The following is a 115,343-nucleotide window of genomic DNA, read 5'->3' as shown; positions in this document are numbered from 1 at the left end:
CGAGTACCGGGAGTCCCGCACGGTCTGCGGCCTCGCCCTCCCCGAAGGCCTCGTCGACGGCAGCGAGCTCCCGGCGCCGATCTTCACCCCGGCCACCAAGGCCGCCGTCGGCGAGCACGACGAGAACGTCTCCTACGAGGAGGTCGCCCGCCAGGTCGGCGCCGACACCGCGGCCCAGCTCCGGCAGGCCACCCTCGCTGTGTACGGCCGGGCCCGCGACATCGCCCGCGACCGGGGCGTCATCCTCGCCGACACCAAGTTCGAGTTCGGCTTCGAGGGCGAGACCCTGGTCATCGCCGACGAGGTCCTCACCCCGGACTCGTCCCGCTTCTGGCCGGCCGACCAGTGGCAGCCGGGCCGCGCGCAGCCTTCGTACGACAAGCAGTTCGTGCGGGACTGGCTGACCTCCGCCGAGTCCGGCTGGGACCGCCACGCCGAGCAGCCCCCGCCGCCGCTGCCCCAGCACATCGTGGACGCCACCCGCGCGAAGTACGTCGAGGCCTACGAGCGTCTGACGGGCACCGCCTGGGCGTGAGCGGCCCACGCGAAAGGCCCCGGTCGATGACCGGGGCCTTTGCTGTGGAGCGGACGACGAGGCTCGAACTCGCGACCTCAACCTTGGCAAGGTTGCGCTCTACCAACTGAGCTACGTCCGCACTGCGCCGTGGTGAACGTGCCGTGGCGCGACGCCAACTATACCCAACCCCGCTCCCGCGCGATCCGCACCGCCGTGTGCCGGTTCTCCGCCCCGAGCTTGGAGACGGCCGACGACAGGTAGTTGCGGACGGTCCCCTGCGACAGCGCGGCCCGCTCCGCGATCTCCGCGACCGGCGCTCCGTCGGCGGCGAGTTCGAGCACCTCCGCCTCGCGCGAGGTCAGCGGCGAGTCACCGGCGGCGATCGCGTCGGCGGCCAACTCCGGGTCGACGTAACGGTTCCCGGCGTGCACCGTGCGGATGATCTCGGCGAGCCGCTGGGCGCTCACGGTCTTCGGCACAAAGCCGCGCACACCGGCCGCAAGCGCTCGTTTGAGATGGCCGGGCCGGCCGTGGCTGGTGACGATCAGCGCCCGGCAGCCGGGCAGTTCGGTCCGCAGGGATGTGGCGACCTTCACACCGTCGGCGCCCGGCATCTGCAGATCCAGGACGGCCACGTCGGGCTCGTGCGCCCGCGCCATGGCCAGCGCCTCCGGCCCGGTGGCCGCCTCGGCGACGATCACCAGGTCGTCCTCCAGGGACAGCAGCGCGGCCAGGGCGCCCCGGATGAGGTGCTCGTCGTCCGCGAGCAGTACCCGCACCGTCATGAAGTGACCTCTCTCACAGTCGACGCCTCCCCGGGCGGCCCCTCACCGAGCCGCCGTGTCCCGCCGGCCGGCACCTCCCCGGGCGACTGCCCGTCGAGCAGCGTCCCGTCGAGCGGCTTCCCGTCAAGCGGCTTCCCGTCAAGCGACTGCCCGTCGAGCGGAGTCCCGCTCCCCGGCGCCTCGTTCAGCGGCACCTCGGCGACCACCCGGAACGTGCCCGCGCCGACGAGCCCGGCCTCCAGTGTCCCGTCGACCTCCCGCAGCCGCTCCCGCAGTCCGGCAAGTCCCGACCCGCGGCCCGACGCGGCGGGCCCCGGCCTGCCGCCCGCGCCGGCGGGCCCCGCCCCGTCGTTCTCCACCGTCAGCACCACGCTTCCCGCCGTCCGCCGCAACGCCACCGAGCACCGGCCCGCGTCTCCGTGCCGCAGCACGTTGGTGGTGCTCTCGCGCACCACCCAGCCCAGCGCGGACTGCACCTCGGCGGGCAGCCCGCCGGGCTCCCCGCTCACCGCGCAGTCGATGCCCGCCGCCGTCAACACGCCCTGCGCGCCCGCGAGTTCCACGCCGAGGTCGGCCTCGCGGTAGCCGCGGACGACGTCACGCACCTCACGCTGCGACTCCCGCGCTATGCGCTGCACCTCGATCATCTGGTCCACGGCGTCCGGCCGTCCGCGCCGGGCCAGCCGCACGGCCAGCTCGCTCTTCAGGGCGATCACCGCCAGGTTGCGGCCCATCACGTCGTGCAGGTCCCGCCCGAACCGCAGCCGTTCCTCGGCGACGGCGAGCCGTGCGCGGGTGTCGCGGGCCTCGTCCAGCCGGAAGACCGCGTCGAGCAGCCACACCGAGAAGACCGAGGTGAAGGCGAGGAAGCCGCCGCCGACGAACACCGCCGCCATCGTCGCGAGGACGGCCACGCCCGGCAGCCCGACCGGGTACGCCACCACCCCGGCGCCCACGGCGAAGCCGGCCACGACCGCGAAGACCCGCCGCCGCGCGCGCACGCCGAGTGCGATGAACCCGGACCCGAAGGCCAGGACGACGCCGAACACACTGCCCGCGGCGGCGTCCACGCTCTCGTGGTCCGGGCCGCGCTGCGCGACGAAGGCCGCGGCGACGGCGACCGTCGCCGTGACGGCGGCGAGCGCCCACAGCAGCCGGACGGGCTGGGCCCGGCGTCCGCGCGTCCAGTCCAGCGCCCGCGACGCCGTCAGCCCGCCGAGCGTGCAGTGCACCAGCGTCAACACCGGCAGCCACAACCCGAGTCCGGCCGGCAGCGCCCCGGCGGAGGGCAGCCCCACCGCCCCGAATTCGGCCACGGCGAAGAAGTGGAACGACCACCGTGTGTACGTCTCGACCTTCGCGGGCGTGCTCTTGCGCCGCCACCAGCCCCCCGGCCTGCGCATCCGCACGCCCCCTCCTTGCCCATGAGCCGCGTCCCGCGCCCCGTGTCCTGTGGTGTCCGTGTCCCGTGGTGTCCCCGTGTCCTGTGGCGTCCCCGTGCACGTGGTCCGCCGTGCACGCGGTCCCCAGTGCCCACTCCCGCGTCGGCGTCGGCGTCGGTGTCCGTGCCGTGCCCTTCCGCGCGGGCCGGTGCTGCCGCGGGTCGTCGGCGCCGGGGTTCCCGACGGGACCCTGTCGCTCAGCGCCGGGGCTCCCACCGGAACCACCGCCGTACAGCAAACACCGCCAACGCCGTCCAGGCCAGTGCGGTTCCGACGGCGCCCAGGGCTTCGTGCGCCGACAGGGCGCCGGTCCAGCCGCCGCGGATCAGGGTGATCACCGGGGACAGCGGCAGCGAGGCGCACGCGGAGGCGAGGCCGTCGGGCAGCAGGTCCAGGGGGACGGCCACCCCGGAGCCGGCCATCGACACGAGCACCAGCGGCGCCGTGGTGACCTGCGCGCTCTCCACGGACCGGGTCGCGGTCGCCGTGACGGCCGCGAGCGCCGCGCACATCACCAGGCCGAACAGCAGGCCCAGGACGGCCAGAACGGGCGCCTCGGGCGCCGGCACGTCCAGCACGACGGTGGAGCCCGCCACCAGCACCGCCGACTGCACCAGTCCCGTCGCCAGGACCGGCAGCGCGGACCCGGCGAGGATCTCGGCGTCGCGCAGTTCGCCGGTGCGCAGCCGCTTCAGCACCAACTCCTCGCGCCGGGCGGTGTAGATGACGGTCAGCGCCGAATACACCCCGAACAGCAGTGAGAACCCGATCGCGGCGGGCAGCAGCACCAGGCCCGCGGTGAGCCCGGCGTCCTTGAGGTCCATGCCGTCGATCGCCGGGGCGAGGCTGACGGGCAGCACCAGCGGCACGAGCACGGCCGTGAGGAGCGTGCTCCGGCTGCGGCCGAGCAGCGTCAGTTCGGCCCGCCCGAGGGCGGCCATCCGGCGTGCGGGGGTCGTGACCGCCCGCCCGGCCGCCCGCCCGGCCTCCCGCCCGTCCTCCGGGCCGGCCGTCTCGCGCACCGTCGTCCCGCTCATGCCGCGACCCCCTTGGCCCCGTCGGTCTTCCCGTTCCTGCCGGGACGGTCATTCGTGCCGGTCGTGCCGGTCGTGCCGGTCGTGCTGGTCCTGGTGGTCCGGTCGGTCTCGTCGGCCGCCGGGTCGGACGACGCCTCCCGGGCGATTCCCAGGAACGCCTCCTCCAGCGAGGCCGAGCGCACGTCGAGCCGGCGCAGTTCGACGCCGGTCCGCCGCGCCCACATCAGCAGCCCGGTCGCGGCCCGCTGGAGTTCCCGGGTGTGCAGCCGGATGAGGCGGCCGTCGATCTCGTGCCCGCACACGCCCAGTTCGCCGAGCGGCGGCAGATCGCCCGGGAGGTACCCCTCGGGCAGTTCGAAGGCGATCCGGGACGGCTGGGCGGCGGTCACCTCGGCGGGTGTTCCGGCGGCGGCGATGCGGCCCTGGTGCAGGATGGCCAGCCGGTCGGCGAGGTGCTCGGCCTCTTCCAGGTAGTGGGTGGTCAGCAGGACCGTGGTGCCCGCGTCGCGCAGGGCGCGCACCAGCTCCCAGGTGTCGCGCCGGCCCTCGGCGTCCAGGCCGGTGGAAGGCTCGTCGAGGAACAGCACCTCGGGTTCGCCGAGGACCGCGAGTGCCAGGTCCAGGCGCCGCCGCTCACCGCCGGACAGCTGCTTGACCCGGACGCCGGCCCGCCGGGTGAGCCCGACGAGTGCCAGCGCCCCGTCGATCGGACGGGCGCCGCTCACGCAGCCGGCCCACATCCGCGCCGTCTCGGCGACGGTCAGCTCGGAGGGGAATCCCCCTTCCTGGAGCATCACGCCGGTCCGCGGCCGGACGGCGGCGCGCTCGGTGAAGGGGTCGTGGCCGAGCACCGAGACCCGCCCGCCGTCCGGTCGCGCGAGCCCTTCCAGCAGCTCGACGGTGGACGTCTTTCCGGCGCCGTTGGTGCCGAGCAGCGCGAAGATCTCGCCGCGGCCGACGTGGAAGGAGATCCCACGGACCGCTTCGAACCCGCCCCCGTACACACGCCGCAGGTCGGTGACCTCGATCACGTGTTCATTCGCGTTCATGCCCCAAGCCTCCCGGCGACCGGAGGCCCGGAGCAGTGCGAGGTGTCACCACTCCCCATGACATATGTCAGACGGCCCCGGCGCGCCCGACGGCGCGGCACCCGTACGCCCCGTGTTCCGGGCGCACGAAAAGACCCCGGTCCAGTGGACCGGGGTCTTGTTCCCGAGCGGACGACGAGGCTCGAACTCGCGACCTCAACCTTGGCAAGGTTGCGCTCTACCAACTGAGCTACGTCCGCATTGCCTCCGACCGGCTCTCACCGATCGGCGCGTGCACCAGCCTACCTGATCCGGAAGACCGGTCAGATCGGCGGTGCAGAGCGGGTGACAGGAATTGCACACTGCGCCTTCCCCCTGGAAGGGGGATGTTCTACTACTGAACTACACCCGCGTGTACTCCGTGAGCTGGGCTTTTCGGCCTCGCCCGGCGGCGTGCTCCAGACTCTAGCCGACCGGGAGGGGTGCAGCGCAAGTCGAGTCGTTCGAGGGGCGGGTGACCGGCCGTCGGTCCGGCCCCGCGGGGAGGGCGCGACGAGCGCCGCCCGCCGGACGCCCCGCACCGGACGCCGTTCGACGAGCCCCGCTCACCGCTCCTCGGCCACCCGGGCCTCCGTTCGCCGCTCCCCGGCCACTGGGGCCGGGCTCGCCGGCCCACTCGCCCGCCCTCGCTCACCGCCCCCGGTTCACTGGGCTTCGGTGAACGCCTCGTAGACCCTCTTGGGGATGCGGCCTCGGGCCGGCACCTCCATCTTGTTGGCCTGGGCCCAGGCGCGGACCGCCGCGGGGTCGGGGGCGACCTCCGTCTGCTTGTAGGCCTTGCCCGACCTGGACCGCTTGCGCCCGGCTTCGACGTAGGGCTCGAGCGCCTTACGCAGTTTCTCGGCATTGCCTTCATTCAGGTCGATCTCGTACGACTTGCCGTCGAGGCCGAAGGCGATCGTTTCCGCCGCTTCCGAGCCGTCGATGTCGTCAAAGAGAGTGACCACGACCTTCTGCGCCACGAATATCGGTCCCTTCGTCCGGCGCCACAAACCGTTCAGTCGTGGCGTCGTGCCGAGTCTCGGCAATTTCCAATTCATTTGTACAGTGCGAGGCAATGCATTGTGAAGCCCGACTAAATCTGTCCGCGTGTCCGGGCGCAATAGGTATCCGCGGACGGCCGGGGATCTTTCCCGTAACTTTTCGTGAACATCCCCGGCCGGTACCGGATCGCGAGTGCCTTCGTGATGGCCGTCACGTAGGTTCCTCCAACTCTACTCGCGTAGAAATTTTGTGCGGGTAGTCTGAAGCCACCTGTCGGAGACACCCGCAGGAACCTGCTCAGCACCACACCACCGGGAGTGCCAGTGGCACGCGTCGTAGTCGACGTCATGCTCAAGCCGGAGATCCTCGACCCCCAGGGCCAGGCGGTGCAGCGCGCACTGCCGCGACTGGGTTTCGAGGGCATCTCCGACGTACGTCAGGGAAAGCGATTCGAACTGGAAGTTGACGGCCCCGTCGACGAGGCCGCCCTCGCCCGCATCCACGATCTTGCGGAATCCTTCCTCGCCAACACCGTGATCGAGGACTTCACCGTCAAGGTCGAGTCGGAAGAAGCCGTCGCGGGAGCCGCGAAGTGACCGCTCGTATTGGCGTCGTCACTTTCCCGGGCAGCCTCGACGACCGGGACACCCAGCGCGCGATCCGCCTCGCGGGCGCGGAACCCGTCGCTCTCTGGCACAAGGACAAGTACCTCCACCAAGTCGACGCCGTCGTGCTGTGCGGTGGTTTCTCCTACGGTGACTATCTGCGGGCCGGCGCCATCGCGCGTTTCTCCCCGGTGATGGAGCCCCTCATCGAGCAGGCGAAGGCCGGTCTCCCGGTCCTCGGCATCTGCAACGGCTTCCAGATCCTCACCGAGGCCCACCTCCTCCCGGGCGCGATGCTCGGCAACGACCACCTCCACTTCATCTGTAGCGACCAGAAGCTGCGGGTGGAGAACGCGGACACCGCCTGGACGACCGACTACTCGGCCGGCCAGGAGATCCACATCCCGCTGAAGAACATGGACGGCCGGTACGTCGCCGACGAGCGCACGCTCGACGAGCTGGAGGCGGAGGGCCGGGTCGCCTTCCGCTACCTGGACGTCAACCCCAACGGCAGCCTTCGCGACATCGCCGGCATCACCAACGCGGCCGGCAACGTCGTGGGTCTCATGCCGCACCCGGAGCACGCCGTCGAGCCGCTCATCGGCTCCGGCCGCACCGACGGCCTCCCGTTCTTCACCTCGATCCTCAAGAAGCTGGTCAACGCATGAGCCGGACGCCTCTGGACACGGTCGAGCACGCGGCCGAGACCCCCGACGTCGAGCTGCCCTGGGCCGAACTCGGCCTGAAGAAGGACGAGTACGAGCGCGTGGTCGAGATCCTCGGCCGCCGCCCGACCGGCGCCGAGCTGGCCATGTACTCCGTCATGTGGTCGGAGCACTGCTCGTACAAGTCCTCCAAGGTGCACCTGCGCCAGTTCGGCGAGAAGGCCCCGCAGTCCGACGCGCTGCTCGTCGGCATCGGCGAGAACGCGGGCGTCGTCGACGTCGGCCAGGGCTACGCCGTCACCTTCAAGGTCGAGTCGCACAACCACCCGTCCTACGTGGAGCCCTACCAGGGCGCGGCCACCGGCGTCGGCGGCATCGTGCGCGACATCATCGCGATGGGCGCGCGCCCGGTCGCGGTCGTGGACCCGCTGCGCTTCGGCGCGGCGGACCACCCCGACACCAAGCGCGTCCTGCCGGGCGTCGTGGCGGGCATCGGCGGCTACGGCAACTGCCTGGGCCTGCCGAACATCGGCGGCGAGGTCGTCTTCGACGCCTGCTATCAGGGCAACCCGCTGGTCAACGCCGGCGCCATCGGTGTGATGCGGCACGAGGACATCCACCTCGCGAAGGCGTCCGGCACCGGCAACAAGGTCATCCTCTACGGGGCCCGGACCGGCGGCGACGGCATCGGCGGCGCCTCGATCCTCGCCTCCGAGACGTTCGACGACGCCAAGCCGTCGAAGCGTCCCGCCGTGCAGGTCGGCGACCCCTTCCAGGAGAAGCTCCTCATCGAGTGCACCCTGGAGGCCTTCCGGGAGAAGCTGGTCGTCGGCATCCAGGACCTCGGCGCGGCCGGTCTGTCCTGCGCCACCTCCGAGCTGGCCTCCAACGGCTCCGGCGGCATGCGCGTCACGCTGGACGACGTGCCGCTGCGCGACTCCACCCTCTCGCCCGAGGAAATCCTCATGAGCGAGTCGCAGGAACGCATGTGCGCGGTCGTCGAGCCGGGCAAGGTCGACCGGTTCCTCGAGATCTGCGACAAGTGGGACGTCATCGCCACCGTCATCGGCGAGGTGACCGACGGCGACCGGCTGGAGATCTTCTGGCACGGCGGCAAGATCGTCGACGTCGACCCCCGCACCGTCGCCCACGACGGCCCGGTCTACGAGCGCCCCTACGCCCGCCCCGACTGGCAGGACGCCCTCCAGGCCGACGACGCGGGCAAGCTGCCCCGGCCGCAGACGGGCGACGAGCTGAAGGACCAGGTCCTGAGGCTGGTGTCGTCCCCGAACCAGGCCTCCAAGAAGTGGATCACGTCCCAGTACGACCACTTCGTGCAGGGCAACACGGTGCTGGCCCAGCCCGAGGACTCCGGGATGATCCGCATCGACGAGGAGACCGGCCTCGGTGTCGCCATCGCGACCGACGGCAACGGCCGCTACGCCAAGCTCGACCCGTACGCGGGCGCACAGCTGGCCCTGTCCGAGGCGTACCGCAACGTGGCCACGACCGGCGCCAAGCCGCTCGCCGTCTCGGACTGCCTGAACTTCGGCTCCCCCGAGGACCCGGCGGTGATGTGGCAGTTCGCGGAGGCCATCCGCGGCCTCGCCGACGCCTGCCAGCAGCTCGGCACCCCGGTGACCGGCGGCAACGTCTCGCTCTACAACCAGACCGGCGAGGCGGCCATCCACCCGACCCCGGTGGTCGCGGTGCTGGGCGTCATCGACGACGTCGCCCGCCGCACGCCCGTCGCCTTCCAGGAGGAGGGCCAGCTGCTCTACCTCCTCGGCGACACCCGTGAGGAGTTCGGCGGCTCGGCCTGGTCCCAGGTCGTCCACGACCACCTGGGCGGACTGCCTCCGAAGGTCGACCTGGAGCGGGAGCGGCTGCTCGCCGAGATCCTGATCTCCGCCTCGCGAGACGGCATGATCGACTCCGCGCACGACCTGTCCGACGGCGGTCTGATCCAGGCGGTCGTCGAGTCGGCGCTGCTCGGCGGCAAGGGCGCGCGGCTGATCGTGCCCGACGGCCTCGACGCCTTCACCCTCCTCTTCTCCGAGTCGGCCGGCCGCGCGGTCGTCGCGGTGCCGCGTTCGGAGGAGCTGCGTTTCAACGACATGTGCGGGGCGCGCGGTCTGCCCGTGACCCGCATCGGTGTCGTCGACGGCGACACGGTCGAGCTCCAGGGCGAGTTCGAGCTGTCCCTGGAGGAGCTGCGCAGGGCGCACGAGGACACCATCCCGGCGCTGCTCGCGTAACGCATCCGCACGCACCCGCGGTGGCGAAGGCCCCGCCCGTTCCCACGGGCGGGGCCTTCCCCGTGCCCGCGGGCGTTGGGAGCCGGGCCTGCGGCCGGCTCGGAACCCCTGCCCGGTACTGAACCCATGCCCGGTGCTGAAGGCCTGCCCGGCGCCGAACCCCTGCCTGATGCTGAGTCCGCGTCCGGTGTCGCACGCCTGCCCGGTGTCGTGACCGCTCGGTGCCGGACCCACGGGGCAGCGGGGCCGGGCGGGCCGCTGGCGGAGGGCGCGGGCGGCTGTCATACCGTCACCGGTTGCGGCGCCGGCTCGGGGGTGCTCGCCGTCGGACGGGACGTGGGCAGCAGGAGCGCCAGGACCAGGCACACCGCCATCAGTCCCGCCCCGCACAGGAACACCGTGTCCATGGCGGAGACGTACGACTCCAGCGCCGCCGGCCGGGCCGCGCCCGTCAGGGAGGCGAGCTGACCGGGGCCGTCGTAGAGCCGGGTGATGAGGGTGCCGAAGAGAGCCGCGCCCAGGGCGGTCCCCAGGGTCTGGAAGAAGCGGACGCCGGTGGTGGCCACGCCGAGCTGATGGGACGGGGCCGCGTCCTGGACCAGCTGGATGAGCTGGCCCAGGAGGAGGCCGAAGCCCGTGCCGACGAGCAGCAGGTAACCGCGCAGCAGCCACAGCGAGGTGCCCGTGCCGAGCGTGGCCAGGAACAGGAAGGCGACCGCGGCCAGCGCCGATCCCGCTATGGCGAAGGTCCGCTCGGCCCAGCCGCGCGCGGCGAGCCTGGCGGAGACGATGCCCACGGCCGTCATCCCCGTGGCCATGGGCAGCAGGTACAGGCCGGCCGATGAGCTGGCGATCCCGCGGGCCACCTGCAGATAGACCATCACGTAGTACATCGAGCCGACCATGGCCGCGCCCATCAGCCCCTGGATGGCGAAGCCCCAGCGCAGTTCGGGAACGCGGAAGAGGGACAGCGGGAGGATCGGCTCGGCGGCCGTGGCCTGCCGTCGCAGGAACAGGCCGAGGGCGGCCGCCGTGGCGAGGGCCAGCGTGAGGATCTGCGGCGACGTCCACGCGTACTGCTTGCCGCCCCACTCGGTGACCAGCAGCAGAGCGGTGGAGAACGCGGCGGCCAGGCCCGCGCCGAGGAAGTCGATCCGGTGCCGCGGACCGTGCCGGGGAAGCTTGAGGGCGAGTGCGCCCACGATCAGCACGGCGGCCCCGAGGGGCAGGTTGACGTAGAAGATCCACCGCCAGCTCGCGTGGTCGGCGAGCAGCCCGCCGATCCAGGGGCCCACCGCCATCCCGCCGCCTGCGACGACCCCGCCCACGCCGGCGCCCTTGGCGTCCTTCTCACCGGCTCCTCTGAGCTGGGCTATCACCACCATCGTGACGCTCATCAGGCCGCCGGCACCGATGCCCTGCACCGCTCGGGCGGCGATCAGCTGGTCGAGCGACTGCGCCGCCCCGCACAGCGCCGAGCCCACGAGGAACGTGCCCACGGCGCCCAGGAACACCCTCTTGGCGCCGAGGACGTCGCACAGCTTGCCGTACAGCGGGAGGACCGCGGCCGACGCCAGGGAGAAGGCGCTGACCAGCCAGGGGATGCGGTCGATGCCGTGCGCGGGGTCGAGGTCGCGGACGATCGGGACGGTGGCCGCGGACACGATCTGGAGGTCGAGCACGGCGAGCACGATCGTGACGAGGCAGACGAGGAAGCCGATTCTGCGTTGGGTGTCGGTCATGCGACCACCATGCCCGATATTCATGGACCAGGTCAATCTTTTATCCGGTACTATTTTTCATCCCGGCTCAAGAATGAGCTTGGTACAGTGGGGTCATGGCTGCCGAAGCGACGATGGGCCTGCGCGAGCGCAAGAAGCGGCAGACCGCGATGCGGATCTACCGGACCGCGGTGGAGCTGTTCCTGGAGCGGAGCTTCGACGACGTCTCCGTCCAGGAGATCGCGGACGCCGCCGACGTCTCGAAAATGACGGTGTTCAACTACTTCGGCACCAAGGAGGACCTGGTCTTCCGGCCCATGGAGGAGCACTTCTCCGACGCGGCCCGTGCGGTGCGGGAGCGGCGTCGGGGCGAGTCCGCGGCCGAGGCCGTCCGACGGCAGTTCCTGGAGATGATCGAAGGGCGTGATCCCGCGATCGGCCTGCACAGCGAGCCCTTCGCCCGTGAGATCCGCTCGGTCATCCTCGGGACGCCGGTCCTGCGCGAGCGGGCCTACGTCCTGTCCGAGAAGGGCGCCCGCGAGCTGGCCGGGCTGCTGGCCGAGGAGACGGGGGACGAGACCCTCGCGGCGATCGCGGCCGCCACGCTCACCGCCGCCCGCAACGCCCTGATCGAGGAGCACCACCGCCGCATCGCCGCGGGCGAGAGCGCGGACGAGGTCGCGGCCGACGCCGCCGACCGGGCCCGCAAGGCCTTCGCCCTGGTGGAAGCGGGCCTGGGCGACTACGCCCGCAAGACCTGACCGCACCACGCGACCACTCCGTGCCCGCGCCTCGTCCCACTCGCGCACGCGCCTCTCCGCCCCACTCCGCGCCGCGTCTCCGCACCACTGGGCGGCGATCGCCGTACACGGCCGCCGTGCGCGACGGCCCTACACGCCCGCCATATATGCCCGTCGTACGCGACCGCCGCACCGCCACCACGCCACCGACACGTCGGCGCCACCATCGCCCGCCCGCGCCACCATCGCCCGCCCGCGCCCAGGCCGTCTAGGCTCACCGCCATGCCTCCGGCCAAGAAGCGCGCCCGCGCCTACGACCCCGTCAAGATCCGCGCCGCCGTCCTCGCGCAGTTCGGCAACGTACGGCGGGCCGTGGGCACGCTCACCCCCGGGCAGCTCGCCCTGCCGACCCGGCTGGCGGGCTGGACCGTGCGGGATCTGGCGGCGCACGTGACGATGGCGGTGGAGACCGTCAGCCGCAACCTCGAGCGCGACGAGCCGGCTAAGGCGGAGCTGGCCCTCCTGGAGTGGCCGTTCGCCACCGGGGCGCGAGCCGCCGACATCTCCGACGGGACCCTGGCCCTGGCCGCGGCCCACCCCGATCCGGCCGCCCTCTACGCCCGTGCCGGGGAGCGGCTGGCCGCCGCCCTCGCCGGCGCCTCCGGCGACCGCGTCCTCGCCGCCCGCACCGGCGCCATGACCCTCGCCGACTACCTGGTCACCCGTACCGTCGAACTCGTCGTCCACACCGACGACCTCAACGACGCCGTCCCCGGACTGGACGTCCCGTACGACCGTCAGGCGCTGGCCGCCGCCACCCGGCTGCTGGCCGACGCCCTGGCCGTGAAGGCCCCCGGCGGCGCGACCGAGGTGCGGATCCCGCCGTTCGCCGTCGTCCAGTGCGTCCAGGGCCCCCGGCACACCCGGGGCACCCCGCCCAACGTCGTCGAGACCGATCCGCTCACCTGGATCCGGCTGGCGACCGGCCGTCTGACCTGGCAGGAAGCCGTCGGGTCGGCGAAGGTCGACGCGAGCGGCGAACGGGCGGACCTCGCGGCCCTCCTGCCCCTCATGAGCTGATCCCGGACCCGCTCCGCCGCCCCGACGGCCGATCCGGACCCGCCCGGCCGCCCGACGGCCGATCCGGGCCCGCCCGGCCGCCCGACGGCCGATCCGGACCCGCCCGGCCGCCCGACGGCCGATCCGGACCCGCCCGGCCGCCCCGACGGTCGACCCGGACCCGCTCCGCCGCCCCGACGGCCGACCCGGGCCCTCAGATCTGCCCCCCCTGAACATCCTCATCCGGAGTCCGCGGGGAACCGATCACCCCACCCGTCCCGTCGAACCGGCATGCACCGGCACACGCACAGCCTCACGCGCGCCACATGCCCCATGAGAACCGCAGGCACCTCGCGCACCCCGCGCACCTGGCGCACCGGCAGGCGGCGCACCGGGTCGGTGCCGATCCTGGCGGCCGTCCTCGTGCTCGTCCCGCTCGCCGCGGCCTGCGGCGAGGAGCAGGCCGACGGCCGGCGGCCCGGCAGCGCCTCGGTGAGCGCCGAGCCGCCGCTGACCGGCGTCCGGTGGGCCGTCGACAGCGTCACCGTGGACGGCGCGACCCGGCGCTCGCCCGGCAGCGCCCGGCTGACGATCGCGGACGGCAAGGCGTCCGGAAGTTACGGATGCAACGACTTCACCGCCACGGCCGTCGTCGAGGGGGGCAGCGTCCGGTTCGGCGACGCCAGAACGACCCGGATGGCCTGCGCAGGGCCGGTCATGGCGTTCGAGCGACTGCTGGCCGGCGCCCTCGCCGACGGGCTGCTGACCACCGAGGTCAAGGGCGACACGCTGACGCTCGGCACGGCCGGCGGGGACCTGGTCCGGCTGACCAGGACGTGAGACGCCGCCCGTCGTCGGCCCGATCGGTGTGCGACACCTCACTCGCGCCCTTCCGAGGCCGGTCCGCGAGACGGCGGCAGCGGTGCGCGCGACCCGCCGTCGGAGCATCGGAATGCCGTCCTGAGCTGCGTGAACGCAACGGCCGGGGCGGCGGGCGCCGACCGGTGATCCAGTTACCCGCGGGTATCCCCAATTCGGACCAGTGGTCGATCTCGCCTACACTCGGAAGCGTGCCACGTGGTGACGGTCGACTCAGTCATGATCTGCTCCCCGGCGAGAAAGGCCCCCAGGACGCTTGCGGCGTCTTCGGGGTCTGGGCTCCCGGTGAAGAGGTCGCCAAGCTCACTTACTTCGGGCTCTACGCCCTCCAGCATCGGGGCCAGGAATCCGCGGGAATCGCGGTCAGCAACGGCTCCCAGATCCTCGTCTTCAAGGACATGGGCCTCGTGTCCCAGGTCTTCGACGAGACCTCGCTCGGTTCGCTCCAGGGTCATATCGCGGTCGGACACGCCCGCTACTCGACCACCGGCGCCTCCGTGTGGGAGAACGCGCAGCCGACGTTCCGCGCCACCGCGCACGGTTCGATCGCGCTCGGTCACAACGGCAACCTGGTCAACACGGCCCAGCTCGCCGAGATGGTCGCCGACCTGCCCAAGCAGGAGGGGCGCTCCCCGCGCGTCGCGGCGACCAACGACACCGACCTGCTCACCGCGCTGCTCGCGGCCCAGGTCGACGAGGACGGCAAGCCGCTGACCATCGAGGAGGCGGCCCACCGCGTCCTCCCGCAGGTCAAGGGCGCCTTCTCGCTCGTCTTCATGGACGAGCACACCCTGTACGCCGGCCGTGACCCGCAGGGCATCCGCCCGCTGGTCCTCGGCCGCCTGGAGCGCGGCTGGGTGGTGGCCTCCGAGTCCGCCGCCCTGGACATCTGCGGCGCCGCCTACGTCCGTGAGATCGAGCCCGGCGAGTTCATCGCCATCGACGAGAACGGACTGCGCACCTCCCGGTTCGCGGAAGCGAAGCCCAAGGGCTGTGTCTTCGAGTACGTGTACCTGGCCCGCCCCGACACCGACATCGCCGGGCGCAACGTGTACCTCTCCCGCGTGGAGATGGGCCGCAAGCTCGCCAAGGAAGCGCCGGTCGAGGCCGACCTGGTGATAGCGACCCCGGAGTCCGGCACCCCGGCCGCCATCGGCTACGCGGAGGCCTCGGGCATCCCCTTCGGCGCGGGTCTGGTCAAGAACGCCTACGTCGGCCGGACCTTCATCCAGCCCTCGCAGACCATCCGCCAGCTGGGCATCCGCCTGAAGCTGAACCCGCTGAAGGAAGTCATCAAGGGCAAGCGGCTGGTCGTCGTCGACGACTCGATCGTGCGCGGCAACACCCAGCGCGCCCTGGTCCGCATGCTCCGCGAGGCGGGCGCGGCCGAGGTCCACATCCGGATCTCCTCGCCGCCCGTGAAGTGGCCCTGCTTCTTCGGCATCGACTTCGCCACGCGCGCGGAGCTGATCGCCAACGGCATGACCATCGACGAGATCGGCACCTCCCTGGGCGCCGACTCCCTCTCGTACATCTCCATCGACGGCATGATCGAGGCGACCACCATCGCCAAGCCGAACCTCTGCCGCGCCTGCTTCGACGGCGAGTACCCGATGGAACTCCCCGACCCCGAGCTGCTCGGCAAGCAGCTCCTGGAGACGGAACTGGCAGCCGGGCCCGCCGCCACGGCCGCCGCCGACGCGATCCGTCGCCCGTAGACGGCCCGCCACACCTGCCGTACGACACGAAGGTTCTCACTAGCCATGTCTGAGACAACTGGTGCCAGCTACGCAGCCGCGGGCGTCGACATCGAAGCGGGCGACCGCGCCGTCGAGCTGATGAAGGAGTGGGTGAAGAAGACGCAGCGCCCCGAGGTCCTCGGCGGCCTCGGCGGGTTCGCCGGCCTCTTCGACGCCTCCGCCCTCAAGCGCTACGAGCGCCCGCTCCTCGCCTCCGCCACGGACGGCGTGGGCACGAAGGTCGACATCGCGCGCCGGCTCGGCGTGTACGACACGATCGGCCACGACCTGGTCGCCATGGTCATGGACGACATCGTGGTGTGCGGCGCCGAGCCGCTGTTCATGACCGACTACATCTGCGTCGGCAAGGTCCACCCCGAGCGGGTCGCCGCCATCGTCAAGGGCATCGCCGAAGGCTGTGTGCTGGCCGGGTGCGCCCTGATCGGCGGCGAGACGGCCGAACACCCCGGACTGCTGGGCGAGGACGACTTCGACGTCGCCGGCGCCGGTACGGGCGTCGTGGAGGCCGACCGGCTGCTCGGCCCGGACCGCATCCGCACGGGTGACGCGGTGATCGCCATGGCGGCCTCCGGACTCCACTCCAACGGGTACTCGCTGGTCCGGCACGTCCTGCTGAACCAGGCCGGTCTCTCCCTGGAGGCGCGCGTCGACGACCTCGGCCGCACGCTCGGCGAGGAACTCCTGGAGCCCACCAAGATCTACTCGCTGGACTGCCTCGCGCTCACCCGTACGGCGGACGTCCACGCCTTCTCGCACATCACCGGCGGCGGCCTGGCGGCCAACCTGGCCCGGGTGATCCCGGACGGATTGCACGCGCGTGTGGACCGCGCCACCTGGACGCCGGGGCCGATCTTCGACCTGGTCGGCCGGACCGGATCGGTCGAGCGCCTGGAACTGGAGAAGACGCTCAACATGGGCGTCGGCATGATGGCGATCGTGCCCGCGGAGTCGGCGGACGTCGCCCTGACGACCCTGGCGGACCGCGGCGTCGAGGCCTGGGTCGCCGGCGAGATCACCGAGCGCGGCGAGCACCCCGCGGGAGCCGAGCTGGTCGGCGACTACGCGAGCTGAGACGGCCGGTCGGACCGGTCCGGCGGACCGCCGGACCGGCCGGGCCGTGCAGGCAGCACAAGACCCGGTCGGTGACCGGAGTCACCGACCGGGTGAGTGCTCAGTACAAGGTCAAGCGCCGCGACGGTGTTGCGAGGAGTCCTCGCCGTCATCCTCGTCGTCGTCCCCGTACAGCTCGGCGTACCGTGCGTACGGGTCGTCGTCCTGCTCATCGTCATCATCCTCGAACGGTTGCCCGTTCGGCGGAATGTTCGATGGCGATGCGCCCAGCTCTTCGGCCAGGCGTGAGAGATCAGTCCCGCCGCTGTTGTACTTCAGCTGGCGGGCGACCTTCGCTTGCTTGGCCTTGGCCCGGCCGCGCCCCATGGCTCGACCCCCTCAACGACGGGGCTCGACGGCCCCAGGTTGACACGCGTTCATGATCCAGGACGGTCTCTCCGTGGAGAGCCCGTCGTAGGGCTCCCACGGTACCTGAGCCCACGCCCGTACGGTACGTCGCCCGTGCCACGCGCGTGTGCACAGTCCCTCGGGCACGCCCCGTCCTCGCTGGTCAGTGGCGATTTTAACCACTTATCGGCGGGCGACCCGCCCGGAGGAGTGAGAGTTCTCTCCAACTTTCCACCGGCCGGTACCGCCGAAACCCGAGGACGGGGTGCCACAGGGTCTTCACGGAGCTCTCACCGAGCCCCCGCCCGGACGTCAGCCCGCGTGCGCCCGGGCCGCCTCGTGCATCCGCTGCTCGGCGATCCGGTCGGCCGCCGCGGCCGGCGGAATCCCGTCCGCCTTCGCACGTGCGAAGATCGCGAGCGTGGTGTCGAAGATCTTCGCCGCCTTCGCCCTGCACCGGTCGAAGTCGAAGCCGTGCAGTTCGTCGGCGACCTGGATGACGCCGCCGGCGTTCACCACGTAGTCCGGCGCGTAGAGGATCCCGCGGTCGGCGAGGTCCTTCTCCACGCCCGGGTGGGCGAGCTGGTTGTTGGCCGCGCCGCAGACGACGGCGGCGGTCAGCACCGGCACGGAGTCGTCGTCCAGCGCCCCGCCGAGCGCGCAGGGGGCGTAGACGTCGAGCCCGTCCAGCGTGATCAGGCGCTCGGTGTCGGCGACGGCCTCCACCGCGGGGTGCCGTTCGGTGATCCGGCGCACCGCCTCCTGGCGGACGTCCGTGATCACCACGCGGGCGCCCTCCGCCAGCAGGTGCTCCACCAGGTGGTGGCCGACCTTGCCCACGCCCGCGACGCCGACCGTGCGGTCGCGCAGCGAGGGGTCGCCCCACAGGTGCTGCGCGGAGGCCCGCATGCCCTGGTAGACGCCGAAGGCGGTCAGCACGGAGGAGTCGCCCGCACCGCCGTTCTCCGGCGAGCGCCCGGTCGTCCAGCGGCACTCGCGCGCCACGACGTCCATGTCGGCCACATAGGTGCCGACGTCGCAGGCGGTCACGTACCGCCCGCCCAGCGAGGCCACGAACCGCCCGTACGCGAGCAGCAGCTCCTCGGTCTTGATCACCTCGGGATCCCCGATGATCACGGCCTTGCCGCCGCCGTGGTCGAGACCGGCCATGGCGTTCTTGTACGACATCCCGCGCGCGAGGTTCAGCGCGTCGGCGACGGCATCCGCCTCGGTCGCGTACGGGTAGAAGCGCGTACCGCCGAGGGCGGGGCCCAGAGCGGTGGAGTGCAGGGCGATGACGGCCTTGAGGCCGGTCGCGCGGTCCTGGCAGAGCACGACTTGCTCATGGCCGCCCTGGTCCGAGTGGAACAGGGTGTGCAGAACATCAGCAGGTGCGCCGGATACGTCGGTCACTGTGGTGACTCCAGGGTCTAGCGGCGGTCGGGGCGCAGGCGCCGTAAGGGTGGCGGAGCCTGTGGGACGAGCGTAGAGCCTGGACGGCCCGCTGATCCCGCAGTGTCGGGGATCACCCCCCGGTGGAGTACCGCCGTGGGACGATCGCAGGGTTTCCCGGCCGGTCGAAGGGGGAGGGAGCAGGGGTGCCCAAGGTGTCCTCGGTGATCGTCCCGTACGCGGTCTATCTGCGGGTGTACGAGCCGCTGGCCGCCTTCCCGGAGCCCGAGCGGTCCCACTGGGCGCGCTACGCCCGACGCCCCGACCTGCCCTCCTACCAGGACGAGCTGCGCCGCTCGCTGGCCGACCTGCTGCCCACCCCGCCGGTCGCGGTGCCGGTGCAGGAGAGCGGCGACGCGTTCGTGACCGAGGTGGACGGCGTGCTCTGCGTCTGCCCGTGGCGCACGCGGCTGCGCGGCTGGCTAGCCCTGGCCGACCTGGACGACGAACTGCCCGGACCGGTCCTGGAGGCGGCGCTCCCCGAGGTCGTGCGGATCCAGGCCGCCAAGGACCACGAGCGGTGGCTGGAGCGCAACCCCGACGCCCGTCCCTGGATCCGCACCGCGGTCTGGCAGGTGCCCCTGAACTGGTTCGTGCTGGTCGCCGACGAGGAGCGGGAGTACGAGAAGGGGACCGAGCGGGCGGCGCCCGTGCTGCGCTACCGCACGCCGATGGTGCAGGCGCGCCGCCGGGTGGCCCGGTCGCTGCGCGCGCTGAAGGACGCCGGCGAGGAGGGGCCGCTCGCCGACGGGCTGCTGGACGTCGGCCGCTGGCTGGAGGAGTTCCATCCGCGTTCGCTGGTGGAACTGGATTACGGCGGGCTGGCGCACGTGCTGCCGGCCGGTGATCTGGAGGCCGACCACTCGGCGAAGGACGTGGCCGACAGCGTCGAGGCGCTGCGGGCGGGCGACGGCGAGGCGGCGGCCGAGGCGTACGGGCGGCTCGTGGAGCGGTGGCGTTCGATCCGGGAACGGCGTTCGGCGAACTGAGGCGCGGGGCCCGCGGGGCCGTCCTGACGTTGGACCCACGGTGAACTGACGATGTGACAGATACGACAGCGCTTGCCGAAGTGATGTGCGTCACGGCCATGAACGGCTCGAACAGCGTACGGTCAGCGGCACTTCACGGAACTCACGGGACGTAGGTCCCGATCCGGGCTTATGTCTCAAGGGTGACGGACCGCACGTACACGGCCCTTGCGCCGCTTGCCCCTCCTCGTGCCAAAATAGGACAAGGAGTCCGGGGAGGGCTCCGTCCGCCTACTTATGTTCCATGGTGGGGGGAATCTCGGTATTGCACTGCTTTGGGGGTTCTCGTGACTCCCGAACGCTCCTGTGACTGATCGTCACAAGGGTGTGACTGTCCGCTATGGCATGGTCCATCGGCTTCCGTCGCCGATGAACACCTGGGGGGCAATTCCATCGGTTTGGCCGACGCGGCTGGACGGATGGTGTAGTTGTAGTGCCGAGGACAAGCCGTTCGTCCTATAACCGACTCGACCCGCGTCCGCCATTTCGGGCAACGCGGGTCAAGGTGCAGAATTTAGAGGAAAGAACCGAGAAGGTTCGGTTCTCCCGAGGAGGCCGCTCATGACCGCTCGCACCCCTGATGCTGAGCCGCTGCTGACCCCGGCTGAGGTTGCCACGATGTTCCGCGTCGACCCGAAGACGGTCACGCGGTGGGCGAAGGCCGGCAAGCTCACGTCGATCCGCACGCTCGGCGGACACCGCCGTTATCGCGAGGCTGAGGTCCGCGCACTGCTCGCGGGCATCCCGCAGCAGCGCAGCGAGGCCTGAACAAGTGAATAACCGGGCAACACGTCAGGTTCCCCCATCTGTGCGGACGCCCGAAACCTAGCTCCAAGCGACGTGGGTCCTGCCCCAACAGGTCCCTCGCCACCAGGGAACGTCGTCGATCGCGCTGGACTCCGCCGAGTCCGGCGCGATCTTTTTTGTGCGCTCGGGGCCGCCTCGGGGGCGGTATCAGGTGACTCTGTGAGCGCCCTTGTCGGAGTCTGGGGAGGCTCTGGGAGGGTTCCGGGAGGCATCCTCCCGAGTGGTGCAATTGCACATATTAAATTGACCAGTTGTAGGAGCGGGGTAAGAACCTGCTTTTCCAAAACTCATGCCGTGACACCCGTCACACGGCCCGGCTCTTGTTGCCGTCGCTTCGCGTGCACTAGAGGAAACCCCCGTTCCGCGCCGCCCGTCCCGTTCCCGCTGCCGGGAGCCCGCCGTCCCGCCGTCCCGCCGTGCCGCCGTCTCACCGTGCGCGCCGCGGGCGACCGCCCGGTGGCGCCGGCGGACGGCGTCTGTCAGGCCGTCAGGCCGTCGGCGTGGCTCTCGTCCTCCAAGGCCTCCACGGCCGTTCCAGGGGCCTGTACGGCCAGCGTGCCGCTGTCCATCGCCAGCCGCTGGAGACGGTGGCAGATCGGGCAGTGGCGGGTCAGGTGCCGATACGACGACGCGGCCGACAGGTGCGCGCGGAGCAGTGCCCGCGTCTCGTGCCTGACCGATGCCGTCATGCCCCGCCTCCGCCCGGGCGCCGCGCGCAACGGGCCCTGGGTTCTGGGGTACCGGCCCCGGAGGACGCCGTCAAGAGTGCCGCGGGGACCCCGGACGCCGCGCGAGGGGACGCCGGGGGACGGCAGACGGCGCCGGGCGAACGCCGCGGGGCCCGGATCCTGCGATCCGGGCCCTTCGCGTGTGTCCGCGATACGCCGAAGGCCCGCGTCCCTCGCGGGATGCGGGCCTTCGGTGTTCACTGCGGTCCTGACGGGATTTGAACCCGCGGCCTCCACCTTGACAGGGTGGCGAGCACTCCAAACTGCTCCACAGGACCAGGTTTTCGCGGCACTTGATGGTGCGTTGTGCTGCGAGAAGGACAATACAGGAGGGTGAGCCCGCTGGTCGAACTCACCCTGTGTACGGGCCTCGTCACGGAGCGAGCGCGTCGATCGCCTTCACGATCCGCTTGTCGGACACCGGGTACGCCGTGCCCAGCGCGTGGGCGAAATAGCTGACCCGGAGCTCCTCGATCATCCAGCGGACGTCCAGGACCTGCTGGGGCACCGGCCGGCCCGGCGGCAGCTGCTCCAGCAGCCACGCGTACTCGTCCTGCATCTCGTGGACCTTCTCCATGCGGCTGGTGTCGCGCTGCACGCCGGTCGGCATCTGCTGAAGCCGCCGGTCCGCGGCCACCAGGTAGCGCATCAGGTCGGGCAGCCGGCGCAGTCCCGCCCAGGTCACGAAGCCGGGCTTCACGAGGGCGTCCAGCTGCGCCCGCACGTCCGCCAGGTTCGCCAGCAGCACCGGGCTGCGCACGCCCTTCAGCCGGCGTTCACAGGCCTGCCAGGCGGCCAGCACCTGCTGCACCTGGGCGACCGTGCGCACCGTCGTGTCGACGATCTCCGCGCGCACCTTCTCGTACAGCTTGCGGTACGACTCCTCGTCCCACGCCGGGCCGCCGAAGTCGGCGATGAGCCGGTCCGCCGCCGCCATCGCGCAGTCGTCGAACAGCGCCTGGATCGAACCGTGCGGATTCGCGGACAGCGCGAGCTTCTGGGCGTTCGTCAGCTTCTCGGACGCGAACTTCGCCGGGTTGACCGGGATGGTGCGCAGGATCAGCCGGCGGGTGCCCTTCCACATGGCCTCCGCCTGTTCCGCCTCCGTGTCGAAGAGGCGCACCGAGACGGTGTCGCCGTCGTCGACCAGCGCCGGGTACGCCTTCACCGGTTGTCCCGCCCGGCGGGTCTCGAAGACGCGGGTGAGCGTGCCGATCGTCCAGTCCGTCAGGCCCGAACGCTCCAGGGCCTCGCCGCCCTGCCGTTCGGCGGTGGCCGCGGCCGCCTGGGAGATGGCCTGCCTGGCCTTCGGCCGCAGCCGGAGCTTCAGGGCCTCCAGGTCCTTGTCCTCGGCGAGCTTGCGCCGCCGCTCGTCGACGATCCGGAAGGTGATCTTCAGGTGGTCGGGGAGGCGCGACCAGTCGAAGTCGTCGGCCTCGAAGGGGACGCCCACCATCCGCTTCAGCTCACGGGCCATGGCCGTGGTGAGCGGCTCCCGCAGAGGCGTCGCCCGGTCGAGGAAGCGCTGGGCGAAGTTCGGGGCCGGCACGTAGTTGCGGCGGATCGGCTTCGGCAGGGAGCGGATCAGCTCGGTGACGACCTCCTGCCGCAGGCCCGGGATCTGCCAGTCGAAGCCCTCGTCGGTGACCTGGTTGAGCACCTGGAGGGGGATGTGGACGGTCACGCCGTCGGCGTCCGCGCCCGGCTCGAACTGGTACGTCACACGGAACTTCAGCGGGCCCTGCCGCCAGGTGTCCGGGTAGTCGGCCTTGGTGACCGCCTCCGCCGACTCCCGGATGAGCATCTCGCGCTCGAAGTCGAGGAAGTCGGGCTGCTCGTGCCGCTTGTGCTTCCACCAGGAGTCGAAGTGCGCACCCGACACGACGTGGTCGGGCACCCGCTGGTCGTAGAAGTCGAACAGCGTCTCGTCGTCGACGACGATGTCCCGGCGGCGGGCGCGGTGCTCCAGCTCCTCGACCTCGCTGAGGAGGCGGCGGTTGTCGGCGAAGAACTTGTGGTGCGTGCGCCAGTCGCCCTCGACCAGCGCGTTGCGGATGAACAGGTCGCGGCAGGTCTCCGGGTCGATCCGGCCGTAGTTCACCTTCCGCTGGGCGACGATCGGCACGCCGTACAGCGTCACCTTCTCGTCGGCCATCACGGCCGCCTGGTCCTTCTCCCAGCGCGGCTCGCTGTACGTCCGCTTCAGCAGGTGTCCGGCGAGCGGCTCGACCCACTCCGGCTCGATCTTCGCGTTGACGCGCGCCCACAGGCGGCTCGTCTCCACCAGCTCGGCGGACATCACGAACCGGGGCTGCTTCTTGAACAGGGCCGAGCCCGGGAAGATCGCGAACTTGGCGCTGCGCGCGCCCAGGTACTCGTTCTTGTTGCCGTCCTTCACGTCCTTCATGCCGACGTGGGAGAGGAGTCCGGCGAGCAGGGACACGTGGACGCTCTGCTCGGGCGCGTCGTCCTCGTTGAGATGGATGCCCATCTGCTTGGCGACCGTGCGCAGCTGCGTGTAGATGTCCTGCCACTCCCGGATGCGCAGGAAGTTCAGGTACTCCTGCTTGCACATCCGCCGGAAGGAGGAGGAGCCGCGCTCCTTCTGCTGTTCGCGGACGTAGCGCCACAGGTTGAGGTAGGCGAGGAAGTCGCTGGTCTCGTCCTTGAAGCGGGCGTGCTGCTGGTCGGCCTGCGTCTGCTTGTCGGCCGGGCGCTCGCGCGGGTCCTGGATGGACAGCGCGGCGGCTATGACCATGACCTCGCGGACGCAGCCGTTCTTGTCGGCCTCCAGGACCATGCGGGCGAGCCGCGGGTCGACCGGCAGCTGGGCCAGCTTGCGGCCGGTGTCCGTGAGCCGCTTGCGCGGGTCCTTCTCGGCCGGGTCCAGCGCGTTCAGCTCCTGGAGCAGCTGGACGCCGTCGCGGATGTTGCGGTGGTCCGGCGGGTCGATGAAGGGGAACTTCTCGATGTCGCCGAGGCCGGCCGCGGTCATCTGAAGGATGACGCTGGCCAGGTTGGTGCGCAGGATCTCCGCGTCGGTGAACTCCGGGCGGGCCAGGAAGTCGTCCTCGGCGTACAGCCGGATGCAGATGCCGTCGCTGGTGCGGCCGCAGCGGCCCTTGCGCTGGTTGGCGCTGGCCTGCGAGACCGGCTCGATGGGCAGCCGCTGCACCTTGGTGCGGTGGCTGTAGCGGCTGATGCGGGCGAAGCCGGGGTCGATGACGTACTTGATGCCGGGGACGGTGAGGGACGTCTCGGCCACGTTCGTCGCCAGAACGATCCTGCGGCCCGTGTGCTGCTGGAACACCCGGTGCTGCTCGGCGTGCGACAGCCGGGCGTACAGCGGCAGGACCTCGGTGAAACTGTACTTCTTCTTCTCCAGCGCGTCCGCCGTGTCGCGGATCTCCCGCTCGCCGGACAGGAAGACGAGGATGTCGCCCTTCCCTTCGGCCTGGAGCTCCTCGACCGCGTCGCAGATGGCGGTGATCTGGTCGCGGTCGGCGTCCTCGGAGTCGTCCTCGAGGAGCGGCCGGTACCGGACCTCCACCGGATACGTCCGCCCGCTGACCTCCACGATCGGGGCGTCGCCGAAGTGCCGGGAGAAGCGCTCCGGGTCGATGGTGGCGGAGGTGATGACGACCTTGAGGTCCGGGCGGCGCGGGAGGAGTTGGGCGAGGTAGCCCAGCAGGAAGTCGATGTTGAGGGACCGCTCGTGGGCCTCGTCGATGATGATCGTGTCGTAGGCGCGCAGGTCGCGGTCGGTCTGGATCTCCGCGAGGAGGATGCCGTCCGTCATCAGCTTCACGAAGGTGGCGTCCGGGTTCACCTGGTCGGTGAACCGCACCTTCCAGCCGACGGCCTCGCCCAGCGGCGAGCGCAGCTCCTCCGCGACGCGCTCGGCGACGGTGCGGGCGGCGATGCGGCGGGGCTGGGTGTGGCCGATCATGCCCCGGACGCCGCGGCCCAGCTCCAGGCAGATCTTGGGGATCTGGGTGGTCTTGCCGGAGCCGGTCTCACCGGCGACGATGACGACCTGGTGATCACGGATGGCGGCCGCGATCTCGTCCTTCTTCTGGCTGACCGGGAGCTGCTCGGGGTAGGAGACGGCGGGCACGCGGCCGCGCCGGACGGCCATCCGCTCCTCGGCCTTCGCGACCTCCGCCTCGATCTCGGCGAGGACGGCGGCGCGGGCCTCCGGCTTGCGGATCTTGCGCGCGCCTTCGAGCCGGCGCCCGAGCCGGTGCGCGTCGCGCAGGGACAGCTCGGCCAGACGGGGGGCGAGGGCGCCGGGGGCGGGGGCAGGGTGCGTAGACATACGGGAACCAGGATCGCACCTCGGCGAAATCCGTGGCGAACCGTTTTGCGCCGGGCATACGGCGCCGGGCGTGCCACGGCATACAACAAGACCCCGATCCGGGGATCGGGGCCTGTGCTGTGGCTGGGGCCGGGGTCGAACCGGCGACCTACCGCTTTTCAGGCGGTCGCTCGTACCAACTGAGCTACCCAGCCGAGGAGTCCTCGACGAACTCCAGCGGTCCTGACGGGATTTGAACCCGCGGCCTCCACCTTGACAGGGTGGCGAGCACTCCAAACTGCTCCACAGGACCAAGCTGTGTGTACGACAGTGTCGCACACGGTGTTGCGTGCCCCCAACGGGATTCGAACCCGTGCTACCGCCTTGAAAGGGCGGCGTCCTAGGCCGCTAGACGATGAGGGCTATCGGCCCGCCTGGGCGCTTCTCAGCGCGTCGGGGACGTCATGAGCATATGGGATGGCGGGGGGTATCGCCAAAACGGTTTACGGGGCCCTCCTGGAGGCGGTCCCGGAAGGGCCGGCGGTCGGACTCGCGGACGGGCCGCCGGGGGATCCACCAGGTGATCCGCTCGGGGATCCGGTGGGGGATCCGGGGGGAGGGCCGTCCGTCGGGGCGGCGGAGGGGCTGGGCGACGGGGCGGCGCCCGGCTGGTTCTCCTTGGGCAGGTGGCGGCTGACCTCGGCCGTCGTCAGGCCCAGCCCGCCGAGCTTGATCTCGTCCCAGGCCTGGAGCCGGCGGGTGTCGCGGTCGAGGTAGAGGATCGACGCCTGGATGGGGTCGGGGTACCTGCCCTCGACGGCGCGCAGGCCGCTGCCGCCCGTGGAGCCCTCGATCCGCAGCCGGGTGCCCTTCTTCATGACCTCCACCCCCTCGTGGTGGAGGTGACCCGCCAGGACGAGGGGCACCTCGCCGTCCGTGCCGCGGGCGGCGGAGGGCTCGTGGGCGACGGCCACGTCGACCGGGGCGCCGGCCGCCCTCTGCCCGCGCAGCGTCTCCGCCAGACGGGCGCCCGCCCCCTCCTCGCTCCGCTCCGCGCCGGGCGCCCCGGAGCGGTCGGGGGTGAACTGGGGGTCGCCGATGCCGGCGAAGCGGACCCCGGCGACGGTGACCGCGCGGCCGTCGTCGAGGACGTGCACGTTCTTCATCCCCTCCAGGTAGCGCTGGGTGATCCGGGAGTCGTGGTTGCCCCTGACCCACACGTACGGCGCGCCCAGCGTGGCGATGGGGTCCAGGAAGCCGTTCTCGGCGGCCGTGCCGTGGTCCATGGTGTCGCCGGAGTCCACGATCACGTCGACCTTGTACTGCTCCACCAGCGAGGCGATGATCTTCCAGCTCGCGGGGTTGAGGTGGATGTCGGACACGTGCAGGACGCGGACGGTCGTCGGGTCCGGCTGGTAGGCGGGCAGCGTGGAGGTGACGTCGTAGAGCTTGGTCACGTTGGTGACCAGGCGGGCGAGTTCGCGCTGGTAGACGTCGAACTCGGTGACGATGCTGCGGGCGTTGCCGACGAGCGAGGGCGCCGAGGACAGCAGGCCGGAGAACCTCGGTTCCAGCACCGAGTTGGGGTTCCAGGTGGCGAATGCGGTCGCGCCCGAGGCGGCCAGCAGGGTCAGGGCCAGACCGCCCGCCGCGAGGGCCCGGCGCGGGCGGCGGTAGACGGCGAGCCCGAGGGCGGTCGCGCCGGTGACGACGGCGACGCAGGAGCGCAGCGCGAGGTCGAGGGTGCCGTGCTCGACGTCGCGGGCGACCTCGTCCTGGAGGCCGGAGAGGCGTTCGGGGTGGTCGACGAGGGCCTGGGAGCGGACCGGGTCGAGCTGGTCGACGTTGACGTCGAGGCGGACCGGCGCGTGGTGGCTGTCCAGGGTGAGCGCGCCGAGCGGGGAGACGTTGATCTTCGTTCCGCCGGTGACGGACGGCCGCAGGGTCATCGTCGTGTCCATGGGGCCGACGGGGACGCGCACGTCGCCGACCACCAGCAGGCCGAGCCAGGCGCCGAGCAGGACGACGGCGGTCAGGCCGAGGGCGCGGATCCAGGGGTTGGGCCGGGCGGAGAGTTCGGGGACGTGGCGGGTGCGGTCCGCGCGCGGCTTGCGGCGGGCGGGCTTGCGACGGGCGGGCTTGAGGCGGTTCAGGGCTGCGGCGGGGACACGGGCACGGGCCATTGGTGCCCTATGCCCCGGTCCCGGCGCCGGTATGCGGTCGGTTCGCGCCCTCCCCCGGACGGCTTCTTGCCGGACAATGGGGCCTGTGCTGGAGATGACGCGCGAGGAGTTCGAGGAACTGGTGGCCGAGGCGCTGGACCGGATTCCGCCGGAGCTGACGCGGTTGATGGACAACGTCGCGGTGTTCGTCGAGGACGAACCGCCGGCGGACGATCCCGAGCTGCTCGGGCTGTACGAGGGGACGCCGCTGACCGACCGCGGCGAGTGGTACGCCGGGGTGCTGCCCGACCGGATCACGGTCTACCGGGGGCCGACGCTGCGGATGTGCGCCTCGCGCGAGGAGGTCGTCGCCGAGACCGAGGTCACGGTGGTGCACGAGATCGCCCACCACTTCGGCATCGACGACGCGCGGCTGCACGCCCTGGGCTACGGCTGAGCCGACCGGCGGGGGGCGCGCGAGCCGCGCGTGTCCTCTTGCGGGCGGCGGGAGTTGGGCACGTCGACTCTTGCGTCTGCCCCGGAGGTGGCCCGTGCGCCCCTTGTACGTACCCGTTCGTCTGGTCGCGGCGGTCCTGGCCGTCGCCGCGGCCTCCGGCTGTATGAGCGTGGGGGACGAGGACGGCGGCCGGGCCCGGCCCTCGCACTCGGCCGGCCGGCACCCCGGCGAGGCGCCCGAGGGGAGTTCGGCGGGCGCGGGCGGCGGGCTCGGGACGGGCCGGGCGGGCGGCGACGGCAAGCACGGGTCCGGCAAGGGCGCCCGGAGCGGGGCGAGCGCCTCGGCGGCCGCCTCCGCGTCGCCGTCGGCGGGCGGGACCGCGCCGGCTCCGAAGGGACCGGTGAAGCCGGGCCGGACGGCCGGGCCGGGGGCGTCGGCGCCGGCCGGGGGCCCGACCGCCGCGCCCACCCGTTCGCCGGATCCCGAGCCCCCCGCGCCCTCGCCGGACCCGCCGTCGCCCTCGGCGGAGCCGACGGTCGCCGAGCCGTCGGCGTCCGCGCACGACGACGGCGGGACCGTGCCGCAGCTCGCCGACCGGGAGCCGGCGCCGGAGGCGGGCCTGCCGGCCGGGTGAGGGCGCCCCGCGGCCGGGGCGGCAGGCTGCTGAGCTGCGACGATGAGCCGAGTTTGCCTTCCCCGGGCAGGGTGCGTATGGTAGTAGATCGTTTGATCCCATTTGCCCGGCGCCACCGCAGAGCGCGCCGTGTGGCGCGTACTCTCCCTTGCCGTGGCTGACCGCATCGAGGCGGTCGTAATGCAATGCGAACACGGAGTTGACGGGCGCGTGCCGAGGAGACTCCGGAAGGTTTCGCATTCGCATGTCCATTTTCAGTACTGATCACTCTGTCGTGTCCGAGAACAACGACGAGCCGATCACCCTCGAGGCCATCGAGGTCACGCAGACCGTCGAGACCGCTGAGATCGCCGAGGCCGTCGCGGCCGCGGTCGAGGCCGTCGACGAGTCCGCCGAGGCCTCCGAGCCCGAGACCCCCGAACTCACCTTCGCCGACCTCGGGCTGCCCGAGGGCGTCGTGCGCAAGCTCGCGCAGAACGGCGTGACCAGCCCCTTCCCGATCCAGGCCGCGACCATCCCGGACGCCCTGGCCGGCAAGGACATCCTGGGCCGCGGCCGCACCGGCTCCGGCAAGACCCTCTCCTTCGGTCTGCCCACCCTGGCCACGCTGGCCGGCGGGCACACCGAGAAGCGCAAGCCGCGCGCCGTCATCCTCACGCCGACGCGTGAGCTGGCGATGCAGGTCGCGGACGCGCTCCAGCCCTACGGCGACGTCCTCGGCCTGAAGATGAAGGTCGTCTGCGGCGGTACGTCGATGAGCAACCAGATCTACGCCCTGGAGCGCGGCGTCGACGTCCTCGTCGCCACCCCGGGCCGGCTGCGCGACATCATCAACCGCGGCGCCTGCTCCCTCGAGAACGTGCGGATCGCCGTCCTCGACGAGGCCGACCAGATGTCGGACCTGGGCTTCCTGCCCGAGGTCACCGAGCTGTTCGACCAGATCCCGGCCGGCGGCCAGCGGATGCTGTTCTCGGCCACGATGGAGAACGAGATCTCCACGCTGGTCAAGCGCTACCTGAGCAACCCGGTCACGCACGAGGTCGACAGCGCCCAGGGCAACGTCACGACCATGTCGCACCACATCCTGATCGTGAAGCCCAAGGACAAGGCGCCGGTCACCGCCGCGATCGCCTCCCGCAAGGGCCGCACCATCATCTTCGTCCGCACCCAGCTCGGCGCGGACCGGATCGCCGAGCAGCTGCGCGAGTCCGGCGTGAAGGCCGACGCGCTGCACGGCGGCATGACCCAGGGCGCGCGCACCCGCACGCTGGCCGACTTCAAGGACGGCTACGTCAACGCGCTCGTCGCCACCGACGTCGCCGCCCGCGGCATCCACGTGGACGGCATCGACCTGGTCCTGAACGTGGACCCGGCCGGCGACCACAAGGACTACCTGCACCGCGCGGGCCGCACGGCGCGCGCCGGCCGCACCGGCACGGTCGTCTCCCTGTCGCTTCCGCACCAGCGCCGTCAGATCTTCCGTCTGATGGAGGACGCGGGCGTCGACGCCGGACGGCACATCATCCAGGGCGGCGCCGCCTTCGACCCCGAGGTCGCCGAGATCACCGGCGCCCGCTCGATGACGGAGGTCCAGGCCGAGTCCGCGGGCAACGCGGCCCAGCAGGCCGAGCGCGAGGTCTCCGAGCTGACCAGGGAGCTGGAGCGCGCGCAGCGCCGGGCGACCGAGCTGCGCGAGGAGGCCGACCGTCTGGTGGCCCGTGCGGCGCGTGAGCGCGGCGAGGACCCGCAGGCGGCCGTCGCCGCGGCCGTCGAGACGGTCGTGGAGCAGGACGCCGTGGCCGAGGCGCCGGTCCAGGCCGTCGTGGCCGCCGAGCAGCCGGCCGAGCGTCCCGCGTACGAGCAGCCGCGTCAGCGCCGTGACGAGCGGGGCAACTACGAGCGCCGCGACGACCGTCGTGACGACCGTGGCGGCCGTTCCTTCGAGCGCCGTGACGACAGCCGCGGTGACCGGGGCGGTTCCAACCGTGACGACCGTGGCGGCTTCAACCGCGACCGCCGTGACGGCGACCGCGGCGGGTTCCGCCGTGACGACCGTCGTGACGACCGTGGCGGCCGTACCTTCGAGCGTCGCGACGACAGCCGCGGCGAGCGCGGGGGTTTCAACCGTGACGACCGCGGCGGCTTCAACCGCGACCGCGACAACAACCGCGGGTTCAACCGTGACCGCGACGACCGCGGTGGCCGTTCGTTCAACCGTGACGACCGCGGCGGCCGTTCCTTCGAGCGCCGTGACGACAGCCGCGGCGAGCGCGGGGGCTTCAACCGCGACCGCGACAACAGCCGCGGCGACCGCGGCGGTTTCAACCGTGACGACCGTGGCGGCCGTTCCTTCGAGCGCCGTGACGACAACCGCGGCGACCGCGGCGGCTTCCGCCGGGACGAGCGCGGTGGCCACCGGGGCAGCGACCGTCCGTTCAACCGTGACCGCCGTGACGACCGTCCGGGCTTCCGGTCCGGCGGCCACGAGCGCCCGTACGGCCGCCGTGACGACCACCGCGGCACCGGTACCGGCACCGGCACCGGTTCCGGCACGACCGGCCGTCGTGACGACAAGCCGCGCTGGAAGCGCAACGGCTGACGCCCGGTCGCCCGAGTGACGTGAACGCCGTGGCCCCCACCGAACACCGGTGGGGGCCACGGCGTTCTCGCGCACCCGTGCCGCCTCCCTCCGCCGGCCGTGGGCGGTTTCTGGCCAAGTTGTGACGTGTGTCACGCCTTCGGGAGGGGAATTGCTGGGGGCATGACAGATGACGGCACACCGGGTCAGCGGTCCACCGGGAGTCTCTCGGACGAACAACGGCTGGCCGAGCTGGGCTACACCCAGGTCCTCGCCCGCCGCATGTCGGCGTTCTCCAACTACGCGGTCTCCTTCACGATCATCTCGGTCCTGTCGGGCTGCCTGACGCTCTACCTGTTCGGGATGAACACCGGCGGCCCGGCGGTGATCACCTGGGGCTGGGTCGCCGTCGGCCTGATGACGCTCTTCGTGGGCCTCGCCATGGCCGAGATCTGCTCGGCCTACCCGACCTCGGCCGGCCTGTACTTCTGGGCCCACCGGCTCGCGCCCCCGCGATCGGCCGCGGCCTGGGCCTGGTTCACGGGCTGGTTCAACGTGCTGGGCCAGGTCGCGGTGACCGCCGGCATCGACTTCGGCGCGGCCTCCTTCCTCGGCGCGTACCTGAACCTGCAGTTCGACTTCGAGGTGACGCCGGGCCGCACGGTCCTGCTCTTCGCGGCCATCCTGGTGCTGCACGGCCTGCTGAACACCTTCGGGGTGCGGATCGTCGCCCTCCTCAACAGCGTGAGCGTGTGGTGGCACGTGCTCGGCGTCGGCGTCATCGTCGGCGCGCTCGCCTTCGTCCCCGACACGCACCAGTCGACGTCCTTCGTGTTCGGCGAGTTCGTCAACAACACGGGCTGGGGCAGCGGCGTCTACGTCGTCCTGCTCGGCCTGCTCATGGCCCAGTACACCTTCACCGGCTACGACGCCTCCGCCCACATGACGGAGGAGACGCACGACGCGTCCACGGCCGGCCCCAAGGGCATCGTGCGCTCCATCTGGACCTCGTGGATCGCCGGCTTCGTCCTCCTGCTCGGCTTCACGTACGCCATCCAGTCCTACGACGCCGCGCTCGGCTCCGCGACCGGCGCGCCCCCCGCGCAGATCCTGCTCGACGCCCTCGGCGCGACCGCCGGCAAGCTGCTGCTGCTCGTCGTCATCGGCGCCCAGCTGTTCTGCGGCATGGCGTCGGTCACCGCCAACAGCCGCATGATCTACGCGTTCTCGCGGGACGGCGCGCTGCCCTTCTCCCACATCTGGCACACGGTCAGCCCCCGCACCCGCACGCCCGTCGCGGCGGTCTGGCTGGCGGCCGGCGGCGCGCTGCTGCTGGGGCTGCCGTACCTGATCAACGTGACCGCGTACGCGGCCGTCACCTCCATCGCCGTCATCGGCCTCTACATCGCCTACGTCATCCCGACGCTGCTGCGCCTGCGCAAGGGCGAGGCGTTCGAGCACGGGCCCTGGCACCTGGGCCGCTGGTCCCGCGCCGTCGGCGTGGTGGCCGTCGGGTGGGTGGCCGTCATCACCGTCCTGTTCATGCTGCCGCAGGTCTCCCCGGTCACCTGGGAGACCTTCAACTACGCCCCGGTCGCCGTCCTCGTCGTCCTGGGCTTCGCGGGCGGGTGGTGGCAGGTGTCGGCGCGGAAGTGGTTCCTCGACCCCGCGCACGAGAAGACCCTCGCCAGGGAGGCGTCACGGGCCGCCGCGCGCGTGGAACTGCCCGATCTGTGACCCGTCCTGGTCGCTTCCCGTCCTTCGACGCGGCCGTGTCCCCGATACCCGATCGGAGACACGGCCGGGTCCGGCTATGCTCGGGGGGCGACATCGCGCACCATCGCCTGGGCCGTTAGCTCAATTGGCAGAGCAGTGGACTTTTAATCCATTGGTTGTGGGTTCGAGTCCCACACGGCCTACCGGTGCGGAAGAGGGGTTTCCCCTCCGACCCGCGAAACGGCGCCCGAGCCGGCCTCCACCGACTCGGGCGCCGTCGCGTTGCCCGCGCCGGGCACCCGACAGCCCGACGGCCCTACGCTCTCGGCCCATGACGGCTTCCGACTGCTACACCTGCCGCAAGGAAGAAGAGTCCGACGACCTTCCTCCCCGCGAGCGCATCGCGCACGACCGGCACTGGCGGGCGGCCCACGCCCTCGGCACGGCCGTGCCCGGCTGGCTGGTGCTGTTGCCCCGGCGCCACGTCGCCGCGGTCCACGACCTCACCGACGCCGAGGCGGTCGCGCTGGGGACCTGGCAGGTCAGGCTCTCCCGGGCGCTCCGCGAGACGACGGGGTGCGCCAAGACTTACGTCGTCCAGTTCGCCGAAGCCGAGGGCTTCGCACACGTCCACTTCCACATCGTCCCGCGCATGGCGGACCTGCCGCCGCGACACCGTGGGCCGGGCGTTTTCGAGTTGCTCCGGCGGCCGGAGGCGGAGTGGGTGACGGCCGCCGAGGCGGACCGGACGGCCCGTCTTCTGCGGGCCCGACTTCTATAACGGCCGGTTGCGCGCGCTGAGCGGCTCCGGCTCCGATCGCCGCTGGGGCCGTCAGGCGTCCGGTTCGGTTGCCTGGCCCTCTTCAGGGGCGTCGTCGGACGGCGTGCCGATGACGTACGTCCCCTTCGCGGGCAGCGTCGCGACCAGCCCGCGTTTGCGGAGTTCGACGATGGCGCGACGGACGGTGCCGATGCTCACGCGGTACAGGTCCGTCATGGCCCGCTCGCCCGGCAGGGCCGCCCCCTGCGGCAACTTGCCGACCGCGATGTCCGCCGCGATGGCGTCGGCGAGTTTCACGTACTCGTAGCGCGGAAGCTCACTCATCCTCCCACCGTGCCGCAGCCCAGCGCTCGATGCAGAGGCGGAACGCGTCCGGACGCTGTGGGACGCAGTATTAATCAGTGGGGTGCAGGGGGACGCAGTTACCGGTATGGTCGAAAGGAAAGGACCCCGGCGAGGTGGCTAGACCTCCCGGGGCGTGGCCAACGCCGCAAAGGAGCGTCGACATGTACGACCTTATCCGTCGCACCCTCGAAGGGATGCGTCTTCTTCTCGCGCCCGGCACCGGGAAACGGCGTCGCACGCATCGTCACCGGGCCCGGTTCTGCCCGCACTTCACCGCAGAACTGCACGACCCGGCCCCGATGGCTGCGCAGCTCCCTCCGCACCGTTCGCCGTACGGGCTCGTCGGCTCACTCGACGGCGCGGAATCCGCTCTCGTGCGCCCCTATCTCGCCGCGCGCGACCGGGAAACCGCGCTTCAGCAGCGTCGTCGCCTGATCGGCGCGCAGGAGGTGGCCGCGTGACGAATCCGGCGTCCTCCCCGCCCCCTCGGTTGTTGCCCTGGTCGTCCCCCGACGGCAAGCCCTGCTACCTGGTGACCGACGACCAGGGCAGCCGCCTGTCCCGGCTCGCCGACGAGTTGGAGGCCGAGCAGCTCGCCACGGCCGTCGAGGTGCTCGGGCTCGCCCGTCCGCTGCTGGACGACCCCGCGTCTCCGTACACCGAGGTGCGGTACGCCGGTCTGCGGCTCGCGGAGTGCCTGGCCGACGCCCTGCGCGTCGCGGAGTCCCGGGGTTCGCGCCTGCCCGCGCCGGACGCCGGAGGCGTCAGACCGCGCTGAGGCCGGTGAGGGAGGCCAGCGGCAGGGTGTGCTGGGTCTGGAGGACCTTCGCGCGCAGGTAGCGCACGTTGTGCGGGGTGGTGAAGACGCCGGTGGGCACGCGGTCGTGGACGTCGATGCCCAGGCCCCGCAACTGCTCGGCCTTGTCGGGGTTGTTGGACAGCAGGTCCAGGCTGGTGATGCCGAGGGCGCGCAGCATCTGGGCGGCGGCCGTGTAGTCGCGGTCGTCCTCGGGCAGGCCGAGGGCGGCATTCGCGGCGTAGGTGTCCAGGCCCTGGTCCTGGAGTGCGTACGCGTCGAGCTTGTTGTAGAGGCCGATGCCGCGCCCCTCCTGGCGGAGGTAGAGCAGGACGCCGCCCGTCGCCGCTATCCGCTCGACGGCCTCGCGCAGTTGGGGGCCGCAGTCGCAGCGGGCGGAGCCGAACGCGTCGCCGGTGAGGCATTCGGAGTGCAGCCGGACCAGCGGGGTGGCGCCGGGCGCGGGGTCGCCGAGCACGACGGCGACGTGCTCCAGGCTGTCGGTCAGCCCGTGGAAGGTGACGAGTTCGGCGTCGACCGAGTAGCCGTCGTGGAAGCGCAGCGGAACCCGGACGCGGGCGCGCGGGGTGGCGGCGGGGGTGTCGGGCATGCGGGTCTCCCGGGTCCGGGGGCGAATGACGTGGTGATGCGGTGATGCGGTGATGCCGTGATGCGGTGGTGCCGTGTCGGCTACTGCTTCAGATTTGAAGCACATCCGACGAGACGAGACCCTACCCCATGCTTGAAATTTGAAGCAACGGTCGTGTGACGCGGCTCACTGCGTCCCGGAGCAGGGCGTCGAACGCCGGCGCCAGGGGAGGTCCTCGGGCGCCGCCTCGTTCTCCCCGTCGCCCTGGAACCCCCGGGCGACCTGCGTGAAGATCTCCTCCAACTGCCCCACCTGCTCGGGGGTGAGCCGGTCGAACAGGGCGGCCCGGACGGTCGCGACATGGCCGGGGGCCGCGTCCCGCAGCACCGCCATGCCCTCGTCGGTCAGCGCCGCGACGGTGCCGCGCTTGTCCCAGCGGCACTCCTCGCGCCTCACCAGCCCGTCCTTCTCCAGCCGGGACACCGCGTAGGTCAGCCGGCTGCGGGTGATCTTCAGCCGCTCCGCGAGATCGGTCATCCGCAGCCGCCGCTCCGGGGTCTCGGAGAGGTTGGCGAGGATGGAGTAGTACGGGTGGGGCATGCCCGCGTCCTGCTGGAGCTGCCGGTCGATCGCGTCCTCCAGCAGGAGGTAGCCGGCAACGTACGCGCGCCAGGCGCGCTGCTCCTCGGGGGTGAGCCAGCGGGTCGTCATGCCCCCAGTGTAGGTTTGTTTCAAACTTGAACCAAGATCGCCGTCGGAAGACATAGCCCGGGAGCACGTCGATGCCGTACCCGTACGTCCTGCTGTCCGCCGCCGTCTCCCTCGACGGCTACCTGGACGACACCGGCCCCGAGCGGCTGCTGCTCTCGAGCCCCGCCGACTTCGACCGCGTCGACGCCGTACGGGCCTCCGTGGACGCCGTCCTCATCGGCGCCGGCACGATCCGCGCCGACAACCCCCGCCTCCTCGTGAACTCCCCCGAGCGCCGCGCCGCCCGCGTCGCCGCCGGACGGCCCCCGTACCCCCTCAAGGTCACCGTCAGCGGCTCCGGCGACCTGGACCCCGACGCGAACTTCTGGCACACGGGCGGCGCGAAGGCCCTGTACACGACGGACAAGGGCGCCGAACGGGCCCGCGCGCTCGGCATCGCCGCCGACCTCGTCCCGCTCGGCCCCGAACTGGACTGGCGCCGCCTCCTCACCCACCTCCACGACGAACTCGGCGTGCGACGCCTCATGGTCGAGGGCGGCGGAACCGTCCACACCCAGCTGCTCTTGCAGGGGCTCGCCGACGAACTCCAGCTCGTCCTCGCCCCGCTGTTCGTGGGCGACCCGGACGCGCCCCGCCTCTTCGGGCCCGGCGGCTACCAGGGCGGACGCCTGCGCCTGGTGGAGACCCGGCGCATCGAGGACGTCGTCCTGCACCGCTACGAGCCCACCGCCCCCGGCGCCGGACCGCTCGCCGCCGCGGCCGACCGGCACTGGCTCGCCCTGGCCTGCGAGCTGGCCGCCCAGTGCCCGCCCTCGGACACGGCGTTCAGCGTCGGCGCGGTGATCGTCGCCGCCGACGGGACGGAACTCGCCCGCGGGCACTCCCGCGAGGCCGGCGACCCGCTCGCGCACGCCGAGGAGGCCGCCCTCGCCAAGCTCGGCCCCGCCGACCCGCGCCTGCGCACGGCCACCGTCTACAGCAGCCTCGAACCCTGCGCCCGCCGCTCCTCCCGGCCCGCCCCCTGCGCCCGGCTCATCCTCGACGCGGGCGTGCGCCGGGTGGTCACGGCCTGGCGGGAGCCGGACACCTTCGTGACCGAGGCGGACGGCGCCGGTCTGCTGACGGCCGCGGGCGTCGACGTCCTCCTCCTGCCGGAGTACGAGGAGCGGGCGAAGGCCCCCAACCGGCACCTGGTGTGAGGCGCCCTGATGTGAGGCGTCCGGGAGCGTGGTCATCGGGGCCCCGGAAGTAGCGTAGACTGGAGTCACAACGACGCGGGGTGGAGCAGCTCGGTAGCTCGCTGGGCTCATAACCCAGAGGTCGCAGGTTCAAATCCTGTCCCCGCTACTGAAGGCCGAGGGCCGGAATCCGAAAGGGTTCCGGCCCTCGGTGCGTTTCCCCCGAACCTCCCCCTCACGGTGCGTGACCGTACGGCCGCCCTGTGCACGGGTGCTGAGTCGCCGTCAGAACGCCTGTGGCCACGGGGGCGTGCGAGGCCGGGGTCAACTCGCCCGTTTTCGGCCGCTGATGGCCTGAAAGTCCAGGTCGGAAATGTTGTTGATCAAGCAGAAGAGCTTGGAAACCCACCCCCGGGTCTATTAACGTTCGATAACGCAGCGCGGCCGTCCCAGCCGGCACCAGAGCCGGCTCCGTGCGCACGCGCCGAATCCCGCAAGGGAACCGGGGAACCACCACCTTGGGGTGAATCACGCGGAAGCCGTCGTGAACTCGCAGAGTCCACGACCGGTATACGCGCGTAGGAGACCTTCCCGCTCCGAACCCGTCAGCTAACCCGGTAGGCGACGGAAGGAAAGGAGCGCGCCCTCGTGGCGTCCAACCCGCCTGCCCCCGAGGCCCCGTACGCGCCGAGCCAGTGGTCCGCCGACTCCTTCGGCTACGGCGACCACCGCACCGACGAGGGTCCCTGGGAGGAGTGGAACCCCACCGCGGACTCCGTCCGCCCGGTCCGGGGCAAGCACCGGGTCGCCAAGCAGCGCGGCGGCGGGTTCGCCCGCAGCTCCACCGTCCTCGGCGTCGGCGTCATAGCCGCGGTCAGCGCGGGCGGGATGGCCAGCGCCAACACCGGCAAGGCCCCGGTCTCCATCTCGATACCGGACCTGCCGAACGTCGGCTCCCTCATCTCCGACGACGAACCCGCCCCGGAGACCGCGTCCGCCCTGAGCGCCTTCGGGTCCGAGACCGCCGTCGACACCACCGACGCCGACGACAGCGGCGCCGCCGACGCGGGCGAGGCCCTGCGCAGCCGGATCATGGCGCAGGTCGAGTCGCAGCACACCCAGTACGAGGTCAAGGCGGCGGCCGACGCGAAGAAGGCCGAGGCCGACGCCGTCGCCAAGGCCGAGAAGGAAGCGCGCGCCAAGGCCGCCGCCGCGAAGAAGAAGGCCGCCGAGGAAGCCGCCGAGAAGGCCGAGGCCGCGCGTCTCGCCGAGCTGGCCAAGCAGTACACGCTGCCGACCTCCTCGTACACGATCACCTCGACCTTCGGGCAGGCCGGCTCCCTCTGGTCCTCCGGCTACCACACCGGTCTCGACTTCGCCGCGCCCACCGGCACCCTCATCAAGGCTGTCCACAGCGCCACCGTCACCGAGGCGGGCTGGGCCGGTTCCTACGGCTACCGCACCATCCTCACTCTGGACGACGGCACCGAGCTGTGGTTCTGCCACCAGTCGTCGATCAACGTCAGCGTCGGCCAGAAAGTGGCCACCGGTGACGTGATCGGCCGCGTGGGCGCGACCGGCAACGTCACCGGCGCCCACCTCCACCTCGAGGTGCACCCGGACGGCAACCCCACCGGCATCGACCCGGCGGCCTGGCTGCGCGGCAAGGGCCTCAACCCCTGAGACACCCCTGGGGCGCCCGTCCGGAACGTCCCTGAGGATGTGCCCGACGGGCGCCCTGGGACGGGCGCCCTGGAGCATGTGGCGCGGCACGCCGCCGAGTACACGCCGCCGAGTACACCCCTGAAGCCGCGCCGGGCAGACCCGGTCGTGCCGGGTGCGGCGCGGCTGTTCACATGTTCTTCGCGGTACGGGCGGAATGGGCGCGGGCGTGGTGACCGTTGAGTTGAACCATGACTGTTCTGCGCACTCTCGGCTCCTCCGACCTCGAGGTCTTCCCGCTCGCCCTCGGCGGCAACGTCTTCGGCTGGACGGCGGACGAGGCGGCCTCCTTCGCCGTGCTCGACGCCTACGCGGCCGCCGGCGGCAACTTCGTCGACACCGCCGACTCCTACTCCGCCTGGGTCGACGGCAACTCGGGCGGTGAGTCCGAGATCGTCATCGGCAGGTGGGTGAAGGCGCGGGGCAACCGCGACGACGTGGTCATCGCCACCAAGGTGAGCCAGCACCCCGAGTTCCCCGGCCTGTCCGCCGACAACATCAAGGCCGCCGCCGACGCCTCCCTCCGCCGGCTGGGCACCGACCGCATCGACCTCTACTACACCCACTTCGACAAGACCGAGGTGCCGGTCGAGGAGATCGTCGGCGCGCTCGACGAGCTGGTGCGGGCGGGCAAGGTGCGGCACATCGCCGCCTCCAACATCTCTCCCGAGCGCCTCCAGGAGTCCCTGGAGTTCTCCGACCGCGAGGGCCTGGCCCGGTACGTCGCCCTCCAGCCCCACTACAACCTGGTCTCGCGCGACACCTACGAGGGCGGCCTCCAGGACGTCGCCGCCCGCTTCGGCCTCGCCGCCGTCCCGTACTTCGCGCTGGCCTCCGGCTTCCTCACCGGCAAGTACCGGCCCGGCACGACCGTGCGGAGCGCCCGTTCCGGCAGCGCCGCCAAGCACCTCGACACGGAGCGGGGACGCCGGGTCCTGAGCGCCCTGGACGAGGTCGCCCGGGCCCACGACGCCGAGGTCGCCACGGTCGCCCTGGCCTGGCTCGCCGCGCAGCCGACGGTGGCCGCGCCGATCGCCTCCGCCCGCACGGTCGAGCAACTGCCCGCGCTGCTGGCACTGGCGGACCTGGAACTGACGAGCACGGAACTCGACACCCTGACGCGGGCTTCGGCCTGATCGGGGAGCCTGCGGCCTGATCCGGGGTCCTGCGGGGTGCGGGACGCGGGATGCGGGTTCCGGGCTCCGGCTGATCCGGTCCCTGGGCTGGTCCGGTCCGGTCCTCGGGCTGGCCCGGTCCTTGGGCTGATCGTGTCCTCGGGCTGAAGCGGATTCGCCCTTCTCATGCGGCTTCGGTCTTGTGCGGGCTCCCGCTGCCGCTCGCGGTCCAGCTCGCGCCCGTGGGCTAGCGGTACGGGTAGGGGAAGGGACTCGGGCCCGCGGGGTGACCGGGGCCGCCGCCGCCGTAGCCGGGGGGCGGCCCGGACGGGTCGGCCGGGCCCGCGTAGCCCGCGCCCGGCGGATACCCGTAGCCGTACCCGTAGCCCGGTCCGGGGCCGGTGGCCTGGCCGTACGGCTGGAGCGGACCGTGGCCCGGACCGTACCCGTAAGCCCCGTACACCGGCCAGGGCGGCGGAACCACCGGCACCGGAGGAGCCGTCATGCGGGCCGCGTGGTCCAGCGCGGGCCGGGCGACGTCCTTGCGGCGCCACAGCTCGTTCAGCAGCTCCCGCTCCCGGACCACGAAGTCCGCGTCGGCGCGCCCGCGCCGGCCCCGGTGCCGCAGGAACGCGAGCGACGTCGCGTACGCCTCGTACCGGGCGACCTCCCGCGCCGCCGCCTTGCCCAGGTGGCGGCCCGCGTGTTCCCTGGCCAGCCGCCGGGCCCGCATCGAGCCGAGGGCGAACGGCTCCGCCGGTGCGAGCCAGCCGGCGGCCGCGTAGGCGGGCAGCTCCTCGCGGACGGTGCGCAGCTCTCGCTGCCGGGTCCACACCACCAGCCAGGTCAGCAGCCCGAGCGCGGGCAGCATGAACGCCGCGTACACCGCGAAGAACCCGAACTCGCCGAACGTGGACGAGCCGTTCCACAGGGCGTGCATGCCCATCGCGAGCAGCAGTCCGCCCAGCGGCAGCAGCACGCGCCGTACGTGCCGGCGGCCCCCGGACTGCGCGGCGACGCCGAAGCCGAGCCCGGTCAGCACGGTGAACAGGGGGTGCGCGAACGGCGACATGATGACGCGGACGAAGAAGGTCGCGGCGGTGACGGAGGCGATGCCGGTGTCGCCCGTGAGCTGGTCGGCGCCGAAGGCGGTGCCCAGGTAGAGGATGTTCTCGGTGAACGCGAAGCCGGTGGCGGTGGTCCCGGCTATGACGACTCCGTCGACGACGCCGGTGAAGTCCCGTCTGCGGAAGAGGAACACGAGCAGCACGGCCGCCGCCTTGGCGGACTCCTCGACGATCGGCGCTATGACGGTCGCCCCGAGCGTGTCCGCGCCGGACGGATCGGCCGTGGCGGTCGCTATCCACCGGGTCGCGAAGCTGTTGGCGACGATGGCTATCAGCGCCGCCGCGCACGCGCCCCAGGCGAAGGCGAAGACCAGGTTCCGCCAGGGGCCCGGCTCGACCCGGTCGAGCCAGCGGAACGCGGCGACGAGCAGCGGCACGGGCAGCACCGCGAGGCCCAGTCCCACGAGGAAGCCCTCGGTCCCGGTCTGTTCGCGCACCAGGGCGAGGATCACCAGCCCGGACAGGGCGAGCAGGGTGATCAGCGCGCCGTACCGCACCCACCTGCGCTGCCACCAGTGCGCGTGCCTGAGCACATTGTCCTCGGGGGCTCCGCCGGGCGGATGCGGCGGGTAGGGCGGAAACGGACTGATGGCCACGGCATCGACCCTAACGAGGGAGGGGACTGTGGTGCGGGGGCGGTCGGTCGGCGGCCTTGACCGGTCAGCGGTCCCCGGCCCGGACGCGATGCTGTACGCGACGGAAGAGCAGATCGTTCACCACGTGACCCTTGTCCAGCCCCTGGCCCTCGAAACGGGTCAGCGGACGGAACTCGGGCCGGGGCGCGAATCCGCCCTCGGGCCGGGTGTTCTCGAAGGCGGGGTGTGCGGTGAGCACGTCGAGCATCTGTTCCGCGTAGGGCTCCCAGTCCGTGGCGCAGTGCACGATCGCGCCCGGCCCGAGCCGCGTCGCGGCCAGGTCGAGGAACTCCGGCTGGATGAGACGCCGCTTGTGGTGGCGCTTCTTGGGCCAGGGGTCGGGGAAGTAGACGCGCAGCCCGTCGAGCGAGTCCTGCGGCAGCATCTCGCGCAGCAGGATGATCGCGTCGCCGTTGGCGACCCGGACGTTGGTGAGTCCGTGGTGTTCCGCGAGGTTGAGCAGATTGCCCTGGCCGGGCGTGTGCACGTCCACGGCGAGGATGTCGGTCCCCGGGTCGGCGGCCGCCATCTGCGCGGTCGCCTCGCCCATGCCGAAGCCGATCTCCAGCACGACCGGGCGGTCGCCCGCGCCGAACAGGGCGGCGAGGTCGACGGGGTGCCCGTCGATGTCCAGCCCCCACTTGGCCCACAGCCGTTGCAGCGCGTCCGCCTGCCCGGCCGTCACCCGGCTGCGGCGCGGCTGGAAGCTGCGGATCCGCCGCTCGAAGTGCGACCCGGCGGGATCGGCCTTCGGCCCGTCGGGGAAGCGGGGCTCCCCCTTGGCACGGGTGTGCCGGACGGACTCACCCGGGTGGTGGTGCTCGCCGCCGGGGGAGGGCTGAGGGGCTGCGGGGGTGCTCACGGAATCAGACACAGTGGGGACGATTTTACGGGGGCGGGGCGAGTGGCTGCGGCGCGGAGCCGCCGGGGTCCATGGGCGCCCCACGCGCGCGTGCGTCCCGCGGTACCCGGCACTGGCTCGAACGCGTGGAGGTCGGGCGCCCCACGCGCGCGTGCGTCCCGCGGGCCGAGCGCGTCATGCGCGTCACACGGGGCGAGCGGGCCCAGCGGGCCGCCGGGGCATGCCGGCCGCGCGGTCGGGCGGACCGGGCCGGGCGAGCAGGGCGGTGCGCACGAGCGGGCGGCACGCACGGACGAGCAGGGCGGGCCGCGAGCAGGGCGGGCTGGGGCGAGCAGGGCGGCACGCATGACCGGAGGGCAGGCACGACCGGGCGGTACGGACGAGCAGGCGGTGCGGCACTAGCGGGCGGTGCGCATGCACGGGCGGCACGCACGACCGCAGGGCACGCATGCACGGGCGGCACGCACGATCAGAGGGCACGCACGACCGGAGGGCACGCATGAGCAGGCGGTGGGCGTGAGCGGGCGGTGCGCGCGACCGCAGGGCACGCACGCACGACCGGGCGATGCGCATGAGCGGGCGGTGCGCACGACCAGAGGGCACGCACGTCCGGACGGCACGCCCGCCCGGGCGGTGTGCACGACCGGGCGGTGCTCGGCCTGGCAGCGTGGCGACGGGGCCTGTCGTGGTTCACGTGCCGTTCAGTGCGAGCAATGCTCTGCGGGCCACCTCCCGGCCGATGGGCAGCGAGGCCGTCGCCGCCGGGGAGGGGGCGTTCAGCACGTGGACGGCCCGGCGGCCCTCCCGGATGAGGAAGTCGTCGACCAGACCGCCGTTGCGGAGCACGGCCTGCGCGCGCACTCCGGCCGCCGTCCGCACGAGGTCGTCCTCCTCCACCGCCGGCAGCAGCCGGCGCACCGCGTCGACGAACGCCGCCTTGGACACCGACCGCCGCAGCTCGCCCAGCCCGTACCGCCAGTGCCGGCGGCCCATCCGCCACACCCCGGGCCACGCCGCCGTCCCCAGGGCCTCCCGGGGCCGTACGACGCCCCACCCGTACCCCTCGCGGGCCAGCGCCGGCACGGCGTTGGGGCCGACGTGCACACCTCCGTCGATGCCCCTGGTCAGATGCACCCCGAGGAACGGGAAGGCGGGATCGGGCACCGGGTAGACCAGTCCGCGCACCAGGCCGGGCCGGGCCAGCTCGTAGTACTCGCCCCGGAACGGCACGATCCGCACCTCGGGCTCGTCCCCCGTCAGCCGGGCGATCTCGTCGCAGTACAGACCGGCGCAGTTCACCAGGACCCGGCCCCGTACGACGTCCCCGCGCGAGGTGAGCACGGCCACCCCGCGCTCGGGCCGCCGGTCGATGCGCACGACCTGCGCGCCGTAGCGGATCTCCGCCCCGGACGCCGCGCCCAGTTGCTGCGCCACGGCCGAGTAGTCGCAGATGCCGGTGGTGCCCACGTGCAGCGCGGCGAGCCCGCGCACCTCGGGTTCGTACTCCGCGATCTGGGCGGCGCCCAGTTCCCGCACCGGGATCCCGTTCTCGCGGCCGCGCTGTGCCAGCGCGTGCAGCCGGGGCAGTTCCTCGCGCTCCGTGGCGACGATGAGCTTGCCGGTCACGGCGTGCGGGATGCCGTACTCCGCGCAGAACTTCGTCATCTCGGCGGCGCCCCGCACCGCGTACCGCGCCTTGAGCGAACCCGGCCGGTAGTAGATGCCGCTGTGGATGACGCCGCTGTTGCGCCCCGTCTGGTGCCGGGCGGCTCCCGGCTCCTTCTCCAGCACCGTCACCCGCGTGCCGGGCGCGGCCCGCGTGATCGCGTACGCCGTCGACAGCCCGACGATGCCCCCGCCGACCACGAGCACGTCACAGTCGTGAGCGGTCTTCGCCACGTGCACACCACCTCCCGGCATCGATAGTGCACTGCGCCACTGACAATGCCTTCAAACCCCGTGGCGGGCCTCCGCGCGGCCCGCCGGGGCGGGGCCTTCCGCGATCCGCGGGCGCGGGCCGTTCCGCCGCCCTCCGGCGCCCGCCTCCGTGCGGCTCACCGCGGCTCACGCCGGGGTCATGAGGAGCGGACGGGCCCGCTCCCGCAGCTCCACCACGCGCGGCTCGTCGCCGTACGGCTCCAGCCGGTGCAGCAGGTCCTTGACGTACTCCGTGGTGCGCGCGGACGAGATGCGCCCGGCGACCTCCACCGCCCGCACCCCCTGCTCGCAGGCCGCGTCGAGGTTGCCCGACTCCAGCTCGGCGACCGCCGAGACCACGAGCCGTAACCCGTGCGACCGCACGAACTCCTCCGTCGGCCGCGACAGCGCCTGCTCGGTGAACCTGCGGACCTGACGCGGCGCCTTCAGGTCGCGGTAGCACTCGGCGGCGTCGGCGGCGAAGCGGTCGTAGGAGTAGAAGCCGAGCCAGGACGGGTCGTGGTCGCCCTCGCGGGAGCGCTCCAGCCACCCTTCGGAGGCCTTGAGCGCCGCGCCGGCGGCGTGCGCGTCCCCGGCGCGCGCGTGGGCGCGTGCCTCGACCAGCCGGAAGAAGCTCATGGTGCGCGCGGTGGCCAGCCCCCTGTTGCGTTCCAGGGCGGCCTGCGCGAGGTCGACGCCCTCGTCGCCGAAGCCGCGGTAGGTGGCCTGCAACGACATGGACGCCAGCACATAGCCCCCGAGAGGGACGTCCGCCGCCGCGCGGGCCAGCCGCAGCGCCTGGATGTAGTACCGCTGGGCGGCCTCCTGCTGACCGGTGTCGAAGGCCATCCACCCCGCCAGCCTGGTCAGTTCGGCGCTCGCCCCGAACAGTGCGCGGCCCACCTCGTCGGAGTAGGAGCCGAGCAGCAACGGGGCCGCCTCCACGCGCAGGCACTCCGGGACCATGGACGAACGCCAGTCGCCGCCCCCGTACTTGGAGTCCCAGCGCCTGGCGTCCTCGGCGGCCTCCCGCAGCTTCTGCACGTCGCTGTGGCCGACTTTGAGCGGTGCGCCGGACTCCTCCACGAGGTGGACGTCGCGGGCCACCGAACTGTCGGCCGGGGTTATCAGCCACCGTGACGCGGGCGTGGCGTACGCGCTTACTGCGAACGATCCGGCCAGTGACTGCCAGATGCCTCCGGAGCCGGCCCGGCGGCCCGCGAGATCGAGGCGGTAGAGGTCCGTCGCGGAGCGCACGGCCTGGCCGACGTCCCGGGGGAAGGCGAGGCCCACTTCGGGCGCGGGATCCGCGTCCGCCAGGCCGATCTCGTGGAGCGGCACCGGACGGCCGAGCTTCTGGCCGATGGCGGCCGCGATGAGGTGGGGCGCGGCGCCTTGCGGCACCATGCCCTTCGACACCCAGCGCGCCACGGACGTCTTGTCGTAGCGAAGCGTCAACCCGCGCTGGGCACCGAGGTCGTTGACGCGTCGCGCGAGTCCTGCGTTGCTGATTCCCGCGAGGGCGAGAACGGCGCCGAGTTTCTCGTTCGGCCCGCGTTGCTCCCTGGACATTGCGCCACCCCTCGACACAGACGGCTGCCGCGCTGGCATAACCATGCGGCATTCGTAAACCCAGCGTAGTTCGCCGCATCCCAAGCGTTAAGGGGCATTCTTCCGGTTGGCGGGATTGTGGTCCGTACGGAAGTACGGGTGCAGGTACGGACCGTCGCGGTGTGCTCCCGCCCGTGTGGCCGTGCGCCCGGCCGTGCGCTCTTCTCCGGCCATCGGCGGGGCGGTTCCATGGGCCGTGCGTGGGTCGGCCCGCTGTACTGGATCCAGTGGGCTGGGGGACACCGCCGCCTTCATCCCCGCGGGCGGCGGAGCGGTCCGGGGGGCGGACTCCGCCTCCCGGACCGGCGCGGGCCTTCGGGGCACGCGCGTGTGTACGGAGCGTGTGCGAAGCCTGCTCGTCGTGCTCCCAACGCCGGACGTACGCCTGGGATTTGGCCGAAAAGCGACCCTGCGTTCCGTGGGTGACCACGCCTCTCACCACGGAAATCGAGGGCGCGCAGGGCGTTCTGGGGGAGCGTACCGGGGGCGCATTCAGGTCGTGGACACCGGGGTGTGCGCGGTCGCACCGTTCCGCGCCGCCGTGTTCGCACGTGCGCGCTTCCCGGATCACAAGCGGTGCCGCCTCCCTCTGTGGCGCGCTCTTCGTGGCAGCATGGTGAACCGTTCGTACGGTGCACTCGGTTGTCCACAGCCTGTGGAGGCGTCGATGCGGTGGTTGGTGGGGTGGAGCAGCGCCGCCGCGGGTTCGCTCGGCGGGCCCGTCGGCCACGACGGCCGCCGGGGCGACGGCGTGTCCTACGGGGGCCGGGTCGGCCACGAGGGCGAGACCTTGCAGCCCGTGGGCTCCCAACTCCTGTGGGGCGACCCCGATCCGCTGTGGGCGGTGGGCGACTGGCGGCCCGACGAGGTGCGGGTGGTCGGCGTCGACCCGCAGACCCGCATCGCCGTCTTCGGCACCTGCGGCGCGACCGACGAACAACTGCGCATCGGGCTGTTCGCCGCGCGCGGAGGCGCACTTCGGCATCTGACGGCCTGGGCGGGCAGCTACACCGCGATCGTCCAGGTCGGCCGGCGCCTCACCGTCTGCGGCGATCTCGCGGGCGCGCGCCCGGTGTTCCACACCCCCTGGGCGGGCGGCACGGCCTACGCGACGGCCGCGCTGCCGCTCGCCGACCTCGTCGAGGCCAACCTCGACTTCGGCCACCTCGCGGCGCTGCTCGCCGCTCCCGACGTACCGGCGGCCCTGCACGACTCCACCCCGTACGACGGCGTGCGCCGCATTCCTCCCGGGCACGCCCTGATCCTGCGCGCCGGGGCGCGCGAGATCGCCGGGTACGAGCCGGTCGCCTCCCTCGCCGTGGCCGCACCCTCGGCCGACCCCGACCGCGCCGTGGACGCCGTACGCGACGCGCTCGTCGAGGCGGTGCGCGCCCGCCTGTCCGCGCCCCGGCACGTCCCCGACATCGACCCCGGCCCCGTCCCCGGCATGGGACCCGCCGAGCGGCGCGCCGCGCGCGGGATGCCCGTCCCCGGCATCGGCGCGGACCTCTCCGGCGGCCCCGCCTCCGGCACCCTCGCCCTCCTCGCGGCCGGCCTGCCCGGCAGACCCGGCACGCTCCTCGGCCACGGCACCGGCGCGGGGGAGCGCCTGCTGGCCGTCACCTTCAACGACCTGGCCGTGGGCGGACGCGAGGCCGAACTGGAACGCGCCGGCGTCCTCGCGGCCAACCCGCGCCTGCACCACGTCGTCGTGGCCGGCAGCGAGGAGACCCTGCCCTACGCCGACCTGGACGGACCGCTCACCGACGAGCCCGGCCAGAGTCTGGTCACGGCCGCCCGGCACCGCGCCCGCCTCGCCTCGGGCAGCGCCGACCACTTCACGGGACACGGCGCCCGCCAGGTCCTGGACGCCCACCCGGCCCGCCTGGCGGACCTGTTGATGGACCGCAAGCGCCGCCACCTCGTGCGCCCGGTCGCCGCCCTCACCAAGGCGGACGGCTCCGTGCTCGTCCCCGCGCGCGTGTACGGCGCGGCCCGCCGGCTGGCCCGCACCCCGTACCGCGCCGGTTTGGAGGAACTCGCCGACCGGCTGCTGCACCGCAGCTTCAGTTTCGACGACCCCTCCGGCGCCGTCGGAGCCTCGCTGGCCGCGCTGACCTGGGGCGGCGCGGGCCCGGCCGCACGCTGGCTGACCGGGGAGGCGCTCGCTGAAGTATCGGTTCGCCTACAAGGCGCGGCCCTCCGCACCGGAGGGGGCCCCGGCCGGCGTCCGGGCGACTACCGCGCGCGTGCGGCCCTCACCCGGCACGCCATGGACCTGCGCGTCCTGGAGCAGGCCGCCGAGATCCGCTCCCAGCGCCTGCACGCGCCCTTCCTCGACAACCAGGTCGTACGGGCCTGCCGCGCCCTCCCGGAGACCCTGCGCGTGCAACCCGGGGCGCGCGCCGCGATCCTGCGCACCGTCCTCAAGGGCGCCGGCGTCACCGACCTCCCGCACGGCTGGGGCGCGCCCTCCCAGGCCTCCGCCACCGCGGCGGCCCGCGCCGGACTGCGCATGGCCATGGACCCCCTCCTCGGCCTGTTCGAGGCCCCGCTCCTCGCCGAGGCCGGCCTCGTCGAAGCAAGAGTGGTCCGCAAGGCCCTGCGGGCCGCCGCCTCGGGCGAACCCCTCCCCCTGGACGGACTCGCCGACCTGGTCTCCCTCGAACTCTGGCTGCGCCGCCTCCTGTCCCGCAGAGGCACCTGCTGGACCGGCACCCCGGCACGCGCCCGCGCGGTACCGGCAGGCATCGCCCCGCAACGCAGGGCGGTCTCCTCCGGGGGGTGAAGCGCCGGGGTGAAGCGCCGACTTCAGGCGGAGTGAGGGGCGGGGCAGGGGCGGGCCCTGACGACGGACCGGCTCGCTGCACGGGCGCGCGAGCGGGCACGTGACGCAGGCCGTGCGCGTCCACCCGGACCCGCCGCCGTCCCGGGCGGCTAGAAGCAGGTGAACCCGGACTCCGCCCAGTCGGCGAGCGCCACCGAGCCGAAGGGCCCGTGGGGTTCGACCACCAGCCGCACTCGGGTGAGGCCCGCCAGGTCCACATGGACGGGCACGGCCGGGTCGCCGCCGGCGAGCACCTCGGACGACCAGAGCCGGTTCGCTCCGGCGTAGACGGCGAAGGAGACCTTGCCGAGCTTCAGCGTCAGATCGTCCACGCCGACGACCGCGTCGTAGGAGGTGCACCGGCGGTTGAGGTCGACGGTGACGGAGGAGTGGCCGTGCACGGTCACCCCGCGCTCATGGCGTCGTCCGGCGATGGACACGGCGGAGCGCTGCCACACCCAGCTGCTGCCGCGGAGCCTGATCTCGGGCCCGGTTCCGTCGCCGGTGACGTCGAAGGGCAGCTCGTCCAGCCGGTAGACGACCGGTGCGGGCGGCGGCGGGGGTGTGGGCGTCGGGGTGGGCGTGGGCGTCGGGCTCGGAGCAGCCGTGGGCGGGGGGTCAGTGGCCGCAGGGGATGAGGCGGGCGGCGTGGGCGGGGGAGTCGGGCGGGGCGCGGGAGCCGGGGGCGTGGGCGCCGCCACGGGCACGATCCCCGGGGGCCGTGGTCCGGGTTCCGCGGCGGGCGCGGGTGTGGGCGTGGGCGTCGGCTCCTCCGGCCGCACGACCGGCGCCGGTGCGGAGGCCGAGGGTCTCGCCTCGGGCGGTGCGGCGTCGTGGCCGACCAGCGCAAGGGCGACCGCGGCCGCCGCCACCGCGACCACCCCGGCCGCGATGCCGGCCTTCAGCGGCGCGCCCAGCCCTTCCGAGGCCGCCGCACCGCTCCCGGCGCCGGCACCGCCGGAGGAACCGCTCGCCGCGGCGGCCGCGCCCGCGACGCCCGCCGCGCCCGCTCCCGTGCCGCCCGCGAGGAGTGCGAGCGCCTTGGCGTACCCGGCGGCGCCGAACCAGCCGATGACCGCGACCGGCACGACGGCCGGGATGCTGCCGGCCACCTCCTCGATCTGCAGGGCGGCCAGCCGGCACTTGGCGCACTCCTCCAGATGCTTGCGCAGCCCCCGTTCGGCACGGGTGCGCAGCCGGCGGCGGGCGTAGGTGCCGAGCTGGTCGGCGTAGCGGGCGCAGTCCTCGTCGCTGGTGAGGGCAGCGCTGACGTGAGCCTGGAGGTAGGCCTGCTTGAGGCCCTCCCGAGCCCGGCTGGCCAGCACGCGCGTGCCGTTGGCGTCGAGGCCGAAGAGCATGGCGACCTCGCTCGGCGACTCGTCCTCGACCTCGGTGTGCCACAGGACCGCCTGCCAGCGCTCGGGCAGCGAGCGGAAGGCCTGCATGGCCATCGACTGCTCGGCCTCGTGCATCGCGCGTACGTCGGCGCCCAGCTCCAGCCCCGCCCCGAAGGACCCGGAGGACGCGGTGTCGTCCGCGGTGTCCGAGGAGCGGGCGGAGTGCGCGGACTGCGCGGCGAACACCGCGAAGTCGTCGACGAGCTGTTCCCGCTTCGCCGACCGGGTCCAGCCTGCGGCCACACGCCGCACGCAGGTGAGGAGGTAGGCGCGGACGGCGTACTCGGGGCCGGAGCCACCGCGCACCGCTTGCAGCATGCGGGCGAACACCTCGGCGGTGAGATCGTCGGCGGTGTGCGCGTCCCGGCAGCAGGTGCGGGCGTAGCGGCGCACGGCGTCGGCGTGGCGCCGGTACAGCTCCTCGTACGCCGTGTCGTCGCCCGAGCGCATCCGGCCGATCAGCTCGGTGTCTGCGGGCGGCACCTCGCGCGGCGGCGGCAGGATGCCGTCGCCCAGGCCTTCACCCGGGCATTCGCCCCAGCCGTCTGTCCGGCTCCCGCGCCGCCGGCCTTCGCGCTGTGCCGGAACGGTCTCGTGCGGCGGCCCGCCCGGCGAAGGGGCGCCCGGTGAAGGGGCGCCCGGCGAAGGGGCGACCGGTTCGCCGGCCGGACCTCGGACGCGGCCGCCCTGGCTCGGCACCTGTTCGTCCCGACCGTCAACGCTCATCGCGGAAAGCCCCCGCCTGCCCCACCAGTCCCGACCACCGGGTCAGAGTGCCATATCGGCTTTTGTTCAGGACCCCGCGCGACGGGCTGCCCACTCGTCCGTGGGGAACATTCGCAAGTCAGTACCCATGCTCACCTCACCGGGTGAGCTTCAACTAACGCCCTGACGAACGAAGTTGAGGACGGAAGTCACCACGCCCCGTACGCCCGACACGGCAGAGCGGGGACGAGAGCCCCACGGCCCCACGCCCCCCCACTCACCCTCACGAGACCACCCGCGCGGCCCGCACCTCACGGGACGCGCCTCAAGAGGCCCACGCCTGAGGCCCGCACCCTCACGGAACGCGCCTCACAAGACACGCCCGTACGGGACGCACCACACGCATCGCGCCCGTGCCGGACGCATCCACGGCCGCCCGTCACGGGCCGCCTGCCCCTGACGGGCCGCCTGCCCCTGACGGGCCGCCCGCCCCTGACGGGTCGCCCGCACCCTCACGGACCGTCCCCCAACCGTGCCAACAGACCGCGCGCCCACGGAACGCGCCCCTCAGGACGCGTCCCCGGGCGGCTCGGCTCAGGAGAACCGCTCGGCTCAGAGGACCGCTCGGGTCAGGTGGACCGTGAGCGCAGGCCCTCCAGCAGGATGTCCAGCAGCCGTGCCGAGGCCGCCGCCTGCTGCGCCGGATCGGGCAGTGAGGGCGCCGCCGTCGCGATGACCAGCAGCACGTCGGACACCGACACGTCGGCGCGCAGCTCGCCCGCCTCCCGCGCCCGCTCCACAAGCCGGCCCACGACGTCGAGCAGCGCAGCGGCCCCCGCGTCGTCGACGGCGGCCGTGGCGCCGTCCTCCGGGACGAGCCGCAGTTCGCCGCCGCCCGGCTGGGTCCGCTGCTGCGGCACCCTCGCCTCGTCCGCCCGCGCCGCCTCGACGTCGTCCTCGGCGACCCCGACGCGCAGCACCTGCGGCGGCAGCAGCCGCCCGGCGCCGGACGCCACGGACGTGCGCAGGAAGCGCGACAGCGCCGACCACGGCTCGTCCTCCTGGCCCAGCGCCGCCCGCGCCTGGTCGGTCAGCCGGGAGGTCTCCTCCTCGGCTATCCGGCGCACCAGGACGTCCTTGCTCGGGAAGCGCCGGTACACGGTGCCGACGCCGACCCGCGCGCGCCGCGCCACGTCCTCCATCGGCGCGCCGTAACCCAGCTCGCCGAATACCTCACGCGCCGCTCGCAGCACGTGCTCCAGATTGCGCTGTGCGTCCACGCGCAGCGGTGCCGTCCGCGCGCTGTCTCCTCGTGCGCCGCCCACCGCGGCGCCGATCGCGCCACTCGGTGCGAGGGCCGACGCTGTCGACCAATGCGAGTTCTGAACCGTCATGATTGATCCCCCGGTAATGACGTCTCCCCCCGGAGACTCTCCCCGCAAATCGAAAGCCGGGGCGTACAGCACAGGGGACGGTCTCCGTGGACCCGCCCGTCGCAGACCCGCGGAGCGCTTCCCCCTGACACCCCGTCGACACACGAACATAGTTGAGTGGGAGTCAATTCAGAAGGGGCACGTTCCGCACGGAGCGCCCCCCGATCGGAGTACGGGTCGCATACGTCCCGATTGCGCCCCTTCCCGCACCCCGGCGTACGCCCTGTGAGCTGGGTAAACGCCCCTCGTTCCGGAGTTTCGGCCAACCCCCGTCCCACGCGACTCGCGGTCACACAAATTGTCGAGGCTGTGGACAAACTCCGTCGCCCGGTGCGTCATGGGATGGTGAAGGAACGTGCGCGCATTCTCGTTGTCGGCGGCGGCTACGTCGGGATGTACACGGCGCTGCGGCTCCAGCGGCAGCTCAGACAGGAACTCGGCAGGGGCGAGGCCGAGATCACTGTCGTCTCTCCCGACCCGTACATGACCTACCAGCCCTTCCTGCCCGAGGCGGCCGCGGGGAACATCTCCCCCCGGCACGTCGTCGTGCCCCTGCGCCGCGTCCTGCCCCACTGCCGGATCGTGGTCGGCGAGGTCACCGCCGTCGACCACGCCAAACGCACCGCCACCCTCACCACCCTCGCCACCGAGGAGGAGGGCACCGGCCCCCGGCAGCTGACGTACGACGAACTCGTCCTCGCGCCCGGCTCGATCTCCCGCACCCTGCCCGTCCCGGGCCTCGCCGACTTCGCCATCGGCTTCAAGACCGTCGAAGAGGCCATCGGGCTGCGCAACCACGTCATCGAGCAGATGGACATCGCCTCCTCCACCCGCGACCCCGCCATCCGCGACGCCGCCCTCACCTTCGTCTTCGTCGGCGGCGGCTACGCGGGCGTGGAGGCCCTCGGCGAGCTGGAGGACATGGCCCGCTACACCACCCGCTACTACCACAACATCCAGGCCGACGACCTGAAGTGGATCCTCGTCGAGGCCTCCGACCGGATCCTGCCCGAGGTCGGCCCCGACCTGGGCCGCTACACCGTCAGCGAGCTGCGCCGCCGCAACATCGACGTCCGCCTGAACACCCGCCTGGAGTCCTGCGCCGACCGCGTCGCCGTCCTCAGCGACGGCGCCCGCTTCCCGACCCGCACGGTCGTGTGGACCGCCGGCGTCAAACCCCACCCGCTGCTCGCCGCCACCGGCCTCCCGCTCACCGAACGAGGCCGGCTGAAGTGCACTCCCGAGCTGACCGTCGACGGCGTCACGCACGCGTGGGCGGCCGGAGACGCGGCGGCCGTCCCCGACGTCACGGCCGCCGAACCCGGCAGCCAGACCGCCCCCAACGCCCAGCACGCCGTCCGCCAGGCCAAGCTGCTCGCCGACAACATCGTCCGTTCCCTGCGCGGCGAACCCCTGCAGACGTACTCGCACAAATACGTCGGCTCGGTCGCCTCGCTCGGCCTGCACAAGGGCGTCGCCCACGTCTACGGACGCAAGCTCAAGGGCTACCCCGCCTGGTTCATGCACCGCGCCTACCACCTCAGCCGCGTGCCCACCTTCAACCGCAAGGCGCGCGTGCTCGCCGAATGGACCCTCTCCGGCCTCTTCAAACGGGAGATCGTCTCCCTGGGATCACTCGAACATCCTCGCGCGGAGTTCGAACTCGCTGCCGGTGGAAAGCCTTCTGACGAGTCTTCCGACGACCCGAAGGGGTCGTCCTGACCCGATCCAGGAACTCCACCGGCCGCCCCCACGTCTGACGAATGTCGGCCCGGACGGCGGCCACCCTGCCAGACTGCTCCCTGCTCACAGCCCCTCCCGAGCCCCCTCCCGAGCCGGGGCGGACCACCACCCGCCCCCGCCAGACCCACCGAGCCGTCCCCACGTGCCCCACACCCCGGGGGCTGCAACAATGTGCGGCCACCGCCGCGCGGCCCCCGGAGCCCAGGCCGGGCCCGGAGCCGGCCGACGACGACTAACACGAGGCAAGGATTCGTGAACTTCACGCGCTGGAGCGCCCGGCTCCCCGGAACGCAGCGCCGCGCCGCCGCGCGAGCCGAGCCCCCGGTCACCACCACGGACCGGCGGAGCGAGGGCTCCGTGCCGGCGGCCCGCGCCGAACGACTCGGCGACGAGCCTCCCCCGGTGCCCGCCGTCGACGAACTCCCCGTCCGTGAGGTCCTCGACCGCGTCCCGGCCCTCGTCGCGCTCGTCCACGGCCCCGACCACCGCCTCGCCTACGTCAACGACGCCTACACCGCGGCCTTCGGCGCCCGCCCCTGCGGCGAGCCCGCCGCCGACGCCCTCCCCGAACTCCGCGACCTCGGCCTGCTGCCCCTCCTCGACCAGGCCCTGCGCAGCGGCAAGCCCCGCACCCTGAAGTCCCGCAAGGCCCCCGACGGCCGCCACTACACGTTCACGTGCACCCCGGCCGCCGAGGACAACGGCAAGGGCGCCGTCCTGATCTTCGCCACCGACGTCACCGACCACGCCGAGGCCGCCGAACGCCTCAGAACCAGCGAACGACGCCAACGCGAGACCGCCGTCACCCTCCAGCGCTCCCTGCTGCCCCAGGAGCTCGAAGAGCCCGACGACCTGCGCATCGCCGCCACCTACCAGCCCGGCGGCACCGAGGCCGCCGTCGGCGGCGACTGGTACGACGTCATCACCCTGGGCGGCGGCCGCACCGCCCTCGTCATCGGCGACGTCATGGGACGAGGCGTCCGCGCGGCCGCCGTCATGGGCCAGCTCCGCACGGCCGTGCGGGCCTACGCCCGCCTCGACCTGCCCCCGCACGAGGTCCTCCAGCTCCTCGACGGCCTCGCCACGGAGATCGACGCCAACCAGATCGCCACCTGCGTGTACGCCATCCACGACCCCAACGAGGGCCGCCTGGTGTACGCGTCCGCGGGCCATCTGCCCATCCTCGTCCGCGACGACAACGGCACCGTCCTGCGCGCCGACGAGCCCACCGGCCCCCCGCTCGGCACCGGCGGCTGGATGCACGCCTCCGGCTCGATCCCCCTCGGCCCCGGCTCGACGGCCGTCCTCTACACCGACGGCCTCGTCGAGCGCCGGAACGAGGACCTCGACGAGGGCATCGCCGCCCTCGAACGCGCCCTGGCCGGCGCGACCGGCACCCCCCAGGTCGTCTGCGACCGCCTGGTCCGCTCGGCCGGCGTCACCGCCGACCACGACGACGACGTCGCCGTCCTCGTCCTGCAACACCCGGCCCGCACCGGTCCCGACGGCGAGCTGTTCCGCAACGCGGCCCTGGAGCTCCTCGGCGGGGTGGAAGCCGCCCCCCGCGCGCGTGCCTTCGCGTCCGGCGTCCTGACCAGCTGGCGCTTCCCGGCCGACCTGCACGACCTCGGCGTCCTCGCCGCCAGCGAACTCGTCGCCAACTCGCTCCAGCACGGCATCCCGCCGATGCGGCTGCGCCTGCGCCGCACCGACCGCCGCCTGATCATCGAGGTCACCGACGGCGACGACCACCTCCCGCGCCGCCGCCGTGCGGAACCGGGCGACGAGTCCGGCCGGGGCATCGCCATCGTCGCCACCATCGCCTCGAACTGGGGCAGCAGAAGCACCCCGGGCGGCGGAAAGGCCGTGTGGTGCGAATTCGTCCTGCCGAAACCGGCCGACTGAGAACACCCGCCGACGGGGAACGCCCGTCCGGCTGGGAACGCCCGCCGACCGAGAGTGCCCGCCGACCGAGAGTGCCCGCCGACGGGGAACGCCCGCCGACGGGGAACGCCCGCCGACCGAGAACACCCGGCGATCGGGAGAGCCGGCCGCCAGGCCGAGAACGGCCGACCGGGCCGGACGGCGACAGACCCCAAAGGGAGCGACCGGTCCAAGGGGAGCGACCGGTCCAAGGGAAGCGACCGATTCAAGGGAAGCGACCGATTCAAGGGGAGCGAAAAAGGGCCGGGAACAGTCCCGAACGTCCATTCCCCCGCGCGCGGCACCTAGGCGAACCCGCCCCCCGGTGCTAGTAGCTCCCCATGGCAGACGCAACGGGCTTCGACCTCAAGGGAAGCGCCCCCGAGCGCTACGAACACTACGTCGCGCCCCTCATGGCGCCCTTCGTCACCGCACTCGTGGACTCCGTGGACCTCTGTCCCGGCGCCACCGTCCTCGACCTCGCCTGCGGAACGGGCTTCGCGGCACGCGCCGCCGCCGCACAGGCCGGCCCCGCCGGCCGGGTCGCCGGCACGGACCTCAACGAGGGCATGCTCAAGATCGCCGAGGCATGCCACCCACGCCTCTACCCGGACATCGAGTTCACCCCCGCCCCCGCCGACGACCTGCCCTACCCCGACGCCGCCTTCGACGCCGTCCTCTGCCAGCAGGGCGTCCAGTTCTTCCCCGACCTCGACGCGGCCCTGGCGGAGACCGCCCGCGTCACCCGCCCCGGAGGCCGCTTCGCCGCCACCCTCTGGGCCCGCCTCGACGACTCCCCGTACTTCCTCGCCCAGCTCCGCGCCCTCGAACAGTTCGACGGCCCCGACGCGGCCGCGACCTTCCGGGCCGCCTTCGACGCCGCCGACCGTCTGACCGCCGCCCTCGACCGCGCCGGCTTCCACTCCACGACCCGCCGCGACCTCACCTTCGCCATCGACCTGCCGCCCCTGGAGGACTACGTCGCCGGCCATCTCTCCGCCATCCCCTGGGGACGCTCGCTCATCGACTCCGGCGGCGACGAGGCCCTCGACCGGGCAGCCGCGACGATCCGCGCCCACCTCCCCGCATCGACGACGACGTTCCCCTTCACCTCGACCCTCGTGACCGCGACCCGCTGACCCACAGAACAGAGAGGCGGCCGTCGTTCCCGAGAACGACGGCCGCCTCCCCACAGTGCCACCTCGAATGAGCCCCAGACCCCGGAGGCCGGACCTCAGACCTCGGCCGCCACCGGCTCCACGGCGGTCCCACCCCGGGCCACGACCCGGTTCCGCACCAGCCACGGCTGATCCTGGACGGCGGTGAGCCGCCGCCCCAGCCGCAACGCCAGGTAGGTGATCCCGAGCGAGAACAGCAGGAACGTCACGATGTACGGGGCGGCCAGGGAAGCCGCCAACGGCCCGCCCACCGCCGGACCGACCGCCAGCGCGAGCTGCTTCACCAGGGCGAACGCCGAGTTGTACTGACCCGCCAGACCGTCCGGCGCGAGATCCGCCACCAGGGGCGCGACCGTCGGCGACAGCATCGCCTCGCCCAGCCCGAACAGCGCGTACGTGGACACGAACGCGGCCGTCGCCATCGTCTGACTGCCGTGTCCGAGCCCGGCGTAACCGGCCACGACCCAGGCCACCGCCCAGATCAGCCCGACCGCCGCGATCACCCGCGACCGCTTCTGCCGCTCGACGAACTTCAGCACCGCGAACTGCGCGACCACGATCATCGCCGTGTTGGCGGCCAACGCGGTCCCGAGGGCGGGCGTCGAGATCCCGGCGGCCTCGACCCCGTACGCGCTCAGCCCCGACTCGAACTGCCCGTAGCAGGCGAAGAACAACACGAACCCGAGCACGCACAGCTGCACCATGGCCCGGTTGCGCAGCATCTGCTTCCAGCTGCCCCGGGCGGACCGCGGGACGTCCCCCACACGCGGGGCGTGCGGCAGCCGCACCGTGGACATCACCACGGCCAGCAGCAGGAACATCGCCGCCTCGATGGCGAACAGCAGCGTGAAGGAGGACACGCGCGTGGCGTCGACGAGGTGCCCGCCGATCAGCCCGCCCACGCCGAGCCCGAGGTTCTGCAGGAAGAACTGCGTGGCGAACGCCCGCGAGCGGGTCTCCGACGTCGAGCTGTCCACGATCATCGTCGCCAGCGCCGGCTGCATCACGGCCTGCCCGGCGCCGAGAGCGGCCGCGGCCGTCAGGACGGCGGTCGCGTTCCCGGCGAGCCCCAGGCCCAGCGAGCCGACGGCGGCGGTGACCAGGGCGGCGAGCAGGACCGGCAGGGGACCGCGCCGCACGATCGCCCGGCCGGCGAACGGCAGCACGATCAGCGCGGCCACGGCGAAGACGGCGAGGACGAGCCCCGCCGTCATGGACCCCAGACCCCGCACCTGCGCCACATAGACGTACAGGTAGGGGACCGTGAAGCCCAGCCCGAACGCGCTGAGCGCGTTGCCCACATGGATCCGGCGCATCGCTGCGCCCATCGCCCTGGTCACGTTCACCTCTCTCAGACAGCGCCGACGCACGCCCGGTGCGCGGCCCTCGATGTGATGCTTCTACGCCCTCAGGACTTAGTACCGAAGACTTCAAAGCTAAAGTTCGAGGTTGAACAGTACACCTCGAAGCACTTCAACGCGAATGGACCGCGTGCGATACTTGCGCCCATGGGCGACACCCCCGGCACGACCGGCACCGGCCTCGGCGGCGAGCCGACCCTGGAAGAGCAGATCGCCGCCTACCAGCGCGAGTTCCAGGACCTCGACCCGCAGGTCGAGAAGATCGTCTCGGCGCTCTCCCGCCTCAACCGCCGCATGAACGTCGCGTACGGCCGGCAGACCGCCGACCTCGGCATCAGCAACGCCGAGTGGGAGGTCCTCAAGGCCCTCGTCCTCTCCGGCGTCCCCTATCGCCTGGGCCCCAGTGACCTGGCCAAGCGCCTCGGCCTCACGCCGGCCGCGATGACCCACCGGATCGACCGCATGGTCGGCGAGGGACTGGTGACCCGGGAGCGGGACGAGACGAACCGGGTCCGCGTGATCGTGGAGCTGACGACCGAGGGCCGCGAGAAGTGGCTGCGAGCGATGCGGATGGCGACGGTCTTCGAGGAGGATCTCCTCCAGGACCTCACCGCCGACGAGCGCACGGCCCTCGGCGAGGTCCTGACCAGGCTGCTGCGCCGGGTGGAACACGCCCAGCCGGACGCCGGCGGCAGACTCAGCGACCTCGACTGACCAGCAGGAAAAGATCTTGACAGAGGGTGCTTGACACTGCCTGGCGGGGTCAGTAGAGTTCTTCGGGTTGCCACGGAGCCGTAACGGTTCTTCGGCAGCACCTCCGCCGCGACAGCGGCACACAAACCACAGCACGATCTCCCGACGGGGTTGTATTTCGGCGTGCCCGAATTCAATTCGAATAGGGGCCGGCAGCCCGATTAGGAACTGCCCAACGGATCCGCTAAGGTTTGAGACGTCGGAACGGCCCAACAGCCGGGACGACAAGCCCCTCTGACTGGGAATCGGGCCCGAAAGGATCTGATAGAGTCGGAACCGCCGGAAAGGGAAACCGCGAAACAAAAGCGGGAACCTGGAAAGCGCCGAGGAAATCGGATCGGAAAACGGTCTGGTAGAGTCGGAAACGCAAGATCGAAGGGAAGCGCCCGGAGGAAAGCCCGACAGGTTCGGGTGAGTACAAAGGAAGCGTCCGTTCCTTGAGAACTCAACAGTGTGCCAAAAATCAACGCCAGATATGTTGATACCCCGTCCCCGGCCGTGAAAGCCGAGGATGAGGTTCCTTTGAAGAAAACACAGCGAGGACGCTGTGAACGGTCGGGCCTATTCCGCCTGACCGCTCCGCTCTCGTGATGTGTGGTCCCGATTACGGGAAAACATTCACGGAGAGTTTGATCCTGGCTCAGGACGAACGCTGGCGGCGTGCTTAACACATGCAAGTCGAACGATGAACCACTTCGGTGGGGATTAGTGGCGAACGGGTGAGTAACACGTGGGCAATCTGCCCTTCACTCTGGGACAAGCCCTGGAAACGGGGTCTAATACCGGATACCACTTCCACTCGCATGGGTGGGGGTTGAAAGCTCCGGCGGTGAAGGATGAGCCCGCGGCCTATCAGCTTGTTGGTGAGGTAATGGCTCACCAAGGCGACGACGGGTAGCCGGCCTGAGAGGGCGACCGGCCACACTGGGACTGAGACACGGCCCAGACTCCTACGGGAGGCAGCAGTGGGGAATATTGCACAATGGGCGAAAGCCTGATGCAGCGACGCCGCGTGAGGGATGACGGCCTTCGGGTTGTAAACCTCTTTCAGCAGGGAAGAAGCGAAAGTGACGGTACCTGCAGAAGAAGCGCCGGCTAACTACGTGCCAGCAGCCGCGGTAATACGTAGGGCGCAAGCGTTGTCCGGAATTATTGGGCGTAAAGAGCTCGTAGGCGGTCTGTCGCGTCGGATGTGAAAGCCCGGGGCTTAACCCCGGGTCTGCATTCGATACGGGCAGACTAGAGTGTGGTAGGGGAGATCGGAATTCCTGGTGTAGCGGTGAAATGCGCAGATATCAGGAGGAACACCGGTGGCGAAGGCGGATCTCTGGGCCATTACTGACGCTGAGGAGCGAAAGCGTGGGGAGCGAACAGGATTAGATACCCTGGTAGTCCACGCCGTAAACGGTGGGAACTAGGTGTTGGCGACATTCCACGTCGTCGGTGCCGCAGCTAACGCATTAAGTTCCCCGCCTGGGGAGTACGGCCGCAAGGCTAAAACTCAAAGGAATTGACGGGGGCCCGCACAAGCAGCGGAGCATGTGGCTTAATTCGACGCAACGCGAAGAACCTTACCAAGGCTTGACATACACCGGAAACGGCCAGAGATGGTCGCCCCCTTGTGGTCGGTGTACAGGTGGTGCATGGCTGTCGTCAGCTCGTGTCGTGAGATGTTGGGTTAAGTCCCGCAACGAGCGCAACCCTTGTTCTGTGTTGCCAGCATGCCCTTCGGGGTGATGGGGACTCACAGGAGACTGCCGGGGTCAACTCGGAGGAAGGTGGGGACGACGTCAAGTCATCATGCCCCTTATGTCTTGGGCTGCACACGTGCTACAATGGCCGGTACAAAGAGCTGCGAAACCGTGAGGTGGAGCGAATCTCAAAAAGCCGGTCTCAGTTCGGATTGGGGTCTGCAACTCGACCCCATGAAGTCGGAGTTGCTAGTAATCGCAGATCAGCATTGCTGCGGTGAATACGTTCCCGGGCCTTGTACACACCGCCCGTCACGTCACGAAAGTCGGTAACACCCGAAGCCGGTGGCCCAACCCCTTGTGGGAGGGAGCTGTCGAAGGTGGGACTGGCGATTGGGACGAAGTCGTAACAAGGTAGCCGTACCGGAAGGTGCGGCTGGATCACCTCCTTTCTAAGGAGCACTTCTAGGCAGCCGCAAGGCTGTCCAGGGGCCAGTTCATCGGCGAACGTCCGATGCTGGTTGCTCAAGGGTGGAACGTTGATTATTCGGCACTCTCAGTCATCTCGGGCTGCAAGTACTGCTCTTCGGAGCGTGGAAAGCTGATCACGAGTGGCGGGGGTGCCGGGCACGCTGTTGGGTGTCTGAGGGCACGGCCGCAAGGTCTGTCTTCATGATGCCGGCCCCAGTGAACTCCAGCTCAGGTTGGGGGTGATGGGTGGCTGGTCGTTGTTTGAGAACTGCACAGTGGACGCGAGCATCTGTGGCCAAGTTTTTAAGGGCGCACGGTGGATGCCTTGGCACCAGGAACCGATGAAGGACGTGGGAGGCCACGATAGTCCCCGGGGAGTCGTCAACCAGGCTTTGATCCGGGGGTTTCCGAATGGGGAAACCCGGCAGTCGTCATGGGCTGTCACCCGCTGCTGAACACATAGGCAGTGTGGAGGGAACGCGGGGAAGTGAAACATCTCAGTACCCGCAGGAAGAGAAAACAACCGTGATTCCGGGAGTAGTGGCGAGCGAAACCGGATGAGGCCAAACCGTATGCGTGTGAGACCCGGCAGGGGTTGCGCATACGGGGTTGTGGGATCTCTCTTTTACGGTCTGCCGGCCGTGAGACGAGTCAGAAACCGTTGATGTAGGCGAAGGACATGCGAAAGGTCCGGCGTAGAGGGTAAGACCCCCGTAGTCGAAACATCAGCGGCTCGTTTGAGAGACACCCAAGTAGCACGGGGCCCGAGAAATCCCGTGTGAATCTGGCGGGACCACCCGCTAAGCCTAAATATTCCCTGGTGACCGATAGCGGATAGTACCGTGAGGGAATGGTGAAAAGTACCGCGGGAGCGGAGTGAAATAGTACCTGAAACCGTGTGCCTACAAGCCGTGGGAGCGTCGGAATGGAGCTTGCTCCATTCTCGTGACTGCGTGCCTTTTGAAGAATGAGCCTGCGAGTTTGCGGTGTGTTGCGAGGTTAACCCGAGTGGGGAAGCCGTAGCGAAAGCGAGTCCGAACAGGGCGATTTTAGTAGCACGCTCAAGACCCGAAGCGGAGTGATCTAGCCATGGGCAGGTTGAAGCGGAGGTAAGACTTCGTGGAGGACCGAACCCACCAGGGTTGAAAACCTGGGGGATGACCTGTGGTTAGGGGTGAAAGGCCAATCAAACTCCGTGATAGCTGGTTCTCCCCGAAATGCATTTAGGTGCAGCGTCGTGTGTTTCTTGCCGGAGGTAGAGCACTGGATAGGCGATGGGCCCTACCGGGTTACTGACCTTAGCCAAACTCCGAATGCCGGTAAGTGAGAGCGCGGCAGTGAGACTGTGGGGGATAAGCTCCATGGTCGAGAGGGAAACAGCCCAGAGCATCGACTAAGGCCCCTAAGCGTACGCTAAGTGGGAAAGGATGTGGAGTCGCACAGACAACCAGGAGGTTGGCTTAGAAGCAGCCACCCTTGAAAGAGTGCGTAATAGCTCACTGGTCTAGTGATTCCGCGCCGACAATGTAGCGGGGCTCAAGCGTACCGCCGAAGTCGTGTCATTCACACAATAGGGCCAACGCCTGTGTGGATGGGTAGGGGAGCGTCGTGTGCCGGGTGAAGCAGCACCGGAAGGTAGTTGTGGACGGTTCACGAGTGAGAATGCAGGCATGAGTAGCGATTCACACGTGAGAAACGTGTGCGCCGATTGACTAAGGGTTCCTGGGTCAAGCTGATCTGCCCAGGGTAAGTCGGGACCTAAGGCGAGGCCGACAGGCGTAGTCGATGGATAACCGGTTGATATTCCGGTACCCGCTGTGAAGCGTCAAACATCGAACCAGGCGATGCTAAGTCCGTGAAGCCGTTCCGGACCCTTCGGGGAATGGAAAGTGGTGGAGCCGGCGAACCAGACTTGTAGTAGGTGAGTGATGGGGTGACGCAGGAAGGTAGTCCATCCCGGGCGGTGGTTGTCCCGGGGTAAGGGTGTAGGACGAACGGTAGGCAAATCCGCCGTTCACGTAGTCTGAGACCTGATGCCGAGCCGATTGTGGCGAAGTGGATGATCCTATGCTGTCGAGAAAAGCCTCTAGCGAGTTTCATGGCGGCCCGTACCCTAAACCGACTCAGGTGGTCAGGTAGAGAATACCGAGGCGTTCGGGTGAACTATGGTTAAGGAACTCGGCAAAATGCCCCCGTAACTTCGGGAGAAGGGGGGCCACGTTTGGTGAGAGGACTTGCTCCTCGAGCTGGGTGTGGCCGCAGAGACCAGCGAGAAGCGACTGTTTACTAAAAACACAGGTCCGTGCGAAGCCGTAAGGCGATGTATACGGACTGACGCCTGCCCGGTGCTGGAACGTTAAGGGGACCGGTTAGTCACATTTCGGTGTGGCGAAGCTGAGAACTTAAGCGCCAGTAAACGGCGGTGGTAACTATAACCATCCTAAGGTAGCGAAATTCCTTGTCGGGTAAGTTCCGACCTGCACGAATGGCGTAACGACTTCTCGACTGTCTCAACCATAGGCCCGGTGAAATTGCACTACGAGTAAAGATGCTCGTTTCGCGCAGCAGGACGGAAAGACCCCGGGACCTTTACTACAGTTTGATATTGGTGTTCGGTTCGGCTTGTGTAGGATAGGTGGGAGACTTTGAAGCGGCCACGCCAGTGGTTGTGGAGTCGTCGTTGAAATACCACTCTGGTCGTGCTGGATGTCTAACCTGGGTCCGTGATCCGGATCAGGGACAGTGTCTGATGGGTAGTTTAACTGGGGCGGTTGCCTCCTAAAGAGTAACGGAGGCGCCCAAAGGTTCCCTCAGCCTGGTTGGCAATCAGGTGTTGAGTGTAAGTGCACAAGGGAGCTTGACTGTGAGACCGACGGGTCGAGCAGGGACGAAAGTCGGGACTAGTGATCCGGCGGTGGCTTGTGGAAGCGCCGTCGCTCAACGGATAAAAGGTACCCCGGGGATAACAGGCTGATCTTCCCCAAGAGTCCATATCGACGGGATGGTTTGGCACCTCGATGTCGGCTCGTCGCATCCTGGGGCTGGAGTCGGTCCCAAGGGTTGGGCTGTTCGCCCATTAAAGCGGTACGCGAGCTGGGTTTAGAACGTCGTGAGACAGTTCGGTCCCTATCCGCTGCGCGCGCAGGAATATTGAGAAGGGCTGTCCCTAGTACGAGAGGACCGGGACGGACGAACCTCTGGTGTGCCAGTTGTTCTGCCAAGGGCATGGCTGGTTGGCTACGTTCGGGAGGGATAACCGCTGAAAGCATCTAAGCGGGAAGCCTGCTTCGAGATGAGTATTCCCACCCACTTGATGGGGTAAGGCTCCCAGTAGACGACTGGGTTGATAGGCCGGATGTGGAAGCCCAGTAATGGGTGAAGCTGACTGGTACTAATAGGCCGAGGGCTTGTCCTCAGTTGCTCGCGTCCACTGTGTTGGTTCTGAAACCACGAACAGCCCCATGCCCATGGTCACGGGTGTGGTGCGGCTGACAGTTTCATAGTGTTTCGGTGGTCATAGCGTGAGGGAAACGCCCGGTTACATTCCGAACCCGGAAGCTAAGCCTTACAGCGCCGATGGTACTGCAGGGGGGACCCTGTGGGAGAGTAGGACACCGCCGAACAAATTGTATGGGAAACCCCCGCACCGTTGGTGCGGGGGTTTTCTGCGTTGTGCCTCGAACGAAGGAAAAAAGGGGTGGGGCGGGGCCGGTGGCGGACGCTACGGTGATTTGCATGTACACGTATGCGGTTCGAGCTGTTCGGGCGGACGAGTGGCCCTCGATGAAGGCCCTCCGGTTGCTGGCGCTGCGCGACCCGGTGGCGGATCTCGCCTTCTACGAGACGTACGACGAGGCGGTCGAGCGGCCGGACGACTTCTGGCGGGAGCGGACCGCCGGCGGTGCCGAAGGAGCGGGCGGGGCCCGTCAGTTCGTCGCGGAGACTCCCGATGGGGAGCTGGCGGGCACCGTCACCGTGCTGGTCGAGGCGGCCGGCAGCGTCGACTGGGCCGGGTCGGCCGTGGAGCGGCTGCAAGGGGGCGTCGTCGGGGTGTTCGTGCGAGCCGGGCATCGCGGATCCGGCGCGATCGAGGCGCTGTTCGGTGCGGCGATGGAGTGGGCGTGGTCGTGGGGCGCGGAGCGGGTGCGGCTCGTCGTGCACGAGGACAACGGGCGGGCGCTCGCCTGCTACCGGCGGCTCGGCTTCGCGCCCACCGGCGTCGCCTTCGAGGAGCGGCGGGAGATCGAGATGGCGGTGGAGCGGGTGGAGCAGGCCTGAGGGACGGGCCGGCAGGGGACGGCGCGGGTCTGTGCGGCGAGGGCCGGTGGTCGGGCCGCGTGCGCTGTCGGCTGTCTCGTCGTCCTGGGGGATGCCTTGTGCCGTGGGTGGCCTTGTCGCGGGGGGATTGCTCCGTCAGGCCGGGAGTTCGTGGTGGGGCCAGCGGGCCTTGGCCTGTTCGCGGGAGCGGAGCAGGGCCAGTGTGGGCAGTCCGCGGTCGCGTCCGGTGGACAGCAGGTCCGGGAGCTGGGGGATGGGGGCCACGGCCGCGACGTCGTCGAGGACCACGGTGAGTGGTGGGTCGAGGCGACCGGAGGATGACCGTTCGGCCATGCGCCGGCCGCGCTCGACCACGCTCGAGACGAGGGCCGTCAGGAGGGGCATCGCGCCGGGGTGCGTCCTGGGGTCCTCGAGGGATTCGCCGACCACGTAGAGCGTTCCCCCTTCGTCCACGAAGGAATCCAAGGCGAGGGCATCACTTCGGTTGGGAGTGCATGCCTCACGGATGTTGATCGTGGAGAGTGCGGAGAGCGCACGGGAGGTCAGTTCCTGTGCGATGTCCCGGCGTTCGGGATGCGCGGTGAGAGCGGCTTCGAGTTCACCGGCCGCGCCGGGGGCCGCCTTGGGGCTGGTGCGGAGCGTGCGGACCGCTTCCTGGATCCCGGCCCCCTGGGACCAGCGGTGGACGTGCCGGACGGTGCGGCCGTCGACGGCGGCGGCGTGGAGGTAGCTGCGCAGGAGGGTTTCGGCGGTGTCGGCGACCGCCTGGTCCAGCCGGGCGGTGGGGCGGACCGGGGCCAGGAGCGCGGCCGCCCGGGCCCTCGCGGTGGCCTTGTCCTCGCAGCCCGCGGTGGGGGACCAGTGGAGCCGGGCGGGGGTGTCGCAGCGGTGGGCGGGATCGTAGAGGTGGACGGGACCCAGTTTGGCGCGGGCGTCCTTGGTGTCCTGCCAGAGCGCGGGGTTCGAGGTGAGAACGAGGGCGGGGCCCTCGGCGTCGCGCACGGCGCGGGCGGCGGTGGCGTGCCGGACGTCGGCCGGGGCGTAGTGGACCGCGGTGCGGCCGGTCGCCCAGCCGGTCAGGGGTTCGGTGGCCGGCACGGGTGCGGTGGGCCGTTCCGCCGGCGCGGAGACGGTCAGGGGGAGCGGCGCGGTCGCCGGCGTCGCCGGAGCCGGAGCCGGTGTCGCGGACGCGGGTTCGGCGGGCTGGGGAGCGGGGCCGGTCGGGAGGGGGGCCGTCGTGGGGACCGGGGCGGGGGTCGGGAGTGTGAGGGGGCCGGGGTCTACGCGCTGGGTGGGGACCTCGTGGTGGGGCGGCGGGGTCTGTTCCCTGGCCGGCGGCGAGGTCCTGGCGTGCTTCGTGGCGCGGACCGACTTCCAGCGGGCGAAGGTCCCTATCCCGAACACCGTCAGCACGAAGAGGATCATCAGCTCGCCGATGAACAGGCCCCAGAACAGGCCGTAGCCCGACAGGTCCGCGGCCGTGGCCTCCGGCCAGGCGCCGGGGACGTCGTGGGGCTGGGCGACGAGGTGGCGCATGGCCTGCGGGGTGCGGGTGAAGGCGACGCCCGCGGGCCAGGAGCCGTGCGCGAACAGGGCGGCCAGACCGGTCGCCGCCCAGACCAGCAGCGTCATGCCGAGCAGGAAGGCGAGTATGCCGACCAGGAGGCCGTCGGGGACGCCTCCCTGGCCGGCGGGGCGGTGCTCGTCACCCGGTCTCATGGCCACTCCCGCCCGCCTACGCCACCGTCGACTCGGACGAGCCGTCCAAGTCGGCCAGGTGCTGTTCCATGAAGGCCGCCGCCCGGCGTTCCTGTTCCAGTTCGGCGGCGAGGAGGGCGTCGTCGTCGGACATGGTGCGCTCGGCGGAGGATTCCGTCATCGCCCGGTCGGTGAAGACGAGCGGCCGTTCCGTCTCCGTGACCAGGTGCTTCACCACCTGCACATTGCCGTTGACGTCCCACACCGCGATGCCCGGGGTGAGGCTCGGGATGATCTCCACCGCCCACCTCGGCAGGCCGAGCACCCGGCCCGTGGCCCTCGCCTCGTCCGCTTTCTGGGCGTAGATCGTGCGGGTCGAGGCCATCTTCAGGATGGCGGCCGCCTCCTTCGCGGCCGCGCCGTCCACCACGTCGGACAGGTGGTGCACGACCGCGACGAAGGACAGGCCGAGCCGGCGGCCGAACTTCAGCAGCCGCTGGAAGAGCTGGGCGACGAACGGGCTGTTGATGATGTGCCAGGCCTCTTCGACGAGGAAGATGCGCTTGACCCGGTCGGGGCGGATCCAGGTGTGCTCCAGCCACACCCCGACGATCGCCATCAGGATCGGCATGGCGATGGAGTTGCGGTCGATGTGGGACAGGTCGAAGACGATCAGCGGGGCGTCGAGGTCGATGCCGACGGTCGTCGGGCCGTCGAACATGCCGCGCAGGTCGCCGTCGACGAGGCGGTCCAGGACCAGTGCCACGTCCAGGCCCCAGGCCCGTACGTCGTCTATGGCGACGTTCATCGCCTCCGCCGACTCCGGCTCGGGGTGGCGCAGTTGCTCGACGATGTCGGTGAGCACCGGCTGGCGCTCCACGATCGTCTCGTTGACGTAGGCGTGGGCGACCTTGAGCGCGAAGCCGGAGCGTTCGTCGAGGCCGTGGCCCATGGCCACCTCGATGATCGTGCGCAGCAGGGCGAGCTGGCCCGTCGTGGTGATCGACGGGTCCAGGGGGTTGAGGCGGATGCCGTGGTCGAGGGCGGCCGCCGGGTCCAGGCGGATGGGAGTTATGCCGAGCGCCTGCGCGATGAGGTTCCACTCGCCGACGCCGTCCTCGCCCTGGGCGTCCAGGACGACGACCTGGCGGTCGCGGAAGCGGAGCTGGCGCAGGACGTAGGTCTTCTCCAGGGCCGACTTGCCGTTGCCGGACTCGCCGAGGACGAGCCAGTGCGGGGCGGGCAGCTGCTGGCCGTACAGCTGGAAGGGGTCGTAGATGTAGCCCTTCCCGGAGTAGACCTCGCGGCCGATGATGACGCCGGAGTCGCCGAGGCCGGGGGCGGCCGTGGGGAGGTAGACCGCCTGGGCCTGGCCGGTGGAGGTGCGGACCGGAAGGCGGGTCGTCTCCACCTTGCCGAACAGGAAGGACGTGAAGGCGTCGGTGAGGACGGACATCGGGTCCCGCATGTGAAGCCCCTACCTTCGGATTCCGGTGGCGAACGGGAGGGTGTTCACGAACGCGCGGTGGTGCTCGCGGTCGCACCACTCCAGCTTCAGGTACGACTTTCCGGCGGACGCCCTTATCGTCCGCTTGTCGCGGGCCAGTGCCTCGGGGCTGCGGGAGGAGACGGTGATGTAGCCGACCAGGTTCACCCCGGCCGCGCCGGACGCCAGGTCCTCGCCGCGCTGGTCGAGGCGGGAGTGGGCGGCGACGTCGCGGGGGTCGACGGTGCGGTTCATCTTGGCGGCGCGGCTCGCCTCCGCCTCGTCGTTCGTCTTCTCCGTCAGCATGCGTTCGATGGCGACCTCGGTGGGTTCGAGGTCCATCGTGACGGCGACGGTGCGGATGACGTCCGGGGTGTGGACCAGCAGGGGGGCCAGGAAGTTGACGCCCACGGGGGTCATCGGCCACTCCTTCACCCAGGCCGTGGCGTGGCACCAGGGCGCACGGGTGGTCGACTCACGGGTCTTGGCCTGGAGGAACGTGGGCTCCATGGCGTCCAGCTCGGCCGGCCAGGCGTTGCGCTTGGTCATCGCCTGGATGTGGTCGATCGGGTGGTCCGGGTCGTACATCGAGTGGACGAGGGAGGACAGCCGGCCCTGGCCCAGGGGCTGGCGGACACGGATGTCCGCCTCCTGGAGCCGGGAGCAGATGTCGGTGAGCTCGCGGGCCATGACGACGGCGAGGCCGGCGTCGCGGTCGAGTCTGCGGCCGGCCTGCGGGCGGGCGGCGCGGGCCATGGCGTGCGCCTCGGCGGCCAGTTCGCGGGTGAAGTGCATGCAGGCGACGAGGTAGGCGCGGTGCTGCTCGCTGCTCGTGGACACCATGGACTGGAGCTGGTCGTAGGAGCGGGCCAGCCAGTCGGGGGACCGCTCGTCGCCCCGGACGGCGACGTCCTTGGCGTGGGCGTCGGGGTCGGCGGGGAGGGTGCGGGCGAGGATCTGCAGGCGGGTGACGAAGCCGTCGCCGTTGGCGACGTGCTTGAGGAGGGTGCCGAAGCGGTCGACGAGGGCTTCCTGGTCCTCGCTGTCGCGCAGGCCGACGCCCGGGCCCTCGATCTCGATCGCGGCCGTCACCGTGCGGCGGTCGGCGTGCAGGAGGACGGCGATCTCGTCGGGGCCGAAGGGCGCGGCCAGCCAGCTGATGCGGCCGATGCCCGGGGGCGGTCCGACCTCGATCTCCTCGCCGTCCAGCCGGGTGCCGGCCTCTACGGCGGACGAGCGGTACGTGGTGCCCCGGCGCAGGGTGCGCTTGTAGCTGCGGTTGATCTCGAACCACTTGTAGAACGTGCGGTGCTTGTACGGCACGTAGACGGCGGCCACGGCGAGCACGGGGAAGCCGCTCAGCAGGACGATGCGCAGGGCGAGGACGGGGACGAGGAGACCGCACATCATGCCGAGGAACGCGCCGAGGACGATGAGCGCGATCTCGCCGGACTCGCGGTTGCGGCCGACGATCGCGTTGGGCCTGGCGCGGCCGATCAGATATGTACGGCGGGGCGTGACCGCGTGGGACACGTGGGAATCGGTCGTCAACGCCCTTCACCTCCCGTGCGGTTGGTACTGCTGTTGCGGGTGTTGCCGGCGTGCGGGGAGTTGACCGGGTTGCTCGCGCGGGGCGCGGGCGCGGCGGAGGGGACGGATCCGCCGCCCGCGTTCGCGGCGCGCGAGCTGTGCGCGGCCACCCCGCCGCTTGCCGGGTTGGAGGGGCGGGCCCCGGAGGAGCCGGACTGGCCGCCGCCGTTGTTGTCCGCACGGGTGCTGTGGGTCTTGATGCCCTGGGCGACGAGGGTCGCCGGGGAGCTGATGACGGCCGCGGCCTTGCTCTCGGCGCCCTGCATGATGCGGTTGTTGCGGCCGTTGGCGATCTCGTCGCCGAAGCCGGGGACGAAGCGGTAGATCATCGCGCTGGCGAAGATGGCGAGCAGGATGATGGCGAGGCCGGAGACGACGGCGGAGAAGGCGTTCGGGCCGTCCCCGGCGGACAGCGCGCCGGCCAGCCCGAGGACGATCACGATCACCGGTTTGACCAGGATGACGGCGATCATGATGCCGGCCCAGCGGCGGACGTGGCTCCACAGGTTCTTGTCGACCAGGCCCGCGTAGACGACGGTGCCGAGCAGCGCGCCGACGTACAGCAGGGCGGCCCGGATGACCAGCTCCAGCCAGAGCACTCCGGCGGCGAGGATCGACACCAGGGACACCACGATCAGCATGATCGGGCCGCCGCCGATGTTCTCGCCCTTGGCCAGGGCGGCGGAGAACGTGCCGAAGAACGTGTCGGTCTGGTTGCCGGTGGTCTTGGCGAGGACGTCGGTGATGCCGTCCGTGGCGGAGACGACCGTGTAGAGGATCAGGGGCGTGAAGGCGGAGGCCAGGACGGTCAGCCAGAGGAAGCCGACGGCTTCGCCGATGGCGGTGGTGAGGGGGACCCCGCGCACCGCCCGCTTGGCGACGGCCAGCAGCCACAGCAGGAGCGTCAGCACGGTGGAGGCCGCGAAGACGACGGCGTACTGCTGGAGGAACTTCTCGTTGGTGAAGTCCACGTTCGCCGTGTCCTTGACGGCGGCGCTGAGCTTGTCGACGGTCCAGGAGGCGGCGTCGGCACAGCCCTTGGCGAGCGAGGAGAGCGGGTCGAGGGTGTCGGAGAGGCCGGGGTCGGGGGTGGTGCCCGAGCCCGCGTTGCCCCTCTCGCAGTACTTCTTGGCTTGCCCGGGGATGAGACTGCAGTTCAGGCTGCCGGAGGGGGAGGGCGTCGGCGAGGGGGAGGGCGACGGGGCCGCCGCGGCGCGGGCGGCCAGCAGGACGGCCGAGGCCTGAAGGGCCGTCACGGCTCCGGTGAGCCGGAGCAGACGGCGCGGCTTACCGGGCATAGGTGAGCCCTCCGTATTCCTGGATGGCCTTGCTGATCACGTCGGAGGTGGCCGCCGGGTCGTCGCCGGGGACGGGGGCCGGGCCGTCCTGCTGGGTGTCGCGGACGATCTTCCAGTCTCCGTCGGTCCACTGGAGGTCGAAGGTCCAGGTCTTCCACGACGAGGTGACCGGGTCGGTCGAGGTGGTCCCGGACATGCCGATGAGGCCCAGGTACCAGACGTCGACCTTGGCGGTGCTGTCGGAGTACGACCGGGCCGTCGTGCCGACGGGGACCACGCGCGAGACGAAGGTGTCGCCCGTGGGGGCGTTGCCGTCGGCGTCGAGGCCCATCTTCGCGAGGAAGCCGGCCGAGTACGCCTGGTCCATCGCGGGCTGCAGCTTGGCCGCCGTGGCGGCGGTGTAGACGGTGTCGACGAGGTCGTGCCTGCTGTCCTTGCGGAACATGCCGGTCGAGCCCAGGGCCGCCGCGAAGTTGGCGGCGGCCGACTCGGCTCCCTGCTGGGTGTGCGCGAAGCCCGACGGGACGCCGCCCGTCTTCGACTGCACGGGCTTCGTTCCCGTGGCCGCCGTGCTGGTCGCGGCCGGCTTGTCGGGTTCGCCTCCGCCGGTCGACGTGGAAGGGGAATCGCCTCCTCCACGGTTCGCGAAGGCGATCGCCGCGATCAGCAGGACGACGACGCCGACCACGGTGACCAGGCCGCGCGACGACGAGCGGCCGCCTTTGCGGGCGCCGCCGTAGGGGTCGTTCTCGGGCAGGCGCAGACGGGTGCCGCCGTAGCCGCGGCCCTCTTCGGTGCGCGCGGGTTCGCCGTAGTCGTGTTCGTCGCCGGGAGTCATGCCGGGAACGCCCCCTCGTTGCCGTACCGGAACGCGTGGTAGTACGACGGTAGCCGTGCTGGTTCCCGCGCGGGCGCGGTGTGGTGACTCGACATCAGGGACATCAGGGAAACGCAACCTCAGCCGGTGGGCACGACAGGTGGGTGGGGATGGCGGGCCGGGCGCGCCCGGACGGACGGGGGTGTGCGGAGGGACGCGGTTACACGGCCATGCCGTACACGATCGTGAACAGCGTGCCGAGGGAGCCGATGATGAAGACGCCCGTGAGGCCGGCGATGATCAGGCCCTTGCCCTGTTCCGCACTGAAGGTGTCCCGCAGGGCAGTCGCGCCGATGCGCTGCTTGGCCGCGCCCCAGATGGCGATGCCGAGGCAGAGGAGGATGGCGACCGCCATCACGACCTCGATCATCACCTTGGCCTCGTTGCCCAGGCTGCCGAAGGGCCCCCAGTCCGGAGCGATCCCGCCGATGATGGTGTTGATGTCGCCTTTGTCGGCCGCAAACAGCATGTAAGTCACCGCCCCTGGTGGGTAGTTCCGCCGCTCCTCTGCCGGTGTGCAGAGGTCACGTCTCATTCTCGCCGACAAAGTCGCCGTCGTATGTCGACTTGACGTCATTGACGGATCGGATTCGTACGATTGGCTCGTATGGTCACTCTGTGTATCACGGCGGGTAACGCCGGGCAATGAGGTCGGTGCGGAACCTGTGGTGTGGTTCCGTCGTTAGCCCACTTCACGGCCCTGTGCCGTTTCTGACGGCCGGTCGGGTGAGCCTGCGTTTTCGATGGTCTCACGGCGAACATCTCACGGCCCGCACAGGAAGTGATGAGCAGTCAGCGGCCGAGGGCGCTCCAGGGCGCGGGTCGCCGGGGTCGCCGGGCCCGGCGGTGCGGCCGTGCGGCGGTGCGGACGGACCGCGCGGGGCCGGGCGCCGGGCCGGGCGGGGCGGAGGCGGCCGCCGTGGGGATCGGGTGAAGGCGGAGTAAAGTCTGCTCGCCGCGTCCCGTGCCGGACCGGGCCGCGCGGCTGTCCCGTCCCCTCCGAGCGCCGGCCGGTGAACCCATGACCAGTACGCAGAACCGGACCGGGCCGACCTCCCCCGGCGCCGACGGCGAAGACGCCGCCGACGGCGAAGGCGGCGCCGGGGCTGCGGTGACGGAGTTCTCGGAGCGCGCCTCGCGCATACGCCGCCGCCTGGAGCGGCTGATCGGCATCGCGGCGACCGAGGGCAACGCGCTCACCGCGCTGCGCAACGGGGACGAGATCTTTCCGGCGATGCTCTCGGCCATCCGGTCCGCCGAGCACACCGTGGACATGATGACGTTCGTGTACTGGCGGGGAGACGTCGCCCGCGACTTCGCGAGGGCGCTGGCCGACCGGGCCGCGGCGGGCGTGCGGGTGCGGCTGCTGCTGGACGGGTTCGGCAGCCGGCTGATCGAGAAGGACCTGCTGGAGGAGATGGAGCGGGCGGGCGTGCAGGTGGCCTGGTTCCGCAGACCCCTGACCCTCTCGCCGTTCAAGCAGAACCACCGCTGCCACCGCAAGGTCCTCGTCGTGGACGAGCGGACGGCCTTCACCGGCGGGGTCGGCATCGCCGAGGAGTGGTGCGGCAACGCGCGCAACGAGAACGAGTGGCGCGACACCCACGTCGAGGTCCGCGGGCCGGCCGTGGACGGCGTCGCCGCCGCCTTCGCGCAGAACTGGGCCGAGTGCCACGACGAACTCTTCGACGACCGGGACCGGTTCGTGTCGCACCCGCCGCAGGGCGACGCGGTGGTGCAGGTGGTGCGCGGTTCGGCCAGCTTCGGCTGGCAGGACATGCAGACCCTGATCCGGGTGATGCTGGAGTCGGCCGAGGAACGTTTCCGGCTGGCCACCGCCTACTTCTCGCCGGACGCCTTCTTCATCGAACTCCTGTGCGCCACCGCCCGGCGGGGCGTGGAGGTGGAGATCCTGCTGCCCGGCCCGTACACCGACAAGCGGGTCTGCCAGCTGGCCGGCCAGCACTACTACGAGGACCTCACCGCCTGCGGTGTGAAGATCTACCAGTATCAGCCGACGATGATGCACGCCAAGGTCATCACCGTCGACGGCGTGGCCGCGCTGGTGGGCTCGACCAACTTCAACCGCCGGTCCCTCGACCACGACGAGGAGATCATGCTGGCCGTGCTGGACCACGAGTTCACGGCCACCCTGGACGGCCACTTCGACGACGACGTGAAGTCGGCCGAGCTGATCCGGGAGGGGCGGTGGAAGCGGCGCTCCGTGCTCCAGCGGGCGCGTGAGACCGCCGTCCTGCCGATCCGCCGGTTCCTCTGAAGGCCGGAGCTTTTTCGGGCCGGGTCGTATTACCCGGATCCCCGCGGACATGCATACGGATTTCATGGGCGTGAAGGGGATTTCGCGGGGCACCTGACTTTGCGGAGGTCGATAAACATGGTTCCCCTGCTTCTTGTTCTGCTTCTCGCACTGGTTCTGTTCGGCGCCGGCTTCGCCCTGAAGGCGCTGTGGTGGATCGCCGTCATCGTTCTGGCGGTCTGGCTGGTGGGCTTCGTGGTCCGCCCGGCCGGACACGGTGGCCGCAAGGGCCGCTGGTACCGCTGGTAGACGGAAATCCGGTGAGAAGGGCCCTTTCGGCGACCGCCGGGAGGGCCCTTCGGCTGCCGACTGCCGGCCGTTCATCCCGCCGGGCCGTTCCCGGAATGTGTGCCGCTGCGTTTCCAGCGTTTCCAGCGTTTTCTGTGCTTTCTGTGCTTCCAGCGCTTTCAGTGCGCTCCTCGAAATGGTTGCATTCGGCCGCCCGCGCGGTCAGGGCGAATGCGTCCCGTTCACGGCGGTTCGCCGTGGCTGCGGCTTCCGGAGCGCTCGTCGTCCGCAGACGGACGGGAGTCACTCCAATGGCCCAACGGCCGACCCCCCTGCCCGCGGCGCCCGCGCCCCCCGCGGCCGTACCGGTCTCCCCCGCCCATGCCCGGCGATCCTCGTACACGCGTCCGGGACCGGGAAGATTGTGCGGGCCGAGTGCGGGTAGCGTCGAAAGTGGTAACCGACGTTTCTCTCACCTTCGTGGGACACAGTGAACCCGATGAAGCGAAACGCCCTGCTCGGTGCGGTCATCATGCTGGCCGTCACCTCCGCCTCCGAGGCGGCCGCCGACGGCGGGCCCGGCCCCCTGGGGGTGACGGCCGTCGCTGTGGCGACGCCGCAGGCCGCCCGGGTCGGCGCGCTGTTCGCCGCCGAGGACGCCGAGGCGGGCAGCCTCGTCGGCGAGCACTTCTGCACCGCGTCCGTCGTGCGCAGCCCGCACCACAACCTCATCGCGACGGCGGCACACTGCCTCGAGGGGGACGGGGAGTTCGTCTTCGTCCCCGGATACCGCGACGGACAGGCCCCCTACGGCGTCTGGAAGGTCGACCGGGTCTTCCTGCCCGCAGGGTGGGCGAAGAACCGGGACGAGGACAGCGACGTGGCGTTCGCCGCCCTGGACGAGCTGAAGGCCGAGGGCGTCGAGGACGTCGTCGGCGCCAACCGGTTCGCCACCGGCACCGCCACCGGGGCCACGGCGGTGACCGTCACCGGATACCCGCACGACGCCGAGGACCCGGTCCGCTGCACCAACCGGCCCACCCCGCACGACCGGTCCCAGCAGCGCATCGCCTGCCCCGGCCTCACCGGCGGAACGAGCGGCAGCCCGTGGGTGAACGGCGACGGCCGGGTCGTGGGCGTCCTGGGCGGTCACGAACAGGGCGGATCCACGGCCGACGTGTCCTACAGCGTCGTCCTGGGCGCGGAGGCCGCCGAGCTGTACCGCGCCGCGACCGCCGACCCCTGAGGCGGCGGCCCGCCGGGCGTCCCGCGGCGGCTCTCCGTCGTGATGCGTTCACCCCAACGTGACGGGGCCGCCCCTACACTGTCCGAGGCGGACTCCCGGACGGCGAGGGGCGGTTGACGGTGCGTAGGACGTGGATCGTGGTGACCGCCGTCGCCGGCGCCGGAACCGCCTTCATGATGGCGCTCGTCATCGGCGTCTACGTCATCGGCGGCAACCTCGCCAACCAGGTGAGCGGAGCGACCAGGCAACTGGCCAAGGGCGCCGTGCCCGCGGTCTACCAGCCGCTCGTGGCCAAATGGGGCAATCTCTGCCCGGCCCTCAACCCCGCGCTGCTCGCGGCCCAGCTCTACCAGGAGAGCGGGTTCAACCCGAGGGCGCGGAGCGCCGCGGCCGCACAGGGGATAGCGCAGTTCATCCCCGGCACCTGGGCCACGCACGGCGTCGACGGCGACGGCGACGGCGACCGCGACGTCTGGGACCCGAATGACGCGATTCCGTCGGCCGCGTCGTACGACTGCCAGCTCGCGTCGTACGTGAAGACCGTCCCCGGCAACGCCACGCACAACATGCTCGCCGCGTACAACGCGGGACCTGACGCCGTCATCAGGTACGGCGGCGTCCCGCCGTACTCGGAGACCCGCAACTACGTGAAGACGATCACGACGCTGGAGGAGTCCTTCACCGCGCCGGTGACCCGCGTGGACCCCTCGAAGCAGGCCGCCGGGGCCATCTACTTCGCCCAGAAGAAGCTCGGGACGCCCTATCTGTGGGGCGGCAACGGCACCGCCGACCAGGGAGGACGCTTCGACTGCTCCGGGTTGACCAAGGCCGCCTACGAAAGCGTCGGCATCACCCTGCCCCGGGTGGCCAACGACCAGTACAACGCCGGACCGCACCCCAGGCGCAGCGAGTTGCTGCCCGGGGACCTGGTGTTCTTCTCCACCGATCCCGGCAACTCGCGGGCCATCCACCACGTGGGCATCTACGTCGGCGGCGGATACATGATCGACGCGCCGTACACGGGCGCCGTGATCCGGTTCGACCCGGTCGACACGTCCGAGTACTTCGGGGCCACCCGGGTCACCGAAGATGGCGCGAAAGCGCTCCCGACGACCGTGTGAGGCGGGCCGCCCACCCGGCGCTGAGCTGCGGGGACCTGTCTCTCTTCGATAACGTCTGAGTGATCATTCAGTGGAGAGCGGAACGTATCAACCGGGGCCGTGCGTTCCTGTTGGAGCGGGCGCACGTGAGGCGTGCCGAGCAGAACACGACGAAGGGGCCGCAGCACCATGGCTGGACTCGCCGAATCCGGGTCGAACCCCGACGTCGACCTCCTCTACGACATCAACGGACTGGCCAAGGACGCGCCGCACTGGCTCGACCGGGTGGTCGAGTTCGTGGGCGAGTACGGGCTGTTGCTCGCCATGGCGCTGCTGATCGTGTGGTGCTGGTGGGGCGTGCGGCGCCGGCCCGGCGGGGCCGAGGAAGCCGCGTCCTCCGTGGCCGCCCTGGTGTGGGCGCCGCTCGCCGCCGCGGTGGCCGTGCTGGTGAACGTGCCGATAAGGGGATTCGTGGAGCGGCCGCGGCCCTTCCGGGACCACCAGGGGCTCGAGGTACTGGTCTCCGGCAAGACCGACTACTCCTTCGTCAGCGACCACGCCACCCTCACCATGGCCATGGCCGTCGGGCTGTTCGTCGCCAACCGCAGGTTCGGGCTCGTCGGGATAGGGGTCGCCCTGCTGGAGGGGTTCTGCCGGGTGTACATGGGCGTGCACTACCCGACCGACGTCGTGGGCGGGTTCGCGCTCGGGACCGCGGTGACGCTGCTCCTGTCGCCCGTCGCCTCCATGCTGCTCACCCCCGTGCTGAAGGCCGTCGACCGGTCGCCGCGCGCCGGGTGGCTCGTGCGCGGCCGCGCCGCCCGGACCGGGGAGCGGGACGGTCTGCCGACCGGCGCCAGCCCCCGACTCGCCGCCGAGGAACGCGACCTCGCCGCCTAGGACCCCGTCCGGGTCCTACGGGTCCTATGCCTACGGGTTCTCCGGACTCTCCGGGTCCTACGGGTCCTACGGGTTCTCCGGGTCCTACGGGTTCCCCCGGGCCTCCGGGTCCTAGGGGTCTCCGGGTCCTCCGGGTCCTCCGTGGGCCTGTGCTCAGAGGGCCTGTGCTCAGAGGGCCTGGGGGTAGGTGAAGAAGCCGTTGGGGTCGTACTGCTTCTTCAGCTGCGTCAGGCGCGGGAGCGCCGCGCCGTAGTAGGCCTTGCGCCAGTTCGTCAGCGTCGGGTCCGCGTAGTTCTGGTAGGCGGCGCCCGACGCGTACGGGGCCATCGCCTTGTGCGCCGTGTTCAGCCAGGACTGCGCCGCCGCCCCGGTCGTGCCCGCCCGCCAGGACGCGATGTACTGCGCCAGCATGCGCGAGCGGCGGTGGACGAACGCCGTGGCCGTGGGGGAGACCCGGTTGACCGCGCCGCCCAGCGCGGTCAGGGCGATGCTGCCGGAGCCGCCCTGTACCGACCTGATCTGCTTCAGCAGGGCCTGGATGCCCGCGGCCGACAGCGACACGTCGAAGAAGTCGGAGCGGGCCGCGTACGTCTCGCGCACCAGCTTCCCCTGCGCGGAGCGGCCCGGCGTGGAGCCCGGCAGATGGCACTGGGCGTCGGAGGAGAACGACGAGCAGCCGGCGTAGGCCTCCATCGCCTGCTCGTACGTGCGGCGGCGCAGGGAGACGCTCGACGCGGGCGCGCCCACCCGGTCCGCGAGCCGGTCGACGGCGTTCTGGAGCTGGCCGTAGGTGCCGATGCAGAAGGCGGCGACGGAGACGGTCGGCGTGCCGCCCGGCGCGTTCGCCACGTGCAGGGAGGACCAGATCTCGTCGGGCTGGGACGGCCCCCACTCCTGCCAGGCCTTCACCACCGCGGCCGCCCTCGACCAGGGCCAGGTGAGGTAGCCCGTCACGGCCTGGGGCGCCGCGTGCGTACGGAACTGCAGTTCCGTGACGACGCCGAAGTTGCCGTTGCCGGCTCCGCGCAGGGCCCAGAAGAGGTCCTTGTTCGTCGTCGCGTCGGCGGTGAGCTGCTTGCCGTCGGCGGTGACGATCGTCGCCCGGGTGAGACTGTCGCAGGTCAGGCCGTAGGCGCGGGAGACGACTCCGTGGCCGCCGCCCAGCACCAGGCCGGAGACGCCGACCGTCGGGCAGGAGCCCGCCGGGATCGTGACGCCCTTGGCGGCGAGCGCCCGGTAGACGTCGATCAGCTTGGCGCCCGCGCCGACCACGGCCGTGCCGCCGCTCGCCCGGACCCGGTTCAGCCGGGAGACGTCGATGATCAGCCGGCCGTCGCCCGAGGACCAACCGCCGTAGGAGTGGCCGCCGTTGCGGATCGCGACCTTGGTGCGGTGGGCGCGGGCGTACGCCATGACGGTGCGGATGTCGTCGGCGTGCGCGACATACGCGACGGCCGCCGGTTTGAGGCCGTCGAAGCGGGTGTTGTAGAGCTGACGGGCGGCGGCCCAGGAGGCCTCGCCGGGACGGACCAGGGTGCCGTCCAGATCGCGGGCCAGCGCCGTCCAGGTGGCGGGGGCGGCGACGCTCGTCGTCGTCAGCGCCGCTCCCGCGCCCCCCGCGGAGCCGGTGCGCCCCGTGGCCGGGGTGGAGGCGCTCGCGCTGCCGCCGGTCGCCTTGCACGCGGTCGCCGCCGCCGCGACGGCGGCCGTGCCGCCCACGATGAACCTTCGCCGTTCCATGTCCTTGAGCCTTCCCCTCGCCCGTCGGCTTCACCGAGCGAGACGGGGACGGGGAACGACGGGTTCCGGACGGCGCGAGCGGTGACGCAACGGTGACGTCAGTCCCGCAGGTGGGACTCCGCGTCCGATCGCGCCAGGCTCCTCGCCCTGCGGGCCGGGCCGCGCCAGCCGCAGGTGCAGCGGGCCAGGCAGAACCGGCCCTGCTCGACGGTCGTGGTGCCGTGTTCCCCGGCGGGGCGGGAGGGGGCCGGGCCGTCCTGCTGCGTCACGGGACCCACCGTACCCACCCTGGCGAAGGACCCGTACGGCGGTCGAAGGCCCCCGGGCCTGCGTGACGGGGGGCACACGACCGTCGTTAGCCGGTACGGCAGCAGGCCCGTGACGGACTTACCGGCTGGGGGTAGACAGGCCATGACGGAGCGCCAGCGCAGGCAGAGGGGCGCCGCGGCCCTTGCGGGGATCGTGGCCGGGGTTTGTGTGTGCGCCGCCGGGTGTTCCGGGACCGGGCGCGCCGCCGGCGGCGACCGGGCCGGCGACCCCGTGGGGATCCTGCACCGGGCCGCGGACGCGCTCGTCGAGGCGGGCACGTCGAAGGCCCGTACGTCGATGGAGATGGCCACCGGCGGGACGCGGGTCACCATCCGCGGGCAGGGTGTGTACGACTACCGCCGGCAGCTCGGCGAGCTGAAGGTGATGCTGCCGCAGGACCCCGCCGGGACCAGCGAACACCGGCCGATCACCGAACTCCTCGCGCCCGGAGCCCTGTTCATGAAGAACCGGGGCGCGGGCGTGCCCGCCGACAAATGGGTGCGGGTGGAGACGGCCACGCTGTCCGACGGGAACCTGGTGACCGGTGGGGCCACCGATCCGTTCGCCGCCGCCGAGGTGCTGCGGGGGACGCGGACGGCGACGTACGTGGGGCGGACCGAGGTGGCCGGGACGGCGGTACGGCACTACCGGGGGACCGCCGACCTGGCGGTCGCCGCGCGGGACGCGTCGGCGGGCGGACGGGACTCGCTGCGGGCGGCGGCCAAGGGGTTCGCCACCGCCCGGGTGCCGTTCGACGCGTATCTGGACGACGAGGGGCGCATCCGCAAGGTGCGGCACCGGTTCAGCTTCGTCAACGGCCGGGGGACGGAAGAAGGGCGGGAAACGGAAGAGGGGCGGGGCGGGCAGGCCGGGCGGGACGCGCGGGGCGGGCACGGCGGGCCGGGCGGGCGGCGGGGCGAGGCCGTCGCGGTCGCCTCCACGACGCTGCTGTACGACTTCGGCGCACCCGTCGACGTGCGGCTGCCGGCGCCGGGCGACATCTACGCCGGCCGGATCGCCGAGGACTGAACGCGCTCGGCGGGCGTCGGCGGCGGCGTCGTCTCACCCGCTCTTCGGCGTTTTTGCCGGTATTCGTGCGGGTTCACAGGGTTCTGAGGTGTTCCGGGGCTCTTCGAGAAGAAGATTTCGGCCACCGGGGCACAAGGACTAGCCCGTCCGTGCCATGCGCACGGTGTATAGCGCTCCCTACTCTAGGAAGCCGGTGACGGCAGGGACGAGGTGATGCGCGTGGCTCCGGGCGGCGGTACGGCAGTTCAGGACCACGTGGCCCTCGCCGAGATCGAGCTGTGCGGGGAGCTGATCATCGCGGCCTCGGCGGCGGGCGGGGAACGGCTCAGCATGGAGAGCATCGACCTCGTGCTGCGGGTGGGCGAGGAGCCCGAGGCCGGCGGCGGTCGGGGCGGGTCCGGCGGGTCAGGTGCGCAGTAGGCGGGCGATCGCCTTCGTCGCCTCCTCCACCTTCGCGTCGATCTCGTCACCGCCCCTGAGCGCCGCGTCGGCGACGCAGTGGCGCAGGTGCTCCTCCAGGAGTTGCAGCGCGAACGACTGAAGGGCCTTGGTGGACGCCGACACCTGGGTGAGTATGTCGATGCAGTAGGTGTCCTCGTCCACCATGCGTTGCAGGCCGCGGATCTGGCCCTCGATGCGGCGCAGGCGCTTGAGGTGCTCGGCCTTCTGGTCGTGGTAGCCGTGGACCGCCGCGACGGCGGGCCGGCCGGTTTCGGCCACCGCGCCGGATTCGGGGGTGGAGCCCGGCTCGGGGGCGGAGGGGGCTTTCGCGCCGGCCTCGGTGGTCGTCATCGTGTCCTCCAGCGCTCCAGCTCCCGACATATACCCCTACTGGGTATATCCTACCGAACTTTCGGGGGCGGACGGCCGGCGGCCGCACTCCGTCGGTCGCCCCCCTGCCGGTCTCCCCGCGCGATGGGCGACACTGTTGGACGGCCCATTAGCCGTGGCCGGATGATGCGCCTAGCATCAGCCTGACCGAAACCGATGCATCTTGAGGACCCCACGTGCGCTTTCGTCTGACCCCCAGGGAGACGAGCTTCTACGACATGTTCGCCGCGTCCGCGAACAACATCGTCACGGGCTCGAAACTCCTGATGGAACTCCTCGGGGCGGACACCTCCGCCCGGGCCGAGATCGCCGAGCGTATGCGGGCCGCGGAACACGCAGGTGACGACGCCACGCACGCGATCTTCCACCAGCTGAACTCCTCGTTCATCACGCCCTTCGACCGCGAGGACATCTACAACCTCGCGTCCTCCCTCGACGACATCATGGACTTCATGGAGGAGGCCGTCGACCTGGTCGTCCTCTACAACGTGGAGGAGCTGCCCAAGGGCGTCGAGCAGCAGATCGAGGTGCTGGCGCGGGCGGCGGAGCTCACGGCCGAGGCCATGCCGAACCTGCGCACCATGCAGAACCTCACCGAGTACTGGATCGAGGTCAACCGGCTCGAGAACCAGGCCGACCAGATCCACCGCAAGCTGCTCGCGCATCTCTTCAACGGCAAGTACGAGGCCATCGAGGTGCTCAAGCTGAAGCAGATCGTGGATGTGCTGGAGGAGGCCGCCGACGCCTTCGAGCACGTGGCCAACACGGTGGAGACCATCGCGGTCAAGGAGTCCTGAACCCTTCATGGACACCTTTGCTCTGGTCGTGACCATCGGCGTCGCGCTCGGATTCACCTACACCAACGGCTTCCACGACTCGGCGAACGCCATCGCCACGTCCGTGTCCACCCGGGCGCTGACGCCGCGGGCGGCGCTGGCCATGGCCGCCGTGATGAACCTCGCGGGCGCGTTCCTCGGGAGCGGCGTCGCGCACACCGTCAGCAAGGGCCTGATCGAGACGCCCGACGGGTCCAAGGGGATGGGGATCCTGTTCTCGGCGCTCATCGGGGCGATCGTCTGGAACCTCGTCACCTGGTACTTCGGGCTGCCCTCGTCGTCGTCGCACGCGCTGTTCGGCGGGATGGTGGGGGCCGCGCTCGCGGGCGGCACGGACGTGATCTGGTCCGGGGTGATGGACAAGGTCGTCATCCCGATGTTCCTCTCGCCGATGGTCGGACTCGTCGTCGGTTACCTCGTGATGACGGCCATCCTGTGGCTGTTCCGGCGGTCCAACCCGCACAAGGCGAAGCGGGGCTTCCGCATAGCGCAGACCGTCTCCGCGGCGGGCATGGCGCTGGGCCACGGTCTCCAGGACGCGCAGAAGACGATGGGCATCGTGGTGATGGCGCTGGTCATCGGCGATGTGCAGGGGGCGGACGATCCGATCCCGGTCTGGGTGAAGATCGCCTGCGCGGTGATGCTGTCGCTGGGGACGTACGCGGGCGGCTGGCGCATCATGCGCACGCTCGGGCGGAAGATCATCGAGCTTGACCCGCCGCAGGGGTTCGCCGCGGAGACGACGGGGGCGTCGATCATGTTCACGACGGCGTTCCTGTTCAAGGCGCCCATCTCGACGACGCATGTGATCACCTCGGCGATCATGGGTGTCGGGGCGACCAAGCGGATCAACGCCGTGCGGTGGGGAGTCGCCAAGAACATCGTGCTCGGCTGGTTCATCACCATGCCGGCGGCCGCGCTGGTGGCGGCGTGCGCGTTCTGGATCGTGGACCTGGCGTTCCTGTAGGCCGGGCCGGTCCACTCACCCGCCTCACCCGCCCTTGCGCCCCGCCTTCGCCCCCCGTCCCGGCGGTGACGGCATGAGCCCGCCCCCTGTGTGACAGGGGGCGGGCTCTCGGGCCTCGCGGCGGCACCGCCATGCAGCACCGCGAGGGGCTCGGGTCAGCCGAAGCGGCCGGAGATGTAGTCCTCCGTCGCCTGGACGGACGGGTTGGAGAAGATGCGTTCCGTGTCGTCCAGCTCGATCAGGCGGCCGGGCCGGCCGACCGCCGCCAGGTTGAAGAACGCCGTGCGGTCCGAGACGCGGGCCGCCTGCTGCATGTTGTGCGTCACGATGACGATCGTGAAGCGCTCCTTCAGCTCGCCGATCAGGTCCTCGATGGCGAGGGTGGAGATCGGGTCGAGGGCCGAGCAGGGCTCGTCCATCAGCAGGACCTTCGGCTCCACGGCGATCGCGCGCGCGATGCACAGACGCTGCTGCTGCCCGCCGGACAGGCCCGCGCCGGGCTTGTTCAGGCGGTCCTTGACCTCGTTCCAGAGGTTCGCGCCCCTGAGGGACTTCTCGACGACGTCCGCGAGGGCGGACTTCTTGTGCTCGCCGTTCAGCCGGAGACCCGCCGCCACGTTGTCGAAGATCGACATCGTGGGGAACGGGTTCGGCCGCTGGAAGACCATGCCGACCTCGCGGCGCACCGACACCGGGTCCACGCCCGCGCCGTACAGGTCCTCGTCGTCCAGGAGCACCTTGCCCTCGACGCGGCCGCCGGAGGTCACCTCGTGCATCCGGTTCAGCGTGCGCAGGAACGTCGACTTGCCGCAGCCGGAGGGGCCGATGAACGCCGTCACCGAACGCGGCTCGACCGTCATCGAGATGTCCTCGATCGCCTTGTGGGATCCGTAGTGGGCGGTGAGCCCGCTCACGTCGATTCGCTTGGCCATGTCTCTCGTCTCACTTCCCGGTCGTATCGATCAGTCGCTGTGGCCGCTTCAGCGACCAGGCCGCGCGGCGGAAGCCGCACGGTGTCGTCAACGGGGGGCCTTCCAGCGGGCGATGCCGCGAGCCGCCAGGTTCAGGATCATCACGAACGCGATCAGCGTGAGCGACGCCGCCCAGGCGCGGTCGTAGGCCGCCGTGGAGCCCGCGCTCTGCGCGTACTGCTGGTAGATGTACAGCGGCAGCGACGCCTGCGCGCCCTCGAAGGGGTTCGCGTTGATGAACGGGTTGCCGAAGACCAGGAGCAGGACCGGGGCCGTCTCGCCGGCGATGCGGGCGATCGCCAGCATCACGCCGGTGATGATGCCGCCGACCGACGTCGGGACGACCACCTTGAGGATGGTGCGCCACTTGGGGACGCCCAGGGCGAGCGACGCCTCGCGCAGCTCGTTCGGGACGAGCTTCAGCATCTCCTCCGTCGAGCGCACGACCACCGGCATCATCAGGATCGCCAGCGCCAGCGAGCCCGCGAAGCCGAAGGGCCGCATGTCCAGCATCAGCATCAGGCTGAGGATGAACAGGCCCGCCACGATGGAGGGGATGCCGGTCATGACGTCGACGAAGAACGTGACCGCCTTCGCCAGACCGCCCCGGCCGTACTCCACCAGGTAGATCGCCGTCAGGATGCCGACCGGGGCGCCGATCGCGGTGGCGAGGCCGACCTGCTCCAGGCTGCCGAGGACGGCGTGGTAGATGCCGCCGCCCGGCTCGCTGTCCGCGACCACCCCCATGGAGTGGGTGAGGAAGTAGACGTCCAGGACCTTCACGCCGCGCTGGACCGTCGTCCACAGGAGGGACACCAGCGGGACGACCGCCAGCAGGAACGCCGCCCAGATCAGGTTCGTCGCGATCCTGTCCCTGGCCTGGCGGCGGCCCTCCACCTTCGCGGTGATGCCGTAGGTGCCGGCGATGAACAGGACGCCGGCGATCAGGCCCCACTGGATCCTGCTGTCGAGGCCGCCGGCGAGGCCGACGACGGCCGCGAGGGCGAGCGAGCCGGCCGCGACGGCCCACGGGGACCAGGACGGCAGGACGGCGCCTTGGAGCGTGCCGGGGCTCTTGCCGGCTCCTGTGCTTGCGTGGCTCATGCGTCGGCCCCCGAGTACTCCTTGCGGCGCGCGATGATCAGGCGTGCCGCGCCGTTGACCAGCAGCGTGATGACGAACAGGACCAGGCCGGAGGCGATGAGCGCGTCCCGGCCGAACTCCGTCGCCTCGTTGAACTTGCTGGCGATGTTCTGGGCGAAGGTGCCGCCGCCGGGGTTCAGCAGGCTGGCGTGGATGTCGAAGTCGGGGGAGAGGACGGTGGCCACGGCCATCGTCTCGCCGAGGGCGCGGCCGAGGCCGAGCATCGAGGCGGAGATCACGCCGGAGCGGCCGAAGGGCAGCACCGACATGCGGATGACCTCCCAGCGGGTGGCGCCCAGCGCCAGCGCCGCCTCCTCGTGCGTCTGCGGGACCTGGCGGAAGACCTCGCGGCTGACGTTGGTGATGACCGGCAGGATCATCACGGCCAGCAGGACGCCCACCGTGAGCATCGAGCGCGGGGCGCCCCGGTCCCAGGAGAAGACGCCGGTCCAGCCCAGGTAGTCGTCCAGCCAGCCGAACAGGCCCGCCATGTGGGGCACGAGGACGAGGGCGCCCCAGAGGCCGTACACGATGGAGGGGACGGCGGCGAGCAGGTCGATCACGTACGCGACGGGGCCGCTCATGCGGCGCGGCGCGTAGTGGGTGATGAAGAGGGCGATCGCGACGGCGACGGGGACCGCGATGGCCATCGCGATGACCGACGAGACCACGGTGCCGAAGGCCAGCACCGCGATGCCGAACCTCGGCGGGACGAGGCTGGTGTTCCACTCGAAGGCGGTGAGGAAGTTCGCCTCGTCCTCGCTGATGGCCAGGCAGGCCCGGTAGGTGAGGAAGACCGCGATCGCGGCCATGATCGCCAGCAGGAGGATGCCCGAGCCGCGGGAGAGACCGAGGAAGACGCGGTCACCGGGGCGGGTGGCGCCGCGTGCCGCGCGCTTCTGCTCCGGCGACAGGGGCGGCGGGGGCGGCGGGGGAGCCGGGGGTGAGGGAGCCGGGGTCGTGGTGGTCGGGGTCGTGGTGGTCGGGGTTCGGGGAGGCGGGGTGTCGGACGTGTCCGTCTGCCGCGTCGTCATGTCCATGGGGATCTCCGGTCTGCGGAGCCGCCGGCGGGTGTGGGCGGCTCGGGTGGGGCCGGATCGCGCGTGGCCCCTGGCGGCGGTGCACCGGACGGGTGCGGTCCGCGCCGGGTCCCCCGGCCGGACCGCACCCTTCGGATCAGCTCAGGCCCTCGATGGTGGTGCGGACCTTGGAGATGACGGTGTCGGGGATCGGCGCGTAGTCGATGCCCGAGAGGATGCCCTGACCCTCGGCGCCGGCGATGTAGCGCAGGAACGCCTTGGTCGCGGGCAGGGTGTCGGCCTTGTTGCCCTTGTCGCAGACGATCTCGTACGTGACCAGGGTGAGCGGGTAGGCACCGTCGGCCTTGGTGGTGTAGTCCAGCTTCAGCGACAGGTCGCTGCCCGTGCCGACGATCTTCGCGGCGGCGACGGCCTTGGTGGCGCCGTCGGAGGAGGGCTTGACCGGCGCGGCGGCGCCCGTGGCGACGGCGACCGTGCCCAGACCGTCCTTGGCGTAGGACAGCTCCATGTAGCCGATCGCGCCGTTGGTCTGCTTCACGCCCTGGGCGACGCCGGAGGAGCCGGCCGCGGCCTGGCCGCCCTTGGCCTGCCAGGCCTTGCCGCCGGAGTACTTCCAGTCGTTCGGGGCGGCGGCGATCAGGTACTTGGTGAAGTTGTCCGTCGTGCCCGACTCGTCGGAGCGGTGGTACGGCTGGATCTTCAGGTCGGGAAGCTTCGCGCCCGGGTTGAGCTTGGCGATCGCGGCGTCGTTCCAGTCGGTGATTTTGCCGTCGAAGATCTTGGCGATCGTCGCGGCGTCGAGGACGAGGCCGTCCACGCCGGAGACGTTGTAGGCGACGGCGATCGGGCCGGCCACCATCGGCAGGTCGATGCCCTGGCCGCCCTTGCACACCGACTTGGAGGCGGCGACGGCGTCGGGCTTGAGCGCGGAGTCCGAGCCGGCGAAGGCGACCTGGCCCTGCGTGAACGCGGTGACGCCCGCGCCGGAGCCGGAGCCCTTGTAGTTGACCTGGACGCCGGGGCAGGCCTGGGTGAAGTTCTTCACCCAGGCGTCGATCGCGTTCTTCTGCGCGGAGGAGCCGTCCGCGAGGAGCTGGCCCTTGGCGTCGTCGCACTTGACGGACCCGGCGGCCGCGGTCGCGGAGGAGTCGCCGCCGCTGTTCGACCGGGAGCCGGTGTCGTCGGAGCCGCACGCCGTGAGGGCCAGGGCGCCGGAGACGGCGAGAGCACCGAGGGAGAGAGCCCGCCGGTTCATGCGCTGAAGCTTCACTTGGGGAAGGTCCTTCCAGGAGCCGCCGTCCTGAATCCGGCGGCGTGCGGAGTGTGCGAAGTTCGGGTGGTGCGAGTGCTGCCATTGCTGCTGTTGCGTGCCGCTTGGTCGCGAGCCGCACCGCGTAAGGCCGAAATTAGGCAGATCAGGTGAAGGCGCTCACGGGCACGAATGAACGGCGGGTGAATCCCTGGGGACGGTGCGGTTAGGGCCCGTCGGTCCGGTTGAGCAGGGCGAGCGGCGGGCGGGACGGCAGGCCCGGCAGGCCCGGCAGGCCCTGGGGCACGGAAACGCGCGCACGCCGAGGACATGGGGAGCCTGCGTCGTCGGCGGACCGGGGGGAGGGGAGGGGGGAGCCCGCGGCCTCGGTGGACCTGGGGTGCGGCGGACCTGGGGTGCGTGGGGGAGCGGCGGCCCGGGCGGCCTCGGCGGCCGTCAGGCCGGGTGCAGGACGTGCAGCAGGGCGTCCAGGAGGTATCGGTCCCTCGGCTGGGTGAGGCGGTCGCGGGCGGCGGGCGGGGACAACCAGAGGAGGCGGTCCACCTCGTCGTTCGGGGTGAACGTCCCCGCGACGGCTTCGGCGGCCCAGTAGCGGACCTCCTTGGGCCGGCCGTTCGCCTCGTACTCGACGGTCGGCAGGGGCGCGCCGGGGACGGCTCGGTGGCCCGTCTCCTCCTCGACCTCGCGCAAGGCGCCCGCGAGGGCGTCCTCACCACGTTTCAGCTTGCCCTTGGGGTGCGACCAGTCGTCGTACTTGGGACGGTGCACGAGACACACCTCGAGCGTGGCGTCCACCGGGGACCGTCGCCACAGCACACACCCGGCCGCGTGGACGACGGCGTCCTCGTCGGGGTTTCCCGCAGTGCTCATCTCGTTCTCACCGCCCGTCCGGTCAGGGTGTGCCGGCGGCGCCGGCGATCTGCTTCCGCCACGTCCGCTGGAAGGCGTACCGCGCCGCCTCCACCTCGTGGCGCTGGTCGGCGTGGAGCACGCCGAGCGCGTACGCCGTCGCGGGGGCGATCCGCGGGGTGCGGGCCGCCCGGGCCGCGGCCGACGCCGCCTCCGACGCGTCGCGGTGCCGGTCGAGGGCCTGGCCCGCGGTGAGCAGCCGGACGTCCAGGGGGGCGCCGGCTCCGTGGACGGCCTCGCAGGCGTACCGGTGCAGCCGCAGGAGCAGGCGGACCTGGTGCCAGGGCGCGTCCTGCGGGTGCGGGGACGGGTCCGCGGAGAGGCCCTGGACCAGGGCCTCCGCGTTGTACGGGCTGCCCGCGGTGATGAGCGGCAGCGCGGCGACCGCGTCGGCGAGACGTTCCTCCGCCGCCAGCGCCAGGAGCCGCAGGTCGGTGGTGTGGGCGGCCGGTGCGAGGGGGACCTCGCTGGCGAGGACGGCGACCTTGTCGGCGACGGCGTGGAAGCGGGCGGAGCCGAGGGCCTGGAGCGCGGCGGAGTGGGCCCGGGCGCGGGCGAGGGTGAGCTGACGGTCCAGGAGGGCGCCCGCCTTCGCCGGGCCCGCGGCGAGGTTGCCGCTGCCGCGGGCCTGGGCGGCCGAACGGGCCCCGGCACGGCCGCCGGCGCCCGCCGTCCGGCCGGGCGCACCGCTCGCCGGTTCCTGGGCGGGTACGAAGGCTGGTGCTGGTGCTGGTGCTGGTGCTGGTGCGGATGCCGGCGCCGGTACGGGTACCGGCAGGTGGGCGGGCGTGCCGCGGGTCGTCATGGCCGGGGGCGGCGTCTGCGCGGAAGGCGGCGCGCTCGCGGGCGCGGAGGGAGGCGCATGGGGAGGCCCGACCGGAGGTGAGGAAGGAGGCGCGAACGGCGGCGGGGAGGGTGGCGCGGTCGGAGCCGTGGGGGAAGGCGCGGGGGAAGGCTCGGGGGCCGTGCCCGACAGCCGGTTCAGTGCCAGCAGCAGCCGCTCCAAGCGGGCCCCGTACGCCTGCTCCAGTGCCAGCGTGTCCGACAGCCAGACCAGTTCGGTCCGGATCTCCTCCGCCCACTCGGGGTCGAGGAGAGGGCGGAAGGTGTGCAGGGCGCCGGTGATGCGGCGGGCCGAACGGCGCAGGGCGCGCACGGCGTCCACCCGGTCCGGGGGCGGTCCGCCGGCCGGGCCGGCGTCCCGCGCGCGCGGGTGCGCCCGGCCGGCGCCGGGGTCCCACGCGCGCGCGTGCGACGGGCCGTGCGACGCGGCGCTTCCCGCCTCCCGGTGCAGGCGCAGCGCGCGGAGGAACTCCGTGGCCTGGGCCCGGAGGTAGCCCGCGAGGACGTCCCCCGTCGTCGCGGGCCCGGCCGCGGGGCCGGTCAGGTCAGGGTGTCGCTGGGCCACGCCGGCGCCTCCGGGCGTCTATGAGCATCTCCTGGACGTTGCGCAGGGGGCTGCCGTCCGCGTCGGTCGAGTGCCGGGTCCATTCGCCGTCCGGGCCGAGGTGCCAGGAGGCGGTGCCGTCGGACATGCCGGTCTCCAGCAGCCGGTTCAGCGACGCCCGGTGGCCCGGGTCGGTGACCCTGACCAGGGCCTCGATACGGCGGTCGAGGTTGCGGTGCATCATGTCGGCGCTGCCGATCCACACCTCGGGCTCCCCGCCGTTGCCGAAACCGAAGACCCGGGAGTGCTCCAGGAAGCGGCCGAGGATGGAGCGGACCCGGATGTTGTCCGACAGGCCGGGAACGCCTGGGCGCACCGCGCAGATCCCGCGCACCCAGACGTCGACCGGCACGCCCGCCTGCGACGCCCGGTACAGGGAGTCGATGAGGGCCTCGTCGACGATCGAGTTGACCTTGATGCGCACATGCGCCGGCCGTCCCGCGCGGTGGTGCTGGATCTCCTTGTCGACGCGCGAGATCAGGCCGTCGCGCAGCGACTTGGGTGCGACGAGGAGGCGGCGGTAGGTCTCGCGGCGGGAGTAGCCGGAGAGCCGGTTGAAGAGGTCGGAGAGGTCCGCGCCGACCTGCGGGTCGGCGGTGAGCAGACCGAGGTCCTCGTAGAGCCGGGCCGTCTTCGGGTGGTAGTTGCCGGTGCCGACGTGGCAGTAGCGCCGCAGCGTGTCACCCTCCTGGCGGACCACCAGCGACAGCTTGCAGTGCGTCTTCAGACCGACGAGGCCGTAGACGACGTGGCAGCCGGCCTCCTCCAGTTTGCGCGCCCACTTGATGTTGGCGTGCTCGTCGAACCGGGCCTTGATCTCGACCAGGACGAGGACCTGCTTGCCGGTCTCGGCGGCCTCGATGAGCGCGTCCACTATCGGCGAGTCGCCCGAGGTTCGGTACAGCGTCTGCTTGATGGCCAGGACGTCCGGGTCGCCGGCCGCCTGCTCCAGGAACGCCTGGACGGACGTCGAGAACGAGTCGTAGGGGTGGTGCAGCAGGACGTCCCGGCTGCGCAGGGCCGCGAAGATGTCCGGCGGGGACGCCGACTCGACCTCGGCGAGGTCGCGGTGGGTGCCGGCGATGAACTTCTTGTACTTCAGCTCGGGCCGGTCGAGGCCGTGGATGCGGAAGAGGCCGGTGAGGTCGAGCGGGCCCGGCAGCGGGTAGACCTCCGCCTCGGAGACCTTCAGCTCGCGCACCAGCAGGTCGAGGACCTCGCGGTCGATGGACTCCTCGACCTCCAGGCGCACCGGCGGCCCGAAGCGGCGCCGCATCAGCTCCTTCTCCAGGGCCTGGAGCAGGTTCTCGGCGTCGTCCTCCTCGACCTCCAGGTCCTCGTTGCGGGTGAGCCGGAAGGCGTGGTGCTCCAGCACCTCCATGCCCGGGAACAGCTCCTCCAGGTGGGCGCCGATGACGTCCTCGATGGGGACGTAGCGGCCCGGGGAGCTCTCCAGGAAGCGGGACAGCAGCGGCGGCACCTTGACCCGCGCGAAGTGCCGGTGACCGCTGACCGGGTTGCGCACGACGACCGCGAGGTTCAGCGAGAGACCCGAGATGTACGGGAAGGGGTGCGCGGGGTCGACGGCGAGGGGGGTCAGGACCGGGAAGATCTGGTGCCGGAAGAGGGTGAACAGGCGCGCCTGCTCCTTCTCCGTCAGCTCGCTCCAGCGGACCAGGTGGATGCCCTCCTCCGCGAGTGCGGGGGCGATGTCCTCGTGGTAGGTCGCGGCGTGCCGGGCCATGAGCTCGCGCGAGCGCGCCCAGATCATCTCCAGCACCTCGCGGGGCTGGAGGCCGGACGCGGAGCGGGTGGCGACGCCGGTGGCTATGCGGCGCTTCAGTCCCGCCACCCGGACCATGAAGAACTCGTCCAGGTTGCTGGCGAAGATCGCCAGGAAGTTCGCCCGCTCCAGGAGAGGCGTGTCCGGGTCCTCGGCGAGTTCCAGGACGCGCTCGTTGAACGCGAGCCAGCTGCGTTCCCGGTCGAGGAAACGGCCCTGCGGGAGCTGGGGTCCGTCGTAGGGAGCCTCCTCGTAGGTGTCGAGGTCGGCATCGATGTCGGGCTCCAGATCGGAGACGACGGCAGCCACGGTGTGCGGGCGGTGCGCGGCGATCGAGCCCACGGAGGGCTGCGCGTGCTGGACCTCGGCCTGGGTGTCTGACTGGCTCATGTACCCATTCTTCCGCGCTGAGAGCGAGACAGGCGCGTCGGAACGTGCGGGCGGGATCGCGGGGGAACCTGCGGAGGGCTCGATTCCCCCGGGAGGCGGCGAAGGCTCGGGCACGGCGGGCTTCATCCGGCGAGCCTCGCAAGGCCGTCTTAACCGACGGTTACGCAGACATGGCGTGCGGGATATCGGGGGGCGGCTCCCCGGGGGCGGACGGGGGCGGACGGACGGGGCCTGGGGGGTCGGACGGCGGGTGAGGCGAGGACTGGCCTGGGGGCGGGGTGGGGAGGTCGAGGCCCGGCCGGATGCGGTGGCGCGTGCGGAAAGCAGGGTGCGGGCGTGCGGAAAACCGGGCGCGGAGGGTGCGGAAAACCGGGCGCGGAGGGTGCGGAAAACCGGGAGCGCGGGGTGCGGAGAGGGGGGCGGGGCGGCCGGTCGGAAAAGATCGTGGGCGGAAGTGTGAACCGAGCGGCGGGGCTCGTCCGATGAGGAGATGTGAGCGAAACGAGAAGCGACGGGGAGCTGCTGCGGGCCATCGCGGCGGACCGGGACCGTCATGCCTTCGAGGAGCTGTACCGGCGGTACGCCCCATGGCTGACCGCGCGCATGCGCGGCCGGTGCGCCGACGCGGCGATAGTCGACGACGTCGTCCAGGAGACGTTCCTCGCCGTGTGGCGCGGCACGGCCCGCCACCGTGAGCAGGGCTCCTCCGACGCGGCCGGCTGGCTGTGGCGCATCGCCTCGCGTCGTCTGGTGGACGCCGTGCGCGGGGACGGGGCGCGTGGCCGGCTGCGGCAGACGCTGGCCCGGCTGCGCCATCGCGACGAGGCCTCGGCGGAGGAACGCGTGCTCGCGGGAGTCGAGCACGGTGATCTCGCCGGGGCCCTCACCCGCCTCTCGCCGGAGCTGCGTGCCGTTCTCCAGGCCACCGTCATCGACGGGCTCACCACCCGGGAGGCGGCCGTGCTGCTCGGCATCCCGCCCGGCACCGTCAAGACGCGGGCCCTGCGTGCCCGCAAGCAACTGCGGGAGGCGCTGGCATGAGGCGGTACGTGTGCGGAGCGGGTCTGCGCGTCCGCGTGGGCGACGAGCGGTCGAGGGAGGTCATGGCATGACGTGGCACGTGGCGGAGGACGACCTGCGCGCCTACGCGCAGGGTGAGCTGGCACCACCCCTGCTGTGGTCCGCCGACGCCCATCTCACCGGGTGCGCCCTGTGCCGGGCCCGGCTCGCCGAAGCCGTCGACCCGGTCGCCCTGGACGCCGCCTGGGAGCGGCTGGACGCCGAGCTGGACGCGCCGCGGCCGGGCCCGGTCGAGCGGCTGCTGACGCGGCTCGGCGTGGCCGACCACACCGCGCGGCTGCTCGCCGCGACACCGGTGCTGCGTCGCTCCTGGCTGCTCTCGGTGCTGTTCCTGCTGGTCACGACGGTGCTGGCGGTGCGCGTGGCGGATCGGCCGACGCTGTTCCTCGCGCTCGCCCCGCTGCTCCCGCTCGCGGGGGTCGCCCTGTCCTACGGGCCGTCGCTCGACCCGACGTACGAGATGGCGGTGGTCGCCCCGCTGCACGGCTTCCGGCTGCTGATGATCCGCACCGTGGCGGTGCTCACCGCGGGGCTGGTCTGCAACGGCCTGGCGACGCTGGCCCTTCCGGCGTACGGGCTGCTGGCCCTGGCCTGGCTGCTGCCGGCGCTCGCCCTGACGGCCACGGGGCTCGCGCTGAGCGCCCGGCTGGGTTCGGTCCTCGCGCCGACCCTGGTCGGCGGGGGATGGCTGACGCTGCTGGTCTTCACCGGGAACCAGACGCGGGCACACGACACGCTCGCCCCGTTCACGGCCGGGGGCCAGGCGGCCGCGGCGGCGGTGACGGCCCTCGCCGCCCTCCTGCTCTACCAGGGCCGGGACCGCTTCGACGCGCGTCCCCTGGGCGGCTTCCACAACGGCGGCGCCGCATGACCCGCCCCCCGGGCCCCGGCCCCGATCCCGGTTCAGGCGCCGATCCCGGTTCCGGTGCTGAACCCGGCCTCGATCCCGGTTCAGGCGCCGAACGGGGTTCCGTCCCCGGCTCCGGTGCCGGTCCAGATCCCGGCCTCGGCCCCGGCACCAAACCCGTTCCCACCCCCGGCCCCGCCCCCGCTTCCGGTGCTGAACCCGGGTCCGGCCCCGTTTCCCCACCCGCCTCCGCCCCCGTCCCCGCCTCCGTTCCTCAACCGGATTCCCAGGAGCCTCACATGACCACCGCATCCGTCTCGGGACCCGTTCCGGAGCCCGGTCCGGAGCCCGTTTCCGGGGCGACCGGGCCCGCCGCCGGGTCCGCCGCCGGACCTGTCACCGGGCACGGCGGCCGTGGCGCCTCGGGTCCCGCCACCCTCACGGCCACCGACCTGTCGCTGCGCTTCGGCGCGACCCGGGCCCTCGACGGGGTCTCACTCCGGCTGCGCAGGGGCGTCACGGGTCTGCTGGGTCCCAACGGCGCGGGAAAGACGAGCCTGTTGCGGGTGCTGGCCACGGCCGTCCCGCCCGGCGGCGGCCGGTTCACGGCCCTCGGCCATGATCCCGGCACCGCCTCCGGACGACTCGCCCTGCGCCGCACGCTCGGCTATCTGCCGCAGAACCCCGGCTTCCACACGGACTTCACGGCCTTCGACTTCGTGGACTACGTGGCGATCCTGAAGGAGCTGACCGACCGCTCCGCCCGGTTGCGCGAGGTGCGGCGCGTGCTGGACGCCGTCGACCTCTCCGACGTGCGCGGGACCCGCATCAAGCGGCTGTCCGGCGGCATGCGTCAGCGCGTCGCCCTGGCCGCGGCCCTCGTCGGGGACCCCGGCTTCCTGGTGCTGGACGAACCGACCGTGGGTCTCGACCCCGAACAGCGGATGCGTTTCCGGGAGTTGATCGCCGAGGCGGGCGAGGGCCGCACGGTGCTGCTGTCCACGCACCTGACGGAGGACGTGGCGATGCTCTGCCACCGTGTGGTGGTGCTGGCCCGCGGCCGGGTCCGCTTCGAGGGCGCTCCGGCCGAGCTGACCGCCCGCGCGGCGGGCCGGGTATGGAGCAGCGCCGAACGCGACCCCGGCGCTCTGGCAGGCTGGCGCACCGGCACCGGCGCCTTCCGGAACGTGGGGGACCCCCCGAAGGGCGCCGACCTGCTGGAACCCACCCTGGAGGACGGGTACCTGCTCGCTCTCGACGCCGACGGCGACAGTGCGGCGGTGACGGCATGAGCGCGGCGACCATGACGACCACCGAGCCGGCGACGGCGTTCGCCGAGCCCGCGCGCGAGGGGCACCGCGTCCGGGCCGTCCTCGCCCTCGCCCGGTTCGAGGTCCGGGAACTGCTGCTTCAGGTTCCGCTGCTGCTGACCTTCGCCCTCTACGTCGGCTTCGTGGCCCTGCGGCTCATGCACCGGGACGGCATGGACGACTATCCCGTCCTCAACACCGTCGACCGGCAGACCCAGGCGGAGCCTCTGCTGTTCGCCGTCGCCGTGTTCATCTGCTGCAACGCGGCCGCGCTGCGCTCCCGCAAGAGCCAGACGGTGCAGCAGTTCGACGTCCTGGCGATGGAGCCCTGGCGGCGCACCCTCGCCCATGTGCTGTCCGTGGTGCCGTTCGCGGCGCTCACCGCGCTCGTCGTCGCGGTCGAGTTCGCGCGGGAGGCGCTGAAGCCCGGCGCGATCAGCCACGGCTCGGTGGGGGAGCTGGCCGTCGCGCCCCTGACCGTGCTGCTGGCCGGTGTCCTGGGAGTGCTGCTGGCCCGTCTGCTGCCGTCCTCCTTCGTTCCCATACTGCTCTCGATCCCCCTCTACCTGCTCTTCGTCCTCGCCTCCGCAGCGGAGGACTCGGGCCGGTGGGCGGGCTGGCTCTCACCGTTCCTCTTCGTCGTCCAAGGCGGCGGCGACCCGGTGCCCAGCGATCTGCTCGGCCGCCCGGCCGGCTGGCACGCCCTGTACGTGACGGGTCTGTGCGCGGTGCTGACCTGCGTGGCGCTGCTGCGGTCCGGCGGCCGGACCCGGGCCGTCTGGGCGGCTGCCGTCCTCGCGCTGGCAGTGACCGTGACCGGTGCGGTCGGCCAGTACCCGCGCGACGCGAAGGCGTTGGACACGGCCCGCGAAACGGCGGCCGCCACCCCGCAGAAGGTCCAGTCGTGCGAGCGGCGCGGCCGCTCGACCTACTGCTCCTTCGACGAGTGGAGCGGTGTGCGTTCCGAATGGGCCGAGGTCGTCGACCGCGTGCAGTCCGCGGCCGGCGGCACGGCTGCCGGGGCACGCCTGACGATCCGCCAGCGTGTCTACATCGACGACCAGGTGGAGGTCGACGGAGCCCTCACGCCCTCCACCACGCCGGGCGAGGTGACCGTCGGCACCCGCTGGGGCGGCAACCGCGTCCCCGAGTTCGCGGTCGGCGCCGCCGTCGTCCTGGTAGGGGGCAGGGAGGACATGACGACGCAGGACCTCTGCGACGACGCGCGTGCGGTGACCGTCATGTGGCTGGTCCTGAGCACCGACCCCACCCCGACGGCGACCTTCCAGAACGTGCGGCTCGACGACAGCCTCAGCGGCCCGGCCGTCGTCCTGGCCCCGACGAACGGAATGAGCCTGACGGGCCCGCAGACGACGGTCCTCCAGGAACTGCTGAAGCGTCCGCGTGCGGCGATGACGGCACGCGTCAAGGCCCACTGGGCGCAGCTGACGTCTCCGCGCACGACGACCGCGCAGGCGGCGAGGCTCCTGGGCGTCGAGGTGCCCAAGGAGGCGGAGAAGTGCGAGGAGTAGGCGAGGCACGCGGAGCCGACGAAGCGCGAGGAGTAGGCGAGGCACGCGGAGCGGACGAAGCGCGAGGAGTAGGCGAGGCACGCGGAGCCGACGAAGCGCGGGAAGTGGACGAAGCGCGGGAAGTGGACGAAGCGCGGGAAGTGGACGAAGCGCGCGGAGCGGACGAAGCGCGGGACGAAGCGCGCGGAGCGAACGAAGCGTGCGGAGCGAACGAAGCGGGAGTGGACCAAGCGCGGGAAGTGAGCGCGGTGCGCGGAGGGGGCGAGGTGGACGGAGAACGCACCGGGCGGCTGTGGCCGCAGCTCGTGCCGTACGTGCTGCGCTCCGCCCGTACGACGCCGCTGCTGGTGGCGGGGGCGGTCGGGTGGCTGCTCGTGAGCATCCCCGCTGCCGTCTCGTCCGGTCTGCGGCTCTCCGACGCGGTGCTGCTGATCCGTGCGGGAGCGGTACTCCTCGCCGTGGGCGCGGCGTTCGTGCTGGACGACGCCGCGGCCGCCACGACCGAGGTGACGCCGGTGCCGCGCTGGCTGCCGCGCACCCTGCGCGCCGGCGTGGCCGTGGTGTCGGTGGGGCTGGGCTGGGCCGGTGTGCTGGCCGGGGGCGCCCGGGCGGTCGGGCCGGACGAGCGCGGGCTGCTGCCGTGGGGCGGGCTGACGCTGGAAGCGGCGGGGCTGCTCGCCCTCGTGCTGGCGCTCGCCGCGCTGGGACTGCGCCGCACCGCCGGGAGCGGCGGCGGTGCCCTCGCGACGCCCGGAGTTCTGCTCGCCGTCGTCCTCGCCGTGCTGGCTCCGCTGCCCGAGTGGTCGCAGCCGTTCGCGCTGCCCTTGTCGAGGGGCTGGGACCCCTCGCGCGGGGTGTGGGCGGCACTGCTGGCGGCGGCCGCCCTGACGGTGGTCGTCCTGTTCAGGGAACCCGTCGGCCGCCGCGGCCTGCGTCTGCACCTGCGCCCGCACCCGCGCCTGCACCCGCGTCGGCCGGACGGACGGTGGAGAGGACCGAGATGACCGGAACCGGGAGGAGCGACGACTGCGACGACTGAGAGACCGAGATGGTCCTACGGCCCTCTACGCCACCCGCCAACCGCCCCGACACCCACACCCGCCCGACACCCACACCCGCCTGACGCCCACCCGCCCCCGACGCCCACACCCGCCCGACGCCGACACCCGCCCCGCCGCCTCCGCCCCCCGGCTCACGTTTCCGAGCGGTACATCAGGTCCGTTTCGTGGGTGACGAAGCCCAGGCGTTCGTACACCGACACCGCCGCCTTGTTGTCGGCGTCGACGTACAGCATCGCCGTGGGGAGTTCCTGCGCGGCGAGGTGGCGCAGGCCGATCGTGGTGAGGGCCTTGCCCAGGCCGCTCCCCTGGGCGTCGGGGGCGACGCCGAGGACGTACACCTCGCCGAGCTGTTCCTCGGCGTGGACCTTCGTCCAGTGGAAGCCGACGAGCTGCTCGCCGCGGTGGGCGAGGAAGAAGCCGGCGGGGTCGAACCAGGGCTGGGCCATGCGGTCGTCGAGGTCGCGCTGGGTGAGGGAGCCCTGTTCGGGATGGTGGGCGAAGGAGGCGGCGTTGAGGGCGAGCCAGGCGGAGTCGTCCCGGCCGGGGACGAAGGCGCGCACGCCGACGCCCGCGGGCAGCACCGGCTCGGGCAGTGCGAGGTCGGTCAACGACCGCCGCATCTGGCGCAGTTCGCGAAACAGCGTCAGTCCGAGGACCTGGGCGAGGTGGCGGGCGGCGGAGTGGCCGCCGTGCGCCCAGACCCGCAGCCGTTTGCCGGAGGCGGCGAGCAGGGCCGAGCCGAGGGCCCGGCCGTGCCCGTGGCCGCGGTGGGAGGGGTGGACGACCAGTTCGGCGGCGGGCGCCTCGACCGGGTCGGTGTCCTCCAGCTGGGCGTATCCGACGAGTTCGCCGTCGAGGGTGAGGACCAGATGACTGACGCCGTCGCGGGGGCCTCCGCGCAGTTGCAGCCGGCCCTGTTCGGACACCGCCTGCTGGCCGTCCGTCCGGGCGGCGGCCGCGAGCAGGTCGAGGACGGCCTCGGCCTGGGCGGGGGTGAGCTCGGAGTGGGTCTCGATGGAACGGGAGCCGGGGATCCGTGCGATGTCGTCGCTGGTCATGCGTACGAGGGTAAGGGGCGGACGCCGCAAAGTGGGAGCAAAGGAGGGGGCAAAGGGAAACCAGGATGTAACCATGAACCCCCTGTCGCGCTACGCGCGTTGACCTTAGGCTGCGCCGGACGGGAGCCACCTATTCCCAGCCGACCACAGGGGGGCGCATGCCAGCCACTTCCCAGCCGCACCGGGCCGACAGACCCGGCCGGCGCCGTACGTACCGTCTTGTCGCGGCCTCCGCGGTTCTCGCCACCGCCGGCGCGCTTGCCGCCGCGCTCCCGGCGGACGCCCACGAGGGCGGGCACGGCAAGCCGTCGCCGAGCCGCTACCAGGACGTGCAACTGCTGTCCTTCAACGACCTGCACGGCAACCTGGAACCGCCGTCCGGTTCCTCGGGCCGGGTCACGGAGTCGCAGGCGGACGGTACGACGAAGACGATCGACGCGGGCGGTGTGGAGTACCTCGCCACCCATCTGCGTGAGGCCCGCAAGGGCAACCCGTACTCCGTCACCGCCGCCGCCGGCGACATGGTCGGCGCCTCCCCGCTGGTCTCGGGCCTGTTCCACGACGAGCCCACCATCGAGGCGCTGAACAGGCTCGACCTGGACGTCACCTCCGTCGGCAACCACGAGTTCGACGAGGGCTCGAAGGAACTGGGCCGGCTGCAGAAGGGCGGCTGTCACCCGACCGACGGCTGCTACGGCGGCAAGAGGTTCCGGGGCGCCGACTTCCCGTACCTCGCGGCGAACGTGCTGAACGAGAAGTCCGGCAAGCCGATCCTGAAGCCGTACTGGGTGTGGAAGAAGAAGGACGTCAAGATCGGCTTCATCGGCGTGACGCTGGAGGGCACTCCGGGCGTCGTGTCGGCCGAGGGCGTGAAGGGCCTCGCGTTCAAGGACGAGGTCGAGACGATCAACAAGTACGCCAAGGTGCTCCAGAAGCAGGGCGTCAAGTCGATCGTGGCGCTGATCCACGAGGGCGGTCTGCCGGCCTCGGGTTCCTACAACTACGACTGCGACTCGCCGGGCGCGGGCGCCGGGATCTCCGGCCCGATCGTGGACATCGCGAAGAACGTCACGCCGGCGGTGGACGCGCTGGTGACGGGTCACACGCACACGGCCTACGCCTGCACGATCCCGGACCCGTCGGGCCGGCCGCGCACGGTCACGTCGGCCGCGTCCTTCGGCCGCCTCTACACGGACACCACGCTGACGTACGACCGCTACACCGGCGACATCGCGCGCACGGCGGTCCGGTCGGCGAACCACGTGGTCACCCGGACCGTCGCCAAGGCGCCGGACATGACCGAGCTGGTCTCCCGGTGGAACACGCTGGCGGCGCCGATCGGCAACCGCGCGATCGGCTACGTCACCGCGGACGTCCCGAGCACGGGCACCGAGTCGCCGATGGGCGACCTGATCGCGGACGCCCAGCTCTGGTACGGCAGGAAGCTCGACGCGGGGACGGACGTCGCCCTGATGAACCCGGGCGGTGTCCGGTCCGGTCTCACCTACGCGGCCAAGGGCGCTGAGGGCGACGGCGTGGTGACCTACGCCGAGGGCTTCACCGTGCAGCCGTTCTCCAACACCGTGAACCTCCAGGACTTCACCGGCGCCCAGCTGATCCAGGTCCTCAAGGAGCAGGTGAGCGGGGTGAACGCGAGCGCGCCGAAGATCCTTCAGCCGTCCGCCAACCTGACGTACACGCTGGACATGACGAAGGCCGGCGCGGACCGTGTCGTCACGGACTCCATCCGGCTCGACGGCGTGGCGATCGACCCGGCCGCCACCTACCGCGTCTCCACCAACAGCTTCCTCGCGGGCGGCGGCGACGGCTTCACCACGCTGGGTCTGGGCACGAACGACCTGGTGGGCGCAGACGACCTGACCGCTCTGGAGCAGTACCTGACGGCCAACTCCTCGGCGTCGGCCCCGCTGGCCCCGCCGGCGGCGAACCGGATCACCGTCGTGCAGTAGCACCACCGCACCACCGCGGTGCAGCAGTACCGCAGTTCAGCAGTACCCCCGCCGCGCACCGGCACCACGTGCACAGGCACAGCCCCCGCGCAGTCGCACACCGCGCGGGGGCGCCCCTCTCGGGGACGATGAGGCGGCCGCGTCGTGAACGCGGCCGCCTCGTCGTGTTCCTGCCCGGCGGCCGGGCGGACGTCACCGCCCCGTCACCGCCCGGTCATCGCCCCGCGGTCACCTGATGACCCAGCCGAACGCCTTGCCGCCCGCCGGGATGCCGCCCGTGCCCGGCCGGAGCACCGTGACGGTCTCGTTCGGGTCGGCGCTGTCCGTGTGCGAGACGACGTTGTTCCACGGCGCCTGGTAGACCGATCCGCCGGCCTGCGGCCCGTTCGGCATACCGATGGAGACATGCGTCGGGGACGCGTCGATGTACTGGCCCATGTGCTGGTTGGCGCCCGGCGTGCCCGGCACGCCGTTGTATCCCGCGTACAGGACGTCGTCGTGGTCGCCGGGGGCGCCCACCAGGGAGAACGTCTGCACGGAGCCCGCGCCGGCCACCGTGCCCTGGGACTCGCCGGGGACGCCGACGGCGAGCTGGAGGTCGGCCCAGCCCGGCGCGGCCCTGCCGGGGGCGAGGTTGACGGCGGCGAGGCTCTCGCCGAACCGGTCGCCGGTCTCGACGGCGCCGACCACGCTCGCCTGGTCCTGGTTGATCACCGTCTGCTGCGACCAGTCGCTGTTGGCGGGGAAGGCGAGGACGAAGACGGTGCCGCCGTTCGCCAGGTTCGTGGTGGTGCCGGACGGGACGATCGACTCGCCCGGCGCGCCCACGGCGACGATCGAGTCGCCGTTCGTGCCCTTGGGGACGATGGCGACGGACTTGCCCATCTCGTCGCCCTTCTCCGCACCGCCGGAGATCTTGTCGAGGTCCTGGTCGATGCCCGCGCGCACGACCGGCTTGGCGTTCGCGCCCGGGGTGTGGGTCAGGACGGCGAGGCCGCCCGCGTCGGCCTTGTCGCCGATGTCCTCGCCCGGTATGCCGATGACGATGTTGGTCATGTCGGCGGCGACGGCGGTGCCGACCCTGTCGCCGGTCTCAGGGGAGCCCGGCAGTCCGGCGTTCTGGGAGAGGTACAGGTTCGTGTCGCCGTGGACGTACACCACGGAGCCGGCGTCGACGACGGAGCCGACGTCCTCGCCGGGGTCGCCGATCACGATGTAGGGCTCGTCGTCGCGGGTGATGCCGGCGGCCAGGGAGTAGCCGAGCGTGTCGCCCTTCTCCTTGGCCGCGCCCTTCAGCCCGCCGGTGCCCTCGCCCTGGGCGTAGTTGTCGGAGGCGCGTCCCTTGCCCAGGCCGCCGGGGGAGCCGTAGACCACGGAGACCATGCCGACGTCGGCGATGGTGCCGGCGTCCTCGTACGGGGTGGAGACGGCGAGGTCGGTGTAGCCGTCCTTGTCGTAGTCGACGGTGGCCAGCGCGTAGCCGAAGCGGTCGCCGGGCTCGGCGCCGCCGGGCACGACGTCCTGGTCCTGGTCCAGTTCGGCGGTGCCCTTGCCGCCGCCGTAGACGACGTGGACCGCGCCGGCCTCGGCGTCGCCGCCGACAACGGCCTTGGGGTCGCCGACGGCCGTGTCCTCGGCGCCGTCGCCGTTGAAGTCGGTGAAGGGCGCGGACTCGGTGGTGGAGCGGATCCAGGCGGCGATGTCGTCGGTGCGGGTGACGACGCCGCTGGTGGAGGTCTGCGCGGGGTCGGAGCCGAAGCAGCCGCCCTGGTCGGAGCGGGAGGCGACGCCGATCAGGCCGCCGGGGGCGACGACGGGGGCGCCCGAGTCGCCGGCGCAGATCGCCGCGCCGGAGGCGCCGTGGACGGTGAGGTCGGTGGCGCCGACCTGGTCGACCAGGAAGCTGTCGCCGTGGAGCTTGAGCGGGGCCCACTCGTCCTTGGTGCGTCCGTAGCCGGTGACCGACACGGTGGAGTCCGCGGCCGGGGCGGTGGCGGCGAGGCCGGGCGCGGCGATGCCGGCGACGGGCGCGGACAGCCGGGCCAGGACCAGGTCGCGGTCGTCGCGCGGGACGAGCTGGACCACGTTGCGGACGACGCCCGCGGCGGTGGTCAGGTCGGTGCGTCCGATGGTCGCCGTGGTCTTCAGCCGGGGCGCCCCGGCGGGGATCCTGACGGAGTCGGCCGGGTTGTCCGCGAAGCAGGACGCGGCGGTGGCGAGCCACTGGGGGGCGATCAGGACCGCGGAGCATCCCTTGGCGCCGCCGCCGATGTCGAGGCGGGCGGTGTAGGCGTGGCTGGAGTCGGTCTCGGGCTTGCCGGACACGGCGTGCGCGGAGAGGAGGGGCGCGCCGATGACGGCGGCGGTCACGAGGGCCGCGAGCGCGGTGGAGCGTTTGCCTGTGGTGGTCATGTGGTGGTCGTCTTCCCCGTTCGGCGTTACTTGCTGGTGCGTATCTCGACCAGGACGAATTCCCGGCCGTCCGGATCGGCGGCCTCGCCGGCCGCCTTCCATTCGCCCCTGCCGACGTCGAGGTTCTGCGTGGCTCCGTCGGTGGTGAGCTGTACGGCGGTCTCGTGGCCGGCCTCGCCCTTCACTCCGTAGACGGAGGGGATCTCCAGGGTGAGGCGGCCGGAGGCGCCGGTGGCGCGGAAGCAGACCTTGTCGCTCCTGCGCGAGTACACCTCCAGCAGACCGGTGCCGGAGGCGCAGTCGGCGAGCGTGATGTGGCCGTCGCCGCGCTTGAGCGTGATGCCGCGCTGCGCCTTGACGGCGTCGGCGCCGGGGTAGGCGAAGTCCTCGACCGTGTAGCCGGGCGCGCCGTCGGCGGCCGGCGCCGCGTGACCGGCGGCGGTGCGGGAGGTGGGCGGGTGGTGGGAGGCGACCGGGGCCGACGCGAAGGCGACGGCTGCGGCGCAGGCGGCGGCGACCGCACCGGTGGTGATGATCCGCCGTGCGTGTTTCAAGGTGGTGGTCCCCCTGACGAGAGTTGCCGTGCGTGCTCGGTGCCCGTCCCGTCGCGGGACGGTGGCGCTACTCCGCTCACCGCCTGAAGTACGCCTGCACGTCCGCTATATGACGGCACGTCAGGCAGCATCGGAGGCCGCCGCATTCAAACAGCCGCACGGCTGCGCCGCCACTGATTTGAACGGGGGCGCGCCGCCGCCGAGGTGAACGCGGACGCCGGCCGCCCGTCCGCCGGCCGCCCGTCCGCCGTGCGGCCGGGCGGCCGGCGCCCCGTCAGGTCAGGACGCGGTGGGGGTCCAGTCCCCCAGCCAGTCCGCGACCTCCTGCTGGGCGGCCTGCGCGGCGCTCAGCTGGGGACGGTCGGTGCTCGCGGCGCCCGCTCCCGCGCCCTTGTTCTGGTACTCGGCGAACCGGTCGTCCCGCCAGGAGAAGCCGCTCATGTCGGTCCAGGGCGCGGTCCTGATCGCCGCGCTCAGCGTGCTGTTGCGGACCGTGGCCTGCGGGTCGAGGCTCGCGTCGCCGCCGGCGTGCCAGGGGCGGCCGAGGTAGAAGCTGCGGTCGGAGACGTCCCCGCCGATCGTGGTGTCGGTGATCAGGATGCCCTTGCGGCCGGCGGCGGTGCTGGGGGCGGTGACGTAGCCGGCCGAGGTGCCGTTGAAGCGCTTCTTCAGCGTGATGACGGACTTGTCGATCACGGCGGTGGCGCGGCCGAAGATGAAGTCGACGTTGCCGATCACATAGGAGTTCGTCATGTAGACGCGGCCGAGCTTGTCCTTGGAGGCGGTGTCCACCAGCAGGGTGTCCTGGTCGCCGCTGACGATGACGCCGTCCAGGAAGACCTTGTCGGCGGCGGTGCGCAGGGCGACCGCCTGGCCGGCGATGTCCTGGTGGGCGGCCTCGTCGAAGTCGTTGGAGATGGTCAGGTTGCGGGCCTGGAAGTCGTCCGCCTCGACGGCGACGGTGGCGCTGCCGCCGGTGCCGTACGTGCCGCCGCCCGGCTTGGGGGTGCCCGAGGCGTTGTTGTAGACGATCGTGGTGTCCTTGCGGCTGCCGCCGGTGCCCCGGATGGTGACGTGCGGCTTGTTGGACGGCACCTTGACCAGCTCGCGGTACGTGCCCGGCTTGACGGCGATCACGACGCGCGAGGGGTTGTTCGCGGGTACGGCGTTCACGGCGGCCTGCACGGTCGAGTACTGCCCGCTGCCGTCCTTGGCCACGGTGAGCGTGGTCGCGGCGGCGGCCTGAGCGGCGGCGCCCTTCGTCGCGGCCCCGGCCCCGGCCGTCGCCGACTTCGCCGTCGTCGACTTCGCCGTGGTCGACTTCGTGGCGGCCGTCGGCGTCGTGCCGATCGAACTGCGCGGACCGGCACCCGACTTGAGCAGGGCGGGCACGTCCGCCGCCTTGTCGAGGGTGTACGGGTAGTACGTCCTCGGGTCCCAGGCCGCGCCCGACCCGCCGCTCTCGTTCTTGCCGCTCGTGCCGGAGAGCAGGTTGCCGCGCTGGACGAGCGTGGCCGTCGCGTCCCGGACCACGGGGTTGGTCATCCCCTGGAAGTAGGAGTTCTCCAGCACCATGTTGGTCCGGCCGCGGGAGTAGTTGCCGTAGGACGACTTGATCGCCGTCCCCGCCACGTCCTCCAGGAAGTTGTTGTAGAGGTGCGCGTGCGCGACGTTGTCCGTGGAGGGATTTCGCTGCTCGGTCTCGCGGATCCAGTTGTGGTGGATCGTGATGTCGGCGGTGACGTTGTCGGTCCAGCCGATGCCGAACGCCTTGTTGTCCTGACCGAGCCTGTTCCAGGAGACGGTCAGGTACGTGGTGTCCTTGCGGCTGTCGATGAGCCCGTCGGCCATGTGCCGGATGTCGTTGTGGTCGATCCAGACGTGGTGCGCACCGTCCATCTGGATGCCGTCGTAGTCGTGCTCCTTGTCGTTCCAGACGCCCTGGTAGGCGTCCCGGATCGTCAGGTTGCGGATGATCACGTTGTGGACGCCCTGGCCGAGGAAGAACCCGCCGCCCACGATCTGCCCGGCGGTCCCGGAGCCGACGATCGTCTTGTCCGACTGGACCTTGATCTCCTTGCCGACCGGGTTCATGGTGATCGTCGCGGCGACGACGATGACGTACGGCTCGGGGGCCGTCGCGTACTTCTCCAGGTCGGCGAGGGTCTTCACGGTGACGGTCCGGCCGTCGCGGCCGCCGTAGGTGCCGTTCTGGCCCAGGGCGTGGACGGACGCGAAGCCGTCGGCGGAGGCGGTGGCCCAGTCGGGCGCGGCCGTGGTCGCGGCGGCCGCGCTGGCCTGCCCGACCGCGCCGAAGAGGCCGGGTTCCGTGCCGTAGGCGAAGGCGCCGGCGGCGATCAGGGCGAGGGGGAGACCGGCCGTGAGCGCCTTCCCGCCTCTGCGGTGACGGGGCCCGGCCGGTGCGGTCGATCCGGCCGTGCCGACCGGGGCGGGCGTCCCGGCCGGCTCCGGTGACGTGCGGCGATGCTCGCTCATGCGGCGAACCCTTCCGTGTGTGGGGGCTTGACTGCGGGGGAGTCGCCGCCCGGCGCGGGAAGGTTGCCGGAGATTGCCGAACTCGCCGGACTTCTAGGGAAGTTGCGGCGAGCCGGCGGGGGGTTCGTCCGGGGGAGGGACGGGCGCGCCCGGCAGCCGGAGCGTCGCCACCGTGCCGCCGCCGTTCGCACCGGCCAGGGTGACCTGGCCGCCGGCCTGCTCCACCGTGCGGGCGACGATCGACAGGCCGAGCCCCGAACCGGGAAGGGCGCGGGCCCCGGGCGAGCGCCAGAAACGGTCGAAGACGTAGGGGAGTTCGTCGGCGGCGATGCCGGGGCCGTGGTCGCGCACGGTCAGCGTGCCGTCCGCGAGCCGCACGTCGACCGTGCCGCCCTCGGGGCTGAACTTCACCGCGTTGTCCAGGACGTTGACCACCGCACGCTCCAGCGCGGCGGGCTCCGCCCGCGTGTACCAGGGCTCCAGCGAGGCGGTGATGGTCAGCTCCGGACCGCGCAGCCTGGCCCGGCGCAGCGCCGACTCGACGATGTCCTCGAAGGACACCACCTGCACGCGCTCGCCGCGCTGGTCGTCGGAGCGGGACAGCTCCTGAAGGTCGCCGATGAGCGCGGCCAGCTCGGTCATCTGCGCCTTCACGGAGGCGAGCAGCGCCTTGCGGTCCGCTTCGGGGATCGGACGGCCCGTCTCCTCGCTGCGGGTGAGCAGCTCGATGTTGGTGCGCAGGGAGGTCAGCGGGGTGCGCAGCTCGTGCCCGGCGTCCGCGATCAGCTGCTGCTGGAGTTCGTGGGAGCCGGCGAGGGAGGCGGTCATCGAGTTGAAGGAGCGGGAGAGCCGGGCCACCTCGTCCTCGGCGTCCTCCTCGACGGGGATCCGCACGGTCAGGTCCTCGGTCCGGGCCACGTGCTCGACGGCCTCGGTGAGCTTGTCGAGCGGCCGCAGGCCGGCCCGCGCGACGGCGAGCCCGGCGGCGCCGGCGCCGACGACGCCGATCCCGGAGACCAGGAGGAGCAGAAGGGCGAGGTCGTTGAGCGTGGACTGGGTGTTCTTCAGAGGGAGCGCGATGAGGAGGGCGGCGTTGGAGGCGCTCTGCGTGGACGGGTCGGCGACCGTGAGTCCGGGCAGGGTGAGGACGCGTACGTCGTTGCCCTCCGAGTCGGTGCCGTTGCGGAACTTCCCGTGGGTGTCGTCTCCCTGCTTGATGAGGTCCCGGTCGGCCTCGGTCACCTTGACAGACCCGACGGAGTACGGCGTCACGCAGGACCTTCCGTCCTCCGTGACCACCTGGTAGTAGGTGCTGCGCGGCGGCCCGTTGCCGGTGTCCAGCGATGTCTTCGTGGTGCAGTTGTTGACCGCGGCCTCGGCCTGGTCCTGAAGCCGCGGCATGCCCAGCGACTTCTCAAGATCGTGGTCGACCTGGTCGTACAGCTTCCCCTGCACGATGAACCAGCAGGTCACCGACACCGCCGCCACCGCGAACGCCACCGCGGCGGCGACCAGCAGCGACAGCCGGGCCCGGATGGGCAGGGCCCGGAACCTCCGTCCGACCCCGTTCACTCGGCCCCGCCCTGCCGCAGCACGTACCCCACGCCCCGCACGGTGTGCACCAGGCGTGGTTCCCCGCCCGCCTCCGTCTTGCGCCGCAGGTACATCACGTACACGTCCAGCGAGTTGGAGGAGGGCTCGAAGTCGAAGCCCCAGACCGCCTTGAGGATCTGCTCGCGGGTGAGGACCTGGCGCGGGTGCGCGAGGAACATCTCCAGCAGCGTGAACTCGGTGCGGGTCAGCTCGACCGGGCGTCCGCCGCGCGTCACCTCCCGGGTCGCGAGGTTCATGCGCAGGTCGGCGAAGGCGAGGGCGTCGTCGTCGGCCGGGGCCCCGGCGCCGGCCGACGCCGCGTAGGAACTGCGCCGCAGCAGGGCCCGCACCCGGGCGAACAGCTCGTCGAGTTCGAACGGCTTGACGAGGTAGTCGTCGGCGCCCGCGTCCAGTCCCGTCACCCGGTCGCCGACCGTGTCGCGGGCCGTCAGCATCAGGATGGGGGTGGTGTCGCCCGCGCCCCGGATGCGGCGGGCCGCCGTCAGGCCGTCCATGCGCGGCATCTGGATGTCCAGCACGACCAGGTCGGGGCGGTAGGCGATCGCCTTCTCCAGCGCGTCCGCGCCGTCCACGGCGACCTCCGTGCCGTAGCCCTCGAAGGCGAGGCTGCGCTGGAGTGCTTCGCGCACCGCCGGCTCGTCGTCGACGATCAGGATGCGCTGGGTCTCGCGGTCGCCTTCGGCGGGGCTCATGGGCGTGGATTCCTCGGGTGTGGTGGGACGACGGGAAGCCGGTCCCGCTGAACGTGCCGGACGCGTTCAGCGTCGCACGGTTCGCGTGGTGTGCGTGAAGGGCGTGGCATGGCCGGGCGGGGCGGGCCGCGGCGAGGCCGGGGGGCGGGGTCAGGCGCGCATCGCCGCGAGCCGCTTCAGCGGCACCTTGCGCTGATGCGGGCGGGCGGCCGTGGTGCGCAGGCCCATCAGCTGCGGGGCCGCAACCTCGGGCGCGCGCCGCCCGGCCGCCGTCGGCGGGTGCAGCGCGGACGCCACGTCGAGGGCCAGGGCGAGGTCGGCCGCGCCGACACCGGTCACCGTGTGCGGAACCTGCTGGATCATGACGTGCTCCCTGGCTCGGTCGGTGAGGGGTTCAGCTGTCGGATCCGCCGGCCCGCAGCGTGGCGAGGTCGGCCTTGACGGTGTTGACCGGGATGGCGAAGCCGAGGCCGACACTGCCGGCGTCGGAGGAGGACGAGTCCGCCGCGGCGGAGTACATCGCGGAGTTGATGCCGATGATGTCGCCCGCCGCGTTGATCAGCGCGCCGCCGGAGTTGCCGGGGTTGAGGGAGGCGTCCGTCTGGAGCGCCTTGTACGTCGTGGTGGACTCGCCGGTGTCCCCGTTGAACTGCCGGCCGCCGAACTGGAACGGCCAGTTGTCCCCGCCGCCGCCTTGCTGCTGCTGACCCTGGTTCTCGCCCGTGGAGACGGTCACGTCCCGGTTCAGGGCGGAGACGATGCCGCTGGTGACGGTGCCGGTCAGGCCCTCGGGCGAGCCGATCGCCACGACCGTGTCGCCGACCTTGACGCCGTCGGAGTTCCCCAGGGTGGCCGCCTTGAGTCCGGAGGCGTTCACCAGCTTGATCAGCGCGAGGTCCTTCTTGCTGTCGGTGCCGACGACCTTGGCCGTGTACGACTTGCCGTCGCTGGTCGTCACCTTGATCGAGTTCGCGCCCGCGACGACGTGGTTGTTGGTGACGATCTCCCCGTCGCCGGTGATGATCACGCCGGAGCCGGTGGAGGTCCCGTTGGCGAGCGTGGCGCCGACCTCGACGACGCTCGGGCTGACCGACTCCGCGATGGTGGCCACGTCACCCGTCTTGCCGGACGGCACCACGCTGGTGGTGGTGGACGACGAGACCACGGTGTCCTTGCCGGTCAGCTCCTGGATGCCGTAGGCCGTGCCGCCGCCTATCGCGGCCGCCACGACCGCCACGGCGGCGAGCAGCGCGAACGGGCCGCGGGCGCGCTTCTTCCTGCCGGGCGGGGTCGGCCCGGCGGCCGTCGCGCCGAACGGAGCGGCCGCGCCCCCGCCGTGCCCGTCATCCCCGCCGTGCCCGTCGCCCGCGCCGCCCGCGGTCTGCGTCTGCCACACGGCGGTGGGCTCGACCGGCGGCTGCGCGGCCGGCCGGTACGCCGGCGGGGGCGGCCACTCCCGGTTCACCGGGGCGGGGGGCACGGGAGACGCGGGGGAGGAGGCGTGCTGCCGGGCGCCCTCGTACGGGGCCTGGTACGGGTTCTCGTACTCGCCGCTGCGGCGGAAGCTCTCGGTCATGGAGAGAAGCGTGTCGCCTCACCATGAGAGCCGGCTGAGTGCTCCCTGAGAACGGGAGCAGAACCTCGTATGTCCGCCATGAACGCCGAACCGGCAGCGGGACGCCGCCTCTCAGACGCCTCTCAGACGGCTCTCGGACCGATCACGGACGGGATCACCGACGGTGATCACCGACGGGATCACGGACGGACCGCCGCCGCGGGCTGCTCGCAGCCGCAGGAGCGGCGGGCCACCAGGCGGGAGGGGAACACCCTGAGCCGCTCGCGCCGCGACCCGGCCACCCGCAGACCGTCGTCCAGGACGAGGTCGACCGCGGCGCGGGCCATCGCCGAGCGGTCCGATGCGATCGTCGTCATGGGCGGGTCGGCGAGGGCCGCTTCCTTGATGTCGTCGAAGCCGATGACCGCCAGCTCGCCGGGCACGTCGATGCGCAGCTCGCGCGCCGCGCGCAGCAGGCCGATGGCCTGGTCGTCGGTGGAGCAGAAGACGGCTGGGGGGCGGTCGGGGCCGGACAGCAGTTCCAGGGAGACGCGGTAGGCGTCGTAGCGGTTGTACGGCGCCTCGAAGAGGCGGCCCTCGGTACTGATGCCGGCCTCGTCCATGGCCCGCCGCCAGCCCTCGACGTGGTCGGAGACCGGGTCGCCGACGGAGGGGGTCTCGGCGGTGCCGCCGACACAGGCCACGTAGGCGTGGCCGTGCTCCAGGAGGTGGCGTACGGCGAGCTGGGCGCCGCCGAGGTCGTCGGTGACGACGGCGACGTCGTCGATGGCCTCGGGCCGTTCGTGCAGCAGCACCACGCGCGCGTCCCAGGCGTCGATCTCGGCGGCCGCCTGGTCGTTGAGCGCGTGGCTGACGAGGATCAGGCCGGAGACCCGCATCCCGAGGAACGCCCGCAGATAGTGGACCTCGCGCTCGGCGACGTAGTCGGTGTTGCCGACCAGCACCATCTTCCCGCGCTCGGAGGCGGCCTGCTCGACCGCGTGCGCCATCTCGCCGAAGAACGGCTGACGGGCGTCGGGGATGATCAGGCCTATGAGGTCGGTGCGCCGGGACGCCATCGCCTGGGCGACCCGGTCGGGCCGGTACCCCAGCTCCTTGATGGCGGCGAGGACACGCTCGCGCGTGGCCGGGGCGACCGGCCGGGGTCCGTTGTTGATCACGTAGCTGACGACCGCGGTGGAAGTCCCCGCCAGCCGTGCCACGTCATCGCGAGTCACCTTTGCCACGCGCGGAGTCTACGCGGATGGACCCGCTCTGGGCAGGGCGGACAAAACCTTCTCAGAGCGTGGGCAACACCCTGTCCGGACGGGTGCGGGGCTACCGGCGGGTACTAGGCGTCCGCCGCGACCTCGGCGGCGTCCTGGGCCGCCGCGTTGTCCGCATCCTCCGTCTTTGCCCGCCCGGACCGGTCCGTCCCGGCCTTCGTCTCGTCGCTCTGCCGCTCCCCTTTCTCAGGGGTAACGAATCGGTAACCGACGTTGCGGACCGTTCCGATCAGCGACTCGTGCTCGGGGCCGAGCTTGGCGCGCAGACGCCGCACGTGGACGTCGACCGTGCGGGTGCCACCGAAGTAGTCGTAGCCCCAGACCTCCTGGAGCAGCTGGGCGCGGGTGAACACCCGGCCCGGGTGCTGGGCGAGGTACTTCAGCAGCTCGAACTCCTTGAAGGTGAGGTCCAGGACCCGCCCCTTCAGTTTCGCGCTGTAGGTCGCCTCGTCCACCGACAGGTCGCCGTTGCGGATCTCCATCGGGGAGTCGTCGGCCACGATCTGCTGGCGGCCCATGGCCAGCCGCAGCCGCGCCTCGACCTCGGCCGGACCGGCGGTGTCGAGCAGCACGTCGTCGATGCCCCAGTCGGCGGTGACGGCCGCGAGGCCGCCCTCGGTCACGACCAGGAGGAGCGGACAGCCCGGGCCCGTGGAGCGCAGCAGCTGGCACAGGCTGCGGACCTGGGGCAGGTCGCGGCGGCCGTCGACGAGGATGACGTCGGCGCCGGGGGTGTCGACCAGGGCGGGGCCTTCCGCCGGGGCCACCCGCACGTTGTGCAGCAGCAGGCCGAGGGCCGGCAGCACTTCCGTCGACGGCTGGAGAGCGTTGGTCAGGAGCAGCAGAGAACTCATCTGTCTGGTTCCTCCTCGGTCCCTGCGTGGGGCTCTCCCGCGCCTCGGGGGCGGTGGGGGAGTCGTGCGGCACTGCGGCTGTTGCGGCGCTGCTCGCGTTCCCGGGGCCCGTACACCCGCGGCCACCTGGTGTTTCCCACCCGGCCGCCACTTCGTATACAACGCTTCCGAAAGCACGAAAGGACCCGGGGGCTGCGCTGCCCGAGTCCTCTGTCCAGCAGAATAGCCCACATGAGCAGGAGCCCGGCAGGTCGTGTGGCGCGTTCCACGGTTCGTCCGCATGCCGAGACGGGCGGGTGCGCACCATTGCGGACGTTTCTGACCACAGCCGACGGGATTCCGCTCGATTCCGTATACGAACCGGGTGCGGCCGTATACGAAACGGCGGATTCGGCCGACGCGGCCGGGCCGGCCGCCTCCCGCCCGGTGTTCGTCGTCGCACACGGGTTCACGGGGGACGTGGACCGCCCGCACCTGCGGCGGGCGGCCGCCGTCCTCGCCCGGCGCGGAGCCGTCGTCACCTTCTCCTTCCGCGGGCACGGCCGCTCGGGCGGACGCTCCACCGTCGGCGACCGCGAGGCGCTGGACCTCGCCGCGGCCGTCGCCCGGGCGCGTTCGCCGGGGCACACGCGCGTGGTGACCGTCGGCTTCCGGGGGCACCGCCCACGCCCTTGAGGCAGTGAGGGAGGGCGGCTCCGTGGTCCTGCGGCACGCGGCCCTGCCCGGGGAGGCCGTGGACGCCGTGGTCTCGGTGAGCGCGCCCGCCCGCTGGTACTACCGCGGCACGGCTCCCATGCGCCGCCTGCACTGGCTGGTCACCCGCCCGGCCGGCCGGCTGGTCGGCCGCTACGGATTCCGCACGCGCATCCCTCACCGGGACTGGGACCCGGTGCCGCCGTCCCCCGTCGAGCCGGTGCCGGGGATCGCGCCCACCCCGCTGCTGATCGTCCACGGCGACCGGGACGCCTACCTCCCCCTCGACCACCCCCGCATGCCGGCCGAGGCCTCCGCCGGACACGGCGAACTCCGGCTGGAGCACGGCACGGGCCACGCGGCGCACGCCGCCGACGACGGCCTCCTGGCCCGCATCGCGGACCGGGCGGTCGCACGGGCGGGCTAGCCTGGGCCCTGCCGGCCACCGCGCCGGCCACCGAGACGCGAAGTGACGAACGGACATGAGGAACGAGATGGCAAAGGTCACGGTGCGCTACTGGGCGGCCGCCAAGGCCGCGGCCGGAGTCGCCGAGGAGCCGCACGACGCGGCCACGCTCGCCGAGGCGCTCGCCGCCGCGCGGGAGCGACACCCCGGCGAACTCGTGCGTGTCCTGCAACGATGCTCGTTCCTCGTCGACGGTGACCCCGTGGGCACCCGCGCACATGAGACGGTACGGCTGGCCGACGGCGGCACGGTCGAGGTGCTCCCGCCGTTCGCAGGAGGGTGAGATGACCGACCAGCCGTACGACGCCTCTTATCAGGGAGACCGCCCCCACCCGGGCTACGAAGGCCACCAGGGCCACCAGGGCCACGACGGTCACGGGGGCGACGAGAGCCGCGCGGTCCGCGAGAGCCACGAGGGTTACGAGGGCTACGAGGGTCACGACCCGCACGCC

General features: G+C 71.7%; 90 protein-coding genes, 9 tRNA genes, 3 rRNA genes, 1 pseudogene and 1 riboswitch (1 of these 104 cut by a window edge). Of the genes and pseudogenes, 49 read left to right on the top strand and 54 right to left on the bottom strand.

The features are described 5' to 3' along the window. Positions 1-535 carry the 3' portion of a phosphoribosylaminoimidazolesuccinocarboxamide synthase gene (locus tag OG802_RS17050; protein WP_329411474.1) on the top strand. The gene continues 365 nt to the left of window position 1, outside the view, so only the last 535 of its 900 coding nucleotides appear in the window; its start codon lies beyond the left edge, outside the window; it ends in the stop codon at positions 533-535. A 45-nt stretch (positions 536-580) separates the two neighbouring features. Here the strand turns inward: OG802_RS17050 and OG802_RS17045 are convergent. The 8 genes from OG802_RS17045 to OG802_RS17010 all read right to left on the bottom strand — a co-directional run bounded on the left by OG802_RS17045 (position 581) and on the right by OG802_RS17010 (position 5,831). Next, positions 581-656, bottom strand: a tRNA-Gly gene (locus OG802_RS17045). 37 nt (positions 657-693) lie between these two features. Further along, the gene (locus OG802_RS17040; protein WP_329411473.1) at positions 694-1,302 is read right to left on the bottom strand and encodes a response regulator transcription factor; all 609 of its coding nucleotides are present in this window, start codon (positions 1,300-1,302) and stop codon (positions 694-696) included. Beyond that, the gene (locus OG802_RS17035; protein ID WP_329411471.1) at positions 1,299-2,705 is read right to left on the bottom strand and encodes a sensor histidine kinase; all 1,407 of its coding nucleotides are present in this window, start codon (positions 2,703-2,705) and stop codon (positions 1,299-1,301) included. The genes OG802_RS17040 and OG802_RS17035 overlap by 4 nt, the downstream gene beginning before the upstream one ends. 236 nt (positions 2,706-2,941) lie before the next feature. Further along, a complete protein-coding gene (locus OG802_RS17030) occupies positions 2,942-3,685 on the bottom strand; it encodes an ABC transporter permease (protein WP_329417134.1) in 744 nt (247 codons plus the stop codon). 92 nt (positions 3,686-3,777) lie between these two features. Beyond that, positions 3,778-4,830: an ABC transporter ATP-binding protein gene (locus OG802_RS17025; protein WP_329411469.1), complete on the bottom strand. Its 1,053-nt coding sequence runs from the start codon at positions 4,828-4,830 to the stop codon at positions 3,778-3,780. Positions 4,831-4,996: 166 nt separating this feature from the next. After that, positions 4,997-5,069, bottom strand: a tRNA-Gly gene (locus OG802_RS17020). A gap of 80 nt (positions 5,070-5,149) precedes the next feature. Continuing rightward, a tRNA-Gly gene (locus tag OG802_RS17015) sits at positions 5,150-5,221 on the bottom strand. Between the two features lie 292 nt (positions 5,222-5,513). Beyond that, positions 5,514-5,831: a histone-like nucleoid-structuring protein Lsr2 gene (locus OG802_RS17010; RefSeq protein WP_329411467.1), complete on the bottom strand. Its 318-nt coding sequence runs from the start codon at positions 5,829-5,831 to the stop codon at positions 5,514-5,516. A gap of 345 nt (positions 5,832-6,176) precedes the next feature. On the opposite strand from OG802_RS17010, the gene purS reads away from it, so the two are divergent. From purS to purL, 3 genes are read left to right on the top strand one after another with little or no spacing between them, the layout of a single operon-like run. Then, positions 6,177-6,449, top strand: coding sequence for a phosphoribosylformylglycinamidine synthase subunit PurS (gene purS / locus OG802_RS17005; RefSeq protein WP_020131278.1), 273 nt, complete (start codon positions 6,177-6,179; stop codon positions 6,447-6,449). Then, positions 6,446-7,126 (top strand): phosphoribosylformylglycinamidine synthase subunit PurQ, encoded by a 681-nt coding sequence (gene purQ, locus OG802_RS17000; RefSeq protein ID WP_329411465.1) that lies wholly within the window; start codon positions 6,446-6,448, stop codon positions 7,124-7,126. The genes purS and purQ overlap by 4 nt, the downstream gene beginning before the upstream one ends. After that, the gene (gene purL, locus OG802_RS16995; protein ID WP_329411463.1) at positions 7,123-9,381 is read left to right on the top strand and encodes a phosphoribosylformylglycinamidine synthase subunit PurL; all 2,259 of its coding nucleotides are present in this window, start codon (positions 7,123-7,125) and stop codon (positions 9,379-9,381) included. Before purQ ends, purL begins: the two co-directional genes overlap by 4 nt. Before the next feature lie 281 nt (positions 9,382-9,662). Here purL and OG802_RS16990 read toward each other — a convergent pair whose 3' ends face one another. Further along, positions 9,663-11,123 carry an MFS transporter gene (locus OG802_RS16990; RefSeq protein ID WP_329411462.1) on the bottom strand — a complete coding sequence of 487 codons (1,461 nt, stop codon included), beginning with the start codon at positions 11,121-11,123 and terminating at the stop codon, positions 9,663-9,665. Positions 11,124-11,218: 95 nt separating this feature from the next. Here OG802_RS16990 and OG802_RS16985 point away from each other — a divergent pair, with 95 nt between their 5' ends. The 5 genes from OG802_RS16985 (at position 11,219) to purM (ending at position 16,611) form a co-directional block, all read left to right on the top strand. Then, entirely contained in the window at positions 11,219-11,863 is a 645-nt protein-coding gene (locus OG802_RS16985) for a TetR/AcrR family transcriptional regulator (protein ID WP_329411461.1), read from the top strand. A gap of 261 nt (positions 11,864-12,124) precedes the next feature. After that, positions 12,125-12,922, top strand: a complete 798-nt coding sequence (locus tag OG802_RS16980; RefSeq protein ID WP_329411460.1) for a maleylpyruvate isomerase family mycothiol-dependent enzyme — start codon at positions 12,125-12,127, stop codon at positions 12,920-12,922. A gap of 312 nt (positions 12,923-13,234) precedes the next feature. Then, positions 13,235-13,741, top strand: a complete 507-nt coding sequence (locus tag OG802_RS16975) for an META domain-containing protein (protein WP_329411458.1) — start codon at positions 13,235-13,237, stop codon at positions 13,739-13,741. A gap of 230 nt (positions 13,742-13,971) precedes the next feature. Then, positions 13,972-15,498, top strand: a complete 1,527-nt coding sequence (purF, locus tag OG802_RS16970) for an amidophosphoribosyltransferase (RefSeq protein WP_329411456.1) — start codon at positions 13,972-13,974, stop codon at positions 15,496-15,498. Between the two features lie 45 nt (positions 15,499-15,543). Continuing rightward, positions 15,544-16,611, top strand: coding sequence for a phosphoribosylformylglycinamidine cyclo-ligase (purM, locus tag OG802_RS16965; protein ID WP_329411454.1), 1,068 nt, complete (start codon positions 15,544-15,546; stop codon positions 16,609-16,611). A gap of 111 nt (positions 16,612-16,722) precedes the next feature. On the opposite strand, the gene OG802_RS16960 is transcribed toward purM, so the two are convergent. Together OG802_RS16960 and OG802_RS16955 are read right to left on the bottom strand one after the other, a co-directional pair. After that, positions 16,723-16,977, bottom strand: coding sequence for a DUF3073 domain-containing protein (locus tag OG802_RS16960; RefSeq protein ID WP_057576334.1), 255 nt, complete (start codon positions 16,975-16,977; stop codon positions 16,723-16,725). Between the two features lie 333 nt (positions 16,978-17,310). Then, positions 17,311-18,411 (bottom strand): Leu/Phe/Val dehydrogenase, encoded by a 1,101-nt coding sequence (locus tag OG802_RS16955; RefSeq protein WP_329411451.1) that lies wholly within the window; start codon positions 18,409-18,411, stop codon positions 17,311-17,313. 185 nt (positions 18,412-18,596) lie between these two features. Between OG802_RS16955 and OG802_RS16950 the strand changes: the two genes are divergently transcribed. Both OG802_RS16950 and bldC read left to right on the top strand, forming a co-directional pair. Beyond that, positions 18,597-19,439 (top strand): hypothetical protein, encoded by an 843-nt coding sequence (locus OG802_RS16950; protein WP_329411450.1) that lies wholly within the window; start codon positions 18,597-18,599, stop codon positions 19,437-19,439. 600 nt (positions 19,440-20,039) lie between these two features. After that, positions 20,040-20,246 (top strand): developmental transcriptional regulator BldC, encoded by a 207-nt coding sequence (gene bldC / locus OG802_RS16945; protein WP_003949541.1) that lies wholly within the window; start codon positions 20,040-20,042, stop codon positions 20,244-20,246. Positions 20,247-20,764: 518 nt separating this feature from the next. Here the strand turns inward: bldC and OG802_RS16940 are convergent. The 7 genes from OG802_RS16940 to OG802_RS16910 all read right to left on the bottom strand — a co-directional run bounded on the left by OG802_RS16940 (position 20,765) and on the right by OG802_RS16910 (position 27,493). Further along, positions 20,765-20,974, bottom strand: coding sequence for a DUF6274 family protein (locus OG802_RS16940; protein WP_329411448.1), 210 nt, complete (start codon positions 20,972-20,974; stop codon positions 20,765-20,767). A 242-nt stretch (positions 20,975-21,216) separates the two neighbouring features. Further along, positions 21,217-21,291 (bottom strand) — tRNA-Asp (locus OG802_RS16935). A gap of 95 nt (positions 21,292-21,386) precedes the next feature. Continuing rightward, complete coding sequence (gene hrpA, locus OG802_RS16930) at positions 21,387-25,331, bottom strand: ATP-dependent RNA helicase HrpA (RefSeq protein ID WP_329411446.1); 3,945 nt, start codon at positions 25,329-25,331, stop codon at positions 21,387-21,389. Positions 25,332-25,451: 120 nt separating this feature from the next. Beyond that, a tRNA-Phe gene (locus OG802_RS16925) sits at positions 25,452-25,525 on the bottom strand. A gap of 23 nt (positions 25,526-25,548) precedes the next feature. Then, positions 25,549-25,623 (bottom strand) — tRNA-Asp (locus tag OG802_RS16920). Positions 25,624-25,660: 37 nt separating this feature from the next. Further along, a tRNA-Glu gene (locus OG802_RS16915) sits at positions 25,661-25,733 on the bottom strand. A gap of 80 nt (positions 25,734-25,813) precedes the next feature. Beyond that, the gene (locus tag OG802_RS16910; RefSeq protein WP_329411444.1) at positions 25,814-27,493 is read right to left on the bottom strand and encodes a metallophosphoesterase family protein; all 1,680 of its coding nucleotides are present in this window, start codon (positions 27,491-27,493) and stop codon (positions 25,814-25,816) included. An 85-nt stretch (positions 27,494-27,578) separates the two neighbouring features. Between OG802_RS16910 and OG802_RS16905 the strand changes: the two genes are divergently transcribed. From OG802_RS16905 to OG802_RS16880, 6 genes are all read left to right on the top strand, one after another. Next, on the top strand, positions 27,579-27,929 hold the full coding sequence (locus OG802_RS16905; protein ID WP_256919038.1) for a metallopeptidase family protein: 351 nt from the start codon (positions 27,579-27,581) through the stop codon (positions 27,927-27,929). Positions 27,930-28,023: 94 nt separating this feature from the next. Further along, positions 28,024-28,563, top strand: coding sequence for a hypothetical protein (locus OG802_RS16900; protein ID WP_329411442.1), 540 nt, complete (start codon positions 28,024-28,026; stop codon positions 28,561-28,563). A gap of 244 nt (positions 28,564-28,807) precedes the next feature. Continuing rightward, on the top strand, positions 28,808-31,162 hold the full coding sequence (locus OG802_RS16895) for a DEAD/DEAH box helicase (RefSeq protein WP_329411441.1): 2,355 nt from the start codon (positions 28,808-28,810) through the stop codon (positions 31,160-31,162). A gap of 162 nt (positions 31,163-31,324) precedes the next feature. Further along, on the top strand, positions 31,325-32,878 hold the full coding sequence (locus OG802_RS16890; RefSeq protein ID WP_329411439.1) for an amino acid permease: 1,554 nt from the start codon (positions 31,325-31,327) through the stop codon (positions 32,876-32,878). A 109-nt stretch (positions 32,879-32,987) separates the two neighbouring features. After that, positions 32,988-33,060 (top strand) — tRNA-Lys (locus OG802_RS16885). A gap of 128 nt (positions 33,061-33,188) precedes the next feature. After that, positions 33,189-33,638 (top strand): HIT family protein, encoded by a 450-nt coding sequence (locus OG802_RS16880; protein ID WP_329411438.1) that lies wholly within the window; start codon positions 33,189-33,191, stop codon positions 33,636-33,638. Between the two features lie 51 nt (positions 33,639-33,689). Here the strand turns inward: OG802_RS16880 and OG802_RS16875 are convergent, their stop codons facing one another. Then, positions 33,690-33,962: a GntR family transcriptional regulator gene (locus tag OG802_RS16875; RefSeq protein ID WP_329411436.1), complete on the bottom strand. Its 273-nt coding sequence runs from the start codon at positions 33,960-33,962 to the stop codon at positions 33,690-33,692. 182 nt (positions 33,963-34,144) lie between these two features. Between OG802_RS16875 and OG802_RS16870 the strand changes: the two genes are divergently transcribed. Beyond that, entirely contained in the window at positions 34,145-34,444 is a 300-nt protein-coding gene (locus tag OG802_RS16870; RefSeq protein ID WP_329411433.1) for a hypothetical protein, read from the top strand. Continuing rightward, the gene (locus OG802_RS16865; RefSeq protein ID WP_329411431.1) at positions 34,441-34,761 is read left to right on the top strand and encodes a hypothetical protein; all 321 of its coding nucleotides are present in this window, start codon (positions 34,441-34,443) and stop codon (positions 34,759-34,761) included. Before OG802_RS16870 ends, OG802_RS16865 begins: the two co-directional genes overlap by 4 nt. Here OG802_RS16865 and OG802_RS16860 read toward each other — a convergent pair. Then, the gene (locus OG802_RS16860; RefSeq protein WP_329411430.1) at positions 34,748-35,389 is read right to left on the bottom strand and encodes a GTP cyclohydrolase II; all 642 of its coding nucleotides are present in this window, start codon (positions 35,387-35,389) and stop codon (positions 34,748-34,750) included. The genes OG802_RS16865 and OG802_RS16860 overlap by 14 nt on opposite strands. A gap of 165 nt (positions 35,390-35,554) precedes the next feature. Then, positions 35,555-36,079, bottom strand: a complete 525-nt coding sequence (locus OG802_RS16855) for a MarR family winged helix-turn-helix transcriptional regulator (protein ID WP_329411429.1) — start codon at positions 36,077-36,079, stop codon at positions 35,555-35,557. 71 nt (positions 36,080-36,150) lie between these two features. Here OG802_RS16855 and OG802_RS16850 point away from each other — a divergent pair, with 71 nt between their 5' ends. The 4 genes from OG802_RS16850 to OG802_RS16835 all read left to right on the top strand — a co-directional run bounded on the left by OG802_RS16850 (position 36,151) and on the right by OG802_RS16835 (position 40,115). Continuing rightward, positions 36,151-37,278 carry a dihydrofolate reductase family protein gene (locus tag OG802_RS16850; protein ID WP_329411427.1) on the top strand — a complete coding sequence of 376 codons (1,128 nt, stop codon included), beginning with the start codon at positions 36,151-36,153 and terminating at the stop codon, positions 37,276-37,278. A gap of 74 nt (positions 37,279-37,352) precedes the next feature. Further along, positions 37,353-37,426 (top strand) — tRNA-Met (locus OG802_RS16845). 303 nt (positions 37,427-37,729) lie between these two features. Then, a riboswitch (cyclic di-AMP (ydaO/yuaA leader) is annotated at positions 37,730-37,896 on the top strand. 9 nt (positions 37,897-37,905) lie between these two features. Then, positions 37,906-38,940 carry a M23 family metallopeptidase gene (locus OG802_RS16840; RefSeq protein WP_329411426.1) on the top strand — a complete coding sequence of 345 codons (1,035 nt, stop codon included), beginning with the start codon at positions 37,906-37,908 and terminating at the stop codon, positions 38,938-38,940. A gap of 230 nt (positions 38,941-39,170) precedes the next feature. Further along, positions 39,171-40,115: an aldo/keto reductase gene (locus tag OG802_RS16835; protein ID WP_329411424.1), complete on the top strand. Its 945-nt coding sequence runs from the start codon at positions 39,171-39,173 to the stop codon at positions 40,113-40,115. A 226-nt stretch (positions 40,116-40,341) separates the two neighbouring features. On the opposite strand, the gene OG802_RS16830 is transcribed toward OG802_RS16835, so the two are convergent. The 4 genes from OG802_RS16830 to OG802_RS16815 form a co-directional block, all read right to left on the bottom strand. Next, positions 40,342-41,811, bottom strand: coding sequence for a PrsW family intramembrane metalloprotease (locus OG802_RS16830; RefSeq protein WP_329417131.1), 1,470 nt, complete (start codon positions 41,809-41,811; stop codon positions 40,342-40,344). Between the two features lie 70 nt (positions 41,812-41,881). Further along, positions 41,882-42,730, bottom strand: coding sequence for a tRNA (guanosine(46)-N7)-methyltransferase TrmB (trmB, locus tag OG802_RS16825; RefSeq protein WP_443055259.1), 849 nt, complete (start codon positions 42,728-42,730; stop codon positions 41,882-41,884). A 678-nt stretch (positions 42,731-43,408) separates the two neighbouring features. Next, the gene (gene lhgO, locus OG802_RS16820) at positions 43,409-44,638 is read right to left on the bottom strand and encodes an L-2-hydroxyglutarate oxidase (protein ID WP_329411420.1); all 1,230 of its coding nucleotides are present in this window, start codon (positions 44,636-44,638) and stop codon (positions 43,409-43,411) included. A 144-nt stretch (positions 44,639-44,782) separates the two neighbouring features. Then, a complete protein-coding gene (locus OG802_RS16815; protein WP_329411419.1) occupies positions 44,783-46,207 on the bottom strand; it encodes an MFS transporter in 1,425 nt (474 codons plus the stop codon). 706 nt (positions 46,208-46,913) lie between these two features. On the opposite strand from OG802_RS16815, the gene OG802_RS16810 reads away from it, so the two are divergent. Beyond that, positions 46,914-49,034, top strand: coding sequence for an asparagine synthase-related protein (locus OG802_RS16810; RefSeq protein WP_329411417.1), 2,121 nt, complete (start codon positions 46,914-46,916; stop codon positions 49,032-49,034). Between the two features lie 149 nt (positions 49,035-49,183). Here the strand turns inward: OG802_RS16810 and OG802_RS16805 are convergent, their stop codons facing one another. Continuing rightward, complete coding sequence (locus OG802_RS16805; RefSeq protein WP_329411415.1) at positions 49,184-51,196, bottom strand: sigma-70 family RNA polymerase sigma factor; 2,013 nt, start codon at positions 51,194-51,196, stop codon at positions 49,184-49,186. 608 nt (positions 51,197-51,804) lie between these two features. Beyond that, positions 51,805-52,569, bottom strand: a complete 765-nt coding sequence (locus tag OG802_RS16800) for a TetR/AcrR family transcriptional regulator (protein ID WP_329411414.1) — start codon at positions 52,567-52,569, stop codon at positions 51,805-51,807. A gap of 381 nt (positions 52,570-52,950) precedes the next feature. On the opposite strand from OG802_RS16800, the gene OG802_RS16795 reads away from it, so the two are divergent. The 3 genes from OG802_RS16795 to OG802_RS16785 all read left to right on the top strand — a co-directional run bounded on the left by OG802_RS16795 (position 52,951) and on the right by OG802_RS16785 (position 57,413). Next, on the top strand, positions 52,951-54,330 hold the full coding sequence (locus OG802_RS16795) for an NAD(P)/FAD-dependent oxidoreductase (RefSeq protein WP_329411412.1): 1,380 nt from the start codon (positions 52,951-52,953) through the stop codon (positions 54,328-54,330). Positions 54,331-54,603: 273 nt separating this feature from the next. Continuing rightward, positions 54,604-56,256, top strand: a complete 1,653-nt coding sequence (locus OG802_RS16790) for an ATP-binding SpoIIE family protein phosphatase (RefSeq protein ID WP_329411411.1) — start codon at positions 54,604-54,606, stop codon at positions 56,254-56,256. A gap of 359 nt (positions 56,257-56,615) precedes the next feature. Continuing rightward, on the top strand, positions 56,616-57,413 hold the full coding sequence (locus OG802_RS16785) for a class I SAM-dependent methyltransferase (RefSeq protein WP_329411409.1): 798 nt from the start codon (positions 56,616-56,618) through the stop codon (positions 57,411-57,413). 95 nt (positions 57,414-57,508) lie between these two features. On the opposite strand, the gene OG802_RS16780 is transcribed toward OG802_RS16785, so the two are convergent. Then, positions 57,509-58,792: an MFS transporter gene (locus tag OG802_RS16780; protein ID WP_329411407.1), complete on the bottom strand. Its 1,284-nt coding sequence runs from the start codon at positions 58,790-58,792 to the stop codon at positions 57,509-57,511. A 168-nt stretch (positions 58,793-58,960) separates the two neighbouring features. On the opposite strand from OG802_RS16780, the gene OG802_RS16775 reads away from it, so the two are divergent. From OG802_RS16775 to OG802_RS16755, 5 genes are all read left to right on the top strand, one after another. Further along, the gene (locus tag OG802_RS16775) at positions 58,961-59,527 is read left to right on the top strand and encodes a MarR family winged helix-turn-helix transcriptional regulator (RefSeq protein ID WP_329411405.1); all 567 of its coding nucleotides are present in this window, start codon (positions 58,961-58,963) and stop codon (positions 59,525-59,527) included. A 656-nt stretch (positions 59,528-60,183) separates the two neighbouring features. Continuing rightward, positions 60,184-61,709 (top strand): 16S ribosomal RNA (locus OG802_RS16770). Between the two features lie 312 nt (positions 61,710-62,021). Then, positions 62,022-65,143: ribosomal RNA gene (locus OG802_RS16765) — 23S ribosomal RNA — on the top strand. 91 nt (positions 65,144-65,234) lie between these two features. Beyond that, positions 65,235-65,351 (top strand): 5S ribosomal RNA (gene rrf / locus OG802_RS16760). Together the 16S, 23S and 5S rRNA genes form the textbook arrangement of a ribosomal RNA operon. A gap of 112 nt (positions 65,352-65,463) precedes the next feature. After that, the gene (locus OG802_RS16755) at positions 65,464-66,006 is read left to right on the top strand and encodes a GNAT family N-acetyltransferase (RefSeq protein ID WP_329411403.1); all 543 of its coding nucleotides are present in this window, start codon (positions 65,464-65,466) and stop codon (positions 66,004-66,006) included. A gap of 135 nt (positions 66,007-66,141) precedes the next feature. Here the strand turns inward: OG802_RS16755 and OG802_RS16750 are convergent, their stop codons facing one another. The 6 genes from OG802_RS16750 to OG802_RS16725 all read right to left on the bottom strand — a co-directional run bounded on the left by OG802_RS16750 (position 66,142) and on the right by OG802_RS16725 (position 73,424). Beyond that, on the bottom strand, positions 66,142-67,725 hold the full coding sequence (locus tag OG802_RS16750) for a type IV secretory system conjugative DNA transfer family protein (protein ID WP_329411402.1): 1,584 nt from the start codon (positions 67,723-67,725) through the stop codon (positions 66,142-66,144). A 16-nt stretch (positions 67,726-67,741) separates the two neighbouring features. Continuing rightward, on the bottom strand, positions 67,742-69,172 hold the full coding sequence (locus OG802_RS16745; protein ID WP_329411400.1) for an ATP-binding protein: 1,431 nt from the start codon (positions 69,170-69,172) through the stop codon (positions 67,742-67,744). Positions 69,173-69,181: 9 nt separating this feature from the next. Beyond that, positions 69,182-70,741: an SCO6880 family protein gene (locus OG802_RS16740; RefSeq protein WP_329411397.1), complete on the bottom strand. Its 1,560-nt coding sequence runs from the start codon at positions 70,739-70,741 to the stop codon at positions 69,182-69,184. Further along, a complete protein-coding gene (locus OG802_RS16735) occupies positions 70,738-72,078 on the bottom strand; it encodes a hypothetical protein (RefSeq protein WP_329411396.1) in 1,341 nt (446 codons plus the stop codon). The genes OG802_RS16740 and OG802_RS16735 overlap by 4 nt, the downstream gene beginning before the upstream one ends. After that, positions 72,068-72,916: a hypothetical protein gene (locus tag OG802_RS16730; RefSeq protein WP_329411394.1), complete on the bottom strand. Its 849-nt coding sequence runs from the start codon at positions 72,914-72,916 to the stop codon at positions 72,068-72,070. The genes OG802_RS16735 and OG802_RS16730 overlap by 11 nt, the downstream gene beginning before the upstream one ends. Positions 72,917-73,115: 199 nt before the next feature. Further along, the gene (locus OG802_RS16725; protein ID WP_003991275.1) at positions 73,116-73,424 is read right to left on the bottom strand and encodes a hypothetical protein; all 309 of its coding nucleotides are present in this window, start codon (positions 73,422-73,424) and stop codon (positions 73,116-73,118) included. Positions 73,425-73,976: 552 nt separating this feature from the next. On the opposite strand from OG802_RS16725, the gene OG802_RS16720 reads away from it, so the two are divergent. From OG802_RS16720 to OG802_RS16700, 5 genes are all read left to right on the top strand, one after another. After that, positions 73,977-75,233, top strand: a complete 1,257-nt coding sequence (locus tag OG802_RS16720) for a phospholipase D-like domain-containing protein (RefSeq protein ID WP_329411392.1) — start codon at positions 73,977-73,979, stop codon at positions 75,231-75,233. A 117-nt stretch (positions 75,234-75,350) separates the two neighbouring features. Further along, a complete protein-coding gene (locus OG802_RS16715; protein WP_069770632.1) occupies positions 75,351-75,521 on the top strand; it encodes a hydrophobic protein in 171 nt (56 codons plus the stop codon). A 478-nt stretch (positions 75,522-75,999) separates the two neighbouring features. After that, positions 76,000-76,746: a trypsin-like serine peptidase gene (locus OG802_RS16710; protein ID WP_329411389.1), complete on the top strand. Its 747-nt coding sequence runs from the start codon at positions 76,000-76,002 to the stop codon at positions 76,744-76,746. Between the two features lie 113 nt (positions 76,747-76,859). Next, on the top strand, positions 76,860-77,867 hold the full coding sequence (locus OG802_RS16705; RefSeq protein ID WP_329411388.1) for a C40 family peptidase: 1,008 nt from the start codon (positions 76,860-76,862) through the stop codon (positions 77,865-77,867). Between the two features lie 168 nt (positions 77,868-78,035). Further along, the gene (locus OG802_RS16700) at positions 78,036-78,746 is read left to right on the top strand and encodes a phosphatase PAP2 family protein (RefSeq protein ID WP_329411386.1); all 711 of its coding nucleotides are present in this window, start codon (positions 78,036-78,038) and stop codon (positions 78,744-78,746) included. A gap of 168 nt (positions 78,747-78,914) precedes the next feature. Here the strand turns inward: OG802_RS16700 and OG802_RS16695 are convergent, their stop codons facing one another. Further along, positions 78,915-80,486, bottom strand: a complete 1,572-nt coding sequence (locus OG802_RS16695; RefSeq protein WP_329411384.1) for an FAD-binding oxidoreductase — start codon at positions 80,484-80,486, stop codon at positions 78,915-78,917. 98 nt (positions 80,487-80,584) lie between these two features. After that, positions 80,585-80,755, bottom strand: coding sequence for a hypothetical protein (locus OG802_RS16690; RefSeq protein ID WP_329411383.1), 171 nt, complete (start codon positions 80,753-80,755; stop codon positions 80,585-80,587). A gap of 142 nt (positions 80,756-80,897) precedes the next feature. Here OG802_RS16690 and OG802_RS16685 point away from each other — a divergent pair, with 142 nt between their 5' ends. Together OG802_RS16685 and OG802_RS16680 are read left to right on the top strand one after the other, a co-directional pair. Continuing rightward, positions 80,898-81,824, top strand: a complete 927-nt coding sequence (locus OG802_RS16685; protein WP_329411381.1) for a hypothetical protein — start codon at positions 80,898-80,900, stop codon at positions 81,822-81,824. A gap of 213 nt (positions 81,825-82,037) precedes the next feature. After that, entirely contained in the window at positions 82,038-82,244 is a 207-nt protein-coding gene (locus OG802_RS16680; RefSeq protein ID WP_329411380.1) for a hypothetical protein, read from the top strand. Here the strand turns inward: OG802_RS16680 and OG802_RS16675 are convergent. Further along, positions 82,230-82,616: a metal-sensitive transcriptional regulator gene (locus tag OG802_RS16675; RefSeq protein ID WP_329411378.1), complete on the bottom strand. Its 387-nt coding sequence runs from the start codon at positions 82,614-82,616 to the stop codon at positions 82,230-82,232. The two genes, OG802_RS16680 and OG802_RS16675, sit on opposite strands and share 15 nt — an antisense overlap. 215 nt (positions 82,617-82,831) lie before the next feature. On the opposite strand from OG802_RS16675, the gene OG802_RS16670 reads away from it, so the two are divergent. Next, positions 82,832-83,452 (top strand): DUF47 domain-containing protein, encoded by a 621-nt coding sequence (locus OG802_RS16670; protein WP_329411376.1) that lies wholly within the window; start codon positions 82,832-82,834, stop codon positions 83,450-83,452. Positions 83,453-83,459: 7 nt separating this feature from the next. Continuing rightward, positions 83,460-84,458: an inorganic phosphate transporter gene (locus tag OG802_RS16665; protein ID WP_329411374.1), complete on the top strand. Its 999-nt coding sequence runs from the start codon at positions 83,460-83,462 to the stop codon at positions 84,456-84,458. Positions 84,459-84,613: 155 nt separating this feature from the next. Here the strand turns inward: OG802_RS16665 and pstB are convergent, their stop codons facing one another. The 7 genes from pstB to OG802_RS16630 form a co-directional block, all read right to left on the bottom strand. After that, a complete protein-coding gene (gene pstB / locus OG802_RS16660; RefSeq protein WP_329411373.1) occupies positions 84,614-85,390 on the bottom strand; it encodes a phosphate ABC transporter ATP-binding protein PstB in 777 nt (258 codons plus the stop codon). Between the two features lie 87 nt (positions 85,391-85,477). Continuing rightward, positions 85,478-86,533, bottom strand: coding sequence for a phosphate ABC transporter permease PstA (gene pstA, locus OG802_RS16655; RefSeq protein WP_329411372.1), 1,056 nt, complete (start codon positions 86,531-86,533; stop codon positions 85,478-85,480). Continuing rightward, on the bottom strand, positions 86,530-87,606 hold the full coding sequence (gene pstC, locus OG802_RS16650; protein ID WP_329417128.1) for a phosphate ABC transporter permease subunit PstC: 1,077 nt from the start codon (positions 87,604-87,606) through the stop codon (positions 86,530-86,532). Before pstC ends, pstA begins: the two co-directional genes overlap by 4 nt. Positions 87,607-87,748: 142 nt before the next feature. Further along, the gene (gene pstS, locus OG802_RS16645) at positions 87,749-88,882 is read right to left on the bottom strand and encodes a phosphate ABC transporter substrate-binding protein PstS (RefSeq protein ID WP_329411371.1); all 1,134 of its coding nucleotides are present in this window, start codon (positions 88,880-88,882) and stop codon (positions 87,749-87,751) included. 435 nt (positions 88,883-89,317) lie between these two features. Continuing rightward, entirely contained in the window at positions 89,318-89,752 is a 435-nt protein-coding gene (locus tag OG802_RS16640) for an NUDIX hydrolase (RefSeq protein ID WP_329411370.1), read from the bottom strand. Between the two features lie 22 nt (positions 89,753-89,774). After that, positions 89,775-91,199, bottom strand: coding sequence for a CHAD domain-containing protein (locus tag OG802_RS16635; protein ID WP_329411369.1), 1,425 nt, complete (start codon positions 91,197-91,199; stop codon positions 89,775-89,777). Then, on the bottom strand, positions 91,180-93,537 hold the full coding sequence (locus OG802_RS16630) for an RNA degradosome polyphosphate kinase (protein ID WP_329411368.1): 2,358 nt from the start codon (positions 93,535-93,537) through the stop codon (positions 91,180-91,182). Before OG802_RS16630 ends, OG802_RS16635 begins: the two co-directional genes overlap by 20 nt. Positions 93,538-93,903: 366 nt before the next feature. Here OG802_RS16630 and OG802_RS16625 point away from each other — a divergent pair, with 366 nt between their 5' ends. The 5 genes from OG802_RS16625 to OG802_RS16605 all read left to right on the top strand — a co-directional run bounded on the left by OG802_RS16625 (position 93,904) and on the right by OG802_RS16605 (position 99,184). After that, positions 93,904-94,452 (top strand): RNA polymerase sigma factor, encoded by a 549-nt coding sequence (locus OG802_RS16625; RefSeq protein WP_329411366.1) that lies wholly within the window; start codon positions 93,904-93,906, stop codon positions 94,450-94,452. Positions 94,453-94,519: 67 nt separating this feature from the next. Beyond that, on the top strand, positions 94,520-95,362 hold the full coding sequence (locus OG802_RS16620; protein ID WP_329411364.1) for a zf-HC2 domain-containing protein: 843 nt from the start codon (positions 94,520-94,522) through the stop codon (positions 95,360-95,362). A gap of 275 nt (positions 95,363-95,637) precedes the next feature. Further along, positions 95,638-96,630 carry an ABC transporter ATP-binding protein gene (locus OG802_RS16615; protein ID WP_329411362.1) on the top strand — a complete coding sequence of 331 codons (993 nt, stop codon included), beginning with the start codon at positions 95,638-95,640 and terminating at the stop codon, positions 96,628-96,630. After that, on the top strand, positions 96,627-98,180 hold the full coding sequence (locus tag OG802_RS16610) for an ABC transporter permease (RefSeq protein WP_329411360.1): 1,554 nt from the start codon (positions 96,627-96,629) through the stop codon (positions 98,178-98,180). Before OG802_RS16615 ends, OG802_RS16610 begins: the two co-directional genes overlap by 4 nt. 266 nt (positions 98,181-98,446) lie before the next feature. Beyond that, the gene (locus OG802_RS16605) at positions 98,447-99,184 is read left to right on the top strand and encodes a hypothetical protein (protein ID WP_329411358.1); all 738 of its coding nucleotides are present in this window, start codon (positions 98,447-98,449) and stop codon (positions 99,182-99,184) included. A gap of 188 nt (positions 99,185-99,372) precedes the next feature. Here the strand turns inward: OG802_RS16605 and mshD are convergent, their stop codons facing one another. Then, positions 99,373-100,299 carry a mycothiol synthase gene (mshD, locus tag OG802_RS16600; RefSeq protein WP_329411357.1) on the bottom strand — a complete coding sequence of 309 codons (927 nt, stop codon included), beginning with the start codon at positions 100,297-100,299 and terminating at the stop codon, positions 99,373-99,375. A 158-nt stretch (positions 100,300-100,457) separates the two neighbouring features. Here mshD and OG802_RS16595 point away from each other — a divergent pair, with 158 nt between their 5' ends. Continuing rightward, entirely contained in the window at positions 100,458-102,269 is a 1,812-nt protein-coding gene (locus OG802_RS16595) for a bifunctional metallophosphatase/5'-nucleotidase (protein ID WP_329411355.1), read from the top strand. A gap of 228 nt (positions 102,270-102,497) precedes the next feature. Here the strand turns inward: OG802_RS16595 and OG802_RS16590 are convergent, their stop codons facing one another. The 9 genes from OG802_RS16590 to OG802_RS16550 form a co-directional block, all read right to left on the bottom strand. Continuing rightward, positions 102,498-104,681 carry a trypsin-like serine protease gene (locus OG802_RS16590; protein WP_329411353.1) on the bottom strand — a complete coding sequence of 728 codons (2,184 nt, stop codon included), beginning with the start codon at positions 104,679-104,681 and terminating at the stop codon, positions 102,498-102,500. Positions 104,682-104,707: 26 nt separating this feature from the next. After that, entirely contained in the window at positions 104,708-105,235 is a 528-nt protein-coding gene (locus tag OG802_RS16585) for a hypothetical protein (protein WP_329411351.1), read from the bottom strand. Positions 105,236-105,514: 279 nt separating this feature from the next. Beyond that, positions 105,515-107,731: a pectinesterase family protein gene (locus OG802_RS16580; protein WP_329411350.1), complete on the bottom strand. Its 2,217-nt coding sequence runs from the start codon at positions 107,729-107,731 to the stop codon at positions 105,515-105,517. Between the two features lie 93 nt (positions 107,732-107,824). Beyond that, positions 107,825-109,303: a sensor histidine kinase gene (locus OG802_RS16575; RefSeq protein WP_329411349.1), complete on the bottom strand. Its 1,479-nt coding sequence runs from the start codon at positions 109,301-109,303 to the stop codon at positions 107,825-107,827. Then, positions 109,300-110,037, bottom strand: a complete 738-nt coding sequence (locus OG802_RS16570; RefSeq protein WP_329411347.1) for a response regulator transcription factor — start codon at positions 110,035-110,037, stop codon at positions 109,300-109,302. The genes OG802_RS16575 and OG802_RS16570 overlap by 4 nt, the downstream gene beginning before the upstream one ends. A 150-nt stretch (positions 110,038-110,187) precedes the next feature. Then, complete coding sequence (locus OG802_RS16565) at positions 110,188-110,400, bottom strand: hypothetical protein (RefSeq protein WP_329411345.1); 213 nt, start codon at positions 110,398-110,400, stop codon at positions 110,188-110,190. A 31-nt stretch (positions 110,401-110,431) separates the two neighbouring features. Beyond that, complete coding sequence (locus OG802_RS16560; protein WP_329411343.1) at positions 110,432-111,613, bottom strand: S1C family serine protease; 1,182 nt, start codon at positions 111,611-111,613, stop codon at positions 110,432-110,434. A gap of 179 nt (positions 111,614-111,792) precedes the next feature. Beyond that, positions 111,793-112,839 carry a LacI family DNA-binding transcriptional regulator gene (locus OG802_RS16555; protein WP_329411342.1) on the bottom strand — a complete coding sequence of 349 codons (1,047 nt, stop codon included), beginning with the start codon at positions 112,837-112,839 and terminating at the stop codon, positions 111,793-111,795. A 104-nt stretch (positions 112,840-112,943) separates the two neighbouring features. Further along, positions 112,944-113,732 (bottom strand): response regulator transcription factor, encoded by a 789-nt coding sequence (locus tag OG802_RS16550; protein ID WP_329411341.1) that lies wholly within the window; start codon positions 113,730-113,732, stop codon positions 112,944-112,946. 231 nt (positions 113,733-113,963) lie between these two features. On the opposite strand from OG802_RS16550, the pseudogene OG802_RS16545 reads away from it, so the two are divergent. Then, positions 113,964-114,852, top strand: a pseudogene (locus OG802_RS16545) (alpha/beta hydrolase). 67 nt (positions 114,853-114,919) lie between these two features. Beyond that, a complete protein-coding gene (locus tag OG802_RS16540; protein WP_329411339.1) occupies positions 114,920-115,174 on the top strand; it encodes a MoaD/ThiS family protein in 255 nt (84 codons plus the stop codon). Positions 115,175-115,343 lie beyond the last annotated feature (169 nt).

Source organism: Streptomyces sp. NBC_00704 (assembly GCF_036226605.1).
Taxonomy (GTDB): Bacteria; Actinomycetota; Actinomycetes; order Streptomycetales; family Streptomycetaceae; genus Streptomyces.
The sequence above is the reverse complement of the archived record's forward strand: the minus strand, read 5'-3'. Positions and strand labels throughout refer to the sequence as shown.

Bases quoted from the DNA above. Each gene is read 5' to 3' on its own strand.
- OG802_RS17040 (WP_329411473.1), bottom strand. From the start codon at position 1,302: ATGACGGTGCGGGTACTGCTCGCGGACGACGAGCACCTCATCCGGGGC.
- OG802_RS17035 (WP_329411471.1), bottom strand. From the start codon at position 2,705: ATGCGCAGGCCGGGGGGCTGGTGGCGGCGCAAGAGCACGCCCGCGAAG.
- OG802_RS17030 (WP_329417134.1), bottom strand. From the start codon at position 3,685: ATGGCCGCCCTCGGGCGGGCCGAACTGACGCTGCTCGGCCGCAGCCGG.
- OG802_RS17025 (WP_329411469.1), bottom strand. From the start codon at position 4,830: ATGAACGCGAATGAACACGTGATCGAGGTCACCGACCTGCGGCGTGTG.
- purL (WP_329411463.1), top strand. From the start codon at position 7,123: ATGAGCCGGACGCCTCTGGACACGGTCGAGCACGCGGCCGAGACCCCC.
- OG802_RS16990 (WP_329411462.1), bottom strand. From the start codon at position 11,123: ATGACCGACACCCAACGCAGAATCGGCTTCCTCGTCTGCCTCGTCACG.
- OG802_RS16985 (WP_329411461.1), top strand. From the start codon at position 11,219: ATGGCTGCCGAAGCGACGATGGGCCTGCGCGAGCGCAAGAAGCGGCAG.
- OG802_RS16980 (WP_329411460.1), top strand. From the start codon at position 12,125: ATGCCTCCGGCCAAGAAGCGCGCCCGCGCCTACGACCCCGTCAAGATC.
- OG802_RS16975 (WP_329411458.1), top strand. From the start codon at position 13,235: ATGAGAACCGCAGGCACCTCGCGCACCCCGCGCACCTGGCGCACCGGC.
- purM (WP_329411454.1), top strand. From the start codon at position 15,544: ATGTCTGAGACAACTGGTGCCAGCTACGCAGCCGCGGGCGTCGACATC.
- OG802_RS16960 (WP_057576334.1), bottom strand. From the start codon at position 16,977: ATGGGGCGCGGCCGGGCCAAGGCCAAGCAAGCGAAGGTCGCCCGCCAG.
- bldC (WP_003949541.1), top strand. From the start codon at position 20,040: ATGACCGCTCGCACCCCTGATGCTGAGCCGCTGCTGACCCCGGCTGAG.
- OG802_RS16940 (WP_329411448.1), bottom strand. From the start codon at position 20,974: ATGACGGCATCGGTCAGGCACGAGACGCGGGCACTGCTCCGCGCGCAC.
- hrpA (WP_329411446.1), bottom strand. From the start codon at position 25,331: ATGTCTACGCACCCTGCCCCCGCCCCCGGCGCCCTCGCCCCCCGTCTG.
- OG802_RS16910 (WP_329411444.1), bottom strand. From the start codon at position 27,493: ATGGCCCGTGCCCGTGTCCCCGCCGCAGCCCTGAACCGCCTCAAGCCC.
- OG802_RS16895 (WP_329411441.1), top strand. From the start codon at position 28,808: ATGTCCATTTTCAGTACTGATCACTCTGTCGTGTCCGAGAACAACGAC.
- OG802_RS16890 (WP_329411439.1), top strand. From the start codon at position 31,325: ATGACAGATGACGGCACACCGGGTCAGCGGTCCACCGGGAGTCTCTCG.
- OG802_RS16880 (WP_329411438.1), top strand. From the start codon at position 33,189: ATGACGGCTTCCGACTGCTACACCTGCCGCAAGGAAGAAGAGTCCGAC.
- OG802_RS16875 (WP_329411436.1), bottom strand. From the start codon at position 33,962: ATGAGTGAGCTTCCGCGCTACGAGTACGTGAAACTCGCCGACGCCATC.
- OG802_RS16870 (WP_329411433.1), top strand. From the start codon at position 34,145: ATGTACGACCTTATCCGTCGCACCCTCGAAGGGATGCGTCTTCTTCTC.
- OG802_RS16860 (WP_329411430.1), bottom strand. From the start codon at position 35,389: ATGCCCGACACCCCCGCCGCCACCCCGCGCGCCCGCGTCCGGGTTCCG.
- OG802_RS16855 (WP_329411429.1), bottom strand. From the start codon at position 36,079: ATGACGACCCGCTGGCTCACCCCCGAGGAGCAGCGCGCCTGGCGCGCG.
- OG802_RS16850 (WP_329411427.1), top strand. From the start codon at position 36,151: ATGCCGTACCCGTACGTCCTGCTGTCCGCCGCCGTCTCCCTCGACGGC.
- OG802_RS16835 (WP_329411424.1), top strand. From the start codon at position 39,171: ATGACTGTTCTGCGCACTCTCGGCTCCTCCGACCTCGAGGTCTTCCCG.
- lhgO (WP_329411420.1), bottom strand. From the start codon at position 44,638: ATGCCGGGAGGTGGTGTGCACGTGGCGAAGACCGCTCACGACTGTGAC.
- OG802_RS16815 (WP_329411419.1), bottom strand. From the start codon at position 46,207: ATGTCCAGGGAGCAACGCGGGCCGAACGAGAAACTCGGCGCCGTTCTC.
- OG802_RS16810 (WP_329411417.1), top strand. From the start codon at position 46,914: ATGCGGTGGTTGGTGGGGTGGAGCAGCGCCGCCGCGGGTTCGCTCGGC.
- OG802_RS16805 (WP_329411415.1), bottom strand. From the start codon at position 51,196: ATGAGCGTTGACGGTCGGGACGAACAGGTGCCGAGCCAGGGCGGCCGC.
- OG802_RS16800 (WP_329411414.1), bottom strand. From the start codon at position 52,569: ATGACGGTTCAGAACTCGCATTGGTCGACAGCGTCGGCCCTCGCACCG.
- OG802_RS16795 (WP_329411412.1), top strand. From the start codon at position 52,951: ATGGTGAAGGAACGTGCGCGCATTCTCGTTGTCGGCGGCGGCTACGTC.
- OG802_RS16785 (WP_329411409.1), top strand. From the start codon at position 56,616: ATGGCAGACGCAACGGGCTTCGACCTCAAGGGAAGCGCCCCCGAGCGC.
- OG802_RS16775 (WP_329411405.1), top strand. From the start codon at position 58,961: ATGGGCGACACCCCCGGCACGACCGGCACCGGCCTCGGCGGCGAGCCG.
- OG802_RS16755 (WP_329411403.1), top strand. From the start codon at position 65,464: ATGTACACGTATGCGGTTCGAGCTGTTCGGGCGGACGAGTGGCCCTCG.
- OG802_RS16750 (WP_329411402.1), bottom strand. From the start codon at position 67,725: ATGAGACCGGGTGACGAGCACCGCCCCGCCGGCCAGGGAGGCGTCCCC.
- OG802_RS16745 (WP_329411400.1), bottom strand. From the start codon at position 69,172: ATGCGGGACCCGATGTCCGTCCTCACCGACGCCTTCACGTCCTTCCTG.
- OG802_RS16735 (WP_329411396.1), bottom strand. From the start codon at position 72,078: ATGCCCGGTAAGCCGCGCCGTCTGCTCCGGCTCACCGGAGCCGTGACG.
- OG802_RS16730 (WP_329411394.1), bottom strand. From the start codon at position 72,916: ATGACTCCCGGCGACGAACACGACTACGGCGAACCCGCGCGCACCGAA.
- OG802_RS16725 (WP_003991275.1), bottom strand. From the start codon at position 73,424: ATGCTGTTTGCGGCCGACAAAGGCGACATCAACACCATCATCGGCGGG.
- OG802_RS16720 (WP_329411392.1), top strand. From the start codon at position 73,977: ATGACCAGTACGCAGAACCGGACCGGGCCGACCTCCCCCGGCGCCGAC.
- OG802_RS16715 (WP_069770632.1), top strand. From the start codon at position 75,351: ATGGTTCCCCTGCTTCTTGTTCTGCTTCTCGCACTGGTTCTGTTCGGC.
- OG802_RS16710 (WP_329411389.1), top strand. From the start codon at position 76,000: ATGAAGCGAAACGCCCTGCTCGGTGCGGTCATCATGCTGGCCGTCACC.
- OG802_RS16700 (WP_329411386.1), top strand. From the start codon at position 78,036: ATGGCTGGACTCGCCGAATCCGGGTCGAACCCCGACGTCGACCTCCTC.
- OG802_RS16695 (WP_329411384.1), bottom strand. From the start codon at position 80,486: ATGGAACGGCGAAGGTTCATCGTGGGCGGCACGGCCGCCGTCGCGGCG.
- OG802_RS16685 (WP_329411381.1), top strand. From the start codon at position 80,898: ATGACGGAGCGCCAGCGCAGGCAGAGGGGCGCCGCGGCCCTTGCGGGG.
- OG802_RS16680 (WP_329411380.1), top strand. From the start codon at position 82,038: ATGCGCGTGGCTCCGGGCGGCGGTACGGCAGTTCAGGACCACGTGGCC.
- OG802_RS16675 (WP_329411378.1), bottom strand. From the start codon at position 82,616: ATGACGACCACCGAGGCCGGCGCGAAAGCCCCCTCCGCCCCCGAGCCG.
- OG802_RS16665 (WP_329411374.1), top strand. From the start codon at position 83,460: ATGGACACCTTTGCTCTGGTCGTGACCATCGGCGTCGCGCTCGGATTC.
- pstB (WP_329411373.1), bottom strand. From the start codon at position 85,390: ATGGCCAAGCGAATCGACGTGAGCGGGCTCACCGCCCACTACGGATCC.
- pstA (WP_329411372.1), bottom strand. From the start codon at position 86,533: ATGAGCCACGCAAGCACAGGAGCCGGCAAGAGCCCCGGCACGCTCCAA.
- pstC (WP_329417128.1), bottom strand. From the start codon at position 87,606: ATGACGACGCGGCAGACGGACACGTCCGACACCCCGCCTCCCCGAACC.
- OG802_RS16640 (WP_329411370.1), bottom strand. From the start codon at position 89,752: ATGAGCACTGCGGGAAACCCCGACGAGGACGCCGTCGTCCACGCGGCC.
- OG802_RS16630 (WP_329411368.1), bottom strand. From the start codon at position 93,537: ATGAAGCCCGCCGTGCCCGAGCCTTCGCCGCCTCCCGGGGGAATCGAG.
- OG802_RS16620 (WP_329411364.1), top strand. From the start codon at position 94,520: ATGACGTGGCACGTGGCGGAGGACGACCTGCGCGCCTACGCGCAGGGT.
- OG802_RS16615 (WP_329411362.1), top strand. From the start codon at position 95,638: ATGACCACCGCATCCGTCTCGGGACCCGTTCCGGAGCCCGGTCCGGAG.
- OG802_RS16610 (WP_329411360.1), top strand. From the start codon at position 96,627: ATGAGCGCGGCGACCATGACGACCACCGAGCCGGCGACGGCGTTCGCC.
- mshD (WP_329411357.1), bottom strand. From the start codon at position 100,299: ATGACCAGCGACGACATCGCACGGATCCCCGGCTCCCGTTCCATCGAG.
- OG802_RS16595 (WP_329411355.1), top strand. From the start codon at position 100,458: ATGCCAGCCACTTCCCAGCCGCACCGGGCCGACAGACCCGGCCGGCGC.
- OG802_RS16590 (WP_329411353.1), bottom strand. From the start codon at position 104,681: ATGACCACCACAGGCAAACGCTCCACCGCGCTCGCGGCCCTCGTGACC.
- OG802_RS16580 (WP_329411350.1), bottom strand. From the start codon at position 107,731: ATGAGCGAGCATCGCCGCACGTCACCGGAGCCGGCCGGGACGCCCGCC.
- OG802_RS16570 (WP_329411347.1), bottom strand. From the start codon at position 110,037: ATGAGCCCCGCCGAAGGCGACCGCGAGACCCAGCGCATCCTGATCGTC.
- OG802_RS16565 (WP_329411345.1), bottom strand. From the start codon at position 110,400: ATGATCCAGCAGGTTCCGCACACGGTGACCGGTGTCGGCGCGGCCGAC.
- OG802_RS16560 (WP_329411343.1), bottom strand. From the start codon at position 111,613: ATGACCGAGAGCTTCCGCCGCAGCGGCGAGTACGAGAACCCGTACCAG.
- OG802_RS16550 (WP_329411341.1), bottom strand. From the start codon at position 113,732: ATGAGTTCTCTGCTGCTCCTGACCAACGCTCTCCAGCCGTCGACGGAA.
- OG802_RS16540 (WP_329411339.1), top strand. From the start codon at position 114,920: ATGGCAAAGGTCACGGTGCGCTACTGGGCGGCCGCCAAGGCCGCGGCC.